This is a genomic window from Nonomuraea sp. NPDC005650, from assembly GCF_040605375.1.
GTDB lineage: Bacteria > Actinomycetota > Actinomycetes > Streptosporangiales > Streptosporangiaceae > Nonomuraea.
On sequence record NZ_JBEXCR010000009.1, the window covers coordinates 169372 to 282256 of the forward strand.

Annotated in this window: 103 protein-coding genes and 1 pseudogene (2 of these 104 running past the window's edge); 57 read left to right on the forward strand and 47 right to left on the reverse strand. The window is 70.9% G+C overall.

Features of this window, described 5'->3' with window-relative positions:
- From ABZS69_RS17615 to tnpA, 5 genes are all read right to left on the reverse strand, one after another.
- Positions 1 to 1061, reverse strand: the 5' portion of a protein-coding gene (locus tag ABZS69_RS17615) for a HAMP domain-containing sensor histidine kinase (RefSeq protein WP_355372949.1). 268 nt of this gene lie to the left of the window's left edge; the window shows 1061 of its 1329 coding nt (coding positions 1-1061); the start codon lies at positions 1059 to 1061; its stop codon lies off the left edge, out of view.
- On the reverse strand, positions 1058 to 1723 hold the full coding sequence (locus ABZS69_RS17620) for a response regulator transcription factor (RefSeq protein ID WP_192791128.1): 666 nt from the start codon (positions 1721 to 1723) through the stop codon (positions 1058 to 1060). Before ABZS69_RS17620 ends, ABZS69_RS17615 begins: the two co-directional genes overlap by 4 nt.
- A gap of 9 nt (positions 1724 to 1732) precedes the next feature.
- The gene (locus ABZS69_RS17625; RefSeq protein ID WP_355372952.1) at positions 1733 to 3046 is read right to left on the reverse strand and encodes an MFS transporter; all 1314 of its coding nucleotides are present in this window, start codon (positions 3044 to 3046) and stop codon (positions 1733 to 1735) included.
- A gap of 201 nt (positions 3047 to 3247) precedes the next feature.
- Positions 3248 to 5494, reverse strand: a complete 2247-nt coding sequence (locus tag ABZS69_RS17630; protein ID WP_355372955.1) for a glycoside hydrolase family 6 protein — start codon at positions 5492 to 5494, stop codon at positions 3248 to 3250.
- Between the two features lie 155 nt (positions 5495 to 5649).
- A complete protein-coding gene (gene tnpA / locus ABZS69_RS17635; protein WP_355372958.1) occupies positions 5650 to 6078 on the reverse strand; it encodes an IS200/IS605 family transposase in 429 nt (142 codons plus the stop codon).
- Between the two features lie 23 nt (positions 6079 to 6101).
- On the opposite strand from tnpA, the gene ABZS69_RS17640 reads away from it, so the two are divergent.
- A complete protein-coding gene (locus ABZS69_RS17640) occupies positions 6102 to 7415 on the forward strand; it encodes a transposase (protein WP_355372961.1) in 1314 nt (437 codons plus the stop codon).
- Positions 7416 to 7455: 40 nt separating this feature from the next.
- Here ABZS69_RS17640 and ABZS69_RS17645 read toward each other — a convergent pair whose 3' ends face one another.
- Both ABZS69_RS17645 and ABZS69_RS17650 read right to left on the reverse strand, forming a co-directional pair.
- Positions 7456 to 8430 carry a GNAT family N-acetyltransferase gene (locus ABZS69_RS17645; RefSeq protein WP_355372963.1) on the reverse strand — a complete coding sequence of 325 codons (975 nt, stop codon included), beginning with the start codon at positions 8428 to 8430 and terminating at the stop codon, positions 7456 to 7458.
- A 42-nt stretch (positions 8431 to 8472) separates the two neighbouring features.
- The gene (locus ABZS69_RS17650; RefSeq protein WP_355372966.1) at positions 8473 to 8718 is read right to left on the reverse strand and encodes a DUF2630 family protein; all 246 of its coding nucleotides are present in this window, start codon (positions 8716 to 8718) and stop codon (positions 8473 to 8475) included.
- Positions 8719 to 8996: 278 nt separating this feature from the next.
- On the opposite strand from ABZS69_RS17650, the gene ddaH (ABZS69_RS17655) reads away from it, so the two are divergent.
- Complete coding sequence (ddaH, locus tag ABZS69_RS17655; RefSeq protein WP_355372968.1) at positions 8997 to 9743, forward strand: dimethylargininase; 747 nt, start codon at positions 8997 to 8999, stop codon at positions 9741 to 9743.
- A 191-nt stretch (positions 9744 to 9934) separates the two neighbouring features.
- Positions 9935 to 11641, forward strand: coding sequence for a 2-isopropylmalate synthase (gene leuA, locus ABZS69_RS17660; RefSeq protein WP_355372971.1), 1707 nt, complete (start codon positions 9935 to 9937; stop codon positions 11639 to 11641).
- 83 nt (positions 11642 to 11724) lie between these two features.
- Here leuA and ABZS69_RS17665 read toward each other — a convergent pair whose 3' ends face one another.
- Positions 11725 to 12633, reverse strand: a complete 909-nt coding sequence (locus ABZS69_RS17665; protein WP_355372973.1) for a LysR family transcriptional regulator — start codon at positions 12631 to 12633, stop codon at positions 11725 to 11727.
- Between the two features lie 138 nt (positions 12634 to 12771).
- Here ABZS69_RS17665 and ABZS69_RS17670 point away from each other — a divergent pair, with 138 nt between their 5' ends.
- Together ABZS69_RS17670 and ABZS69_RS17675 are read left to right on the forward strand one after the other, a co-directional pair.
- On the forward strand, positions 12772 to 14178 hold the full coding sequence (locus ABZS69_RS17670; protein ID WP_355372975.1) for a M20 family metallopeptidase: 1407 nt from the start codon (positions 12772 to 12774) through the stop codon (positions 14176 to 14178).
- A 37-nt stretch (positions 14179 to 14215) separates the two neighbouring features.
- The gene (locus ABZS69_RS17675) at positions 14216 to 15496 is read left to right on the forward strand and encodes an MFS transporter (RefSeq protein WP_355372978.1); all 1281 of its coding nucleotides are present in this window, start codon (positions 14216 to 14218) and stop codon (positions 15494 to 15496) included.
- Between the two features lie 21 nt (positions 15497 to 15517).
- Here ABZS69_RS17675 and ABZS69_RS17680 read toward each other — a convergent pair whose 3' ends face one another.
- Genes ABZS69_RS17680 through ABZS69_RS17690 form a run of 3 tightly spaced genes read right to left on the reverse strand, consistent with a single transcriptional unit; the run spans position 15518 to position 17442 of the window.
- Positions 15518 to 16399, reverse strand: coding sequence for a hypothetical protein (locus ABZS69_RS17680; protein ID WP_355372981.1), 882 nt, complete (start codon positions 16397 to 16399; stop codon positions 15518 to 15520).
- Entirely contained in the window at positions 16396 to 16725 is a 330-nt protein-coding gene (locus ABZS69_RS17685) for a helix-turn-helix transcriptional regulator (RefSeq protein WP_355372983.1), read from the reverse strand. Before ABZS69_RS17685 ends, ABZS69_RS17680 begins: the two co-directional genes overlap by 4 nt.
- 24 nt (positions 16726 to 16749) lie before the next feature.
- Positions 16750 to 17442, reverse strand: coding sequence for a TetR/AcrR family transcriptional regulator (locus ABZS69_RS17690; protein WP_355372985.1), 693 nt, complete (start codon positions 17440 to 17442; stop codon positions 16750 to 16752).
- Between the two features lie 114 nt (positions 17443 to 17556).
- Between ABZS69_RS17690 and ABZS69_RS17695 the strand changes: the two genes are divergently transcribed.
- Genes ABZS69_RS17695 through ABZS69_RS17705 form a run of 3 tightly spaced genes read left to right on the forward strand, consistent with a single transcriptional unit; the run spans position 17557 to position 19708 of the window.
- Positions 17557 to 17910, forward strand: a complete 354-nt coding sequence (locus tag ABZS69_RS17695; RefSeq protein WP_355372988.1) for a YrdB family protein — start codon at positions 17557 to 17559, stop codon at positions 17908 to 17910.
- 2 nt (positions 17911 to 17912) lie between these two features.
- Complete coding sequence (locus ABZS69_RS17700) at positions 17913 to 18824, forward strand: NAD-dependent epimerase/dehydratase family protein (protein WP_355372991.1); 912 nt, start codon at positions 17913 to 17915, stop codon at positions 18822 to 18824.
- Positions 18821 to 19708 carry a Gfo/Idh/MocA family oxidoreductase gene (locus tag ABZS69_RS17705; protein ID WP_355372993.1) on the forward strand — a complete coding sequence of 296 codons (888 nt, stop codon included), beginning with the start codon at positions 18821 to 18823 and terminating at the stop codon, positions 19706 to 19708. The genes ABZS69_RS17700 and ABZS69_RS17705 overlap by 4 nt, the downstream gene beginning before the upstream one ends.
- Here ABZS69_RS17705 and ABZS69_RS17710 read toward each other — a convergent pair.
- The 4 genes from ABZS69_RS17710 to ABZS69_RS17725 are packed head-to-tail and all read right to left on the reverse strand — an operon-like array spanning position 19692 to position 24071.
- The gene (locus ABZS69_RS17710) at positions 19692 to 20513 is read right to left on the reverse strand and encodes a trypsin-like serine protease (protein WP_355372996.1); all 822 of its coding nucleotides are present in this window, start codon (positions 20511 to 20513) and stop codon (positions 19692 to 19694) included. The two genes, ABZS69_RS17705 and ABZS69_RS17710, sit on opposite strands and share 17 nt — an antisense overlap.
- 57 nt (positions 20514 to 20570) lie before the next feature.
- Entirely contained in the window at positions 20571 to 21575 is a 1005-nt protein-coding gene (locus tag ABZS69_RS17715) for an acetamidase/formamidase family protein (RefSeq protein WP_355372999.1), read from the reverse strand.
- On the reverse strand, positions 21572 to 22939 hold the full coding sequence (locus ABZS69_RS17720; RefSeq protein ID WP_355373002.1) for an APC family permease: 1368 nt from the start codon (positions 22937 to 22939) through the stop codon (positions 21572 to 21574). The genes ABZS69_RS17715 and ABZS69_RS17720 overlap by 4 nt, the downstream gene beginning before the upstream one ends.
- A gap of 52 nt (positions 22940 to 22991) precedes the next feature.
- A complete protein-coding gene (locus ABZS69_RS17725; RefSeq protein ID WP_355373005.1) occupies positions 22992 to 24071 on the reverse strand; it encodes a substrate-binding domain-containing protein in 1080 nt (359 codons plus the stop codon).
- A gap of 49 nt (positions 24072 to 24120) precedes the next feature.
- Between ABZS69_RS17725 and ABZS69_RS17730 the strand changes: the two genes are divergently transcribed.
- Positions 24121 to 24567 carry a MarR family transcriptional regulator gene (locus ABZS69_RS17730; protein ID WP_355373008.1) on the forward strand — a complete coding sequence of 149 codons (447 nt, stop codon included), beginning with the start codon at positions 24121 to 24123 and terminating at the stop codon, positions 24565 to 24567.
- 99 nt (positions 24568 to 24666) lie between these two features.
- Here ABZS69_RS17730 and ABZS69_RS17735 read toward each other — a convergent pair whose 3' ends face one another.
- On the reverse strand, positions 24667 to 25944 hold the full coding sequence (locus ABZS69_RS17735; RefSeq protein WP_355373011.1) for a Glu/Leu/Phe/Val dehydrogenase: 1278 nt from the start codon (positions 25942 to 25944) through the stop codon (positions 24667 to 24669).
- Positions 25945 to 26161: 217 nt separating this feature from the next.
- Between ABZS69_RS17735 and ABZS69_RS17740 the strand changes: the two genes are divergently transcribed.
- From ABZS69_RS17740 to ABZS69_RS17755, 4 genes are all read left to right on the forward strand, one after another.
- Positions 26162 to 27709, forward strand: a complete 1548-nt coding sequence (locus ABZS69_RS17740) for an alkaline phosphatase D family protein (protein ID WP_355373014.1) — start codon at positions 26162 to 26164, stop codon at positions 27707 to 27709.
- 5 nt (positions 27710 to 27714) lie between these two features.
- Positions 27715 to 28428: a class I SAM-dependent methyltransferase gene (locus ABZS69_RS17745; protein WP_355373017.1), complete on the forward strand. Its 714-nt coding sequence runs from the start codon at positions 27715 to 27717 to the stop codon at positions 28426 to 28428.
- Between the two features lie 96 nt (positions 28429 to 28524).
- Entirely contained in the window at positions 28525 to 29103 is a 579-nt protein-coding gene (locus ABZS69_RS17750; protein ID WP_355373019.1) for an RNA polymerase sigma factor, read from the forward strand.
- Positions 29096 to 30421 (forward strand): CU044_5270 family protein, encoded by a 1326-nt coding sequence (locus ABZS69_RS17755; RefSeq protein WP_355373021.1) that lies wholly within the window; start codon positions 29096 to 29098, stop codon positions 30419 to 30421. Before ABZS69_RS17750 ends, ABZS69_RS17755 begins: the two co-directional genes overlap by 8 nt.
- A 156-nt stretch (positions 30422 to 30577) precedes the next feature.
- Here ABZS69_RS17755 and rocD read toward each other — a convergent pair whose 3' ends face one another.
- The 3 genes from rocD to ABZS69_RS17770 form a co-directional block, all read right to left on the reverse strand.
- The gene (rocD, locus tag ABZS69_RS17760) at positions 30578 to 31795 is read right to left on the reverse strand and encodes an ornithine--oxo-acid transaminase (protein ID WP_355373023.1); all 1218 of its coding nucleotides are present in this window, start codon (positions 31793 to 31795) and stop codon (positions 30578 to 30580) included.
- A gap of 2 nt (positions 31796 to 31797) precedes the next feature.
- Entirely contained in the window at positions 31798 to 32595 is a 798-nt protein-coding gene (gene ddaH / locus ABZS69_RS17765) for a dimethylargininase (RefSeq protein ID WP_355373025.1), read from the reverse strand.
- A 124-nt stretch (positions 32596 to 32719) separates the two neighbouring features.
- Positions 32720 to 33205 (reverse strand): Lrp/AsnC family transcriptional regulator, encoded by a 486-nt coding sequence (locus ABZS69_RS17770; RefSeq protein WP_355373028.1) that lies wholly within the window; start codon positions 33203 to 33205, stop codon positions 32720 to 32722.
- 92 nt (positions 33206 to 33297) lie between these two features.
- Between ABZS69_RS17770 and ABZS69_RS17775 the strand changes: the two genes are divergently transcribed.
- Entirely contained in the window at positions 33298 to 35643 is a 2346-nt protein-coding gene (locus tag ABZS69_RS17775) for a GH1 family beta-glucosidase (protein ID WP_355373031.1), read from the forward strand.
- 104 nt (positions 35644 to 35747) lie between these two features.
- Here the strand turns inward: ABZS69_RS17775 and ABZS69_RS17780 are convergent, their stop codons facing one another.
- Complete coding sequence (locus ABZS69_RS17780) at positions 35748 to 36920, reverse strand: hypothetical protein (protein WP_355373033.1); 1173 nt, start codon at positions 36918 to 36920, stop codon at positions 35748 to 35750.
- Positions 36921 to 36998: 78 nt separating this feature from the next.
- Here ABZS69_RS17780 and ABZS69_RS17785 point away from each other — a divergent pair, with 78 nt between their 5' ends.
- The gene (locus ABZS69_RS17785; protein WP_355373036.1) at positions 36999 to 37961 is read left to right on the forward strand and encodes a 2-oxoglutarate and iron-dependent oxygenase domain-containing protein; all 963 of its coding nucleotides are present in this window, start codon (positions 36999 to 37001) and stop codon (positions 37959 to 37961) included.
- 5 nt (positions 37962 to 37966) lie between these two features.
- Here ABZS69_RS17785 and ABZS69_RS17790 read toward each other — a convergent pair whose 3' ends face one another.
- The 3 genes from ABZS69_RS17790 to ABZS69_RS17800 form a co-directional block, all read right to left on the reverse strand.
- Complete coding sequence (locus ABZS69_RS17790; RefSeq protein WP_355373039.1) at positions 37967 to 39352, reverse strand: glycoside hydrolase family 16 protein; 1386 nt, start codon at positions 39350 to 39352, stop codon at positions 37967 to 37969.
- Positions 39353 to 39476: 124 nt separating this feature from the next.
- Positions 39477 to 40166 (reverse strand): vWA domain-containing protein, encoded by a 690-nt coding sequence (locus tag ABZS69_RS17795; protein WP_355373042.1) that lies wholly within the window; start codon positions 40164 to 40166, stop codon positions 39477 to 39479.
- Between the two features lie 182 nt (positions 40167 to 40348).
- A complete protein-coding gene (locus ABZS69_RS17800; RefSeq protein ID WP_355373044.1) occupies positions 40349 to 41218 on the reverse strand; it encodes a hypothetical protein in 870 nt (289 codons plus the stop codon).
- A 483-nt stretch (positions 41219 to 41701) separates the two neighbouring features.
- Here ABZS69_RS17800 and ABZS69_RS17805 point away from each other — a divergent pair, with 483 nt between their 5' ends.
- Positions 41702 to 42802 (forward strand): methyltransferase domain-containing protein, encoded by a 1101-nt coding sequence (locus ABZS69_RS17805; protein WP_355373047.1) that lies wholly within the window; start codon positions 41702 to 41704, stop codon positions 42800 to 42802.
- A 310-nt stretch (positions 42803 to 43112) separates the two neighbouring features.
- On the opposite strand, the gene ABZS69_RS17810 is transcribed toward ABZS69_RS17805, so the two are convergent.
- Positions 43113 to 43835, reverse strand: coding sequence for a DUF5941 domain-containing protein (locus ABZS69_RS17810; protein ID WP_355373050.1), 723 nt, complete (start codon positions 43833 to 43835; stop codon positions 43113 to 43115).
- Positions 43832 to 45349, reverse strand: a complete 1518-nt coding sequence (locus ABZS69_RS17815) for a CDP-alcohol phosphatidyltransferase family protein (RefSeq protein ID WP_355373052.1) — start codon at positions 45347 to 45349, stop codon at positions 43832 to 43834. The genes ABZS69_RS17810 and ABZS69_RS17815 overlap by 4 nt, the downstream gene beginning before the upstream one ends.
- 140 nt (positions 45350 to 45489) lie before the next feature.
- On the opposite strand from ABZS69_RS17815, the gene recO reads away from it, so the two are divergent.
- The 7 genes and pseudogenes from recO to ABZS69_RS17850 all read left to right on the forward strand — a co-directional run bounded on the left by recO (position 45490) and on the right by ABZS69_RS17850 (position 50739).
- Positions 45490 to 46224, forward strand: coding sequence for a DNA repair protein RecO (gene recO / locus ABZS69_RS17820; protein ID WP_355373055.1), 735 nt, complete (start codon positions 45490 to 45492; stop codon positions 46222 to 46224).
- Positions 46167 to 46994, forward strand: coding sequence for an isoprenyl transferase (locus ABZS69_RS17825; RefSeq protein ID WP_355373058.1), 828 nt, complete (start codon positions 46167 to 46169; stop codon positions 46992 to 46994). Before recO ends, ABZS69_RS17825 begins: the two co-directional genes overlap by 58 nt.
- A 205-nt stretch (positions 46995 to 47199) precedes the next feature.
- A complete protein-coding gene (locus ABZS69_RS17830; RefSeq protein WP_355373060.1) occupies positions 47200 to 48825 on the forward strand; it encodes a polyketide antibiotic transporter in 1626 nt (541 codons plus the stop codon).
- A gap of 42 nt (positions 48826 to 48867) precedes the next feature.
- A complete protein-coding gene (locus ABZS69_RS17835) occupies positions 48868 to 49629 on the forward strand; it encodes a phosphotransferase (RefSeq protein ID WP_355373063.1) in 762 nt (253 codons plus the stop codon).
- Positions 49630 to 49729: 100 nt separating this feature from the next.
- On the forward strand, positions 49730 to 50161 hold the full coding sequence (locus ABZS69_RS17840; protein WP_355373065.1) for an SRPBCC family protein: 432 nt from the start codon (positions 49730 to 49732) through the stop codon (positions 50159 to 50161).
- 163 nt (positions 50162 to 50324) lie between these two features.
- A pseudogene (locus ABZS69_RS17845) lies at positions 50325 to 50528 on the forward strand (4'-phosphopantetheinyl transferase); the annotation flags it as partial.
- 52 nt (positions 50529 to 50580) lie between these two features.
- Positions 50581 to 50739, forward strand: a complete 159-nt coding sequence (locus ABZS69_RS17850; protein WP_355373068.1) for a hypothetical protein — start codon at positions 50581 to 50583, stop codon at positions 50737 to 50739.
- A gap of 41 nt (positions 50740 to 50780) precedes the next feature.
- Here ABZS69_RS17850 and ABZS69_RS17855 read toward each other — a convergent pair whose 3' ends face one another.
- A complete protein-coding gene (locus ABZS69_RS17855; protein WP_355373408.1) occupies positions 50781 to 51308 on the reverse strand; it encodes a CGNR zinc finger domain-containing protein in 528 nt (175 codons plus the stop codon).
- Positions 51309 to 51400: 92 nt separating this feature from the next.
- Here ABZS69_RS17855 and ABZS69_RS17860 point away from each other — a divergent pair, with 92 nt between their 5' ends.
- On the forward strand, positions 51401 to 52318 hold the full coding sequence (locus tag ABZS69_RS17860) for a DMT family transporter (protein ID WP_355373071.1): 918 nt from the start codon (positions 51401 to 51403) through the stop codon (positions 52316 to 52318).
- 6 nt (positions 52319 to 52324) lie between these two features.
- On the opposite strand, the gene ABZS69_RS17865 is transcribed toward ABZS69_RS17860, so the two are convergent.
- The 6 genes from ABZS69_RS17865 to ABZS69_RS17890 form a co-directional block, all read right to left on the reverse strand.
- Positions 52325 to 52702 (reverse strand): transcriptional repressor, encoded by a 378-nt coding sequence (locus ABZS69_RS17865; RefSeq protein ID WP_355373074.1) that lies wholly within the window; start codon positions 52700 to 52702, stop codon positions 52325 to 52327.
- On the reverse strand, positions 52699 to 53571 hold the full coding sequence (locus ABZS69_RS17870) for a metal ABC transporter permease (RefSeq protein WP_355373411.1): 873 nt from the start codon (positions 53569 to 53571) through the stop codon (positions 52699 to 52701). The genes ABZS69_RS17865 and ABZS69_RS17870 overlap by 4 nt, the downstream gene beginning before the upstream one ends.
- A gap of 2 nt (positions 53572 to 53573) precedes the next feature.
- Positions 53574 to 54353: a metal ABC transporter ATP-binding protein gene (locus tag ABZS69_RS17875; protein WP_355373077.1), complete on the reverse strand. Its 780-nt coding sequence runs from the start codon at positions 54351 to 54353 to the stop codon at positions 53574 to 53576.
- Positions 54350 to 55231 carry a metal ABC transporter substrate-binding protein gene (locus ABZS69_RS17880; protein WP_355373080.1) on the reverse strand — a complete coding sequence of 294 codons (882 nt, stop codon included), beginning with the start codon at positions 55229 to 55231 and terminating at the stop codon, positions 54350 to 54352. Before ABZS69_RS17880 ends, ABZS69_RS17875 begins: the two co-directional genes overlap by 4 nt.
- A gap of 188 nt (positions 55232 to 55419) precedes the next feature.
- Entirely contained in the window at positions 55420 to 56280 is an 861-nt protein-coding gene (fdhD, locus tag ABZS69_RS17885) for a formate dehydrogenase accessory sulfurtransferase FdhD (protein WP_355373083.1), read from the reverse strand.
- Between the two features lie 126 nt (positions 56281 to 56406).
- On the reverse strand, positions 56407 to 57384 hold the full coding sequence (locus ABZS69_RS17890) for a 2-dehydropantoate 2-reductase (protein ID WP_355373086.1): 978 nt from the start codon (positions 57382 to 57384) through the stop codon (positions 56407 to 56409).
- Between the two features lie 109 nt (positions 57385 to 57493).
- Here ABZS69_RS17890 and ABZS69_RS17895 point away from each other — a divergent pair, with 109 nt between their 5' ends.
- From ABZS69_RS17895 to ABZS69_RS17925, 7 genes are all read left to right on the forward strand, one after another.
- Entirely contained in the window at positions 57494 to 58639 is a 1146-nt protein-coding gene (locus ABZS69_RS17895; RefSeq protein WP_355373414.1) for a molybdopterin-binding protein, read from the forward strand.
- Positions 58640 to 58687: 48 nt separating this feature from the next.
- Complete coding sequence (locus ABZS69_RS17900; RefSeq protein ID WP_355373090.1) at positions 58688 to 60394, forward strand: thiamine pyrophosphate-binding protein; 1707 nt, start codon at positions 58688 to 58690, stop codon at positions 60392 to 60394.
- 13 nt (positions 60395 to 60407) lie between these two features.
- The gene (gene frc / locus ABZS69_RS17905; protein ID WP_355373093.1) at positions 60408 to 61631 is read left to right on the forward strand and encodes a formyl-CoA transferase; all 1224 of its coding nucleotides are present in this window, start codon (positions 60408 to 60410) and stop codon (positions 61629 to 61631) included.
- Between the two features lie 68 nt (positions 61632 to 61699).
- Entirely contained in the window at positions 61700 to 63817 is a 2118-nt protein-coding gene (locus ABZS69_RS17910; RefSeq protein WP_355373096.1) for an acetate--CoA ligase family protein, read from the forward strand.
- A gap of 78 nt (positions 63818 to 63895) precedes the next feature.
- Positions 63896 to 65386: an Nramp family divalent metal transporter gene (locus ABZS69_RS17915; RefSeq protein WP_355373098.1), complete on the forward strand. Its 1491-nt coding sequence runs from the start codon at positions 63896 to 63898 to the stop codon at positions 65384 to 65386.
- Positions 65386 to 65874 carry a hypothetical protein gene (locus ABZS69_RS17920; RefSeq protein ID WP_355373101.1) on the forward strand — a complete coding sequence of 163 codons (489 nt, stop codon included), beginning with the start codon at positions 65386 to 65388 and terminating at the stop codon, positions 65872 to 65874. The genes ABZS69_RS17915 and ABZS69_RS17920 overlap by 1 nt, the downstream gene beginning before the upstream one ends.
- On the forward strand, positions 65871 to 66860 hold the full coding sequence (locus tag ABZS69_RS17925) for a TerC family protein (protein ID WP_355373103.1): 990 nt from the start codon (positions 65871 to 65873) through the stop codon (positions 66858 to 66860). The genes ABZS69_RS17920 and ABZS69_RS17925 overlap by 4 nt, the downstream gene beginning before the upstream one ends.
- 86 nt (positions 66861 to 66946) lie before the next feature.
- On the opposite strand, the gene ABZS69_RS17930 is transcribed toward ABZS69_RS17925, so the two are convergent.
- From ABZS69_RS17930 to ABZS69_RS17940, 3 genes are all read right to left on the reverse strand, one after another.
- Positions 66947 to 67129, reverse strand: a complete 183-nt coding sequence (locus ABZS69_RS17930) for a hypothetical protein (protein WP_355373106.1) — start codon at positions 67127 to 67129, stop codon at positions 66947 to 66949.
- 79 nt (positions 67130 to 67208) lie between these two features.
- Complete coding sequence (locus ABZS69_RS17935) at positions 67209 to 67946, reverse strand: GntR family transcriptional regulator (RefSeq protein ID WP_355373109.1); 738 nt, start codon at positions 67944 to 67946, stop codon at positions 67209 to 67211.
- 566 nt (positions 67947 to 68512) lie between these two features.
- On the reverse strand, positions 68513 to 69841 hold the full coding sequence (locus ABZS69_RS17940; RefSeq protein ID WP_355373111.1) for a hypothetical protein: 1329 nt from the start codon (positions 69839 to 69841) through the stop codon (positions 68513 to 68515).
- 89 nt (positions 69842 to 69930) lie between these two features.
- On the opposite strand from ABZS69_RS17940, the gene sucC reads away from it, so the two are divergent.
- The 6 genes from sucC (at position 69931) to ABZS69_RS17970 (ending at position 76893) form a co-directional block, all read left to right on the forward strand.
- Positions 69931 to 71061, forward strand: a complete 1131-nt coding sequence (sucC, locus tag ABZS69_RS17945; protein WP_355373114.1) for an ADP-forming succinate--CoA ligase subunit beta — start codon at positions 69931 to 69933, stop codon at positions 71059 to 71061.
- A complete protein-coding gene (gene sucD, locus ABZS69_RS17950) occupies positions 71061 to 71948 on the forward strand; it encodes a succinate--CoA ligase subunit alpha (protein WP_355373116.1) in 888 nt (295 codons plus the stop codon). Before sucC ends, sucD begins: the two co-directional genes overlap by 1 nt.
- Positions 71945 to 72709, forward strand: a complete 765-nt coding sequence (locus ABZS69_RS17955; protein WP_355373118.1) for a TIM barrel protein — start codon at positions 71945 to 71947, stop codon at positions 72707 to 72709. Before sucD ends, ABZS69_RS17955 begins: the two co-directional genes overlap by 4 nt.
- Positions 72706 to 73566, forward strand: a complete 861-nt coding sequence (locus ABZS69_RS17960; protein WP_355373121.1) for an NAD(P)-dependent oxidoreductase — start codon at positions 72706 to 72708, stop codon at positions 73564 to 73566. The genes ABZS69_RS17955 and ABZS69_RS17960 overlap by 4 nt, the downstream gene beginning before the upstream one ends.
- 83 nt (positions 73567 to 73649) lie before the next feature.
- The gene (gene gcl, locus ABZS69_RS17965) at positions 73650 to 75353 is read left to right on the forward strand and encodes a glyoxylate carboligase (RefSeq protein WP_355373124.1); all 1704 of its coding nucleotides are present in this window, start codon (positions 73650 to 73652) and stop codon (positions 75351 to 75353) included.
- A gap of 10 nt (positions 75354 to 75363) precedes the next feature.
- Entirely contained in the window at positions 75364 to 76893 is a 1530-nt protein-coding gene (locus ABZS69_RS17970; RefSeq protein WP_355373127.1) for an aldehyde dehydrogenase family protein, read from the forward strand.
- Positions 76894 to 76920: 27 nt separating this feature from the next.
- Here the strand turns inward: ABZS69_RS17970 and ABZS69_RS17975 are convergent, their stop codons facing one another.
- Positions 76921 to 77271, reverse strand: a complete 351-nt coding sequence (locus ABZS69_RS17975; RefSeq protein ID WP_355373130.1) for a DUF6703 family protein — start codon at positions 77269 to 77271, stop codon at positions 76921 to 76923.
- Between the two features lie 92 nt (positions 77272 to 77363).
- On the opposite strand from ABZS69_RS17975, the gene ABZS69_RS17980 reads away from it, so the two are divergent.
- The 3 genes from ABZS69_RS17980 (at position 77364) to ABZS69_RS17990 (ending at position 82583) form a co-directional block, all read left to right on the forward strand.
- A complete protein-coding gene (locus ABZS69_RS17980; protein WP_355373133.1) occupies positions 77364 to 77651 on the forward strand; it encodes an antibiotic biosynthesis monooxygenase family protein in 288 nt (95 codons plus the stop codon).
- Positions 77652 to 77746: 95 nt separating this feature from the next.
- The gene (locus tag ABZS69_RS17985; RefSeq protein WP_355373136.1) at positions 77747 to 79132 is read left to right on the forward strand and encodes a glycine--tRNA ligase; all 1386 of its coding nucleotides are present in this window, start codon (positions 77747 to 77749) and stop codon (positions 79130 to 79132) included.
- A gap of 340 nt (positions 79133 to 79472) precedes the next feature.
- On the forward strand, positions 79473 to 82583 hold the full coding sequence (locus ABZS69_RS17990; protein WP_355373139.1) for a M14 family zinc carboxypeptidase: 3111 nt from the start codon (positions 79473 to 79475) through the stop codon (positions 82581 to 82583).
- 49 nt (positions 82584 to 82632) lie between these two features.
- Here the strand turns inward: ABZS69_RS17990 and ABZS69_RS17995 are convergent, their stop codons facing one another.
- From ABZS69_RS17995 to ABZS69_RS18010, 4 genes are all read right to left on the reverse strand, one after another.
- On the reverse strand, positions 82633 to 84237 hold the full coding sequence (locus ABZS69_RS17995) for an alpha-amylase family glycosyl hydrolase (RefSeq protein WP_355373142.1): 1605 nt from the start codon (positions 84235 to 84237) through the stop codon (positions 82633 to 82635).
- Positions 84234 to 85112: a carbohydrate ABC transporter permease gene (locus ABZS69_RS18000; protein WP_355373144.1), complete on the reverse strand. Its 879-nt coding sequence runs from the start codon at positions 85110 to 85112 to the stop codon at positions 84234 to 84236. The genes ABZS69_RS17995 and ABZS69_RS18000 overlap by 4 nt, the downstream gene beginning before the upstream one ends.
- Positions 85109 to 85969 carry a sugar ABC transporter permease gene (locus tag ABZS69_RS18005; protein WP_355373147.1) on the reverse strand — a complete coding sequence of 287 codons (861 nt, stop codon included), beginning with the start codon at positions 85967 to 85969 and terminating at the stop codon, positions 85109 to 85111. The genes ABZS69_RS18000 and ABZS69_RS18005 overlap by 4 nt, the downstream gene beginning before the upstream one ends.
- A 68-nt stretch (positions 85970 to 86037) precedes the next feature.
- Complete coding sequence (locus ABZS69_RS18010) at positions 86038 to 87327, reverse strand: ABC transporter substrate-binding protein (RefSeq protein WP_355373149.1); 1290 nt, start codon at positions 87325 to 87327, stop codon at positions 86038 to 86040.
- Positions 87328 to 87463: 136 nt separating this feature from the next.
- Between ABZS69_RS18010 and ABZS69_RS18015 the strand changes: the two genes are divergently transcribed.
- The 10 genes from ABZS69_RS18015 (at position 87464) to ABZS69_RS18060 (ending at position 95770) form a co-directional block, all read left to right on the forward strand.
- Positions 87464 to 88180: a FadR/GntR family transcriptional regulator gene (locus tag ABZS69_RS18015; protein ID WP_355373152.1), complete on the forward strand. Its 717-nt coding sequence runs from the start codon at positions 87464 to 87466 to the stop codon at positions 88178 to 88180.
- A gap of 7 nt (positions 88181 to 88187) precedes the next feature.
- Positions 88188 to 89282: a D-2-hydroxyacid dehydrogenase gene (locus tag ABZS69_RS18020; protein WP_355373155.1), complete on the forward strand. Its 1095-nt coding sequence runs from the start codon at positions 88188 to 88190 to the stop codon at positions 89280 to 89282.
- On the forward strand, positions 89282 to 89824 hold the full coding sequence (locus tag ABZS69_RS18025; protein WP_355373158.1) for a gluconokinase: 543 nt from the start codon (positions 89282 to 89284) through the stop codon (positions 89822 to 89824). Before ABZS69_RS18020 ends, ABZS69_RS18025 begins: the two co-directional genes overlap by 1 nt.
- 96 nt (positions 89825 to 89920) lie before the next feature.
- A complete protein-coding gene (locus ABZS69_RS18030; protein ID WP_355373160.1) occupies positions 89921 to 90067 on the forward strand; it encodes a hypothetical protein in 147 nt (48 codons plus the stop codon).
- A gap of 67 nt (positions 90068 to 90134) precedes the next feature.
- Positions 90135 to 91166 (forward strand): AAA family ATPase, encoded by a 1032-nt coding sequence (locus ABZS69_RS18035; protein WP_355373163.1) that lies wholly within the window; start codon positions 90135 to 90137, stop codon positions 91164 to 91166.
- Complete coding sequence (locus tag ABZS69_RS18040) at positions 91163 to 92140, forward strand: DUF58 domain-containing protein (RefSeq protein WP_355373166.1); 978 nt, start codon at positions 91163 to 91165, stop codon at positions 92138 to 92140. Before ABZS69_RS18035 ends, ABZS69_RS18040 begins: the two co-directional genes overlap by 4 nt.
- Positions 92137 to 93081, forward strand: a complete 945-nt coding sequence (locus ABZS69_RS18045) for a VWA domain-containing protein (RefSeq protein ID WP_355373169.1) — start codon at positions 92137 to 92139, stop codon at positions 93079 to 93081. Before ABZS69_RS18040 ends, ABZS69_RS18045 begins: the two co-directional genes overlap by 4 nt.
- The gene (locus tag ABZS69_RS18050) at positions 93060 to 93917 is read left to right on the forward strand and encodes a trypsin-like peptidase domain-containing protein (protein WP_355373171.1); all 858 of its coding nucleotides are present in this window, start codon (positions 93060 to 93062) and stop codon (positions 93915 to 93917) included. Before ABZS69_RS18045 ends, ABZS69_RS18050 begins: the two co-directional genes overlap by 22 nt.
- Before the next feature lie 24 nt (positions 93918 to 93941).
- Complete coding sequence (locus ABZS69_RS18055) at positions 93942 to 94607, forward strand: response regulator transcription factor (RefSeq protein ID WP_355373174.1); 666 nt, start codon at positions 93942 to 93944, stop codon at positions 94605 to 94607.
- The gene (locus ABZS69_RS18060) at positions 94604 to 95770 is read left to right on the forward strand and encodes a HAMP domain-containing sensor histidine kinase (RefSeq protein WP_355373176.1); all 1167 of its coding nucleotides are present in this window, start codon (positions 94604 to 94606) and stop codon (positions 95768 to 95770) included. Before ABZS69_RS18055 ends, ABZS69_RS18060 begins: the two co-directional genes overlap by 4 nt.
- Here the strand turns inward: ABZS69_RS18060 and ABZS69_RS18065 are convergent.
- Positions 95767 to 97113 (reverse strand): cytochrome bc complex cytochrome b subunit, encoded by a 1347-nt coding sequence (locus ABZS69_RS18065; protein WP_355373179.1) that lies wholly within the window; start codon positions 97111 to 97113, stop codon positions 95767 to 95769. The genes ABZS69_RS18060 and ABZS69_RS18065 overlap by 4 nt on opposite strands.
- Before the next feature lie 229 nt (positions 97114 to 97342).
- Here ABZS69_RS18065 and ppdK point away from each other — a divergent pair, with 229 nt between their 5' ends.
- Entirely contained in the window at positions 97343 to 99976 is a 2634-nt protein-coding gene (gene ppdK, locus ABZS69_RS18070) for a pyruvate, phosphate dikinase (protein WP_355373182.1), read from the forward strand.
- 67 nt (positions 99977 to 100043) lie between these two features.
- Here the strand turns inward: ppdK and ABZS69_RS18075 are convergent, their stop codons facing one another.
- The 3 genes from ABZS69_RS18075 to ABZS69_RS18085 form a co-directional block, all read right to left on the reverse strand.
- Complete coding sequence (locus tag ABZS69_RS18075) at positions 100044 to 100835, reverse strand: arginase family protein (RefSeq protein WP_355373184.1); 792 nt, start codon at positions 100833 to 100835, stop codon at positions 100044 to 100046.
- An 84-nt stretch (positions 100836 to 100919) separates the two neighbouring features.
- Positions 100920 to 101519, reverse strand: coding sequence for a TetR/AcrR family transcriptional regulator (locus ABZS69_RS18080; RefSeq protein WP_355373187.1), 600 nt, complete (start codon positions 101517 to 101519; stop codon positions 100920 to 100922).
- Positions 101489 to 103006, reverse strand: a complete 1518-nt coding sequence (locus ABZS69_RS18085) for an FAD-dependent monooxygenase (RefSeq protein ID WP_355373190.1) — start codon at positions 103004 to 103006, stop codon at positions 101489 to 101491. Before ABZS69_RS18085 ends, ABZS69_RS18080 begins: the two co-directional genes overlap by 31 nt.
- A 114-nt stretch (positions 103007 to 103120) precedes the next feature.
- Here ABZS69_RS18085 and ABZS69_RS18090 point away from each other — a divergent pair, with 114 nt between their 5' ends.
- Positions 103121 to 104089: a DJ-1/PfpI family protein gene (locus ABZS69_RS18090; RefSeq protein WP_355373193.1), complete on the forward strand. Its 969-nt coding sequence runs from the start codon at positions 103121 to 103123 to the stop codon at positions 104087 to 104089.
- On the forward strand, positions 104086 to 104835 hold the full coding sequence (locus ABZS69_RS18095; RefSeq protein ID WP_355373196.1) for an HD domain-containing protein: 750 nt from the start codon (positions 104086 to 104088) through the stop codon (positions 104833 to 104835). The genes ABZS69_RS18090 and ABZS69_RS18095 overlap by 4 nt, the downstream gene beginning before the upstream one ends.
- Positions 104836 to 104885: 50 nt before the next feature.
- Here ABZS69_RS18095 and ABZS69_RS18100 read toward each other — a convergent pair whose 3' ends face one another.
- Positions 104886 to 106703, reverse strand: coding sequence for a serine/threonine-protein kinase (locus ABZS69_RS18100; RefSeq protein WP_355373198.1), 1818 nt, complete (start codon positions 106701 to 106703; stop codon positions 104886 to 104888).
- Between the two features lie 247 nt (positions 106704 to 106950).
- Here ABZS69_RS18100 and ABZS69_RS18105 point away from each other — a divergent pair, with 247 nt between their 5' ends.
- Positions 106951 to 107841 (forward strand): hypothetical protein, encoded by an 891-nt coding sequence (locus ABZS69_RS18105; RefSeq protein ID WP_355373201.1) that lies wholly within the window; start codon positions 106951 to 106953, stop codon positions 107839 to 107841.
- A 52-nt stretch (positions 107842 to 107893) separates the two neighbouring features.
- Complete coding sequence (locus tag ABZS69_RS18110) at positions 107894 to 108430, forward strand: GNAT family N-acetyltransferase (protein ID WP_355373203.1); 537 nt, start codon at positions 107894 to 107896, stop codon at positions 108428 to 108430.
- A gap of 46 nt (positions 108431 to 108476) precedes the next feature.
- Here ABZS69_RS18110 and ABZS69_RS18115 read toward each other — a convergent pair whose 3' ends face one another.
- Positions 108477 to 108920, reverse strand: coding sequence for a DUF6194 family protein (locus ABZS69_RS18115; protein WP_355373206.1), 444 nt, complete (start codon positions 108918 to 108920; stop codon positions 108477 to 108479).
- A gap of 89 nt (positions 108921 to 109009) precedes the next feature.
- Positions 109010 to 110530: a M48 family metallopeptidase gene (locus ABZS69_RS18120; protein WP_355373209.1), complete on the reverse strand. Its 1521-nt coding sequence runs from the start codon at positions 110528 to 110530 to the stop codon at positions 109010 to 109012.
- 80 nt (positions 110531 to 110610) lie between these two features.
- On the opposite strand from ABZS69_RS18120, the gene ABZS69_RS18125 reads away from it, so the two are divergent.
- Positions 110611 to 111831: a deoxyguanosinetriphosphate triphosphohydrolase gene (locus ABZS69_RS18125; RefSeq protein WP_355373212.1), complete on the forward strand. Its 1221-nt coding sequence runs from the start codon at positions 110611 to 110613 to the stop codon at positions 111829 to 111831.
- A gap of 66 nt (positions 111832 to 111897) precedes the next feature.
- Positions 111898 to 112885, forward strand: partial view of an FAD-dependent oxidoreductase gene (locus tag ABZS69_RS18130; RefSeq protein ID WP_355373214.1) — the 5' portion only. The gene runs 170 nt beyond the window's last position; only the first 988 of its 1158 coding nucleotides appear in the window; its start codon is at positions 111898 to 111900; its stop codon lies off the right edge, out of view.

A 112885-nucleotide genomic window follows, 5' to 3' on the forward strand; every position in this document is an offset into this window, starting at 1 on the left:
TTCTGGGCGTTGTCGAGGGCGATGTCCGCGATCCTGGCCGCCGCCTCAGGAACGACCGACGTTTCCGAAATTTCGGTTACGAGCTGTACGCCCTTGGCCGCGTACACCTCCCGCCACGCCCCCAGCCGGGGCGCCAGCGGGATCTCCTTGCCCGCGACGCCCGCGCCCGCCTCCACCCTGGCCAGCGCCAGCAGGTCCTCCACCAGCAGCGCCAGCCGGTCCAGCTCCGCCATCGCCTCCTCGAACTCGGCCGTGCCCTCGCCCCGCAGGTGCGGCTCAAGGTTCTCCAGCCGCAGCCCGAGCACCGTGAGCGGGGTACGCAGCTCGTGGGAGGCGTCCGCCACGAACGCCCGCTGCCGCTCCATCGCGCTGGAGACCGCGTCGGCCATGGCGTTGAAGCGCTCCTCCAGCTGCCGCAGCTCGGAGGGCCCCGCGCCGGGATGCGCCCGCGCGTCGAGCCGGCCCTGCGCGATGGCCCGCGTGGTGCGGTCGAGCTCGGTGACGGGCCGCAGGATCCAGCGGGCCAGCTGCCTGGCTGCCAGCGCCGAGTAGCCCAGCGCCACCAGCGCGCCGACCAGCAGCGCGCCCCACACCAGCGAGACGTCCTGCCTGGCCCGGTCGGTGGGGGCCTCCAGCAGCACCACGCCGGACAGCTGCGCGTCCCGTCCGGCGGGCTCGGCCAGCAGCACCGTGGCCGGTCCGAACGGGCTGATCGTGGGCAGGTCCTCGGTCGTGCGGCCGGACAGCGCCAGGCGGGTGGCCTCCTGGTCGTCGGCGTCGAACCGGCCCGCCGTGGCCAGGATGGAGCCGTCGCGGTCGCGTACGCGTACCGCCGCCCCGTAGAGCGCGGCGTAACGGTCGATCTCGGCGATCAGCCCCGAGCGGTCGTCCTCCCTGGCCGCCTGGTCGGCCAGCTCCGCGAAGCGGGTGGCGTCGGCGCGGCGGTCGAGGAGCAGGCGGTTCGTGCGGTGGGAGGCGTAGGCGAGGCCGAGCGGCACGGCCAGCGCCGCGATCAGGAAGACGATCAGCGTGGTGAACGTGACCACCAGCCGGGAGTTCACGCCGTCGAGCCCAGCCGGTAGCCGGTGCCGCGCAGCGTCTCCACCAGCCCCGGGCGGCCGGTCTTGGAACGCAGGTTGGCCACGTGCACGTCGAGCGAGCGGGACGCCGACAGCAGCGGGTCGCCCCAGACCTCGTCGAGGATCTCCTCCCTGCCGCGCACCACGCCCGGCTCGCGCGCCAGCATCGCCAGCACGTCGAACTCGCGCCTCGTCAGCGTCACCGGCTCACCGGCCACCGTGACCTGCCTGGACTCCAGATCGATGCGGACGTCGCCCACGCTCACCACGTCGTCGCGGGCCGGCATCGGCCTGGTGCCGCGCCGCACCACCGCCTCCATGCGGGCCATCAGCTCCACCGTGCGGAACGGCTTGACCAGGTAGTCGTCGGCCCCGGACCGCAGCCCGCGCAGCACCTCGCGCTCCTCCGTGCGGGCCGTGACCACGATGAGCGGCACGGCCGACACCCGGCGCAGGCGGCGCAGCACGTCGAGCCCGTCCATGTCGGGCAGGCCCAGGTCGAGCAGGACGAAATCGACGCCCCCCGCCAGGCGGAGGGCGTCGACGGCCAGCCCGGCACGGGTGACCTGGTGGCCGTGCCGGGCGAGGGCCGTGGTGAGCGCGGACGCGAGCCGATCGTCGTCCTCGACCAGGAGAACTCGCATGGCCCAAGGTTAGACGCGGGCCGCGACCACATCCTCCGACGCCTGCTCGGCGCGCGAGAGGGCGGCGTCCCTGGTCTCGCGCATGGTGAGGTAGACCACGAGCGACACGGCGGCGCAGGCGGAGACGTACCAGAAGAAGCCCGACTCGATCTTGTTGTTCTTGAACCACAGCGCCACGTACTCGGCGGTGCCGCCGAACAGGGCGTTCGCGATGGCGTAGGGGAGGGCGACGCCGAGCGCGCGGATGTTCGTCGGGAACAGCTCGGCCTTCACCACCGCGTTGATCGAGGTGTAGCCGGTGACGATGATCAGGCCGGCCAGCGAGAGCACGAGCCCGCCGCCGAACCCCGTGACCCCGCCGAGCGCCGTCATCAGCGGCACCGTGCCCAGCATCGACCCGATCCCGAACGTGATCAGCAGCGGCCGCCGGCCGATCCGGTCCGACAGCCCGCCGGCCAGCGGCTGCAGGCACATGAAGATGAACAGCGCGCAGAAGCTCACCAGCGTGGCCGTCTCCTTGGGCAGGCCGGCGGTGTTGGAGAGGTATTTGGTGAGGTAGGTGGTGTAGGTGTAGTACGCGACCGTGCCGCCCATGGTCAGGGCGATGACCAGCAGCGCTTCCCGCTTGTGGTTGAGCAGCTGCTTGATCGTGCCGCGGCTCTCCTGCTTGACGTCGCGCTCCTCCTCGTCGTACGCCTCCGTCTCCAGGAGGTTGCGGCGCAGGTAGAACACGACCGCGGCGCCCAGCGCGCCGATCACGAACGGGATGCGCCAGCCGTAGGAGTCGAGGGCCTCCTTGGACATCGTGTTCTGCAGGATGATCTGCAGGCCGAGGCCGACGAGCTGGCCGGCGGTCATGGAGACGTACTGGAAGCTGGAGGCGAAGCCGCGGCGGCCGCGCGGGGTGGCCTCGGTGAGGTACGTGGCGCTGGCCGCGTACTCGCCGCCGACCGACAGGCCCTGCAGGAGGCGCGCCACCACCAGCACCACGGCGCCGAAGTAGCCGACCGTCTCGTACGTCGGGGCGATGGCGATCAGCAGGGCGCTGGCCGACATGAGGGTGACGGTGAGCGTGAGCGCCGCCTTGCGGCCCTTCCTGTCGGCGTAGCGGCCGAGCAGCCAGCCGCCGAGCGGGCGCATGAAGAAACCGACGGCGAAGATGGCCGCCGTGTTGAGCAGCTTGGCCGTGTCGTCGCCCTCCGGGAAGAAGGACGCGGCGAAATAGACGGCGAAACTGGAGTAGACGAACCAGTCGTACCACTCGACCAGATTGCCGACGGAGCCGCCGATCACTGCCTTCCAGGGCACGCGTGCCTTGCTCACGGAGACCTCCTGTGTGGAGCCTGGGGGGAGTAGATGCAGGTCAGAGCCTCTCCGCAGAAGGATGTTCGGACAAGGGCAGGTGGCCGAGATCTAACGTCCGCTTAACATGGGCGCAACCTCGGGCTCGCCCCGGCCCGTCACACTGGCGGGTTCGGCATTCCTGGCCCGCTCACAACGGCCGGTTCGGCGTTCCCGGCCCCCTCACAACGGCGGGTTGGCGTTCCTGGCCCGCTCGAGCGCCAGATCCGCCCACCACTCGCCGGCCTCCGGGGACACCACGCCGCGCTCCGGGTCCTTCTCCCCGCCCTCGCCGCGCCTGCACCGGCCGCTGGACGAGCCCGCCCGCGCGATCCACAGGTAGGCGTCCGCCAGCTCCTCACCCGTTTCGGTCGTGGGCCGGTCACCGGCGCCCCGGCCCGGCGGGTTGCACCACGTCTGCGGGTCGGGGTACTTCTTCGTCGGGGCCCACGAGCCCTGGCCGTTCCTGGCGGTGTCGACGACGAAGTGCGGCATCGTCGCAGGGTCGACCTTCGCGTCCGAGGGGCAGTCCCTGGCGCCCGTGGCCCGCTGGACGCTGATGCAGGCCGACAGCGCCCTGCCGTACTCGACGCTCTTCTCCGTGCGCTGGTAGGACGCCGTGTTGAGGAAGAAGCCGTCCGCCCGGTCGACGCCAGCCTTGATCAGCCGCTCGGCCATGATCGCGGTGCCCGGGTACAGGTCCTGGCTGCCGTCGAGGTAGACGGCCGTGTTCGGGTTCGCCTTGAGCGTCTGGACGGCCTGGCGGAGGTCCTTGTAGCGCTGGTCCACCGAGCCCTGCGGGTCGCAGTCCTTGACGCCGGGGATCTTGACCAGCGCGCCCGGTTCGAGGATCACCGCCGCCTCGGCCTGGCCTATCGTGCTCGCGATGCCCTTGATCCAGTCCTGGTACGCGGCCAGCTCCGCGGCGGTGGTCGGGCGGCACTCGCTGCCCGGCAGGTAGTTGATCAGGAACACCGGGACGCCGCCCGCCTGCCGGGCCGCGGTGAGGGTGGTGTCGACCTTCGACCTGACCTCGGGCTCGTTGAGGCGGATGGCGTGGGGGACGGCGGCGAGCCTGCGCAGGAGCGCGGCGTCCTGGGGGCGGTCCTTCTCCCACTCGTCGGCCTGGCGGCCGGCGGCCGGTTCCGGCGGGGAGTAGAACGTGATCTTGCCTGGGGCTCTCAGCGGGTTCTGGGGTTTGGCCTGCGTGTCCGGGCGGGCGGCTCGGGTGGTGGTGGTCGTCGGGGCAGGGGTCCGGGCGCTCGACGGGGTGGCCAGGTTGCGCCAGGCGACGGCCACGGACGCGCCTCCCACGGCCACGGCGACGGCCGCCGCTGCGGCGAGCACCCTCCGCCGGTTGCCCGCCGCCCTGGAGCCGGGTGCCGACGGGACATCGGGCGGTGCCGTCGCCAGGTCCGGGGGTCGCGGTCCGTCAGTCGGCGCCGTTGTCGCGTCGGCGCGCGCCGGGTGGCCGGTCACGGGGTGGGCGGTCGCTGGGTGGGCGGTCGCTGGGTGGCCGGTCGTGCCGTGGGCTGGGTGGCCGGTTGTGGCCGGGTCGCTCGGTGGGGTCATGGGGGCGCCCGTGACGGGAGTCCCGCCTGTGCCGAGAGCGGGCAGCGGGGTGCCGCCCGGGTCCGCCGTGCTGAGGCGGTCCATGAGGTCCTGGGCCGTGGGGCGGTCGCGCGGGTTCTTCGACAGCGAGGCGAGCACCAGCTCGTGCAGCGGCCCCGGCAGGCCGCGCAGCTCCGGGGCGTCGTTGAGGATGCGCAGGAGGATCGTGGGCACCGAGCCGGAGCCGAACGGCGCCCGGCCGCTCGCGGCGTACGCGACCGTGCAGCCCCACGCGAAGATGTCCGAGGCGGGGCCGATGGTCGCGCCCGACACCTGCTCGGGCGACATGTACGACGGCGTCCCCATGATCGCGCTGCTCATCTCCGCGTCCATGAGCTGCGCGATGCCGAAGTCGATGACCTTGGGCCCCACCTGGGAGAGCAGCACGTTCGACGGCTTGAGATCGCGGTGCACGACCCCCGCCCCATGGATGGCGCGCAGGGCCATGGCCATCGAGGCGGCCAGGCCGTCCAGCGCCGAGCCCTTCAGCGGCCCCGACTCGCGGACGGCGTCCCCCAGACTGGGCCCCTCGACGTACTCGGTGACCAGGTACGCCACGTCCCCCTCGACGTCGGCGTCCAGGACGGGAGCGGTGCAGAAGCGGGCGACCCGCTTGGCGGCGGCCACCTCGCGGGCGAACCGGCGCCTGAAGTCGGCGTGCCCGTCCATCCTGGCGTGGATGAGCTTGACCGCCACCCGGGTGCCGTCCGGGGCCCGGCCCAGGTAGACGACGCCCATGCCGCCCTCGCCGAGCCGACCCAGGAGCGCGTACGGCCCCACCTGTCGCGGATCCCCGTCCCTCAACGCCTCCAAGGTCATAAACGGTCAGGTTAGCCCGCCGCCCCCGAACGGCCTACCAGAATGTGGGCCAGTGCTCCGGCGTTCACGTTCACGCCGGGGATGAAGGCCCACGTGGGAGTGCCTGCTAGGGCGCGAGCATGCCCTGACCTTTCGGATTTTGTCGGCAGCTTCCCTCACATGGGTCGCTTCTGCTGCTCGATGTACTGGTCGAGCACGGTGAGCGGCGCCCCTCCGACCGACCCGGCGAAGTAGGACCCAGACCAGAAATGTCCGCCCCAGAGGTATGTGCGGACGTGTGTGCTGTATTCCTTACGAAGCATCCGAGCCGAGACCCCCTTCAGCGAGTTGACGAGTTTGGACAGGGCGACCTTGGGCGGGTAGTGGACCAGCAGGTGGACGTGGTCGTGCTCGCCGTTGAACTCGCGCAGCTCGACCTCGAAGTCGGCGCATACCCCGCGCATTACTTCCTCGCAGCGGACCAGCATCTCGTCGGTCAAGGCCCCGCGCCGGTACTTTGTGACGAAAACCAAATGAGCGTGGAGGCTGCAGACGACATGACGTCCCCTTCTCACCTCTGGTTCCGGATTCCATCGCGGTGACATGAACCAAACGATATGATCAGTGCGTGGAGAAGGCGAAACGGGCTCGTGCGCACGTGGCGCGACTCGACCTCAGCCCGGCCCAGGTGGCCGTTGTGGACGGTCAAGCCCACACCGCGCGCGCCTTGTGGAACGTGCTCCATGAGTTCACGACCTTCCGCCAGAGCCGGTTCGCCTCACCGAAGGAGTGCGACGCGGCGATCCGGCGAGCACGTCACGAGATCGACTGGATGGGGCAACTGCCCGCTCAGGCCGCGCAAGCCGTGCTGAAGACCTACCGGCAGGCGTGGGCGAACTTCTTCAACCCCGGCCACCCGGCCAAGCGTCCGACGTTCAAGGGCCGGTTGCGGTCCCGGATGGCCGTGAACGTCCCCCAGGCCCGCGACCTGCAGATCAGCCGGATCAACCGCAGGTGGGGTGCGGTGAATCTGCCCAAGGTCGGGCGGGTGAAGTTCCGGTGGACGAAAGACCTGCCGGGCGTCACCAATGGCGGGCCATCCGGCAGGGTCACCGGGGCTCGCCTGGTGAAAGAAGCCCACGGGTGGACCATCGTCTTCCGTACCGAGCTGCTCATATCCGCCCCCGTCCCGCACTCCGGTCCGAAGGTCGGCATCGACCGGGGCATCACGGTCCCCCTGGCCCTGTCCACCGGGGAGCACCTTCGGCACGGCCCGTGGCTCACCAAGGGAGAGAACGAGCGGCTATTGCGCCTGGAGCGCAAAAGCGCCCGTAAGCGTGCCACCCGCAAGAAAGGCGACCCGGTCTCCAACCGGGAACGCCGCACCTACGACCAGATCGCCCGGCTCCGCGCGACAGCCAAGCGCCGAGCCGTCGACTGGCAGCATCAGAGCACGACCGACCTCGCGCGGCGATTCAGCGCGATCGTGGTCGAAGACCTGAAAATCACCAACATGATGGCCTCGGCGTCTGGGACCGTGCAGGAGCCAGGAGTCAACGTTGCCCAAAAGCGGGGCCTGAATCGCTCGATCGCGGGCCAGGCGTGGGGCCGGACGGTGGAGTTGCTGACCTACAAGAGCGCTGAGCGTGGCGGTCTGGTCGCCACGGTCCGCCCGCACGGCACCAGCCAAGAGTGTCACCGCTGCCACACCACCACTGCGGGATCACGCGAAACGCAGTCGCGGTTCGCGTGCAAGAACCTGGCGTGCGGATGGACCGGCAACGCCGATACCAACGCCGCCCGAAACCAGCTTCATCGGTACAACTCTGCCGCCGGACGGGCGGTCACAGGACGTGGAGACTCCGGGATACCGGGGCCTGTGAAGCGTCAAGCATCCTGTCCCACAGTCTCGCCCGCACCCGCGCTGCGAGCTGCTGCGTAAGCAGCACAGGAACCCTCCACATTTAATGTGGAGGAGCACGTCAAAGCTCCAGCCGCCACTCGTTCCATTCGTCGAGGAGCTCGAAACCCATGGCCTCGTTGATGGCCAGCATGTGGGCGTTGGACATGGCGTTCCAGGTGATGATCCGCTCCAGGTGGGGCTCGCGCTCGCGGAGCCAGAGCAGGTTGGCGAGCTTGAGCAGCAGGCCCAGGCGGTGGCCCCGGTGCTCGGTCAGCACCGTCGTGTCCGCCTGGTGGCCCCAGCCGGTGGAGCGGTCGGCCTCGGCGTAGACGCGCGTGTATCCGGCCGGCGCCCCGTCGGAGTCGCGGCGGGCGATCATCGAGTACGCGGTCAGGCCGCGCGGGGCGATGCCGTCCTCGCGGTCGCGGATGCGGTCGAGGCTGAAGTCGGCGTCCTCGACGCCGGCGTCGCGCGGGGCGTCGTTCATGCCGTTCATCAGGGCCGCGAGGTCGGGGATCAGCTCGGGGGCCGCCGGGCCGGTCCAGCGTTCGAGGTGATAGCCCTCGACCTGGGGGAGCATGCGTTCCAGCGCGTCCCAGTCGGCCTTGCGCAGGTCCAGCGTGCGGCGGGCCACCTGGATGGCGACGCTCATGCCATGGGCCTGCGCGAAACGGGCGCCCACGCCGGTGGTCGGCGTCTCCGTGAGGAGCAGGCTCCTGCCGTGGTGGCGCAACCTCTCCAGCGCGTGCTCGAACAGCGCCGAGCCGAGCCCCTGGCCGCGCCGCTCGGGACGCACGACGAGGGGGAAGATCCAGCCCATGTGCGTGTTGTCGAGCTGGGAGAGCGACAGGGCGTAGCCGCCGACGACCGCGCCGCCCTCGACGACGGCCCACAGCTCGGCCCGGTCGCCCGGCGAGTGCCTGGCGATGCCATGGCGGAAGTCTGCGAACGAAATCAGCGGGCCCGGGTCGTCGGGGTAGGCCGCCGTGTACGCCTCATGCAGGCCCGTGACCAGGTCGCCCGGCCGGTCGAGATCGATGGGCTGGATCCACATGTGCCCAGCAAATCGCACGGACGACGGCCGGGGCGAGCGAATTTATTGCCGGTAGTTCTCGACCTCGTCGGCCGGGCGGGCGGCGGCGTTGTCGGGGTCCTCGCCCGCGCTCCGCCTGGCCCGGCGCTGCCTGAGCAGGTCCCAGCACTGGTCGAGCGCCGTCTCCAGCTGCTTGATGCGCTCGTGCTCCTCGTCCGTGGTCACCTCGCCCGTGGACAGCCGGTTGCGCAGCTCGTGCTCCTCGTCGACCAGGGCACTGATTCTGGTGAGAATTTCGTCGTCCCGCATGGCTGAACTCTAGTCATTGCCACCGATGGGTCTCCCGCCTCGGGGCACGTTCCCCGCCGCACTTCGGCTGAGGTCCTTCGGGGGAGGGCGCGCCCCCTTCTGCGGGGCGGGGAGGGCCGGCGGCGGCGAGAGGTCCTGTGGCGGGGATCCGGTGGCAGGGGGTCGGTGGTGGCGAGGGCCGGTGACGAGGGTCCGGTGGCGGGGGTCGGCGGTGGGGAGGGGCTGGTGGTGGGTGGTCCGGTTGCCCGTTTTGTGGTGGTACGTGATAGAAAACGGCCATGCCCGGCCTTGCGCTCGTCAGGAAACCCGGCCCCCGGATCGCCGAGGGCATCGTCACTCACATCCAGCGCGAGCCGGTGGACCCGGAACGGGCGCGTCACCAGCACGACGCCTACGCGGGTGCGCTGGCGGCCGCCGGGTGGCGGGTCACGTACGTGCCGGACGCCGACGAGCTGCCCGACGCGCCGTTCGTGGAGGACGCGGTGGTGGTGTCGGGGCGGCTCGCCGTACTGACCAGGCCGGGGGCGCCGGAACGGCGGCCCGAGGTGGAGTCCGTGGCCGGGGCCGTGCGGGAGCTGGGGCTCAAGGCGGTCAGGATCGTGCCGCCCGGCACGCTCGACGGGGGCGACGTGCTGCAGGTCGGGCCCACCGTGTACGTCGGGAGGTCGGCCCGCTCCAACGACGAGGGGATCGTGCAGCTCGCGGGCCTGCTGCCGGAGCGCGAGGTCGTGCCCGTGGGCCTGACCGGCGTGTTGCACCTGAAGTCGGCGGTGACCGCCCTGCCCGACGGGACGCTCATCGGCGACCCGCGCCACGTGGACCTGCCGGGGCTGCTCGTGCCGCCGGAGGAGTCGGGGGCGCACGTGGTGCCCCTGGGCGGGGACCGCGTGCTGATGGCCGCCTCGGCACCCCAGACCGCCACAATGCTCGAAAAACGGGGATTTAGCGTGACGAAGGTAGATATTTCGGAGTTCGAGCGGCTGGAAGGCTGCGTGACCTGCCTCAGCGTCCTGGTCCCGGACTGACGGAGACCCGCCGCCTTCTCAGGATCTGAGATCCGGGACAGCGCATCGCGAGACGTCTGGTAGCGTGCATGACATGCTGCGCGGGCTGCTTCTTAGCTGCCGCGGCGGGGGCCTCTGAGGCCGGCTCCCTCGCCGCGGAGCCAGTCGTGCGCGTCGGCCGTCTTCTTCCGACCGACGAGGAGTCAGCAGACATGACCGCTCAGCAGCCCAGTTCCATGCCGATCCATCGCTATCAGGCGTTCGAACCCATCCGCCTGACCGATCGCACCTGGCCCGACCAGGTCATCACCAAGGCGCCCCGCTGGTGCGCGGTGGACCTGCGGGACGGCAACCAGGCCCTGATCGACCCGATGGACTCCCACCGCAAGCTCCAGATGTTCGAGCTGCTGGTACGCATGGGCTACAAGGAGATCGAGGTGGGCTTCCCGGCCGCCTCGCAGACCGACTTCGACTTCATCCGCCAGATCATCGAAGAGGACCGCATCCCCGACGACGTGGTCATCCAGGTCCTGACCCAGGCCAGGCCGGAGCTGATCGAGCGGACCTTCGAGTCCATCGAGGGCGCCAAGCAGGCCATCGTCCACCTCTACAACTCGACCTCCACCCTCCAGCGCCGCGTGGTGTTCGGCCTGGACAAGGACGGCGTCACCGCCATCGCCGTCGAGGGCGCCAAGCTGGTCAGGAAGCTCGCCGAGGCCACCGACGTCGACGTCCGCTTCCAGTACTCTCCCGAGTCGTTCACCGGCACGGAGCTCGAATACGCCGTCGAGGTGTGCGACGCGGTCAACGACGTGTGGCAGCCCACCCCCGACCGCAAGGTCATCATCAACCTGCCGGCCACGGTCGAGATGGCCACCCCCAACGTCTACGCCGACTCGATCGAGTGGATGCACCGCAACCTCAAGCACCGCGACTCGATCATCCTGTCGCTCCACCCGCACAACGACCGCGGCAGCGCCGTGGCCGCCGCCGAGCTGGGCTACATGGCGGGCGCCGACCGCATCGAGGGCTGCCTGTTCGGCAACGGCGAGCGCACCGGCAACGTCTGCCTGGTCACGCTGGGCATGAACCTGTTCTCCCAGGGCATCGACCCCGAGATCGACTTCGGTGACATCGACGAGATCCGCCGGATCACCGAATACTGCAACCAGCTGCCCGTGCACCCGCGCCACCCGTGGGGCGGCGAGCTGGTCTACACCGCCTTCTCCGGCTCCCACCAGGACGCCATCAAGAAGGGCTTCGAGCACCTGGAGCGCGACGCGGCCGCGGCGGGCGTGCCGGTCGACGAGTTCACCTGGGCGGTGCCGTACCTCCCGATCGACCCGAAGGACATCGGCCGCACCTACGAGGCCGTCATCCGGGTCAACAGCCAGTCGGGCAAGGGCGGCGTCGCGTACATCATGAAGGCCGACCACCAGCTCGACCTGCCGCGGCGGCTGCAGATCGAGTTCTCGAAGGTGGTGCAGGCCCGCACCGACAGCGGGGGCGGCGAGATCACGCCCGCCGAGATGTACGAGATCTTCCGCGACGAATACCTGCCCAACCCGGCCAACCGCTGGGGCCGCCTCAGCCTCATGGCCCACCGCCACGAGTCCACGGTGGACGACAAGGACCGCATCGGCGCCGACGTCCGGGTCGACGGGGAGATCCGCGAGATCGCGGGCGCGGGCAACGGCCCGATCTCGGCCTTCACCGACGCCCTCGCGGGGGTCGGCATCCACGTGCGCGTGCTCGACTACGTGGAGCACGCGATGAGCGCGGGCTCCGACGCCAAGGCCGCCTCCTACCTGGAGTGCGAGGTCGACGGCCGGGTGCTGTGGGGCGTCGGCGTCGACGCCAACACCACGACGGCCTCGCTCAAGGCCATCATCTCCGCGGTCAACCGCGCTTCGCGCTGACCCCGTTCTCCCGGTACGGCCGGTCGCCCCAGAGGCGGTCGGCCGTCGCCGTTCCCGCGGGCTCAGCAGCGCCGTGAACTCCGTCACCGTTCCCGGGGGCTCAGCAGCGACACCAGCAGCGCCGTGAACTCCGTCACCGACCAGGGCGACCGCCGGCCCAGCGCGGTCTGCACCTGGGCCTCCCGCTGGCGGAACACCGGGTGGTCCAGCCGCACGTAGGTGACCCCTTCGGCCGGCGCGTCCTGGCGCAGGTCGCCGAGATCCCCCACGAGCGCGATGCCGCCCCCGCAGCGGACGAACTCGTGCAGCGGGCCGAGCCAGTCGCAGACCAGCACCGGGCGGACCGTCAGCCCCTCGATCTGCGCGCCGATGTCGAAGAGCTCGCGCTGGCTGGTCCCGGTGGAGGCGAGGGCCAGGGGATGCTCGCACAGCTCCGCCAGCCCGACCCGGTCCCGCCCGGCCAGCTCGTGCCCGAGCGGGACGATCGCGACCACCGGGATCACGACGGCGCACTCCACCCGTACGTCGTGCTGCGGCCCCATCGCATAGGTGACGGCGACGTCGGCGATGCCCTCGGCCACCCGGCGGGTGGCCTCCTGCCGGGGGACGACGTCGAGCTGGAAGGTCACGTCGGGGTGGTCGCGCCGGAAGGCCGCCATCGCCCGCGGGACGATCCGGCGGGCGAACCCCTCGGAACAGGCCACCGTGACGTTGCGGGCATCGGCCCCGCCCCCGGTCCGCAACTCCTCCACCAGGGCGGACGCCTCGGCCTCGCTGCGGCGGACGTGGGCGAGCAGCCGGGACCCGGCCTCGGTCAGCGCCATCCCGCGCGGATGCCGGACGAACAACGGCACCCCGCACCCGGACTCCAGCTTGGTGATCTGCCTGCTGATCGCCGAAGGCGCGACGGTCAGCGTGCGGGCCGCCTCGGTGACCGACCCGGTCCGCGCGACCTCCAGGAAGTACGAGAGGCCCACTGGCAGGAGTTGCATCGGGACCTCCGGGTCTTGCCTGAACGCAGGTTTGCCAATAGTAGAACGCCGGGTGCGGCAAACGGCAATGGTCCCGGCTCACGAACGGCCCTACGCTGCTGACCAGCGCGGTGCCCAGACTCCCCGGAGGAACCTCTCGTGATCCCAGCGAACCTCGTCGAACAGGCGGAAGAGTACGTCGATTCCGGCGCCTTCTTCACCGACCTGGCCGCGATGGTCTCCTATCCCACCGAGAGTGCCAGACCCGAGAGCCGTGTTGCCGTCAAGGCATACCTCGATGAGGTTCTGACCCCCGCGCTGGTCGATCTCGGGTGCTCCGTGACCGAGTACCCCAACCCCGACGCCAGCGGGGGTCCGTTCCTCGTCGGCACCCGGGTAGAGTCCCCCTCGCTGCCGACGCTGCTCTGCTACGGCCACGCCGACGTGGTGGACGGGCACGCCGGCCGGTGGAGCGGCGGCCGTGACCCGTGGACGCTGACCGCCGACGGCGACCGCTGGTACGGCCGGGGGTCGGCCGACAACAAGGGGCAGCACCTGGTCAACCTCGCGGCGCTGCGCCTGCTGCTCGCCGGCCAGGGGAGGCTCGGGTTCAACCTGGTCTTCCTGTTCGAGTCCGGCGAGGAGGTCGGCTCGCCGGGGCTGGCCGAGTTCGCCGCCGCCAACCGCGCGATGCTGCGGGCGGACGTGCTGATCGCCTCGGACGGGCCGCGCCTGGACGCGGCGACGCCGACGCTGTTCCTCGGGTCGCGCGGCGGCGTCGACATCGAGCTCGACGTCGACCTGCGCCCCAACACCTATCACTCCGGCAACTGGGGCGGCGTCCTGCGCAACCCCGCCACCACCCTGGCCGGCGCGATCGCGAGCTGCGTCGACGGGCACGGGCGGGTCCAGGTGCCCGCCCTGCTGCCGCCGGAGCTCCCGGACGCGGTCCGCGCGGCGCTGGCCGGCGTCGCCGTCGCGAACAGCCCCGGCGACCCGGTCCCCGACGAGGGCTGGGGCGACACCGGCCTGACCGCCGCCGAGCGGCTGTACGGCTGGAACACGCTGGAGGTCCTGTCGCTGGGGTCGGGCGACGTCGACAACCCCGTCAACGCGATCCCCGGCCGGGCCCGCGCGATCCTGCAGCTGCGGTACGTGGCCGGGACCGACGTGAGCGGCGCGGAGAAGGCCGTCGCCGAGCATCTCGCCGCCCGCGGCTATCCGATGGTCGGCGTCCGCGTCCTGCGCCACTTCCCCGCCAGCCGCACGGCGCTCGACGACCCGTGGGTGCGGTGGGCCAAGGGGACGCTGGAGCAGGCGACCGGCGGGCCCGTCGCCCTGCTGCCGAACATCGGCGGCTCCCTGCCCAACTTCGTCTTCACCGACGTCCTCGGCCTGCCGACCCTGTGGCTGCCGCACTCGTACCCGGGCTGCCTCCAGCACGCGCCCGACGAGCACCTGCTCGGCGCGATCGCGCGTGAGGGCGTCGTGCTGGCCGCCACGCTGTTCCACGCTCTCGGCAACCCTTCGGCCGACCGCCCGCTCCCCGCTCGCCGCCCGGCCTGACGACGTCAGCCACGCCCCCTCCGGAAGGACCCCCCCGATGGCCGTCGCCCCGACCGATTCGACCCAGCCCGCGACGCGTGGATCCGCCAGACGCGCGATCGCGGCCGCGACCATCGGCAACGCGCTCGAGTGGTTCGACCTCGCCGTGTACGCGCTGATGGCGGCCTACATCGGGAAGGTGTTCTTTCCCGATGGCGCCCCGGGCGTCCAGTTGGTGCAGGCGTACGCGGTGTTCGGCGTGACGTACCTGATCCGTCCGCTCGGAGGGCTGCTCATCGGCGCGTACGCCGACCGGCACGGGCGCAAGAAGGCGCTGGTGCTGACGATCTGGCTGATGGTCCTCGGCACGTTGCTGATCGCGATCATGCCCGGCTACGCGACCCTCGGGCTCCTCGCGCCGCTGGGGATCGTGATCGCGCGGCTGATCCAGGGGTTCGCGGCGGGCGGCGAGTTCGGGGCCGCCACCTCGTACCTGGTCGAGCAGGACGAGAGCCGCAAGGGCTTCCTCGGCAGCTTCCAGTTCGCCAGCCAGGGGCTCGCGACCCTGATGGCCTCCGGGTTCGCCGCGGGTCTGACCGCGATGCTGTCGAAGGAGCAGATGGCGGCCTGGGGCTGGCGGGTGCCGTTCGTGTTCGGCCTGCTGGTCCTGCCGGTCGGCCTCTACATCCGCAGGTACGTCGCGGAGTCGCCGGCGATCAGGACGGAGGAGAAGCCGGCCTCGCCGATCCGGTCGGTGTTCCGCGACCACTGGGGCGGCCTGCTGATCGCCGGCGGCGCGCTGGTCATCTCGACCGCGCTCAACTTCATCCTGCAGTACATGCCGACCTTCGGGATCGAGGAGCTGGGCCTGAACGACTCGTTGTCGTTCGTCGCGCTGCTCATCACCGGGGTCACCCTGACCGTCGCGACTCCGGTCGTGGGCCTGCTGGCCGACCGGTACGGCCGGCTGAAGATCATGATCCCGGCGGCGGTGCTGATCGGCGGGAGCGCCGTCCCGCTGTTCCTCTGGCTCACCGCGGCGCCGTCGTTCCTGACCCTGACGCTCTGCATGACGGTGCTCGGCCTGCTGAAGGCCGCCTACTTCGGCGCGCTGCCGTCGGTGATGGCCGACGCGTTCCCGGTGCACGCCCGCGCGACCGGCCTGTCGTTCAGCTACAACACGGCGGTCGCGATCTTCGGCGGGTTCACCCCGGCCATTGCCGCTGCGCTCGTCTCGGGAACGGGCTCGCAGGTGTCGCCGGCGTACTACCTGCTGGCCGTCTCGTTCCTGAGCGTGGCCGCGCTGGTCCGCGGGAACCGGACCCGCGGCCTGCGCTGAGGCAGTCACCGGCGCCACTGTTCACGCGGGGCTGAGCAGGCCCATCACTGTCCTGCCACGCCTGATCGTGCTCCTCGCCACCAGTGCGGACATCCACACGCTCACCAGCGCGCTCGCCGTCACCATCACCACGAACGACCATGACGCCTTCTCCTGGCCCAGCACCAGCAGGCCCGCGACGGCGCCCCAGGCGAGTGCGTTGCAGATGCCCGCCGATGCGAGGATCTGGCCGGTGCCGCGCACGCTGGAGCCCAGTGACGGTGCGCCCGCCGCCGTCATGGGCAGCGGCAGCACCAGTGCCATGATCAGTGGCACGTGGAAGCCCCCCGCCATCGCTTCGCCCAACGGCCCGACAGGATAGCCGGCGTGCAGGAAGGTGAGGCTCACGAAGGTCAGACCGACCAGCCCGACGGGGATCACGAGCACCCAGGCCGTCACGATGACCTGTCGCGCGGTCATCCGCGTGAGCGGTCCGTGCACGGAGTGGCGCATCGCGGCGAGACAGGTGTGCAGCAGCGGAGTCACCGAGAGCACGGCTATGACGCCCGCCATGGCAAAGAGCGTCTGCGCCATGCCTTGCAGGTCCCTGGCGATCGGCCCGGCCTCGGCCCACACGCCGTGCAGGCCGGCCGCGTTGGCCGCGCCGCGCAGGCCCGGGTTCCACAGGAGCAGCAGCGCCGCCCCCATGCAGGCCAGGACCGCGGCGAGCGGCGCCGTCAAGGCCCCCGCCCCGGGGATGCGCCGGTGGTGCAGCCACGCGTCGGCCGCGCCCGAGGCCAGGTCGAGCACGGTGCGCACGCGTACCGGCCGTGCGGCGACCAGATCGGCGACCTCCTCGCCGTAACGCTCCCGCCACGCCTTCGGGTAGAGGCTGAGCACCGCCAGGGCCACCGCGCGCATCATGCGAGCCCCCAAACCGCTCCCGTGCGCCTGGCGCCTGCCTGCTCGATGCGGCGCAGGGTGGCGAGCTGCTCGCCGAGCGCCGAGCGCCCGCTCTCGGTGATCCGGTACGGCTTGCGCCGCTCGTCCGACTCGACCGGCTCGATCCAGCCGCGCTCCTCCAGCCGCATCAGCGCCCCGTAGAGGGTGCCGGGCTCCAGCGAGGTCCCCGAGAACTCCTCGATGTCGTTGATCATGCGATAGCCGTGTTTCTGCCCCTCGGCCAGGCTGATGAGCACCAGCAGCGCCACGTCCGTGAAGCGGCCGAGCTCCTTTGTCCTCCGTGCCATGTATTCAGTAAAACTTAGTAAGTCTTACTGAGCAAGCCCGAAGGTCGAACCCGCCAGCCGCATCGAGTGCTCGAACGCCGCGCGCCTGTTCTCGATCGTGTTGTTGAACTGGCCGAACAGCTCGAAGTTGACCCACCCGTACAGCGCGGTCCACGCGGAGAGGCCGCGCCAGAGCACGTCGTCGGGCACGCCGGGCATGAGCCCGCGGATGTTCACCGCCTCCACCGCCAGCTCGCCCGGGGGCTCGCCGGCGGCGGGCCGGATCGCGCCCGCGGCCCAGGCGTCGGAGACGATCCGGCCCAGCACGGTGACGTCGCGGATCCGGGCCGCGACCGTGTCCTGCGGCGCCTGGTAGCCGGGCACGGGGGAGCCGTAGAGCAGCGCGTACTCGTGCGGGTGCGCCAGCGCCCAGTCGCGTACGGCGTGGCAGGCCGTCATCCACCGGCGCGGGAAGTCGTCCTGCGGGCACTCGGCGTCGGCGCGCTCCACGGCCTCGCCGAGGGCGTTGTAGCCGTCGATGATCAATGCGGTCAGCAGGTCGTCGCGGCTCGGGAAATAGCGGTAGATGGCCGAGGAGACCATGCCCATCTCCCGGGCGACGGCCCGCAACGACAGGCCGCCGGCACCCTCGGTGGCGAGCTGGCGGCGCGCGATGTCGGTGATCTCCCTGGTGAGTTCGGCCCTGACGCGTTCTCTGGCGGTGCGGCTGGCTGTCATGAACAGCAGGTTATCAGAGCGGTGCCAAAAAACGAGAGCACTGCTCTTGACGATCCCTGCTCTCTTGAGAGAGCATTGCTCTCGTAAGCGAATGGCAGTTCACGGAGGACCGCGATGCTCGGCATAGTCAAAGGCGCCAACGCCGCTCTGATGTTCTTCCTGGAGCTCGGCGTGCTGGCCTCCGTGGGTTACTGGGGCTTCACCCTGAGCGCCGCCTGGTGGATCAGGGGGCTGGCCGGGGTGGGCGGCGTGGCGCTGTTCATCACCGCATGGGCGCTGTTCGGCGCGGGCGGGGGCGCCAACGCCGTGTTCCCCCTCACCGGCCTGGCCCGCGCCGCGCTGGAGATCCTCTGGTTCGGCGGCGGCGCCGCGGCCCTCTACGCCGCCGGTCTGGCGACCTCCGCATACATTTTCTTCGTCCTTTTCGTCATCAATGCGGTACTCCGCATCGTCTGGAAGCAGGTCTGATCATGGGCAAGCACGTCGTCGTAGGCTCCGGCCAGGTCGGCACGCATGTGGCGAACAAGCTCCTCGCGCAGGGCCACGAGGTCACCGTCGTGACCCGCTCGGGCAGCGGCCCCGAAGGGGCGGTCAGGGTGGCCGCCGACGTCTCGGACCAGGCCCGGCTGATCGAGGTCACCAAGGGCGCCGACGTCCTCTACAACTGCGTCAACCCGCGATACCACCGCTGGCTCACCGACTGGCCGCCGATGGCCGAGTCGTTCCTGGCCGCCGCCGAGGCGAGCGGCGCCGTGTACGTGATGCTCGGCAACCTCTACCCGTACGGGCCCGTCACCGGCCCCATGACCGAGGACCTGCCGCTCGCCTCCACCGACCCCAAGTTCCAGGTGCGGGCGAAGATGTGGCAGGACGCGCTGGCCGCGCACGAGGCGGGCCGGATCAGGACGACCGAGGTGCGCGGCTCCGACTACTTCGGCCCCGGCGCCACCGACCAGTCCTACCTGGGCGACCGGTTCCTCGCGCCGCTCAGGGCCGGCAAGGCCATCCAGCTCGTCTACCCCCCGGACGTGCCGCACAGCTGGACCTACCTGCCCGACGTCGCGGAGGCGTTGATCGTGGCCGGCGGCGACGAGCGGGCCTGGGGCCGGCCGTGGCACGTGCCCACCGGCGACCCGCTGAGCTTCCGCCAGATGGGGGAGCGGATGGCCGCGCTGCTCGGGCGGCCGGCGCCCAAGTTCGCGCAGCTCCCGTGGCCGCTGGTCAAGGCGGCCGGCCTGTTCTCTCCCATGATCGGGGAGCTCGGCCACGTCAGATACCAGTTCACGGCGCCGTTCGTGCTCGACTCCTCGGCCTTCCAGACCACCTTCGGTGTCGCGCCGACCCCGATCGAGGCGGCGCTCAAGGCTACGCTCGACGCGTGAAGATAGCCGTGATCGGCCTGGGTGACATCGCGGAGAAGGCCTACCTTCCCGTGCTCGCCGCCCAGCCTGCCCTCGACCTGCACCTCTGCACGCGCAACCAGGCTCGCCTGGACCGGCTCGGCGACACCTACCGGATCGCCGGGCGGTCCACGAGCGTGGATGAGGTGATCAAGGAGGGGGCCGACGCGGCGTTCGTGCACGCGGCCACCGAAGCGCACCCGCAGATCGTGGAGCCCCTGCTCAAGGCCGGGATCCACGTCTACGTCGACAAGCCCATCGCCTACACGCTCCGGGACTCGGAGCGGCTCGTACGGCTCGCGGAGACCGAGGGGAGGTCGCTGATGGTCGGCTTCAACCGCCGGTACGCCCCCGGATACGCCGGGCTCGCCGCCCACCCCCGCCATCTCGTCCTCATGGAGAAGAACCGCGAGAACCACCCCGACGACCCGCGCCGGGTGATCTTCGACGACTTCATCCACGTGGTGGACACCCTCAGGTTCCTCGCCCCTGGCCCGGTGACCGGCACCAGGAGCCGGACCCGCGTCAAGGACGGCCTCCTGGAGCACGTCGTCCTGGAGTTGACCGGCGACGGCTTCACCGCCATCGGCGTCATGAACCGGGCGAGCGGGGCCGGCGAGGAGACGTGCGAGGCCATGGGCGACGGCGCCAAGCGCCGCGTGGCCAACCTCGGCGACGTCGTCGACTACCGGGGCGGCGAGACGCTCGCCCGCCGCCCCGACTGGGTGCCGGTGGCCAGGCAGCGCGGCATCGAGCAGATCTGCCTCGACTTCCTCGCCGCCGTGCGCGACGGCCGCCGGATCGCCGCCGACGACGCCCTGGCCACCCACGCGCTCTGCGAGGAGATCGTCAGCCGGCTCGCTTGAGCATCTCCCTGTCGGCCTTGGCGAACATCCGCTCGAAGACGGGCCCGCCCAGCCTGGTCAGCACGGTGTAGCCCTGCGCGTCGCTCATCGGGCTGGACGACGACACGACGCCGGCCAGCGCGTCGCCGTACAGCACGGGCCCGCCGCTCCCGCCGGCGGCGGCGTGGCAGTTACGCGTGATCATCAGCCCGGGCCCCTCGGAGGCGGCCTCGGTCGCGTCGCCCACGCACCGGTACATCTTGGTGCCCGGATAGCCCTTGCCCGCCGGGTAGCCGAGCAGTTCGAGCCCGCGCAGCTTCGTGCCCCTGGTGGTGTGCATCGGCCGCAGGCCCCGGCCGGTCACGGCCTCCAGCGGGCGCTCGCGGGGCGCCACCCCGACCAGGCCGACGTCGTACGGCAGCAGACTCGGCGAGTACGGCTCGCTGCGCCACTTGGCGGGCACCCACATGCGCGCGGCCGGCCAGACCCCGAGGCGCGGTTGCCCCAGGTCGTAGTCGGGCAGGAAAGTCACCTGCTGGAGCGCGCGGCCGTGCTGGTGCAGGCAGTGTGCCGCGGTCAGCACCAGGCTGCGGCTGCGCGAGCCGATGACCGTGCCCCCGCACAGCACGTTCGTCTGCGTCACGGGGTCGCGCCCGAGCAGGACCCCGGTGAGCCGCCGCGCCCCCGTGTAGGGGCGCGGGACGGGCGCGTAGCCCAGGCGATCGCCGTCGGGCGTCAGGATCCGGGGAACGGGGACGTTACGTTGCGACACCTCGGCGACGGTGGTTGGGTCGAGCAGGACCAGAGACAGCACCAACCTGAGCACACTCCCACCTTAAGGTGACGATGATCAGTGCTCTGACCTGCGACATCAATCTTTACCTCAACTTGTGTACCGAGAGCCCAGCGCGCGCAGCCGGGCGTGCGCCGATTCGTACGAGGCGGGCCCGCCCAGGTACGCCTTGGGCAGCTTCGCGACCATCGTGTAGTTGGTGTCGCACACGTTCCCGACCGGCGCCTGCCCGGCCTGGCTGACGAGCTGGTAGGCGTCCAGCGTGTCCAGCCCGGTCAGCTCCGACGTCCAGGTGACCAGGTCGTGCTGGCTGATCCGGTACGCGTCCTCCAGCGGCCTGGCCGAACCCGTGGACATCAGGTGCAGATCGTCCTCCAGCCGCGGCCACGGCGTCGCCACGCCCTTGATCAGCTCGACCGCGACCACGGTGTTCATGGCCGACTCCACGGCGGTGCCGCAGACCTCACCGTGCCCCTGCAGCCCGTGGCCGTCGCCGATCGAGAACATCCCGCCCTCGACGTTGACCCCCAGGTAGACGGTGACGCCCGCGCGCAGCTCCGGGGTGTCCATGTTGCCGCCGTGCGCGTCCGGGGTGATCGTCATGCGCGCCTCGTTGGCGGCGGGGGCCACGCCGACCGTGCCGTGCATCGGGTCGAGCGGCAGTGCCACGCTGAAGTCGCTGTTGCGGGCGTGGTAGACGGCCACGCCCTTGTCGAGGTCGATGTCGTACCGCCAGACCCGCTCCTCCAGCGGCGGTTGCAGCGTGGCCGTGGTGTGCGTGCTGGTCAGCGCGCCGAAGTGGGGGAACGTCGTGGACACCGCCCAGTCCCTGGCCGGGGTGATCCTGACGAAGTGCAGGGCCAGCGTGTCGCCGGGCTCGGCGCCCTCGACGTGGAAGGGGCCCGTCACCGGGTTCAGGTAGGGGAACTCGCACACCCGCGACGGCAGGTCGTCCACGGTCCGGACGCGGCCGCCGAAGCAGTCCTCGGTGTAGAGCTCCAGGATCGTGCCCGGCCGAACCTTGCCGACGGCCGGGCGTCCCCCGAAGGTGTAGCTCAGGTCCTCAAGGGCGGGACGGTAGGAGATGACGTTCACTTGACCTCCGATGGGAGTACGGGGCGGCGGCCGCGGGCGTACGCGACGCCGAGGACGACCAGGCCGGCGGCAAGCCAGATGCCGCCGACCCACTGGGCGTAGACGCTCTGGTTGAGGACGACGGCCATCAGGACGACGACGCCGATCACCGGCGCGACCAGGTGCGCGAGCCAGTTGCGGCTGCGCCGCCTGATGACGTAATGGACGACGACGGAGACGTGCAGCAGCAGGAACGCGGTCATGGCGCCGAAATTGACCAGCGAGGTCAGCTCGCCGATGCCGGTCGTCCGCGTGCTCATGTAGACGCCGAGGACCAGCGAGAGCGCGGCCACCACCAGGGTCGCGTTGACCGGCACCTTGCGCTTGGGGTCCACCTTGGCGAGGAACGAGGGGAGCTGGCGGTCGCGGCCCATCGCGAACAGCAGGCGCGAGGTGGCCGCCTGCGCGACCAGCGAGTTCGCGAACCCCCACGCGACGGCGGTGGCCACGGCGGTCAGCACCGACAGCCAGTGCCCGCCGGCGAACTCCGCGGTGGTGTAGAACGCGGTGCCCGCCGCGTCGTCGTTCGCGATCAGCGCGTCGCGGCCGGGGGTGAGCAGCGCGGCGACCCAGGTCTGCGCCACGAACAGCACCGCGGCCAGCCCCAGCGCGGCCACCATGGAACGGCCGAGCCGCCGGGCGTCCTCGCGGTTCTCCTCGGCCAGCGTGGAGATGCCGTCGAAGCCGAGGAACGACAGCACGGCCACCGACGTGGCGGCCAGGACCACGCTCCAGCTGAATCCGGCCGACTCGAAGATCGGGGTGAACGCGCCGGTCTGCGCCTTGCCCTGGGCCAGCGCGACGCCGCCGGCCACCAGGAAGATCGCCAGGACCGCGAGCTCGGCCACCAGCATGATCCGGGTGATCCTGGCGGTCATCTGGATGCCGAGGTAGTTCACGACCGTGTTGAGGACGACGAACGCCACCAGCCACAGCCAGACGGGCACCACGGGCACGAACTGGTTCATGGCCGCGCCGGCCACGAGATAGAGCAGCGAGGGCACGAGCACGTAGTCGAGCAGGATCGCCCATCCGGCGATGAACCCGACGGGCGCGGCGACGCCCCGGCCCGCGTACGTGTAGACCGAGCCGGCCATGGGGAAGGCGCGGGCCATCTGCGCGTACGACAGCGCCGTGAACGCCATCGCCACCAGGCCGACGACGTACGCGAGCGCCACCATCCCGTGGGAGACGGCGAAGACGTGGCCGAAGATGCCGAACGGCGCGATCGGCACCATGAAGATCAAGCCATAGATCATCAGGTCGGCGAAGCCCAGGGAACGCTGGAGTTCCTGGCGGTAGCCGAACTGCTCGACTGTGCTCATGCACGGCTCCTAGCTGCGTGGGGGGCGATTCGCACCCTAGAGCCAAAGCTTTCTACTGAAAAGGTTTCTCTAGAAAGAATCCCAGGCCGTCGGCCCTGCCCAGGTGCACGGGATGGCGTACCTGGTGGTCGACCAGCGTGAGCGTGCCCCGGGCGCTGGTGATCCGGGTGCCGTCGGCGACCGCGTCGAGCGCGGGCACGGCCAGCGACCCCGCCCGCGCCGCGAGCGCGGCCAGCATCGCCACGGCCTCGTAGCAGCCGTGGCCGTGGGCGTTCAGCATGGGGGCGTCCGCGCCGAACCTGGCCGCGTACCGCTCGGCGAACCCGAGGCCGGCCTCGGTGGGCAGGTCGCGGAAGTAGCCCATGGACGCGTACAGCTCGCCGGTGACGTCCCCGCCGACGCCCAGCAGGCCGTGCTCCTCCAGCGCCCCGCACAGCCGGGCCGCGCCGAGCCCGCCGGCCGCGTACGCCCGGTTGAACGCCATGAGGTCGCTGCCGATCAGCGTCAGGAGGATGGCGTCGGGGCGCGCGTCCGCCACCTGGTCGAGCCGGCAGACGGCCTCGCCGTAGGCGACGAAGCTCTCGCCCACCACGCTCGCGCCCCGGGCACGCAGCCGCCTGCGGGCGCTGGCATGCACCAGGCGCGGCCAGACGTAGTCGTTGCCCAGCAGGTACCAGCGGCGGGCCCGGCGCGTGCCGGCCAGCCACTCGATGCCCGGCGCGAGCTGCCTGCCCGGGGTCTCGCCGAGGAAGTAGACGCCCGGGGCGTGGCCGCCGCCCTCGTACGGGGGCGCGTACACGAACGGGACCCGCCCGGCGATCGCGGCCACCACCTCCACCCGCACGTCGCTCGCGTGGGCCCCCGCCACGGCCTGGACCGTCTCCGAGCCGACCAGCCCCGCCACCTCGGCCGCCACCTCGCCCGCGGGCCTGCCGCCGTCGATGAGCACCAGCTCGACCGGCCTGCCCAGCACGCCGCCCCCGGCGTTGACCTCCTCGGCGGCCAGCACCGCGCAGTTGATCGCGCACGGGCCCATCAGGCCGAGCACCCCCGACACGGGCACGACCAGGCCGATCCTGATCGACTCCGACGGTATGAGCCGCGCTTCCAGCGGATCGACGGTCGCCGACACGCCGACGAGTATCCTCCGTTCTAGCTCTCCGATGAAAGGACCTCTCTCCATGACCACCTCTGGGCTCGGGTCCTCACTCGCGTACCTGCTGAGCCGTGCGGAGCGCAGCGTCAACCGCGGGCTGGCCGCGGCGCTGGCCGGCGAGGAGGTCACGGTCGAGCAGTGGCGCATCATGCGGGCGCTGGCCGACGGTCGGGGCGAGTCGATGGGCGAGCTGGCGGAGGCGGTGCTGATGCCGCACCCGACGCTGACCAAGGCGATCGACCGGCTGATCGACCGGGCGCTGGTCTACCGCGGGCCGTCCAAGGGGGACCGGCGGAGGGTGGCGGTGTTCGTCTCGGACCGGGGGGCGGAGCTGCTCGCGCGGGTGGACGGGGCGGTCGCCGAGCATCATGGGCTGATCGCGGGGGCGTTCGGGCGGGAGCGCACGGAGCAGCTCATGCGCGACCTCGAGAGCCTCATGGAGGCCCTCGACCACGCCGAACTCCGCGTCTGACCCACGGCCTCCCCAGGGGACCTCAGCCGCTGGCGGGTGGAGGCCCGGAGGTGGGCGCGCGGTCGGATGGTGGCGCGCCCACCTTGGGTTTCTCGGTGGTTACGGGTACAGGCCGCGGAGCTGGTGGGCCTCGACGACGCGGCTCACGCCGATGACGTGTGCCGCCCGCCTGAGCGTCAGGTCGCGTTCGGCCGCCACCGACTTCACCTCGGCGAAGGCCTCCAGCATGAGCTCGCGCAGCTTGCGCTCGACCTCATCGGCGCTCCACGAGTACGCCTGCAGGTTCTGCACCCACTCGAGGTAGGACACGATCACCCCGCCCGCGTTGGCGAGGATGTCGGGCACCACCGTGGTGCCGTTCGCCGTCAGGATCTCGTCGGCCTCGGGCGTGACAGGGCCGTTCGCGCCCTCCACGATCAGCCGGGCGCGGATCCTGGGCGCGTTGGCCTCGGTGATCGCGCCTTCGAGCGCCGCCGGGACGAGGATGTCCACGTCGAGCTCCAGCAGCTCGTCATGGGTCAGCTCGTCGGCCTCGCGGAAGCCGCGCACGCCCCCGGCCTCGGCCGCGTACGCGACCAGGGCGGAGAGGTCGAGGCCGTCGCGCGCGTACACGGCGCCGGTGGCGTCGGAGACGGCCACCACCTTGCAGCCAGCGTCGGCCAGGAACTGCGCGGCCGGCGCGCCCACCTTGCCGAAGCCCTGCACGGCCACGGTGCGGCCGGCGGGCGAGCGGCCGAGCGCGGCCAGCGCCGCGATCTGCACGCCCCGCGAGGTGGCGGACAGGCGTCCGTGCGAGCCGCCCAGCGTCTTCGGCTTGCCGGTGACGACGCCGGGCACCGGGAAGCCGGTGTGGACGCTGTAGGTGTCCATGATCCAGGCCATGGTCTGCGCGTCGGTGCCGACGTCCGGAGCCGGGATGTCCTGCTCCGGGCCGATCAGCGGCATGACCTCGTTGACGTAGCGGCGGGTCATGCGCTCCCGCTCGCGCTCGGTGAGTGTGGACGGATCCACGGCCACGCCGCCCTTGGCGCCGCCGTACGGGATGCCGACCAGTGCGCACTTCCACGTCATCCACATCGCGAGCGCGGTGACCTCGTGGATGTCGGTGTCCGGATGAAACCGGAGCCCGCCCTTGGCGGGTCCCCGCGAGACGTTGTGCTGGACGCGGAAGCCCTGCACGACCTCCATGCGGCCGTTCTCGCGCCGGACCGGGACCGAGACGGTCAGCGACCGCCGGGGCGTGGCCAGCATCGTGCGGAGCCCGTCGTCGAGTCCGAGCTGCTCGGCGGCCTGGTGGAGTTGGTGGAGTGCGGAGTCGAGGGCCTGACGGCCCGGGCTGATCAGGGCCGGCGTCTTTGACGGCACCATGATGCTCATGGAAGAGAATCCTCCCGCTATGACGCCCTTTTTACGCGGGAAGCGCCATTGCCTCCCACTTTGGGCGTTGTTGTCGCGATCATCCTAAGGCGGAGGGTTTCACCTTGCCTAGCAGTCGAGGAAATCCGTGCCGTTAGTCAAGGTGCTGTGGACCGTGCCACTCTGGCAGGCTTGCGTCCCGTCGGAGTGACGAATCGTAAATATCTCGGGGAGTGAGATGCCCGCACTCGTGATGGGGCCGATGCTGCGATATGTGGACTCGGTCAGCGCCTCGATCTGGGTGGAGGCCGCCGAGCCCTGCACGGTCACCATCGAGGCGGACGGCAGGTCTTACCGGTCGCCTACCTTCACCGTGCACGGTCACCACTACGCGATCGTGGATCTCGTTGAACTCTCCCAGGATATCGGGTCGTATTCGGTGAGGCTCGACGGGGACCAGGTATGGCCGCTGGCGGGTCGCCCGCCGAGCCGGATCCGGCTGCTGCCCGCCGACGGGCTGCGCAAGCTGGCGTTCGGCTCGTGCCGCACCAGCGTCCCGCACGACGCCGCGTACGTCCTGACCCACGGCGACGACGTCCTGCGCGCGTACGGCGAGCACCTCCCCAACGCGGAGGACGAGGAGTGGCCCGACCTGCTGGTGCTCCTCGGCGACCAGGTCTACGCCGACAACCCCTCGCCCGCGATGCTCGAACACATCCGCTCCCGCCGGAGCACGGAGCCGCAGGGGGAGATCGCCGACTTCGACGAGTACGCCGAGCTCTACCGCCTGGCCTGGACCGACGAGGAGATCCGCTGGCTGCTGTCCACCGTGCCGACCGCGATGATCTTCGACGACCACGACCTGCGCGACGACTGGAACACCTCGCAGCCCTGGCGCGATCAGATGGCGACGGTGCCGTGGTGGCAGCGCCGCGTCATCGCGGGGCTGGGGGCGTACTGGATCTATCAGCACCTCGGCAACCTCTCGCCGGCCGAGCGCGCGCAGGACCCGCTGCTGCGCACGCTGATGGACGGCGACGGCGGCGCGGCCCTCGACACGTTCGCGGAGAAGGCCGACGCCGAGCCGAGCAGCAACCGCTGGAGCTACGCCCGCGACCTCGGCAACGCCCGCCTGATCATGGTGGACACCAGGTGCGCCAGGCAGCTCACGCCCGGCGACCGGCGCATGCTCGACCCGGGGGAGTGGGCCTGGCTCGAAGAGCAGGTCGCCGCCCCGGCCGAGCGGCTGATCATCGGCTCGTCGATCCCGTTCCTCCTGCCCGAGGGCGTCCACGGCGTCCAGAACTGGAACGAGGCCCTGTGCGACGGCAAGTGGGGCGGGCTCGCGCGGCGGTGGTCGGAGAAGTTCCGGCAGCGCATCGACCTGGAGCACTGGGCGGCGTTCCGGCGTTCGTTCGAGGACCTGGCCAGGCTGCTCGTGAAGGTCGGCAAGCCCGTGCTGATCCTCTCGGGCGACGTCCACTACTCCTACCTGGCCAGGGCCGGCGCCGGGCAGATCTTCCAGATCGTCTGCTCCCCGATCCGCAACCCGCTCAGCCGCATTCTCCGCTGGGCCAACGTGTTCACCCAGTTCCGGATCGCGACGCTGGTCGGCAGCCTGCTGGCGCGGCTGGCGGGCATCCCGCGGCCGCCGTTCAGATGGCGGGTCACGAACGGGCCCTGGTTCCAGAACGCGGTGGCCACGGTGACCCTGCCCGACGAGGTCACCTGGTTCGAGTCGGTCGGCGATGCGGTCCGGCCGATCGACTCCGTCCGCCTACGCTGAGGCGCATGCACAAGGATGATTACGCCGCCGCCGTGCCGTTCTACGATCTCTGGCACGAGGACGGGCATGTCCCGACGGTGCGCGGACTCCTTCCCCCGCTGCTGACGGAGGTGCGGCGGAGCGTGCTCGAGATCGGCGCGGGCACCGGCCTGATCACCGAGCTGATCGCCAGGGAGACGCCTGCCGAGATCTACGCCCTGGAGCCGTCGCTGGGCATGCGCTCGGTGCTGGTCAACCGCCTGGCCGCCGACCCCTCGACGATGCGGCGGGTGACCGTCCTGCCGTACGGGGCGCTCGACGTGGAGGTGGACGAGCCGGTCGAGGCCATCGTGATGATCTCCGTCCTGCAGAGCTTCGACGCCGAGGAGCGGGCCGCGCTGTGGCCGGTGCTGGCCAGGCAGCTGGAGCGGGGCGGGCTGCTGGTGTTCAACTGGCGCGAGCGGGCCGAGCCGGTGCCGGGCGATCTCGAGGTGGTGGGGTCGTACCAGGTCGGCAGGCACACGTACGAGGTCGCCGGGCAGGTGCTGGAGGCCGAGGGGGAGCGGGTCACCTCGCGCTTCGTCTACCGGATCAGGCAGCACGGCGTGGTGATCAGCGAGGACGAGGTGGTCCTCACGAACCACTGGCCCACCCGGGAGCGGCTGGTGTCGGAGCTGGAGGCAGCGGGCTTCACCCCGGATCCGGCACCGGACGGGATGGAGGTGTGGCGGCTCCCGTAACCGCGCCGGAAGAAATGTGGAACCGCCCTCCGGCCTGCGGCCAACAACAGGGTGACCGCATGAGAGAGGACCGGCAGAGTGGTGGGTGTTCAGGATGTGCCTGAGACGCTGGATGACTCGACGCTGATCGGGCATTCGCTGGCCGACCCGGAGAGTTTCGCGGCGGTGTTCGACCGGCACGCCGACGAGATCCACAGGTACGCGGCCCGGCGCCTCGGGACCGAGCTGGCCGACGACGTCACGGGGGAGGTGTTCCTCGTCGCGTTCCGCGGGCGGGCGCGTTACGACCGCTCGTGGCCGGACGCCAGGCCCTGGTTATACGGCATCGCGACCAAGGTCGTCGCCCAGAACCGCAGGGCCGAGCGGCGGCGCACCGCGGCCATGGCCAAGGTGAACGTGGAGCGCCCCGGCACGTTCGACGACCGCAGCGCGGACCGGGTGACCGCCGAGCAGCTCCAGCCCAGGCTGGCCAGGGCGCTCACCCGGCTCAGCGCGGGCGAGCGCGACCTGCTGCTGCTCGTGGCATGGGCGGACCTGACGTACGAGGACGCGGCGCTCGCGCTCGGCGTGCCGGTCGGCACCGTCAGGTCCAGGCTCCACAGGCTCCGCGTCAAGGTGCGCAGGGCTCTCGGCGGCACCGATCCCTTCGCAGCAGAGGAGCCCCAGCATGGATGAGGACGAGATCCGCACGTTCGCCGACGGCCGGCCCGCCGTGCCGCCGTACGGGGCCGAGGCGAGGGCCAGGGCGCGGGAACGGCTGCTGACGGAGGCGCGTGGCGGGGGCCGCTTTCGCCTGCCCAGATTCGGCTGGCAGGCCGCGGCCGCGTTCGGGGTCACGGTCGTCCTGGTCGGCGGGGTGGCCGTGGCGCTGACGAACCGGGGCGCGGGCGGAGACGGCACCGCCATGTCGGCGACCGAGACCGTTTCCGTGTCGTCGTCCGACGAGCTGACCCCTCGCCCCGGCCAGTTCATCCTGGTCGAGTCCGACACCATGTACGGGTCGATGACGGCCGACCAGAACAGCGGCGAGCCGACCCGCCACCTCTACCGGACCCACAGGAAGATCTGGCAGTCGGTGGACGGGAGCGCGAACGGCCTGCTGCTGATCGAGGGCCGCGAGCCCCAGCCCTGGCCGGGCACGCAGCTCCCGGAGAACGCCAAGAACTGGCAGGGCTCCGACTGGCACACGCTGCCGTCCTGCGCCTCCCGGACGGACGACTACCGCACCGACTACGCCTACCTGAGCACGCTGCCGACGGACGTCGCCGGGATGCGGGCGCGCCTGTACAAGATGCCCGCCACGGCGGGCGACACCAAGGGCGCCGAGAACGACCGGGCCGCCTTCGACCACCTGATGGACCTGGTCAGGGAGACGTACCTGCCGAAGGCGCAGCGCGACGCGCTCTTCGAGGCGGCCAAGTCGATCCCCGGCGTGCAGGTGGCAGAAGGGGTGGCGGACTCGGCGGGCCGCAAGGGGGTCGCCCTCGGGCGGGTCGATCCGCAGGGGGTCCTCACGCAGGGCATCTTCGACCCGGCCACGCACCTGTTCATGGGGGAGCGGCAGACGGTCGTGGACGACAAGATCGCCCAGGCGCCCAAGGGCAGCGTGCTGGGGCTGACCGCCCAGCTCAAGGTCTCGGTGGTGGACGCGCTGCCGCAGGCCACGCCCAAGGACGAGGGGCAGGTGGCCTGCGCCCCGTCCAGCGCCGAGCCCGCCCCGGGGGAGACGAGCTCGGCCGTGCCGTCGGAGTCGCCGAGCGACGAGGGCGGCCCGGAGCCGGTGCCGACCATGACGGTCTCGCTGAGGGCGACGGATGATTCGACTGCGCCGCCGGAGCCGGTGATCAGCACGGAGCCGTCGACCGCGCCGGCCGTGCCGCCGACGGCCACCGCGCGGCCGTCGATTGGCCAGACCGCGCCGCCGACGGCCAGCGTGCGGCCGTCGGACGAGTCGGCGCCGCCGACCGCGAAGGCGTCTCCGGCCGGCAAATGACCACCCGGACGGGCGACCGGGCGCCGTGTCGGCGCCCGGCCCCGTGAACCGGAGAAGCGTCTCCCTGGACAGGGCCCGGCCACGTGCGGTGGCTGGGCCCTGCCGTGCTTTGCCGTAAAGACTCTGGAAGGCCCGGCCACGGACGGCGGGTCAGCTTTAAGGAGCGGTGTTCAGCTCGTAGAGGGCGTCGGCGAGCTGGTTGACGGCCCACACCAGGTCCTCCTCGGAGACCACGATGGGCGGGGCGAGGCGGATCGTGGAGCCGTGGGTGTCCTTGGCGAGCACGCTCCGCGCCAGCAGCGCCTTCGACACCTCGCGCCCCGTGGCGAGCTCCGGGTCGATGTCCACGCCGGCCCACAGCCCGCGCCCGCGCACCTCCACGACCCCCTTGCCGATCAGCTCGCGCAGCCGGGCGTGCAGCACCTCGCCGAGCTTGGCGGCCCTGGCCTGGAACTCGCCGGTGTTCAGCAGCTCGATGACCGCGATGCCCACCGCGCACGCCAGCGGGTTGCCGCCGAACGTGGACCCGTGCTGGCCGGGCTGGATGATCCCCAGCACGTCCCGGTTCGCCGCGATGGCCGAGACCGGCACGACGCCGCCGCCGAGCGCCTTGCCCAGGACGTAGACGTCGGGCACGACCCCTTCGTAGTCGCACGCGAACGTCTGCCCGGTGCGCCCCAGCCCCGACTGCACCTCGTCGGCGATCATCAGGATCCCCTGCGCGGTGCAGAGCTCCCTGATCTCGCTCAGGTACCCGTCCGGCGGGACCAGCACCCCGGCCTCGCCCTGGATCGGCTCGACCAGCACCGCGACCGTGTTGGGGTCGACGGCCCGCCTGATCGCCTCGGTGGAGCCGTACGGCACGAGCCGGAAGCCCGGCGTGTAGGGCCCGAAGTTGTCGTGCGCCTCCGGATCGGTGGAGAAGCTCACGATCGTGGTCGTGCGGCCGTGGAAGTTGCCCTCCATGACGATGATGTTCGCCTGGCCGGGCTCGACGCCCTTGACCTCGTAGCCCCACTTGCGCGCCACCTTGATGGCGGTCTCGACGGCCTCGGCGCCGGTGTTCATGGGCAGGATCAGGTCCTTGCCCGTGAGGTCGCCGAGCCCGGCGCAGAACTGCGCGAACTGGTCGTGGTAGAACGCGCGGCTGGTCAGGGTCAGGTTGTCGAGCTGGTTACGAGCGGCCTCGATGATCTTCGGATGGCCGTGGCCGAAGTTGAGCGAGGAATAGCCGGACAGGCAGTCCAGATATCGCTTGCCCTCCACGTCGGTGACCCAGGCGCCGTGCGCCTCGTGGATCACGACGGGAAGCGGATGATAGTTGTGCGCGCTACGGCGCTCGCTCATCTCCATGAGCTCTGCGCTGGTGGTCATGGTCAGTTCTCCCCCCTGATCTCCAGTGTGCAGCACTTGGGACCCCCGCCTGCTTTACGCAGTTCCGACAGGTCGACGGGGATGACCTCGTAGCCGCGCCGCTTCAGCTCCAGCTGGAGGTCGGATGCCTCGGCGTTGATGACGACGTTCCTGCCGTCGCTGACGGCGTTCAAACCGAGCACCTCGGCGTCCCCGGCGCCGGCGAGCACCGCGTCGGGGAACAGCTTGCGCAGCACCTTCCTGCTGCCCTCGGAGAACGCCTCCGGGTAGTACGCCACGTTGCGCCCGTCGAGCGGGAACAACGCCGTGTCCAGGTGGTAGAAGCGCGGGTCCACCAACGTCAGGGAGATCACCGGGCGGCCCAGGAACTCCTGCGCCTCCTGGTGCGCCAGCACGTCCGTGCGGAAGCCGGTGCCGGCCAGGATGACGTCGTCGAGCGTGAGGAAGTCGCCCTCGCCCTCGTTGACGTGCCGCGGCTCGTGCGCCGGGTAGCCGCGCTCGGTGAACCACCGCAGGTAGGCCGGGCCCTCGGGACCGCGCTCGGCGTGGGCGAACCGGGCGCCGTAGACGCGGCCGTCCACGACCAGCGCGCCGTTGGCGGCGAAGACCATGTCGGGCAGCCCCTCGACCGGGTCGATCAGGCTGACCTGGTGCCCGAGCTCCTCGTACGCCGCCTTCAGCCCCTCCCACTGCCGGACCGCCAGATCGCGGTCGGCGCCGGCCTCGGGATGCATCCACGGGTTGATCGCGTACTCGACCGTGAAGTAGTCCGGACGGCACATCAGGAAGTGTTTGGGCATGCAGGTCTCCGTCGAGGTTTGTTGATGGATGTCCCGTTCGAAGGGGACGGAGACAGCCTAAGAATGCATGTTTATGCAGGCCAAGCGTCCGGCATTGCGTGTTCGCGCGGGTCTGTTGCGTCTTTCAGAGTTGCGAATGCGATCCGTTGCGCGGCTCCGGAACGGCGGTGCCAGGAGGTGCGTCCACGAGCCGCGAGAGCACGATGGAGCTCTTGGTCCGCACCACGAACGACTCCGCCGCGATGCGCTCGATCACCCGCTCCACGTGGCGCACGTCCGTGGCCCTGATGTGCAGCAGCGCGTCCGCCTCACCCGTGATCGTGGCCGCCCCGACCACTTCGGGGAACTTGGCCACGGCCAGCGCGATGTCCGACGGCTTCGTCTTGCCCTGGCAGAACAGCTCGACGTACGCCTCGGTCGTCCAGCCGAGCGCCTGCGGCGCCACCCTCGCGCTGAACCCGGTGATCGCCCCCGCCTCGCGCAACCGATCCACCCGGCGCTTGACCGCCGACGCGCTCAGCCCCACGAGGTGTCCGATGTCCGCGTAGGTCGCGCGGGCGTCCTCGACGAGCGCCGCGATGATGTCACGATCGAGCCGGTCCAGTTCCACGCGCTCTGTATACCGCCTGGCCAGGCTGGCGCGCGACGAGCGGCACGCGGGAGACTGGGCAGGCAGACAGCCACCGGAGGGTATCCGCCAGAATGAGCACCACAAGCTTCCCCGAGGATTTCGTGTGGGGAGTGTCGACCTCGGCCTTTCAAATCGAGGGGGCGACGTCCGCCGACGGCCGCGGGCCGTCCATTTGGGACGTCTTTTCCGCCGACCGCGCCGAGGCCTGTGACCATTACCACCGCTATCCCGAAGACGTGCGGTTGATGAAAGACCTGGGAACGGCCGCATATCGGTTCTCGGTGAGCTGGCCCCGGGTGTTCCCCGGTGGTTCTGGCAAGGCGAACGAGGCCGGGCTCGACTTTTACGACCGGTTACTCGACGAGCTTCTCGCGGCCGGCATCACGCCTTATGCGACCCTTTATCACTGGGATCTGCCGCAGGCGCTGGAGGACCTCGGCGGCTGGACCTCCCGTGACGTCGCCCACCGTTTCGCCGACTACGCCGCCGCCGTTCACGGCCGGATCGGGGACCGCGTCGACACCTGGTTCACGCTGAACGAGCCGTGGGTGGCGGCCTTCCTGGGATACGGCGCCGGGATCCACGCGCCGGGCCGGAAATCGGCGGCCGAGGCGTTCCGGAGCGCCCACCACATGATGCTCGCGCACGGGCTGGCCACGCGGGCCCTGCGCGCCGCCGGGGCGGCCCGGGTGGGGACGGTGCTCAACATCTCGCCCGTCCTGACGCCCGCCCAGGTCAGCGACTTCGGCAGGCCGTTGTCGGAGGAGGACGCCGAGGCCGTGGCCAGGATCGACACCCTGGCCAACCGGCAGTTCCTGGAGCCGCTGCTGCGCGGCTCGTACCCCGCCGAGCTCCTGCCCATCATCGAGAGACACGGCGGCCTCGACCACGTCCGCGACGGCGACCTCGACATCATCGCCCAGCCCCTCGACCTGCTCGGCGTCAATTACTACTCGCCTTCCGTGGTGCAGGCCCAGCCCAGCGAACCCGCCGACCCGGCCTATCCCGGGAGCGAGGGCGTGCTGTTCTGCACGGTTCCGACGGCGGTCACCGCGATGGGCTGGCCGATCGTGCCCAATTGCCTCTCGCTGGTGTTGCGGCGCCTTTCCGCGGAATATCCGGAGCTCGACCTGATGGTCACCGAGAACGGTGCCGACTTCGTCGACGTGGTGACCGGCGACGGCATTCACGACGTCGAGCGGATCAGCTTCATCGAGGAGCATCTGCGGGCCCTGCATTCGGCCGTCGCGGACGGCGCCCGCGTTCGCGGATATCTCGTCTGGACCCTGCTCGACAGCTTCGAATGGGCCGAGGGCTACCAGCGGAAGTTCGGCCTCGTGCACGTCGATTTCGCCACCCAGAAACGGCGCCTGAAGGACAGCGCCCGATGGTACGGCGACGTCATCCGGCGCAACGGCCTCACCGAGACCCCGCCCAGGCGGCCCACGCTCGAAACCGTCGCCGCCCGCGCCGGCGTCTCCCGCGCCACCGTCTCACGCGTGGTCAACGGCGAGGCGTCGGTGAGCCCCGAGGTCCGGACGGCGGTGATGCGGGCCGTCAAGGAGCTCGGCTACGTGCCCAACGCCGCCGCCCGCAGCCTGGTCACCCGGCGGACCAACGCGATCGCCCTCGTCCTGTCCGTCCCCAGGCAGGGGGACGCGCTGACCGCCGCCGTCGTGCAGTACGTCACCAGCATGCTGGAGGGCGCGGGCAAGCAGATCACGCTCATGCTGGCCGACACGGCCGAGAGCCACCGGCGCATCGTCCAGCAGGCGGAGGCCCGGCTGGTCGACGGCGTCGTGCTGCTGCCGTCCGACCGGGGCGACACGCTGGCCGAGCGGCTCTCGCGTACCGACGTGCCGATCGTGCTCCTCGGCAAGCCGGCCGTCGCCTCGCTGGTGCCGTACGTGGACGTGGACAACGCCGGGGGCGCGGCCGCCGCCACCGAGCACCTCCTCGCGCGGGGGCGCCGCCGGATCGGCATGATCTGCGGGCCCACGGACTTGGTCTCCGTCCAGGACCGCCTGGCCGGGCACCGGGCGGCGCTGCAGCGGGCGAGCAAGCAGCCGCTGCTGGCCCTCGCCGACCTCACCCGCGCCTCGGGCGCGGCGGCGGCCCGGCAGCTCCTCGGGGACGAGCCGGCGCTGGACGCGGTGTTCGCGGCCACCGACCAGCTGGCCATCGGGGCGCTGCAGGCCGCGCGGGAGCTGGGCCGGCGGGTGCCCGAGGACCTGGCGATCGTGGGCTTCGACGACATCGACGCCGCCTCGGCCACCACACCGGGGCTGACCACCGTGCGGGTTCCGCTGGCGGAGCAGGCGCTGGCCGTCGCGCGGCTGCTGCTGTCCCGGCTGGAGGGCCGCCACACCACCTCCGTCGTGCTGCCGACCCGGCTCGTGGTCAGGGAGTCGACCTGATCCTCGCGCCAAGGGCGTGCTCTGCGTGAGGGGCGGGCTCTGTGTGAGGGGTGCGGCGCCGGGTTGGGGGCGGGCTCTGCCGGGGGTTTCGGCGTGGTCGGGTTTCAGGAGCGGGTGCGGCGGTGGAGCACGATGCGTTCGGCCCAGCTGGCCGCCTCGGGGTCCCGCAGGCCCTCCACCACGCCGCCCAGGTACGCCGTGGCCAGGCTGTCGAAGCCGCGCTCGAGCTGACGCAGCCGGCCGGCCCTGCGCCGGTCCACCGCCTGGAGGTATTGCGCGATGCTCTCCGCGTACCCGGCGTCCTGCTGGTAGGCGGCCTGGGCGGCGGCGCAGGTGCGGGCCTCGGCGTCGCGCTTGGCCCGCAGCTCCCGTAACCGCCGGTCGTTGGGGTTGTGCATCCGCCGCCCCAGGTCGGCGGCGATCAGGGCGGTGGCGACCAGGAGGGTCAGGAGCAGGGTCATGGTGGGCAGCTGGCTGACGTCGTCCGAGACGGGCCCGATGTTCTGCCCGTCCACGACCAGCGGCTTGACCAGGGCGTCGCGGCGTAGCACGGCCACGGCGACGATGAGGCCGAGCCAGACGAGCGCCACCCCGGCCAGCAGCCACCGCCCCTTGGCCGGGCTGCCGTGCTCCTGCCACGCCCGGAACGCGCGGCCGTACAGGTGCGGGGCCACCAGCATGATCAGGGCCGCTCCGGCCGCGAGGAGCGCGGTCATCGCCACGCTGTCGCCCCAGTTGAGGATGACCTGGTAGAGGATGGGCACCTCGACGATCAGCAGGAGCAGCAGGAGCAGCGCGGCGGGCAGCCAGCGGCGGACGACCGGCCAGTGGCTGCCCGAGAGGGCGATGGAGCTGGGCCGCCCGTCGCCCGGTCGCCGGCTCGGCTGCTCCAGCTCGGTGACCTGGCGCTGGCTGTCGTCCAGCGCCTTGCGCGCCTCCCCGAACGCCCGCTGCGACTCGGCGAGCCTGATCTTCTGCGACTCGAACTCGGCGCGCGCCCGCTGGATCTCCTGCTCGGTACGGTCCTCGATCTCGGCCAGCTCGGCCAGGCGCTCGTCCTCCAGCTCGTGGAAGCGCGGCACGCTGCCGGTCTGGAGCGTGAGCGTGTCGAGCTGGCCGTCGGCCGCGTGCCCGCGGCCGAGCTCGCGCTCGTCATTGCGGCGCCGCGCCCAGTCGGGCAGGTGGTAGAGATCGCCGTCGTACGCCACGGCAGGCGCGATGCGGGTGACCTGGCCAGGCTCGACGTCGTCGTCCTGCTTCCGGCGAATGAAGCGCATCGGGCCTCCTACCGCAGGGTCCTCCCTTCGATTGTGCGCCACCGGGCACCGGGAGCGGGTGGATGTCAAAATGATGATGTGAGCGAATTGCCGGTGATCGACGTCTCGCCCTTGCTCGCCGCCCCCGTTGGCCACACCGACCCCGCCCGCTCCGCCAAGCGGGCTGTGGCGGAGGCGATCGGGGACGCGTGCCGCGACAGCGGCTTCTTCTACGTCTCCGGCCACGGCGTGCCGCCGGACCTCCCGTACCGGCTCGACGCCGCGAGCAGGCGCTTCTTCGCCCTGCCCGAAGGGGTGAAGGCCGAGATCGCCATGGAACGGGGCGGCCGGGCCTGGCGCGGCTTCTTCCCGGTCGGCGACGAGCTGACCTCGGGGCGGCCCGACCTGAAGGAGGGCATCTACTTCGGCGCCGAGGAGCCGCCGGGCCCGCTGCCGCTGCACGGCCCGAACCTGTTCCCCGCCCAGGTGCCCGAGCTCCGCGACGCCGTGCTCGACTATCTCGGCACGATGACCGCGCTCGCCCAGGCCGTCATGTCGGGCATCGCCCTGAGCCTCGGCCTGGACGAGAACTACTTCCGTACCGGCTACACCGCCCAGCCGACCGTGCTTTTCCGGATATTTCATTATCCGCCCGCCCCGCCGGACGACCCCGACACCTGGGGCGTCGGCGAGCACACCGACTACGGCCTGCTGACCCTCCTCCTGCAGGACGCGAACGGCGGCCTCCAGGTGCGCACCCCGCGCGGCTGGGTCGAGGCCCCGCCCCTGGAGAACACGTTCGTCTGCAACATCGGCGACATGCTCGACAAGCTCACCGGCGGCCAGTACCGCTCGACCCCGCACCGGGTGCGCAACCTGAGCGGCAACGAGCGCCTGAGCTTCCCGTTCTTCTTCGACCCCGGCTGGGACAGCGAGGTACCGCCGCTGCCGTACGCCCCCGGCCGCCGCTGGGACGGCCAGGTGGACTTCACCGGCACCTACGGCGAGTACCTGCTGTCCAAGGTCTCCAAGGTCTTCCCGCGCCTCTTCGGGACCCTCTGAGAGCCTCAGCTCGTCGAGAACGTGAACCAGTTCACGTTGACGAAGTCGGCCGGCTGACCGCTGCTGAAGGTCAGGTACACGGTGTGCGTACCCGTCACGGCCGAGATGTTGGCCGGCACCGTACGCCAGCTCTGCCACCCGCCCGTGTTGGCGAGCGCGAAGTCGCCGATGGGAGCGGCGGTGGGGCTGTCCAGCCGGACCTGCACCAGCCCGCTCACCCCGGCCGCGGCCCCGGACGCCACCCTGGCCTTGAACTGGTGGGCGGCCTCGGTCCCGAAGTTCACGCCGTCGAAGCGGAGCCAGTCGCCGTTGGTGATCGCCCCGACGTTCTGACCGCCGCCGGTGTCCGTGGTGGTCTCGACGATGGTGCCGGACTGCGCCTGGTACTGCTCGGCCTGGATCGTCGAACGGGCGTCCACGCCCCCGGGCGGGTTGGTCGGAGGGGTGCCGCTCCCGCTCTGCCACACGGCCACGTAGTCGACCAGCATCGACCGCCCCGGCACGGTCGCCGCCGTGGGCGTCGGGCCGCCGAGCGCGTCGGGGAACGCCCCGCCCATCGCCACGTTGAGCAGCAGGAAGTAGCCCGCGTGCCCGGTCATGTTGGACCAGGTCGTCGCGTCGAACTGCGACTGGCTGACGCTGTGGAACTGCTGGCCGTCCACGTACCACCGCAACTGGTTGGGGCTCACGCTGCGGTCCCACTCGAAGCGGTACGCGTGGAACGCCGACTGGCACGTCGAGCCGGGGCAGGCGCGGTTGGCGCCCAGGCCGGTGGTCTCCTGGCACGGGCCGCCCGGGTTGACGCCGCAGTGGAGCACGCCCCAGACGGCGTTGATGCCGTTGACGTTCTCCATGATGTCGAACTCGCCGATCCCCGGCCAGTTCCAGTAGTTCCCCCGGTACGGCGCCCCGAGCGCCCAGAACGCCGGCCAGTAGCCCAGCGCGGCGTCGCCGGTCACGTTCGGCATCTGGATGCGGCCCTCGATGCGCAGGATGCGGCCGTCGGCGGGCTTGAAGTCGGCCCGCCTGGACTCGATGCGCGCCGAGGTCCACTCGCCCGAGCCGCTGCGCTGCGGCGTGATGCGGAGGTTGCCCGTGCCGTCGAGGCTGAGGTTGGAGGTGCTGGAGGTGTAGTTCTGGATCTCTCCGGTGCCCCAGTTGCCGGGGCCGCCGGGGTAGGAGTGTCCCGTGTCGACGATCCAGTTGGCCGACGAGGGCAGCGTGTTGGCGGTGCCGTCGAAGTCGTCCGACCAGACCAGCGACCAGCCCGACGGGGTGGGCGGGACTGCGGCCGAGGCGCTGACGGCCACGTTGACGAGCAGGCCGCTGAGCGCCGCGAGCGCCACGGCCACCGCCGCCATTCGGCGCCGGTGCCGGGTGGCTGTTGTCATCGTTGCTCCCTGGGGGGTGGGGTATCGGCTCAAAGAGAGCGCTCTCTGAGCCGATGTCAACACAGCCTTAACCTGCTGTCAACGTTCCGTGGTAACCACGGCGAGCCGCTGCGGGAGCGCTCTCCTACAGGAGATCCACCGCGCTCGCGCCGGAAGCCTCGAAGGCTTCCCTCCAGAAGCTTTCGAGCAGCGGGAACCGGTCGGGGTTCGACGTCTTCTCCCGCAGGAAGCCGTGCACGACCACCGTGCAGCCGGTCAGGTCGGGCAGCAGCCGCGCGTCCCGCAGCTCCTTGATCTTCTGCTTGCGCGCGCCCTCGCTCAGGTCCAGCTTGTTGATGTTCAGGTCGCCCCGGTTGTTGATCAGGTCGCTGAACACGATGATCTGGTGCGGCCGGTCCGGCTGCCGTTGCGCGCCGAGCTGCTTGACCACGTACCGCAGGGCACCCAGCACGTCGGACCCCTCGCCCTCCTCCGGGCAGTCGAACAACTTCACCGCCCTCGGCACCACCTCCGTGATCCGGTGCGCCCTGACGCGCTCCTCGACCACGGGGTTGTCGTTGGGGTTCTCGGCCCGGGTGGCGGCGATGGGCACCGGGTCCTGGCGGCAGGTGCTGCTCTCCGAGCTGCCGGTGACGGCCGCGAACCCGATCCAGTCGCAGCCCTGGGCGAAGGCGGGCAGCTTGGAGGTGACGTCGTTCCTGGAGGCGGCGGGGTCGGCGTAACTGGTCGAGTCCACGACCACGCCGCACACCGCCCCGGCCTCGGTCCCGCACCCCGCGACCCCGGCCGCGACCAGCACAAGCACCGCCACCACCGCCCCGACCCCACGCACCCGCGCCCCGCGCGCCAGGGGAGACCGTTCCCGACTGCGTGCCGGGGGACGCCGTTCCCCGGCCCTCGCCCCCGCCTTCGGCCTGCGCGCCAGAGGGCCCCGTTCCCGAGCCCCCGCCCCTGCCTCCGGTCTGCGCGCCGCGTCGTCGCCGTGCTCCTCGGCTCTCACTCGCCCTCCCGCTCGCGCCCCGAAGCACGATCGTCCGGCGTGCCGGCGGCGGGAGGGCCGTCCTCGGCTTCCCCCGCGTCGTGGCGCTCCGCCGGCGGCGGTGGGGACAGCTGCCGGCGCGCCCCTCCGGGCAGCTCGCGGGGCATCACCTCGGCGTGCCACACCTCGATCCGGTCCTCGACCTCCCGCAGGATCCGCCCGATCTCCTCCCGCCCCGAGACCGCCGTGACGCTCTCGCCCGTGGCGCCCACCGCGATGACCTCGCCCTTCCACAGGGACGGGATCTCCTCCTTGCGCGGATGGGCCCGCAGCACCCCGCCCTTGTACGCGGCGATGAGCTGCTCCGCCCTGGCGTGCACGGCCTCCACCTCGTGGTCGCGCTCGATCAGCGCGCTCTCCCACTCCTGGGTGAGGTGCTCGATGCGGGCCCTGGCCCGCTGCACGCCGGCGTTCGCCTCCTCCACCACGACCCGCCGCCGCGCCTCCGCCCGCCGCACCCTGGCCTCCGCGATCGAGATGAACGCGTCCGGCGACTGCCCGTCACCCTCATCCCCGTCAGGCACGTGACCGTTGACGGGGCCAGGTTCCGGCCGCGTGTCACTTCTGTTCAGCTCCCGCAAGATCACCTCGCGCGCCCCCAGCGCCCGCTCCAGAATCGCGGTACGGGTGGCCGCCAACCGCCGATCGACCTCGGTGACCTGCTCACGGGCCAGCGCCCGGACCTCGGTGACGTACGCGGGCTGGAACTCCGGATCGGTGAACTCGCCCAAAGGATGCTCCCGGGCGTCCCGCATCCCCCGCCGACGCGCTTCCTCCCGCTCGGCCGGCGGATCACTCCGCTTGAACAGCCGCGACAAGAACGCCATGCGCGTCTCCTGGCTTCAGCCGGACCCGTGTCCCTGCCCCCAGACTAAACGGCCACTTTCCGGAATGGCGGCGATGTCCCCGCCCGTGCCCGGCGTCGATATGGCTGCGCGCCCCGAAGAGGGGAACGTCGCCCGAGCCGCAGTCATGGACGGCGAGGTATTCGTGGTGGCACAGATACTTCCCCATGCCGATGCGTAGTCTTATGGTCACGGTGAGAAGTCCTTTGTGGCGATGGGAGGCTCCGGCGTGGGCAAGCACGAAGGCGACAAGAAGAAGGACAAACCCTTCAAACCGGAGCCGATAAAGCCTCAGCAAGGCGACAAAAACCCAAGTGGTGGCCAGCACGGCGGCAATAAGAAGTGACGCCGCCGGACGTTGGGCAGCGGATCGAGCAGATGATCGCGGAAATTCCGCCGGCCGCTCAACGTACGGAACGCGTCTTTGACGCGATGCGGGCCGTGCCCCGCCATCCCTTCATTCCCGTGTATGCGCAAGCCCTTCTCGGCGCCGCGGAGGTCGAGCAGATCATCGACCGTGACGCCGACCCCGAAACGTGGTGGAACGCCGTCTACAGCGACTCCGTGATCGTCACCCAGGTCAACGACGGGGCAGGCGAGATCATGCCAGGCTCGGAGGACCCCACCTCCTCGGCATCCGCGCCCAGCACGGTCGCGGACCTGCTGGGATGGCTGGATCCGGTGCCAGGACAGAGAGTGCTGGAGATCGGCACCGGCACCGGCTGGACCGCCGCGTTGCTGACGCATCTCGTCGGTGAGCACGGGTCGGTGACGTCGATCGAGGTGGACGAGGCGATCGCCGGGCAGGCGGCCAAGAACGTGGCCGCGGCCGGAGCCCAGCCACTCATGATCATCGGTGACGGAGCGAAGGGCTGCGCGGACCGGGCGCCGTTCGACCGAGTTCACGTCACATGTGGTGTCCGCACCGTGCCCTACGCCTGGGTCGAGCAGACCAGGCCGGGCGGCGTGATCGTGCTGCCGTACTGTCCCGGGCTCGGAAACGGACATGGGCTGCGGCTCACCGTGATGCCGGACGGCATCGCCCACGGCCGATTTCCTGGCTTCGCGGCGTACATGATGATGCGCTCCCAGCGCCCGCCCGACGCCATCCCGGACGACGGCAACGGCCAGGACCTCGTCACCCGGATCGACCCGCGCACGATCGCTTACGCTCCCGCGGGCGCGTTGCTCGCGATGGCCGCCCTCACGGGCTTGCAGGTCACCTTCAAGGGGGAGGGCGACCAGCTCTTTCTATGGGTGATGGACCAGAGCGATCCCGGCGTGTGGACGCTGATCACCTACGCGCCCGGTCATCAGGAATATGAGGTGTACCAGCTCGGCGACCGTCCCCTGTGGGAGGAGGTCACAGACGCCTACTTCCGTTGGGTGAGCTGGGGAGAGCCAGGCCACGACAGATTCGGCATGACCGTCACACCCGATGGGCAGCGGATCTGGCTCGATGCCCCAGGGCACACGCTCGCTGGGCGAGCTGGGGATCAATATCCGCAGCAGCTCCGGCAGGCTGACGATCGACTACCGCACCACACGCCGCCTTCAGCCCCTTGAGGGTGTCGGGAAGGGCCAAAAGGACCCGGCAGTCGGCGCCGGAGGGGGCCGGCATCCTACGTCGGGTTGCCGTTCAGCGGTGTTGTGTCCTGGCCGGCGGGTGGCCGGGAGGCGGAGTGGTCTGAGCGGGTGTCAGGCGGCCCGCCGCCTCGTCGGTCAAGGGGCGGGTCGGCCATGGCGCAGGGGTTGCGCCGGAAGGCGCCTCGATGAGGACGCCTGAGCCCCGAGCGCGAAGCGCTCCTTCGTGCTCGGGGTGGGTGTCAGCGGGCCCACTTGGTGATTGGGCGGCGGGCGGGTGGCTTGGGCCTGCCTACCCCTTGTCGGCCTCGCCGGTGGCCTGCTCGAGCTGGTCCTCGGGAGAGGCCTCGAGGTCCTGCTCGGCGTCGGCGCCGGCCTGGGCGGAGGCCTTGTCGAGGCGGACCCAGCTCGTCACGCTCTCCACCGCGAACAGCACGAAGAGGTACGCCGTCAGCACCGCCAGCACGGGCGTCAGGATGCCGAGCGCGGCGCCCAGGCCGATGACCAGCAGGCGCAGCTCCCAGCCGAGCCCCGCGTGGAAGACCCAGGCGGGCGGCCAGATGCTCTGGCGGGTCCGGTAGACGGTGTCGTACGTGTGGTAGCCCACGACGTAGACCAGCACGAACAGCAGCCACTTGGGCGCGCCGGCGGCCAGGCCGATCGAGATCACGGCGAGGAACTCGGCGGCGCGCAGCAGCGGCGGGGTGAGCCAGTCGAAGCGGCCCAGGTGGTCGCGCGGCGTGGTCGGCAGCACGAGCAGCATCGTGGTCACGACGGGCAGCAGCAGGATCGGGCCGCCCTGGTCGAGCAGGCCGGTGACCAGGAAGGCGAGCACGGCCAGCACGGCCACGAGCGTGGCGGGCACGGGCGGCAGGCCCCGGCCGAGTTTGCCGACGAGGGCGTGGGCGAGCGGGCCGTCGTCACGGTAGGCGAGCAGGCGGGCGGTCTGGATGCGACGGCGTTCCTCGTCGGGGTCCGGCGTGGGGGTGGCCATGGCCTGCGGTTGGGTGATCATACGAGCGACCTCATGAGGCGTCCGGTGAGAGTGTAGGCGGCGGCGACGGAGCCCCAGATCACCAGGGTGAGGAAGGTGATCCGGGCGTCGAAGAGGGCGGCGGTGATCGCGATGGCCGCGAACCGCTCGCCGATGGGGAAGACGATCATCTTGCGGGCCCAGTGGACGGCGCGGAACTTGCCGGCCTTGGTCCACATCTTGAGCACGCCCCGCAGACCCTGGCTGCGCTCGACCTTGCGGCGCGTGAGGGCCTGGCGCAGGGCACGGTCGTCGGGGGCGTCCAGCGCCAGCGTGGGCAGCGGGGACGGGGGCTTGCGGCGGTTGGCGACGCCGAAGGAGAAGTCGAGCAGGTGGCGCACGGACTGCAGACCGATCGCGGCCAGCGCCAGGATCCAGATGTCGTCGCTGTTGCCCGAGACGACCCAGCCGACGGCCAGCCCGGCGAAGACCACGTACTCCTTGAACCGGTCGAACGTGGCGTCCAGCCAGGCCCCCAGCACGCCGAACTTGCGCGCGTAGCGGGCGACCTGCCCGTCCACGCAGTCGAACACGAACGCGAAGTAGATCAGCACGCCGCCCAGCACCATCCACGGCCGGTCGCCGGTGGCGAAGCAGGCGGCCGCGGCCACGCCGAGCGCGATCGAGATCAGCGTCACCTGGTTGGGGGTCAGCCCGCGCCGGGCCGCCCAGCGGGCGATGAAGCGGGAGTAGGTGGAGACGAAGTACGTGGTGAAGAAGCCGTCGGCGCCCTTGACCGCGTTGTTGAGCCTGGCCCGGTCCTCGTTCATGCCGGCCATCTCGGCGCCGGCCTCGTTGACCTCTTCCTGGGTCGTGACCCGGCGGTAGAACAGGTCGCGACGGCCCCTGAGGCCGACCGACACGCCGTTGCGAACCAGGCCGAACACGATCAGCTGCACGAGGTCGTCGTCCTCGCCGAACTTGTCGGCCATCGCGGCCAGCTCGCGGCAGGTCTGCGCCAGCATGGGCGCGTTGCGCGCGCTCACGTGCAGCGGGCCGAGCAGGACGGCGTTGGGCCTGGTCACGGCGTGGCTCGCGGTGCCCACCGAGACCACGCGCGACTTGCCGACGCGCGAGCGGACGGGCAGCCCCTCAAGGCGGTTGAGGCCGATCTCGGGCTCGGCCTCGTCGATCGGGACGACGTCTTCCTGCGCGTCCTGTTCCTCCTCTGTCACCTCCGGCCGCGGCTCTTTGGCGACGAGCGCCAGCGCGCCGCGCTTGGCCTTGGTGATCTGGTAGATCAGCTCGTCGTGTATGAGGGAGTTTTCCGGGATGATGAAGAGGCTCTCCGTGGTGGCCTCTGCCACGTCGGCCAGCGCGCGCAGGGCGGTGGCCACGTCGCCTGACTCGATCGTGGCGAGCCGTGGATCCAGGGAAGTGAGCTGGCCGCGCAGGCGTTCGGCCACGGTGGGATTGCCGGGCAGCGCGGCCAGCCTCAGGCCGGTCGGAGAGTTTTCGGGGCCGGGCGAGGCACCCAGCAGGACCACGCGGGTCATGACTCCCTTTCGAGGCGGTAGCGGGGGGTTGAACAACGGGTAATGCGGGGACAGACGTCAAAGTCTAGTGAGAGTGACGCAAAGTCGCGTCACCAGAGCATGCCCGTAACGCCGCATCGGTGCGGCCGTAAGATGTCCGAGTGAGTCTCTACCGTGACGAAGGCGTAGTTCTACGCACCCAGAAGCTCGGTGAGGCCGACCGCATCGTCACCATCCTGGCGAAGCGTACCGGCAAGATCAGAGCCGTGGCGAGGGGCGTGCGCCGCACGAAGTCCCGCTTCGGCGCCAGGCTGGAGCCGTTCACGCATGTCGACCTGCAGCTGCACACCGGCCGTACGCTCGACGTCGTCACGCAGGCGGAGACCATCAGACCTTACGGCGAGGCGCTGGCCGTCGACTATCCCCGCTACACCGCGGGCAGCGCGATGCTGGAGACCGCCGACCGGCTGACGCACGGGGAGAAGGAACCGGCGCTGCGGCAGTTCCTGCTGCTGGTGGGCGGGTTGCGCACGCTCGCCGACCGCGATCATGAGGCCCGGCTGGTGCTGGACGCGTACTTCCTGCGCTCGCTGGCGGTGGCCGGCTACGCTCCCGCGCTCGAGGCGTGCGCCAAGTGCCAGGCGCCGGCGATCAGGGCGTTCGCCATCGTCGCAGGTGGCGTGGTGTGCGGGGCGTGCCGCCCGGCCGGCTCGGCGGTGCCCGCCGGGGAGACGATCGGGCTCATGACGGCGCTGCTGCGTGGCGACTGGGCCACCGCCGACGCCTCGGAGTCGCGCCACCGGAGTGAGTGCAGCGGCCTCGTTGCCGCATATCTGCAATGGCACCTCGAACACGGAATACGCTCTCTCCGACACGTCGAAAGGGAGCCTGTGTGAACGTACGACCTCCGACCCCGCATCCGTCGGGCGCGACGCCGCCGCCGATCCCGCGCGACCTGGTGCCCAAGCACGTCGCGATCATCATGGACGGCAACGGCCGCTGGGCCAAGGCCCGCGGCCTGCCCCGCGTCGAGGGCCACAAAGCCGGCGAATCTTCGCTGTTCGACGTCATCGAGGGGGCGCTTGAGCTGGGCGTCCCCTATCTGAGCGCGTTCGCGTTCTCCACGGAAAACTGGCGGCGGTCGCCCGACGAGGTGCGCTTCCTCATGGGGTTCAACCGCGACGTGATCCGGCGGCGGCGCGACGAGCTCAACGCCATGGGCGTGCGCGTCCGGTGGGCGGGCAAGCCGGGGCGGCTGTGGCGGAGCGTCATCTCGGAGCTGCAGACGGCCGAGGAGATGACTGTCGGTAACAGCAAGCTGACATTGCAGTTCTGCGTCAATTATGGCGGGCAGGCCGAGATCGTCGAGGCGGCCGTCAGGCTGGCCGAGGACATCGCGGCCGGGCGGGTCAAGCCGTCCAAGGTCAACGAGAAGGTGTTCGCGCGCTACCTGGACGAGCCGGAGATCCCCGAGGTGGATCTGTTCGTGCGGTCGTCGGGGGAGCAGCGCTTCTCGAACTTCCTGCTGTGGCAGTCGGCCTACGCCGAGATGGTGTTCCTCGACCGGCTCTGGCCCGACTTCGACCGCCGGGATCTGTGGGCGGCCTGTGAGATCTTCGCCAAGCGCGACCGGCGCTATGGCGGGGCGCTGCCCAACCCGGTCTGACCGGCCGCTCCACACCTTCACCGCCACCTTTCACCACCACGCCGCCCGCGCCCAGCTCGACGGTCGCACCGTCGCTGGGCCCCGGCCTCCGCACCCCCTCCGGCTCCGCGATCTGGACCCACGGGTGGCCTGTGGCTATACGTGGGTATAGCCTGCTGTTCATCGGAACAGTCGACTGTACTGGTGAGTAGGAGCTGAGAGCCGAATGGCTGACGCACCACACGGCCGGGCGGGCGCGCTCGCGGGCACCGGCCACCTCGTCCGCCTGGCACTGCGCCGCGAGCGGGGCATCGCGCCCTGGTGGATCCTCCTGATCGTGGCCCTGGCCCTGGCGCTGGTGTCCTACGTCAACCGGGCCATGGGCACGTACGAGCTGAAGGTCACCTACGTCGAGCTCGCCGCCAGGAACGTCTTCCTGCGGGCGCTCGGCGGCGGCCTCATCGAGCCGCGGCTGGAGGTGATCGCGACCTGGCGCAGCGGCGGGTTCCTGTACGTGGCGAGCGCGTTCGCGGCCCTCATGTCGATCGTCCGCCACACTCGCAGGGAGGAGGACGAGGGGAGGGCCGAGCTGGTCCGCTCCGGCAGGGTGAGCCGCTACGCGCCCCTGACCGCCGCCCTGCTGGTCGCCGGCGGGGTCAGCCTGGCCGGCGGGGTGCTGACCGGGGCCGTGCTCCTCGGCCTCGGGTTCGAGCCCGTCGGGACCGTCGCGTACGGTGCCGCGATCACGGTCGCGGGCTGGGTGTTCGGCGCCGTCGCCGCGGTGGCCGCGCAGCTCGCGCGCAGCGCCCGTACTGCCACCGCCGTCAGCCTGGCCGCGCTCGGCGCCGCCTACGTGATGCGTTACGCCGGTGACGCGACCGGACAGTACTGGCTGAAGGCGCTGTCCCCGATCGGCTGGAGCCACCTGGTGCGCGCGTACCAGGACGAGCGGTGGTGGCTGCTCGGGGTGCCGGTGCTGGTCAGCGTGATCCTGTACGCGATCGCGTACCGGCTGGTCGGCCGCCGAGACCTCGGCGAGGGCCTGCTGCCCGAGCGCCTGGGCCGGGAGTCGGCGCCGGAGCTGCGCGGCCCGGTCAGCCTGGCCTGGCGGCTGCACCGCGGCCTGCTGGCCAAATGGGCGGCCGGGGTCGCGTGCTTCGCCGTGGCCGGGGCCGGGCTCAGCCCGCTCGCCCAGGACCTGCTCTCGCGGCCGAGCCTCGTGGTGCAGAGCATCACGAGCCTCCTCGGCGTGTCCGACATGGCCACCACGCTGGGCGCGTACTCGTGGTACCTGATCCTCATCATCGCCTACGCCGTCGCGCTCTATCCGGTGCTCATGACGCTGCGGCTGCGCTCGGAGGAGACCTCGGGCCGCGCGGAGACCGTGCAGTCCACCCCGCTGACCCGCCTGCGCTGGGCCGTCGGCCACCTGGTCGTGACGGGGCTCGGCACGGCGGCGCTGATGGCCGTCGCCGGGCTCGTGTTCGGCACGCTGTACTCGCTGCTCGTCGGCGATCTCGCCCGCGACCTGCCGCGCTTCCTGGCGGGGGCGCTGAGCACCGTACCGGCGGCCTGGTGCGTGGGGGCGGTCTGCATGCTCGCGTACGGGCTGCTGCCGAGGGCGAGCGTGGCGATCTCCTGGATCGTCTGGCTCCTGACCGCCGGGCTCGGCAAGATCGTCAGCCCCCTGTACGGGCTCTGGAAGGGGACCCCGCTGGAGCCGTTCCACTACATCCCCAACCCGATGCTCGGAACGCCCTTCGACGCGCGCCCCGCCCTCGCGCTGACGGCCCTCACGGCACTGCTCGTCGGCGGCGCCCTCGCCGCTCTGCGCCGCCGCGACTTCGGGTGATCGGGCTAGCATGTCGTCCCATTCGACAAGATCGGAGGGCGAATGGGCGGCCATTCCATCGAGGTGCGGTCCGACGTGGTGATCAAGCGGTACCGATCGTCGGAGTACGGTGAGCCCGAACGCGAATGGCGCGCCCTGGAGCTGCTCGGCGAACACGATCCCGGTCTGGCCCCGGAGCCGGTGACCGCCGAGCTGGAGGCCGATCCGCCGACGGTGGTGATGTCCCGCCTGGACGGCGCGGCGGTGAGCGGGGAGATCGCGGGCAAGCTCGTCGACGCGCTGGCCGAGGCCATCACCGGCGTCCAGCGTTCGATCCCGTCACGGGTGCTCGACCGGGTGCCGGCGCGGGCCGGGCACCCGGTCGAGCTCCTCCGGGTGGTGCGCGAATGGGCGGCGACCGCTGAGCCCGAACCCGCGACCGCCGAGGCCCTTCGCGCGGCCACGGCCTGGGTGTCCGGGCCGGGCCTGGAGGCGATGTTCGCGCGGCCGGGCACCCCGGTGTTCGGCACCGGCGACGGGAACCTGGCCAACTACCTGTGGGACGGCACCAAGGTCCGGGTCATCGACTTCGAGTACTCCGGGCGCAGCGACCGCGCGTTCGAGCTGGCCGAGGTCACCGAGCACATCGCGGTCTGGGAGAACGACCCGGCCGGGTTGACCGCCGTGCTCGACCGGTTCGAGCTGACCGCCGAGGAGGCGGCCAGGCTCACGGAGTGCCGGCGGCTGATGGCGCTGTACTGGCTGCTGCGCTGCCGCCGGGAGATCCGGCCCGCGCAGGCGGAGCGGATGCTGGCCCTGCTGTGAAGGAGCGCCGCCCGCACAGCTCAGAAGCACATCAGGCTCGTAGTCTCAAGACGATGTTGCGGCTCGCTCCACTCCATCCTTTGCGGAAGGCAGTCATCCGATGCAGCTCAACTCGTCCATCGTCGTCCCTCAGGACATCCGGCACGTGTGGCGGTTCCTCGGTGATCCGCTGACCGCGCCCCTCTGGGACCGCAGCATCGCGGAGGTGATTCCGCTGTCCACCGCGCCGGTCGGCGTGGGGTACGAGGCGATGACCGTCGGGCCGTCGGGCAAGCGCCAGCGGTTCCGCATCACACAGTACGACGCCGAGCGAGAGCTGGCCTTCGTGCTGCTGGAGTCCCGCCTGTTCCGGCGGGCCGAACTCGCCTTCCAGCTCGACCGGGTGGCGGACGGGACCCAGATCCTGCACCGGATCGATCTGGACCTGCGCAGCCCGCTGCTTGCTCCGGTGCTGCGGCTGATGAGCCCCAACGCCCTTGGCACCGACATGGAATATCTGCGGGAGGCACTGGCCAAGGACGCCCACGACTGACGGTCAGCCCCTTCGGCCGCGCCGGCAGCAAGGATCCGGGAATCAGCAGGCCCGTCGCGATGCCCAAGCCGAGCGGCAGGAGGAGACCGGAATCGCGCCCATGGTCCCTGATCGGGAATCTGCCGATGGCCGGTGACGCGGCGGGCGCCTCGGGAAGCGCGAGATGATCGAGGAGCTCCTGCCCGACACGGTGGTGGCCGTGGAGGCGTTCGAGGACGTGGGGGAGTCGGACCTCTTCCCTGAGGAGGCGGCTCTGATAACGAAGGCGGTGGCCAAGAGACGCAGGGAGTTCGCCACCGTTCGCGCCTGTGCCAGGACCGCTCTGGCGAAGCTGGGCGTGCCGCCTGCCCCGATCCTGCCGGGAGAGCATGGCGAGCCCCTCTGGCCGCGGGGCGTGGTCGGCAGCATCACCCACTGCGATGGCCTGGTCCGCACGCCTCCTGGTCCCGGGCGAGACTCCGGACGGGTTCAGGATCGCCGGATTCAGGGGGCGCCGGCTCGCCCGCGCCGGGCTGCTCCTCACCGCGGTCTCGGTGCCCTCCGGCGTTTCTCAGGCCGGACTCGATGTGAGCGACTGAACGTCGGCGGGGCCGCTCTTGAGCCCCCGGAGCGCCGCGCGCTAGGCGCGGCGGCGGGCGCGGTAGGCGGCCACGTGCATGCGGTTGCCGCACGTCCGGCTGTCGCAGTAGACCCGGGACCGGTTGCGGGACTCGTCGACGAAGACGCGGTCGCAGTCGGGGGCCGAGCAGGTGCGCAGGCGTTCGACCTCGCCCTCCACCAGCAGATGGGCCAGCGCGACGCCGCAGTCCGCCGCCACGTGCTCCGCCAGGGTGGAGTCCGCGGCGAAATAGTGCACGTGCAGCGGGTGGCCGTCGTGCTCCGTCAGCCGGGGGGTGATGCGCGTCTCGGACAGCAGGGCGTTCAGGGTGCGGACCGCCGAGGCCTGGTCCGGGGCGGTGAAGACGCGGTGGAACGCCTCCCGCACGATCCGCACCTGGCCCAGGTCGCGGGGCGTCAGCTTGGTGACGCCGCTGATCTCGCGGGACTCCACGAACGCCTGCAATTCGGCCAGGCCGGCCAGGCCCTCCTCGCCCCCGGTGGAGGGCGAGGTGTTGACCAGCTCGACAACGGTGGCCAAAGAATGCACCATGTCATGGCCAAACGGCATGTTGACTCCTGTCCGTGCCGGGTTCTAGCGTGGTCGCACTGTATCTCCTGCATGGCCGTACGGGGGTTTCTATGAGTGCACATCGTCGTATCGTGCTGATCGCGATCGCCGGTGCCCTCATTATTTCCACCTCCGCCCCCTTGGTTCGGCTCTCAGGTGTATCGCCTGCCACGTCCGCGTTGTTCCGTTGCGCGTACGCCGTGCCGCCCATGCTCTTGCTGGCCTGGCTGGAGCGGCGCAGGCTGGGGCCGCTGCCGTGGAAGGGGGTGGCGCTGGCCTGGTCGGCGGGCGTGGTGTTCGCGCTCGACCTGCTGTTCTGGCATCACGCGATCGACTACGTGGGCGCGGGGCTGGCCACCGTGCTGGGGAACCTGCAGGTGTTCCTGGTGGCGTTCGCGGCCTGGGCGCTGTTCGGGGAGCGGCCGTCCTCCCGGCTGATGGTCGCGACGCCGGTCGTCTTCGCGGGGGTGGTGCTCATCTCCGGGGTGTTCGACAGCGCCGCGTACGGGCGCGATCCGATCATGGGGGTGCTGGCCGGGGTCGCCACGTCCATTTCGTACGCCGCGTTCCTGCTGCTCATGAAGGCCGGGCCGGCGCGGGCCGCAGGGCCGCTGGCGCACGCGACGGTGGTCGCGACCGTGGCCATCGCCCTGCTGAGCCCGCTCTTCGGGGGCGCCGACCTCGTGCCGAGCTGGCCGGCGCACGGGTGGCTGCTGCTGCTCGCGCTGGGGCCGCAGGTGCTGGGGTGGTCGCTGATCACGTTCTCGCTGCCGCGCCAGCCGGCCGCGCTCACCGCGCTGCTGCTGCTCGTCCAGCCCATGACGACGGTGGCGCTGTCCGCGGTGGCGCTGGGCGAGCGGCCGTCGGCGCTGCAGCTCGCCGGGTGCGCGGTGATCGTCCTCGGTGTCCTGTACGGCTCCCGCACCCGTACGCCGCAGCCCGGGGAGACCCGCCAGAAAGAGACGCCCGAGAAGGCCCCCACGGGCTGACGCCGCTCAGCCCTTGGAACAGGCGGCGCAGGTGCCGAAGACCTCGACCGTGTGGGTGATCTCGGTGAAACCGTGCTCGCCGCCCACCGCCTCGGCCCACCGCTCGACCGCCGGACCGGCCACCTCCACCGTGTGGCCGCAGCGGCGGCAGACCAGGTGGTGGTGATGGACGTCGCTGGCGCACGCGCGGTAGACGGACTCGCCCTCGTCCGTACGCAGCACGTCGACCTGCCCGCCGTCGGCCAGCGCCTGCAGGGCGCGGTAGACGGTGGTCAGGCCGATCTTGGCTCCGTGCAGGCGCATCTCGGCATAGACGTCCTGCGCGCTGCGGAACCCCTCGCTCTTACGGAGGGTGTCGTGCACGGCATCGCGTCTCGTCGTCATGCGACCTCCTCCACACGCATCTTCGGTCGCTCGCTCACTGTCGACTCCTGGGTACGGCCTCGGCGTACGAATCTACCGACACCCAGGGCCAGGACGAAGCCGGCGAGAGCAAGAAGCACGATCGCCGCCCCGGGAGGCACCTTGGTCGAGTAGGTGGAGGCGAGCAGGCCGCCCACGGCGGCGAGCACCCCGAACAGCATCGCCAGCCCCATCGTCGTGCGGAACCCCCGGGTGAGCTGCTGGCTGGTGGCCACCGGGATCACCATCAGCGCGCTGACCAGCAGCAGGCCCACCACGCGCATCGCGATCACGACGGTCAGCGCGGCGGTGACGGCGATCAGCAGGCTGAGGAAACGGACCGGCAGGCCGCTGGCCTTGGCCATCTCCTCGTCCTGGCAGAGCACGAACAGCTCCCTGCCGAAGACCACGACCACCGCGATCACGGCCACGGCCAGCGCGGCGATGACCCAGATGTCCTGGACCGTGACGCTGGCGATGGCCCCGAACAGGTACGAGTTCAGCTTGGCGTTGCTGCCGCCCGGCGCGATGCCCATGAGCATGACGCCGCCCGCGATCCCGCCGTAGAACAGCAGCGCCAGCGCCACGTCGCCGCTGGTCCGCCCGCGCGCCCTGACCAGCTCGATGGCCACCGCCCCGACGACGGAGACGATCACGGCGGTGAGCACGGGCGCCGTGCCGGTCAGGAAGCCGAGGGCGACGCCGGTCAGCGCCACGTGGCCGATCCCGTCGCCCAGCAGCGCCAGCCTGCGCTGCACGATGAACGTCCCCACGGCGGGCGCGCACAGGCCCACCAGCAGCGCGGCCACCAGGGCGAGCTGGAAGAGCTGCTCCTGGAGCAGATCCGTGATCCTCACGATGCTTCCCCCTGCCAGCCGGTCAACGGTCCCGCGGCCGGCGTGGCGGCGTGCGGATGCTGGTGCTCGTGGCCCGGCCGGGCGCAGTCGCCCTCCGGGCTCGGCGGCCGGCCGTCATGCGCGACCCGGCCCTCGCGGATCACCACGCCGCGCGTGATGATCGGCTCCAGCGGCCCCAGCTCGTGCGCGACCAGCACCACCGTCTTGCCGTCACGCACCAGCCCGGCCAGCGTGTCGGCCAGCAGTTGCTGCGTCCCGGCGTCCACGCCCGCGGTCGGCTCGTCCATCACGTACGTGTCCGGCTCCCCGGCCAGCGCCCGCGCGATGAGCACCCGCTGCTGCTGGCCGCCGGACAGCGACTGGACGGGGTCGTTGGCGCGGTCGGCCAGCCTGACGGCCTCCAGCGCGCCGGCCACGGCGGCCTTGTCGTGCGGGCTGGTCCTGCGGAGGCGGCTCTGCCTGGCGATCCGGCCCGAGGCCACGACCTCGCGTACGGTGGCGGGCACGCCGCCCCCGACCTGGAGCCGCTGCGGCACGTAGCCGATGCGCCACCACTCGCGGAACCTGCCCGGCGGCGACCCGTACATCAAGGTCGAGCCGCCGGTCAGCGGCGTGAGCCCGAGCAGCGCGCGGACCAGCGTCGACTTGCCTGAGCCGTTGGCCCCCAGGAGGGCGACGACCTCCCCGGGACAGACGGTGAGGTCGATCCCCCGCAGGACGGGCTTGCCGTCAAAGGAGACCCGGCCATCGGTCATCGAGAAGGCCGTTTCGCTCATGCCGTACACCCCAGTGCTGTTTGTAGGGTTTTGAGGTTATCGCGCATGGCGGACAGGTAATCGCCGGAGGGCGGGCTCTCCAGGGGGTCGAGCACGGCGGTCTTCGCACCCACCTCGTTCGCGAGCACCTCGGCCACCTTGGGGCTGACCAGGGACTCGGTGAAGATCGTGGTCACGCCCTCGGCCCTGGCCAGCTTGGCCACCTCGGAGATGCGCGCGGGCGACGGCTCGGTCTCGGGGTCGAGCGTGATGCCGATCTGCTTGAGTTTGTAACGGTCCGCCAGGTAGCCGAACGCCTCGTGCGCCGTGACCAGCGACTTCGTCCTGCACGTGCTCAGACCCTTGGCGAACTCCTGATCGAGCGTTCCAAGCGCGCCCGCCGTCTTGGCGGCGCGGTCCTTGTACGCCTGCGCGTGCGCCGGGTCGGCGACGGCCAGGCGCTCGCCGAGCTTGGTGGCGACGGTGGCCAGGCGGGTGGGGTCCAGCCAGATGTGCGGGTCGTAGGAGACCTCGTGGCCGTGATCCGCCTCACCCTCCTGTTCGTGCCCGCCCGCGGGCAGGGTCGTGACGGCCGTGGCAGCGTCGAAGCTCGTCTCTGCCTCCACCGCGTCGTCCACGGCGGGCTGGACGCCCTTGATGTAGACGGTGAGCGCCGCCTTCCGCAGCTCGCTCACCTGCTGGATGCTCAGCTCCAGGTCGTGCGGCTCGACTCCGGGGGCGGTCAGGCCGGTCACGTGCGCGTCGGATCCTCCCACCTGCTCGGTCAGCCATTGGAGCGGGTAGAACGCGGCGACCACTTCGGGCTTGCCCCCTGCGGCGGTCTCGGCGGAGCCGGATCCGCAGGCGGCGGTGGTGAGGAGGGTGGCGCCGGCCAGCAAACCAACAGCGTACGACCGGGAAAATCCTGACATCATGGGAGTCAGTATGCGCCAAAATGAAAATGGTTGTCAAAATCCTCCCCTCGGCTCCAGAGCGACCGAGCCCGCCTCCGCGGAGTGGAGGCCGTCAGCGCGAGGGGATGCCGGACGGCGGCTGGGGGCCAGGGACGCCGTGCGGCATCCCGCCATCACCCCGGCGGACGTGTGCCGGCCGAGCCATGGCCGGCGGCCGGGGTGATGCTCAGGCGGCGCTCGCCCGCATAGACGTTCATCGAGTTCCCCCGCAGGAACCCGATGAGCGTCAGCCCCTCCTCCGCGGCCAGTTCGACCGCGAGCGACGACGGCGCCGAGACCGCGGCGAGCACCGGGATGGCGCCCATGACCGCTTTCTGCACCAGTTCGAACGACGCCCGGCCCGACACCATGAGCACGGTCCCCCGCAGGGGGAGCCGGTCGTTGCGCAGGGCCCAGCCGAGCAGCTTGTCCACGGCGTTGTGCCGGCCCACGTCCTCGCGCACGCACAGCGGCTCGCCGTCGGACGTGAACAGGCCGGCCGCGTGCAGGCCCCCGGTCCGGTCGAACACCCGCTGGGCCGCGCGCAGCCGGTCCGGCAGGGTGGCGACGGTCGGCTGCGCCAGCTCGACCGGGTCGTCTCCGGCGCTCCAGCGAGCCACCGTGCGTACCGCCTCCAGCGACGCCTTGCCGCAGACGCCGCAGGAGGACGTGGTGTAGAAGTTGCGCGGCGCGGGCGCCGTCACGCCGGGCGCGAGCCGCACGTCGAGCACGTTGTAGGTGTTCCCGCCGTCCACCGTCGCGCCCGCGCAGTAGCGGATCGTGGCGATGTCGTCCGCCGCGCCCACGGCACCCTCGCTGACCAGGAACCCGGCGGCCAGGTCGAAGTCGTCGCCGGGCGTGCGCATGGTGACCGTCAGCGGCGTCCCGTCGAGGCGGATCTCCAGCGGCTCCTCGGCGGCCAGAGAGTCGATCTTCGGGATCCGGACGGTGTCCTTGACCCGCAGGATGCGTCTCTTGACGGCGACCCTAGACATGAGCCCTTCCTTCAGCCCGGACGGGCGCCCTGGACATGGCCGTACCCGAAGCGGCCCTTGACGCAGAGGTTGCCCGGCCATGGCTCATGATCTCTCCATTCTGTATACAGGCTACGGTATTCCTGTCTAACCGGCGCGGACAAGGTTGGCGTTGAGGAGATCGCTGATCGCGTGGATCGCACGCAACGTCGGCACCTCGGCGCCGGTGAGGTCGGCCAGTTCGACCACCGCCGCGAGCAGCACGTCCAGCTCCAGCGGCTTGCCCTTCTCCAGGTCCTGAAGCGTGGAGGTCTTGTGCTCGCCGGCCTTCTCCGCCCCCTTCAGGCGGCGCTCGATCGAGATCCCCGGGTCGCAGCCGACCCTCCTGGCCACCTCGACGGTCTCCTGCATCATGGCCACGACCAGCTCCCTGGCGCCGTCGTGACGGCAGATCCCGGCCATCGTCGCCCGGGCCAGCGCGCTGATCGGGTTGAAGGCGATGTTGCCCATGAGCTTGATCCACACGTCCTTGCGCAGGTCGCGCTCCACCGGGCATTTCAGCCCGCCTTCTATCGCGGCCTGGCTGAAGGCGGCGCACCGCTCGCTCAGCCGGCCGTCCGGCTCGCCGATGGAGAAGCGGGTGCCCTCGAGGTGGCGGATCACGCCGGGCTGTTCGATCTCGGTGGCCGCGTACACGACGCAGCCGACGGCACGGTGCAGGGGCAGCGCGGCCGTGACCGCGCCGTCCGGGTCGACGCTCTCGATGCGGTAGCCCTCGTGGGGGCCCTTGAGCCCGTGGAAATACCACCACGGGATGCCGTTCTGCGCGGCGATGATGCTCGTGGCCTCGTGCAGGAGCGGCCTGATCATGGGGCCCGCCGAGGCGTAGCTGTTCGCCTTGAGGCCCAGGAAGATGTGGTCCACCGGACCGACCTGGGTGGGGTCGTCGGTGGCATGGGGATGGGCGGTGAAGTCGCCTCTGGGAGTGAGCACCCGCACACCGGCACGGCGTATCGCCTGCAGGTGCTCGCCTCTCGCGATGAGGTGAACCTCGACTCCCGTCCGGTGAAGGGCGGCACCCACGTATGCGCCGATGGCGCCGGCGCCAAGAACAGCGACCTTCATGCTGCGCTCCGTTCTCGCGTCGGATTTGCATTCGGTATACAGTATGGAAAAACGCGGGTCAAGGAGCATGCCTGTGACCGTTTTGCGTGATGATCCAGTAGTGGAAGCGATGTCATGGGTCTCGGCGAGGGCCCTCGCGGCAGGCTCCGCGGTCCCGCTCGCCCCTGCCTGGGTGCCGCTCGCCGACGCGCTCGGCCGCCCGCTCGCCGCGCCTTTGACGGCGCTGGTGGCGGTGCCCGGGGTGGACGTGGCGGCGATGGACGGCTACGCGGTGGCCGGTGCCGGCCCGTGGCGGGTGATGGGGCGCGTCCTGGCCGGTGGCGCCCGCTACGTGGGCGAGCTGCGGCCGGGGGAGGCGGTCGAGATCGCCACCGGCGCTCCGACGCCCGCGGGGGCGTCGGCGGTGCTGCCGTACGAGCTGGCGGCGGTGGACGGGGCCCGGGTGAGCGGCGCCGCCGAGGCCGGGCGGCACCTCCGGCGGCGGGGCGAGGACATCGCCGAGGGCGCGGTCGTGCTCGGCGCGGGCGCGACGGCGACCCCGGCGGCGCTCGGGCTGGCCGCCGCGCTCGGCCACGACGAGCTGCTGGTACGGCCCCGCCCCCGCGTGGCGGTGCTGATCACCGGGGACGAGGTCGTGCACGCGGGCCGTCCCGCGCCGGGCCGGGTGCGCGACGCCATCGGCCCGTTCCTGCCGGGGCTGGCGGCGTGGGCCGGAGGCCGGGTGACCGGCACGGACCGGCTGCCCGACGGCCCGGAAGCGCTCCGCGCCGCGCTGGCGTCCGCCGCGGCGGCGGACGTGGTCGTCGTGTGCGGCGCCTCCTCCAAGGGGCCCGCCGACCACCTCCGGGCCGTGCTCGACGACCTCGGCGCCGACGTGCTCGTCGACGGCGTCGCCGTGCGGCCCGGGCACCCGCAGCTCCTGGCCCGGCTGCCGGGCGGGCCACTGGCCGTCGGGCTGCCGGGGAACCCGTTCGCGGCGCTCGGCGCGGCCCTCACGCTGCTCGCGCCGATCCTGCGCGAGCTGGCCGGCACCCCGGTCCATGCGGAGACGTCGTCGCTGGCCGGGGCGGTGCGGGCGCATCCGCGCGACACGCGGCTCGTGCCGGTCAGGAGGTCGGGCCGGGGCGCGGTGCCGGTGGGGCACGATCGGCCGGGTTCGCTGTGGGGTGCGGCGCTGGCCGACGCGCTGGCCGTCGTCCCTCCGGGGTGGGCCGGTGAGCAGGTCGAGCTGATCGAGTTGCCTCCTGGGGGCTAGACAGGCCGAACGGGAGGGAGTAACCATTGCGGTCATACGGTATGCAGTATGCGGAAGACAGCCGACGCCGGAAAGGGTGGCATGATGTCGGAAACGATCTCTGGTGGTCATCTCGTAGCCAAGGCACTCAAAGCCGAGGGTGTGGACGTGATCTACACGCTCTGCGGTGGCCACATCATCGATATCTACGACGGCTGCGTCGATGAGGGCATCGAGGTCATCGATGTACGCCACGAGCAGGTGGCGGCGCACGCGGCCGACGGATACGCGCGCATCACCGGCAAGCCCGGCTGCGCGGTGGTCACCGCCGGACCGGGCACGACCGACGCGGTGACGGGCGTGGCCAACGCCTTCCGCGCGGAGAGCCCCATGTTGCTCATCGGCGGCCAGGGAGCGCTGAGCCAGCACAAGATGGGCTCGCTGCAGGACCTGCCGCACGTGGACATGATGACCCCGATCACCAAGTTCGCGGCCACGGTGCCCAGCACGGAGCGGGTGGCGGACATCGTGTCGATGGCCTTCCGCGAGTGCTACCACGGCGCGCCGGGCCCGTCGTTCCTGGAGATCCCGCGCGACGTGCTCGACGCGAAGGTGCCCCTGGAGAAGGCGCGCATCCCCAAGACGGGGCACTACCGGGCCTCGACCCGCCAGCAGGGCGACCCCGAGGCGATCGAGCGGCTGGCCGACATGCTGGCGCACGCGGAGAAGCCGTGCATCCTGCTCGGGAGCCAGGTGTGGACGTGCCGGGCCACCGACTCCGCGATCGACTTCGTCCGCGCCCTGAACGTGCCCGCGTACATGAACGGCTCGGGCCGCGGCACGCTCCCGCCCGGCGACCCGCACCACTTCCAGCTCAGCCGCAGGTACGCCTTCACCAACGCCGACCTGATCATCATCGTCGGCACCCCGTTCGACTTCCGGATGGGCTACGGCAAGCGCCTGTCGCCGACCGCCGCCGTCGTCCAGATCGACCTCGACTACCGCACCGTCGGCAAGAACCGCGACATCGACCTCGGGATCGTCGGCGACGCCGGCCTCGTCCTCGCGGCGGTGGCCCAGGCCGCCAGCGGCCGGGTCGAGAACGCGGCCGCCAGGCGTAAGGAGTGGATGGACGAGCTGCGCGCGGTCGAGACCCAGGCGTACGAGAAGCGCCTGCCGCGCCAGCTCTCCGACGCCCAGCCCATCGACCCCTACCGCCTGGTCCACGAGATCAACGAGTTCCTCACCGAGGACAGCATCTACATCGGCGACGGCGGCGACATCGTCACCTTCTCGGGCCAGGTCGTGCAGCCCAAGTCGCCCGGCCACTGGATGGACCCGGGCCCGCTCGGGACGCTCGGCGTCGGCATGGCGTTCGCGATGGCGGCCAAGCAGGCGCGGCGCGACAAGGAGGTGCTGTGCCTGTTCGGCGACGGCGCCTTCAGCCTGACCGGCTGGGACTTCGAGACCATGGTCCGCTTCGACCTGCCGTTCATCGGGGTCATCGGCAACAACTCGTCCATGAACCAGATCAGGTACGGCCAGGCCGCCAAGTACGGCGAGGACCGCGCCCGCGTCGGCAACACCCTCGGCGACATCCGCTACGGCGACTTCGCCAAGCTGCTCGGCGGCTACGGCGAGGAGGTGCGCGACCCGGCCGAGATCCGCCCCGCGCTGGAGCGGGCCAGGGAGTCGGGCAAGCCCTCGCTGATCAACGTGTGGGTCGATCCCGAGGTCTACGCGCCCGGAACCATGAACCAGACGATGTACAAGTAGGGGATACGCCAAGATGAAGGCTCTCGAAGGTGTCCGCGTCCTCGACATGACCCACGTCCAGTCGGGCCCGTCCTGCACCCAGCTGCTCGCCTGGCTGGGCGCCGACGTCGTCAAGCTGGAGGCCCCGACCGGCGACATCACCCGGCAGCAGCTCCGCGACCTCCCGGACGTCGACAGCCTCTATTTCACGATGCTCAACTGCAACAAGCGCAGCATCACCCTCAACATGAAGAGCGAGCGCGGCAAGGAGATCTTCACCGAGCTGGTGAAGAGCGCCGACATCCTGGTCGAGAACTTCGGCCCGGGCGCGGTCGACCGCATGGGCTTCACCTGGGACCGCCTCCAGGAGCTCAACCCGCGCCTGATCTACGCCTCGATCAAGGGCTTCGGCACCGGCAAGTACGCCAAGTTCAAGGCGTACGAGGTGATCGCCCAGGCCATGGGCGGCTCGATGAGCACCACCGGCTTCGAGGAGGGCCCGCCGCTGGCGACCGGGGCGCAGATCGGCGACTCGGGCACCGGCATCCACGCGGTCGCCGGCATCCTGGCCGCCCTCTACCAGCGCGAGCAGAGCGGCCGGGGGCAGCGCGTACAGGTGGCCATGCAGCACGCCGTGCTGAACCTGTGCCGCGTCAAGCTCCGCGACCAGCAGCGCCTGACGCACGGGCCGCTGCGCGAGTACCCGAACAGGACGTTCGGCGACGAGGTGCCCCGCTCGGGCAACGCCAGCGGCGGCGGCCAGCCCGGCTGGGCGGTGCGCTGCGCGCCCGGCGGCCCCAACGACTACATCTACGTGATCGTGCAGCCGGTCGGCTGGAAGCCGGTCTCGACCATCATCGGCCGTCCCGAGCTGGCCGAGGACCCCGAGTGGGCGACGCCTGAGGCGCGGCTGCCGAAGCTGGACAAGATGTTCCAGCTCATCGAGGAGTGGACGATCCGCCACGACAAGTGGACGGTCCTCGACCGGCTCAACGCCGAGAACATCCCGTGCGGGCCGATCCTGTCCACCAAGGAGCTGGCCCAGGACGAGAGCCTGCGCGAGGAGGGCATCGTCGTCAGGGTCGACCACCCGCAGCGCGGCGAGTTCGTGACCGTGGGCAGCCCGCTGCAGCTGTCGGACTCGCCGGTCGACGTCCGCACCCCGCCCCTGCTCGGCGAGCACAACCAGGAGATCTACGGCGAGCTCGGCGTCAGCGCGGACGAGCTGGCTGAGCTGAAGACGAACGGAGTCATCTAGTGGAGCGGCGAGTAGGGGCCGACAGCGGCAGCTTGCGTAACCAGGGAGGACCCGTAGGGAGCGCGACCATGGGAGCAGTCCGCGAAGTCATCGAGAAGGCGCTCGCCGAGGGCCGCACGGCCCTGACGGCTCCCGAGGGTCGCAGGATCTGCGAGGAGTACGGCATCGCCACCCCCGGCGAGGGCCTGGCCACCTCGGCCGACGAGGCGGTCGCCATCGCCGAGCGCATCGGCCTCCCGGTCGTCCTGAAGATCGTCTCCCCGGACATCCTGCACAAGACGGACGCGGGTGGCGTGCTGGTCGGCCTGAAGAGCGCGGAGGAGGTCCGTGCCGGCTACGACACGATCCTCGCCAACGCCCGCGCCTACAACGCCGACGCCACCATCGACGGCGTCCAGGTGCAGCAGCTCGTCGGCGGCGGCCACGAGGTCATCGTCGGCGCCGTCACCGATCCCACGTTCGGCAAGGTCATCGCGTTCGGGCTGGGCGGCGTCCTGGTCGAGGTGCTGAAGGACGTGACCTTCCGCCTTGCCCCGGTTTCGGGTGAAGATGCCCTTGGGATGCTGGACGACATCAGGGCGGCGGAAGTGCTCCGTGGTGCCCGTGGCGCGGAGCCCGCGAACCGGGAGGCACTCGCGGAGCTGATCGAGCGCGTCGGCCGGCTGGTCACCGACTTCCCCGAGATCGTCGAGGTGGACCTCAACCCCGTCTTCGCCGACGCGAACGGCGCGGTGGCCGCCGACGTGCGCATCCTCATCGGCGACAAGCCCGCCGAGGTCCCCCGCCTGTCGCGGGAGGAGATCCTCCGGCAGATGAAGCGGATCTTCAAGCCGCGCGCCGTGGCCGTGATCGGCGCCTCCGCCGAGACCGGCAAGATCGGCAACTCGGTCATGCGCAACCTCATCAACGGCGGCTACCAGGGGCAGATCCTCCCGATCAACCCCAAGGCCGACGAGATCATGGGGCTGACCGCGTACAAGAGCATTTCGGACGTGCCCGGCGACGTGGACGTGGCCGTGTTCGCGATCCCCGCCAAGTTCGTGGCGCCGGCGCTGGAGGAGGCCGGGCGGAAGGGCGTGGCGGGCGCGATCATGATCCCGTCGGGCTTCGCCGAGACGGGGAACGTCGAGGGCCAGAAGGAGATCGTCGAGATCGCGCGCAGGCACGGCGTGCGCATGCTCGGGCCCAACATCTACGGCTACTACTACACGCCGGAGAACCTCTGCGCGACGTTCTGCACCCCGTACGACGTCAAGGGCAGCGTGGCGCTGACCTCGCAGAGCGGCGGCATCGGCATGGCCATCCTGGGCTTCAGCCGCACCACGAAGATGGGCGTCTCGGCCATCGTCGGCGTCGGCAACAAGGCCGACGTGGACGAGGACGACCTGCTGACCTTCTTCGAGCAGGACGACAACACCAAGGCCGTCGCCATGCACCTGGAGGACCTCAAGGACGGCCGCGGCTTCGTCGAGGCCGCGCGCAGGGTCGTCAGGCAGAAGCCGGTCATCGTGCTCAAGGCCGGCCGCACCGCGATGGGCGCGCGGGCGGCGGGCTCCCACACGGGCGCGCTGGCGGGCGACGACAAGGTGTACGACGACATCCTGCGGCAGGCCGGGGTCGTGCGCGCGCCGGGACTCAACGACATGCTCGAATACGCCCGCGCGCTGCCGATCCTGCCCGCGCCCAAGGGCGAGAACGTCGTCATCATCACCGGGGCGGGCGGCTCGGGCGTGCTGCTGTCGGACGCCATCGTGGACGCCGGGCTGACGCTCATGGACATCCCGCCCGACCTGGACACGGCCTTCCGCGCCTACATCCCGCCCTTCGGCGCGGCGGGCAACCCCATCGACATCACCGGCGGCGAACCACCCTCGACCTACGAGAACACGGTCCGCCTCGGCCTGGCCGACGAGCGCATCCACGCCCTCGTCCTGGGCTACTGGCACACGATCGTGACGCCGCCGATGGTCTTCGCCGAGCTCATCGCCCGCGTGGTGGCGGAGGAGCGGGCGAAGGGCAACGTCAAGCCGGTCGTGGCGTCACTCGCCGGCGACACCGAAGTAGAGGAGGCCAGCGAGTACCTGTTCGAGCATGGCGTGGTCGCGTACCCGTACACGACGGAGAAGCCCGTGGCGGTCCTCGGCGCGAAATATCGCTGGGCCCGGGCCGCCGGACTGTTGCGCTAAGAGCCGAGCGCAACACAGGCGGGTGAGGGGGCTAATCGGGGCGCACGAGGAAGTAACAACCCCCCAGGAGGTCCGTAGGTGGACACATCGAAAACACCACCGGCGACGGCCACGCCGCCGGTCGAGGACGAACGAGTATGGAAAGCGGGCCGGCTCGCGCCGATGCCCATCAGGAAGCTGCCCGACGCGCCTCCGTCGGTGCACATTCTCGGGCCGACGGTCTTCCTCGTCGCGCTGGGCGTGGGCATGGGCGAGTCGTACATGTGGCCCAGGCTGGTGCTGCTGTTCGGGCCCGAGATCAGGTGGCTGTTCCTGATCGGCGTCACGCTGCAGGCGTTCGTGATGCTGGAGATGGCGCGCTACGCCATGGCGACCGGGGAGAGCATCTTCTCCGGCGCGGCCCGGGTGTTCAAGCCGCTGATGTGGTTCTTCTTCATCGTGGCCATCGCCGTATACATCTGGCCGGGACACCTGTCGGCGGGAGCGGCGGCGTTCGAGGAGATCACCGGCATTCCATGGATGGTGACCGCCATCATCGGGCTCATCCTGGTCGGCGTGGTGTTCAGCCTGGCCAAGGTGATCTACAACGTGCTGGAGAACGTGCTGTCGCTGCTCATCGGCGTACTCGTGATCGGCACGGCGGTGGTCGCCGCCATGGTCGGCTCCTGGGGAGACGTGGCCTCCACGCTCTCGGGCATGTTCTCCTTCGGCTACTTCCCGTCGGAGGCCATGTCGGCGGCCTGGTTCCCCGTCATCGTGGGGGCGTGCGCCTTCGCCGGGCCCTCCGGCATGCAGCAGATGTGGTACACGCTGCACCTGCGTGACTCCGGGGCCGGCATGGGCGCGCACATCCCGCAGATCCGCGGGCTGCGGCACGCGGGCCAGCAGGAGGAGATGCCCGCGCGCGGGTTCATGTTCGACACCGAGGACCCGGCCGAGATGGCCAAGTGGAAGGGGTGGCGGCGCTGGGTCACGTTCGACGCGCTGCTGCTGTTCTGGGGCGTCACCATGCTGGTGACGATCTCGTTCACGGTGATCGCGCAGTCGGCGGTGCGGCTGAACCCGGGCGTGCGCACCGTCATCCAGGGCGACGACCGCGAGGTGGCGCTCACCGCGATGGCCAACGCCGTCTCCCATGCGGGCAGCTCGGTGCTCGGGGCGGTCTTCCTCGGGTTCATCGCGCTGATCGGCCTGAACGCCACCCTGGGGCTGTTCGACTCGTTCTCCCGGGGCCAGGCTGACATGACGTACCACTTCGTGCCCGGGGCGAAGAAGCTGGGGATGTCGCGCCTGTACGGGGTCTTCCTCTGGGGCGTGATCATTTTCGGCATCCTGATCCTGCTGTTCGGGCCGGCTGACGGGCCGAGCGGGATCCTGGACACGCTGGCGTTCCTGTCGACGTTCGCGATGGGGGCGTACTGCGTGACCCTGCTCCTGGTGAACAACCGCATGCTGCCCAAACCGATCAGGCCCAAGTGGTGGACGAACGTCATCATCGGCTTCGGCGCGGTGTTCTACCTGGGGATGCTGTTCTACAGCCTGTTCGCCTTCGGCGTGGTCGTGGGCTGATGGACGGACGGCACAGCCTCGAACTCGCCCTGCCAGGGGCGTCGATCGGAGCCGTCGCCGGTGCCATGGCCGGTGGGCTGACCCTGTTCGCGGGGCAGCCCACCGGGATGGCCGCGCTGTCGGCCCTGTCGCTCGCCGTGCCGCTCGCCCTCTTCGGCGGCCTGTACGGCGTGCTGCTCGGCCACGGCGTGTTCCGCCCGGGGACCTTCGGGCCGGTCGGCCTGTACTGGGTCGCGGCCTTCCCCGTGTCCAGGCTCGCGCAGGAGAGCCTGGTCGGGATCGGTCTGGCCGACGGCGTGCTGCCGTTCCTGGCGTACCAGGCGATGGTGAGCCTCGGCTTCGCGATCGGCTTCGTCTGGCTGCACGAACGGATCATGCCGCACTGGCTGATCCGCCGCGCCGCCGCCAACCCGCTGGCCAAGGACCTGCTCGGCATCTACATCCGGCACGCCGGGATGTTGCGCGCACGGAAGGGGGCCCGCCGGTGAACCTGCCGCCCTGGATCTGGCTGGCCACGATCGCCGGCTTCGCGGTCGTGCTCGCCGTGGACTTCTGGCTCGTCGCCAGGAGGCCGCACGAGCCGTCCATGAAGGAGTGCGTGGCCTGGGTCTCGTTCTACGTCGCCCTGGCCGCGGCCTTCGGCGTGGGACTGCTGCTGCTGTCGGGCCCCGCGCACGGCGGCGAGTTCTTCGCCGGCTGGATCACCGAATATTCGCTCAGCGTGGACAACCTCTTCGTCTTCCTGCTGATCATGAGCCGCTTCCAGGTGCCCAGGGAGTACCGCCAGAAGGTGCTGCTCATCGGCATCATCCTGGCCCTGGGGATGCGGGGTGCGTTCATCGCGGCCGGCGCGGGCGCGGTGGCCAGGTTCGACTGGCTCTTCTACGTGTTCGGCGCCTTCCTCGTCTACACCGCGTGGAAGCTCATGGGCGGCGAGGACGACGAGGCGGAGTTCTCCGAGAACGTCGCCCTGCGCGCCGTCCGCCGGGTGCTCCCGACCACGGACACCTATCACGGCGCCCGGCTGACCGTGCACCTCGGCCGCAGGATGGTCACCCCGATGCTGATCGTCATGGTCGCCATCGGGACCACCGACCTGCTCTTCGCGCTCGACTCCATCCCGGCCATCTTCGGCCTCACCAAGGAGCCGTACCTGGTCTTCACCGCCAACGCCTTCGCCCTCATGGGGTTGCGCCAGCTCTTCTTCCTCATCGGCGGGCTGCTCGACCGGCTCGTCTACCTGAGCAAGGGGCTGTCTGTGGTGCTGGCCTTCATCGGGGTGAAGCTGATCATGGAGGCTCTGCACCACGACGGCGTGTCGTGGGCGCCGGAGATCCCGATCCTGGTCTCCCTCGGCGTCATCGTCGGCACCCTCGCCGTCACCACGGTGCTGAGCCTCATCAAGTCGGCCCGCGACGCGAAGGCGTCCGCCCCGGCCTCGGAGGGGGTGGAGCCCGAACCCGCGGAGCGCTGACCACGCCGCGGCATCGGGACGATCGTCCCTGCCGCGGCTCCTCAGCGCCGCGTCCTGCTCAGCGCCGCGTTCTCAGTGACGTGTTCTCAGTGACGCGGGCAGTCGTGTACGTCGTCGTGCTCCGCGGCGGCCCACTCGCGCAGGTAGCGGTCCGCATCGTCGGCGGAGTAGTGCTTCTTGAGAGCTGTGCTCAGGCCCAGGCCGATCGCCCGGCCGTCCGCTGCCTGACCCGGGGGATCACCGAGGAGAAAGCGGATGAACGCCTTCATGGTCACGCACCTCCTGATTTGTCGGCTCCATCCTCTACCCGAGGTGTTTCGGAGCATGTGGTCTCTTGTGAACGCCGGATCAACCCGGCTGCCGCGTCCGGCGCCTGCGTACCGGCTTGGGCGCCGGCAGCACCGGCTCCTGCTCGCGCTGAGCCATGTACGAGGCACGGGTGTGCTCGGTGTGCTCGCGCATGATCTTGGCTGCCCGCCGCTCGTCGCCCGCCTCGATGGCGTCGATCAGCGAGGTGTGCTCCTCCCACGAGGCCATGCCGCGCTGGCGGGCCACCGGCGTGTGGTACCACCGCACCCGCCTGGCCACCTGGCTGGCCAGCTCCGAGAGGACCTGGTTGCCCGACAGGGCGGTCACCAGGGCGTGCAGCTCGGAGTTGGTCGCCACGGCGGAGTCGACGTCGTCGGCCTCCACCGCCGCGATGCCCCGCGCGCACAGGGCGCGCAGCCGCTTGACGCCGTCCTCGCCCGCCTGCTTGGCGGCCAGCCTGGCGGACTCGGTCTCCAGCAGCGTGCGCACGGCCAGCAGCTGGTCGGCCTCCTCGACCGTCGGGACGTGCACGAACGCGCCCTGGCCGGGGAACAGGTCGACCCAGCCCTCGCCGCTGAGCTGCTGCAGCGCCTCGCGGACGGGCTGCCTGGACACGCCGAGGAGCTCGGCCAGCTCGCTCTCCACGAGGTGCTGGCCCGGCTTGAGCTGCCCGGAGACGATGAGCTCTTGGATAGCCTCGATAACGCTCTCACGGAGCGTGGCAGGGCGGGGAATCTTGGTGGCCGCCGCCTGACCGGCCTGATCCGACAGCAACATGGTCACGTCTCCAGGGCTGCGTTACGGTTTTTCGTCGACTGCCTACAGCATACCGTCCAGGGGTCTCTCCTGGCCGTGAGTCTCATCACAGGCGCTCCCTCTTCCCTCGTCTCCCACACCTCACCGGTCACCCCCACCCCTCGCGCCCCCACTCCACGGCCCACCTGCACCCCCTCCGGCCCGACCCCCTCCAACCGCCGCCCCACCGCCGCTCCCCGCACCTCACCCACTACCCCGCCGCCGCGTCGCTTCGCTACGGCGGTCGCGCGACGCCCTCCGCGTGTCGCCCCATCGCGGGTTTCGTCCCTCGCCCGCTGCCCCGCCGTAGCGGCGCTTTGCCACGGCGCCCTTCACACGGTGCCCTGCCGTCGGCCCTCGCGCGTCGTCCTCGCCCTTGCGGCGGGTCGTCCCCGGGCGCGCCTCGAAGCGCCGCCTTGTCGTCGCCTCTCGCAGTCCTTCACCTTCGCTCACCTCAGGCGCCGTAAATGGGCGCGGCAGGGGAGACGGTGGCGGGTGCGGGGCCAGAGGGGGCGGCGCTTGAGGGGTGGTGGGCGCCGATGCGGGGGTTACGCGGGGATGGTGGACGGGAGGCCGGGGATGCGGAGGCGGGGGATGGCCAGGGCCGGGAGGGCGGCGAGGGCGGCGGCCACGGCGAGCGCGGGCGCGGGGGTGCTCAGGGCGAACAGGGCCAGGGCGACGGCCCCCGCGCCGGCCAGCGCCTTGGCGCTGTAGACGACGGCATGGATCTCGCCCGCCCGCTCGACCCCGAAGAACTCCCGCACCAGGCTGGCGAGCAGCGGGTAGAACGCCCCGCCCCCGAGCCCGGCCGCCACGGCCCCGAGCCACAACAACGGCCCGCCACCCGCCACGGACTCAGCCACCACAGTTCCGGTCGACGCAGAACCCGGCAGCGTGGAACCAAGGGCGGTCCCGGTCGGTGTCGGGCCCGATGGCGGGGCGGTGAGGGCGGTGGCGAGGAGCACCTGGCCGGCGGCGAGGGCGGTCAGGACGGCGGCGAGCACGCGGCGGCGGCCGAACAGCTCCGAGCAGCGCACGGCCACCGACCGGCTGGCCCCGTTCAACGCCACCAGGACGGCCAGCGCGCCCCACGAGCCGGTGCCCGCCACCACGATCACGTCGAAGACCGACACCGCGCCCGCGCACGTCAGGATCAGGGCCAGCGCCGGCAGCGTGCGCGTGCGCAGCGCCTGGGCCGGCCCGAACTGCCGGGCCGCCTCCGGCGTCGTGCGCAGCCGCGCCGCGTCCAGGGCGTGCGAACGCGGGTCCACGTCCTCGGGCCACCACAGCGCGGGAGGCAGCCGCAGGTGCCGGGCCGCGGTCGCGATGACGACCAGGGCGACGACCGCCGCGACCATGAACGCGGTGGGCGTGGCCGCCGGCGCGAGCCCGGCCCAGACGAGCAGGGGCACCGCGCCGTACCCGAAGGCGCCGGTGATCAGGCCGACCCGGGCGGCGGGCCGCTCCGGGTACCAGGAGGAGACGACCTCGCCGCAGACCCCGTAGACCAGGCCCGCGCCCAGGCCGCCGAGGAGCGCGTACCCCACGAAGGCCCCCGGGGCGCTCAACGGGAGCGCCGCCGCGGCGAGGCCGGCGAAGCTCAGGGCGGCTCCCGCGGCCAGGCTGGTACGGACGCCGAGGCGGCCCCGCCGTACCAGGCGGAGCGCGGGGAGGGCGCCCGCGGCCTGGCAGGCGATCCAGACGGCCAGGAGGGTGAGCCCGGTGGCCTCCTTGGCGAGGAGGGCGGCGTAGCCGTACTGGAGCGGGCTGATCGCCGCCATGGCGCCCCAGGCCAGCCAGAACATGCGCGTGCGGTCGGCGGGGACGGGCCCGGGATGGTACGAGCGCCCGCGCCAGTCTCTAACTGCATTCTCCATACTGTATGGAATATCCAGTAGACGAGAGCCTGTCGAGACCCTAGACGAGGGTTTTTCCATACGGTATACCGTCTACAAAGGAGGCTCGAATGGACCTGTACGAGTACCAGGCGAAGGAGCTCTTCGGGCGTCACGGGATCCCCGTCCCGGCAGGCAGGATCGCGGCCACCCCGGCGGAGGCCCGTGCGATAGCGGCCGAGCTGAACGCGCCCGTCGTCATCAAGGCCCAGGTGAAGACCGGTGGACGCGGCAAGGCGGGCGGGATCAGGACCGCTGCCGGGCCGGTCACCGCCGAGGCGGAGGCCGGGCGCGTGCTCGGGATGGACATCAAGGGGCACGTCGCGCGCAGCGTGCTGGTGGAGACGGCGACCGTGCCGTTCGAGGAGTACTACGCGGCTTTCCTCGTTGACCGGGCTGAGGGCGGTTTCCTGGCGATGGTGTCCGGCCGGGGAGGCATGGAGATCGAGGAACTGGCCGCCACCGACCCGGACGCCCTGGTGAGGCTGCCGGTCGACCCGGTGACGGGCGTGGACGCGGACGCCGCGCGCCTGCTGGCGGCCAAGGCCGGGCTGCCCGAGCAGGCGGCCGAGGTGCTGGAGAAACTGTGGCGGGTCCTGGTCGCGGAGGACGCCCTGCTGGTCGAGGTGAACCCGCTGATCTGCACCACCGACCAGCGGATCGTGGCCCTCGACGGCAAGGTCACGCTGGACGACAACTCGGCCTTCCGGCACTCGTGGGAGTACGGGGAGGGCACCGGCAGCCTGGAGGACCGCGCCCGCGCCAAGGGGCTGAACTACGTCAAGCTCGACGGCCGGGTAGGCGTGATCGGCAACGGCGCCGGGCTGGTCATGAGCACGCTCGACGTGGTCGCCGGCGCCGGGGCCGCCCCCGCGAACTTCCTGGACATCGGCGGAGGCGCGTCCGCCAAGATCATGGCCGACGGGCTGGAGATCATCCTCGCCGACCCCGACGTGCGCTCGGTGCTGGTCAACGTCTTCGGCGGCATCACCGCCTGCGACGCGGTGGCCAGCGGCATCGTCACCGCACTCGAGCTTCTCGGCGAGCGCGGCCTGGCCAGGCCCATCGTCGTACGCCTGGACGGCAACAACGCCGAGGTGGGCCGGCGCATCCTCAGCGACGCCCGGCACCCGGCGGTCCGGCAGGTCTCCACCATGGACGGCGCCGCCGAGATGGCGGCCAGACTCGCGGCAGGTGCGTGATGGCGATCTTTCTGACCGAGGACAGCCGGGTGCTCGTGCAGGGCATGACCGGCGCGGAGGGCACCAGGCACACGGCCCGCATGCTGGCCGCGGGCACCGACGTCGTGGCCGGGGTGACGCCCGGCAAGGGCGGCCGGTCCGTGGACTTCGGCGAGCGCGCGGTGCCCGTGTTCGGATCCGTGGCCGAGGCGGTGGGGGAGACCGGGGCCGACGTCTCGGTGGTGTTCGTGCCGCCGCGCTTCACCGGTGGGGCCGTGGAGGAGGCGGTCGAGGCCGGGGTGCCCTTGTGCGTGGTGATCACCGAGGGCGTCCCCGTCCACGACGCGGTGCGCTTCCGCGCCCTCGCGAACGGCCGTACCCGGATCATCGGCCCGAACTGCCCGGGGCTCATCAGCCCGGGGCGGTCCTCGGCCGGGATCATCCCCGCCGACATCACCTCCGCCGGGCGCATCGGGCTGGTGTCGAAGTCGGGCACGCTGACGTACCAGCTCATGTACGAGCTACGCGACCTCGGCTTCTCCACCGCGGTCGGCATCGGCGGCGACCCGGTCGTCGGGACCAGCCACATCGACTGCCTCCAGGCGTTCCAGGACGATCCGGGCACGGACGCCATCGTCATGATCGGCGAGATCGGCGGCGACGCCGAGGAGCGGGCCGCCGCCTACATCGCCGCGAACGTCACCAAGCCCGTCGTCGCCTACGTGGCCGGGTTCACCGCGCCGGAGGGCAAGACGATGGGGCACGCGGGCGCGATCGTGTCCGGCTCGTCCGGCACCGCCCAGGCCAAGAAGGAGGCGCTGGAGGCGGCCGGGGTCCGCGTCGGGCGCACTCCGTCCGAGACCGCCCGTCTCATGCGTTCTGCCCTGAGCCGGCGGGGTGCGGCGTGAGGTTCGACGTCAACCTGTCCATCCTGTTCACGGACCTGCCGCTGCTGGAGCGGCCCGCCGCGGCGGCCAAGGCGGGGTTCGACGCCGTGGAGCTGTGGTGGCCCTTCGACGGGCCGGAGCCGTCGGACAGGGAGCTGGCGGCGCTGCGGCAGGCGATCGAGGACGCCGGGGTGCGCCTGACCGGCCTCAACTTCGACGCCGGCGACATGGCCGCCGGCGAGCGCGGCCTGACGGCCAGGCCGGACGGCTCCGCCCGGTTCCAGGCCAACATCGACGTGGCGGTGCGGCTGGCGGGCGAGCTCGGCTGCGGGGTGCTCAACGCCCTGTACGGCAACGACCCCGGCACCGATCGGGCCCTGGCCGTGGCGAACCTGCGCAAGGCGGCCGACGCGGCGGCCTCGATCGGCGCGACCGTGGTGGTCGAAGCCCTCAACTCCCACGAGAACCCGAAATATCCGATCACGTCGTCGCAGGCGGCGTTCGAGCTGATCGACGAGGTGGACCGGGAGAACGTCGCCTTCCTGGCCGACCTCTACCACCTGCACCGGATGGGCGAGGACGTCCTGGAGCTCATCGACCGGCACAGCGCCAGGTTCGGCCACGTGCAGATCGCCGACGACCCCGGAAGGGGCCACCCCGGCAGCGGGCGCATGCCGTACGACAAGATCTTCGCCCGGCTGACGGCGGCGGGCTATCAGGGCCACATCGGCCTGGAGTACCGGCACGAGGGGCCGGGCGCGTTCGACTGGAGGCAGGCGTGAACATCGGGTTCGTCGGCTTGGGGATCATGGGCAGCCCGATGGCGGCCAACCTCCTCAAAGCCGGACATGTAGTGACCGGTTATGACGTGAGTGCCGAGCGGGTCGAGCAACTCGTCGGCCTGGGCGGCAAGGCCGCCTCCAGCGTGGTCGAGGCGGTCGGCGGCGCCGCGGCGGTGATCACGATGCTGCCCGACTCGCCGCAGGTGGAGGAGGTCGCGCCGCTGGTCATCGAGTACGGCCGCCCGAACCTCCTCTACATCGACATGAGCACCATCAAACCCGAGACCTCCCGCTGGGTCGCCAAGGAGGCGGCGGCCGCCGGCGTACGGGCGGTGGACGCCCCCGTCAGCGGCGGCGAGCGCGGCGCGATCGACGGCACCCTGTCGATCATGGTGGGCGGAGCGGCCGAGGACGTCGAGGCGGCCCGGCCCGTCCTGGGCACCCTGGGCACAACCGTCGTGCACGTCGGCCCGGCCGGCGCGGGACAGACCGTCAAGGCGGCCAACCAGCTCGTCGTCGGCGGCATCTACGGGCTGGTGGCGGAGGCGATCGTGCTGCTCGAAGCCTCGGGCGTGGACCCCCTGGCGGGGCTGGACGTGCTCGCGGGCGGCCTGGCGGGCTCCAGGATCCTGGAGCTCAAGCGGCACACCATGGTCCGGCGGGAGTTCAACCCCGGGTTCCGGATCGACCTGCACCACAAGGACATGGGCATCGCCGTCGCCGCCGCCCGCGAGGCCGGGCTCAGCCTGCCGCTCACCGGGCAGGTCGCCCAGCTCGTGGCCGCGGCCAGGGCGCAGGGCCACGGCTCGCTCGACCACTCCGCCCTTCTGAAGGTCGTGGAAAGGCTGAACGCGTGAACGAGCGAAGCGAGAGAACCAGAAGCACGGCAAGGGGTTTTTCCGCGGGCGACGAAGGAGCCCGCGGAAAAAGAGTTCCGTGTATGGAGGCTGTGGTCGCCGTGCTGGAGTCGGAGGGGGTGGACACCGTCTTCGGCATCCCGGGCGCGGCCATCCTGCCGCTCTACGCCGCGCTCCAGCACAGCTCGATCAGGCATATCACCGTACGCCACGAGGAGGGCGGCACCCACGCGGCCGACGGCTGGTCCAGGGTGACCGGGAACGTCGGCGTGTGCATCGGCACCTCCGGCCCCGCCGGCACGAACATGATCACCGGCCTCTACACCGCCCTGGCCGACTCGATCCCGATGATCTGCGTCACCGGCCAGGCTGTCTCGTCCAAGCTGCACCAGGAGGCGTTCCAGGCGGTCGACATCGTGGAGATCGCCCGGCCGGTGACCAAGTGGGCGGTGCAGCTCAAGGAGCCGGCGCAGGCGCCGTGGGTGTTCAGGGAGGCGTTCAGGATCGCCCGCTCGGGGCGGCCCGGCCCGGTGCTCATCGACCTGCCGGTCGACGTCCAGCGCGGGACCTGCCTGTACGACCGGGAGCTGGACGCGCCGCTGCCCGTCGACGAGCCCGCGCCGCTGCCCAAGGCCCTGCACCGGGCCGTGGACCTGCTGACCGGGGCCAGGCGGCCGATCATCCTGGCCGGCGGCGGCGTGATCATCGCGGACGCCACGGACGAGCTGCGCGCGCTGGCCGAGCACCTCCAGGTGCCCGTGCAGGTGACGCTCATGGGCAAGGGCGCCTTCCCCGAGGACCACCCGCTGTTCGCGGGCATGGCGGGCATCCAGACCCAGACGCGGTGGGGCAACGCCGCGTTCCTGGAGAGCGACCTGGTGCTGGCCATCGGCGCCCGGTTCGGCGACCGGCACACCGGCGACCTCGACGTCTATCGCCGGGGCCGGACGTTCGTGCACGTGGACATCGAGCCCATGCAGATCGGCCGGGTCTTCGAGCCGGATCTCGGGATCGTCGGGCACGCCCGGCCGGTGCTGGCGGAGCTGCTGCACGAGGCGCGCCGCCGCGGCGGGCCGCGGCAGCCGGGCAAGTGGGTACGGAAGGTCTCCGACCTGCGCAGGACGATGGCGCGCCGCGACGACTTCGACGACGTGCCCATCAAGCCGCCGAGGGTGTTCAAGGAGATCAACGAGTATTTCGGCAGAGACACCACGTTCGTCACCGCCATCGGGCTCTACCAGATCTGGTCCGGCCAGTTCCAGACGACCTACCTGCCGCGCCGCTACCTGGTCTGCGGCCAGGCCGGGCCGCTGGGCTGGGAGGTGCCCGCGGCGATGGGCGTCAAGTGCGCGCATCCCGAGCGGCAGGTCGTGGCGGTCGTGGGCGACTACTCCTTCCAGTTCCTCATGGAGGAGGTCGCGGTGGCCGCCCAGTACCGGATCCCGTTCGTCATCGTCATGATCAACAACGAGTACCTGGGCCTCATCAGGCAGGCCGAGATCCCGTACGACATGAACTACGCCGTGGACCTGCACTACGGAGAAGGCGGCATCGACCATGTCAAGGCCATGGAGGCGTTCGGCTGCCCGGCGCGCCGGGTGGAGCTGCCGGGCGACATCCGGGACGCGCTGGCCTGGGCGACGGCGGAGTCGGCGCGGGAGCGGCTGCCGGTGCTGGTGGAGGTGATGGTGGAACGCGAGGCCAACGCCGCCATGGGGCCCTCGCTGGAGGCGATCAAGGAGTTCGAGCCGCTGCCCGAGCTCATCACCGCCGACTGGTCCGACTGAGGAGGAGCGCATGCGGATCAAGCCGGGTACGGACTGGCGGGACGCCTACGAACGGTGCTGTTCGGCGGTCCCCGAGGCATTCCACGACGACCGGGTGCTCAACCACTGGGGCGGCATCTGGCACCGCGACGGGCGCCCCGTGCCCGGTTTCTCGCCGCTGGACGGCACCGCCATCGCGGGACCGCCCAGGATCGACCGGGCGGGCGCCGGGCGGGCGGTGGCGGGCGCGGTGGAGGAGCACCGGCGCTGGCGGCACCTGCCGCTGGCCGAGCGCAAGGCCATGGTGTCGGCCGCCGTCGAGTCGATGGCCGCCCACCGCGACCTGCTGGCCCTGCTGCTGGTCTGGGAGATCGGCAAGCCGTGGAAGACGGCCCGCGCGGACGTGGACCGCTGCCTCGACGGCGTGCGCTGGTACGTCGACGAGATCGACCGCCTGGTCGCCGGGCGCATGCCGCTGCCCGGCCCCGTCAGCAACATCGCAAGCTGGAACTATCCGATGAGCGTGCTCATGCACGCGATGCTCGTGCAGGCGCTGGCCGGCAACGCGGTGATCGCCAAGACGCCCACGGACGGCGGCCTGTGCTGCCTGACGCTCGCCTGCGCGCTGGCGGTGCGGGAGGGTCTGCCGTTCACGCTGGTGAGCGGGGGAGGCGCGGACCTGTCGCCGGTGCTGGTCGGCGGGCGGGCGCTGGGCAGCGTGTCGTTCGTGGGCGGCCGGGACGCGGGGGCCAAGGTGGCGACCTCGCTGGCCGACCTCGGGCGGCGGCACGTGCTGGAGCAGGAGGGGCTGAACTGCTGGGGCGTGTGGGAGTACGGCGACTGGGAGCTGCTCACGAGGCAGATCCGGGTGTCGTTCGACTACGGCAAGCAGCGCTGCACGGCCTATCCGCGGTTCGTGGTGCAGCGGTCGCTGTTCCACGAGTTCCTGGGGGCGTACCTGGGGGCGGTGGGGTCGCTGCGGTTCGGGCATCCGCTGGCGGTGGCCGATCCCGGCGATCCGCTGCCCGAGCTGGACTTCGGGCCGCTGATCAACGCCTCCAAGGCCAAGGAGCTGGCCGACCAGGTGGACGAGGCGGTGGCCAGGGGCGGGGTGCCGGTGCACCGGGCGTCCCTCGATGCCGGACATTTCCTGCCGGGGCAGGATATTTCGGCGTATTTTGCGCCGACGGCGCTCCTCAACCCGCCCCGCTCCTCACCCCTCTTCCACGCCGAGCCGTTCGGGCCCGTGGACACCGTCGTGCTGGTCGACACCGAGGCCGAACTGCTGGCCGCCATGAACGCCAGCAACGGCGCCCTGGTGGCCACGCTGTCGTGCGACGAGGAGGAGACGTTCCACCGGCTGGCGCCGGAGGTGCGGGCGTTCAAGGTGGGGCACAACAGGCCGCGCTCGCGGGGCGACAGGGAGGAGCTGTTCGGCGGGCTCGGGGCGTCCTGGCGCGGCGCGTTCGTCGGCGGCGAGCTGCTGGTGCGGGCCTCCACCGCGGGCCCGGACGGCGAACGCCTGCCGGGCAACTTCCCCCACTACACGCTCCTGCCTTAGGGGGCGATGAGGCCACACGCTCCTGCCTTAGGGCGCGATGAGGCCGAAGCGGGTCGCCGCCAGAAGCGCGAGGAAGGTCAGCATGGCGACCCGCATCACCTTCCCGCCGATCCCCAGCGACGGCCACGACAGGTACGCCAGCCAGCCGATGAAGGCGATCGCCGGCAGCACGGCCACGCCGCCCAGCGGATTGGCCACGGCGAACCCGGCCAGCAGCAGGATCACCAGCACCGTGGGCGCCGTCCATCGGGGCACCTGCGTGAACAGGTAGGTCATCGGCACGGCGCTGCGCCGCTCGACGGCCTTGCGCAGGCCGGTCGCGCCCGGCGTGAAGAACTGCTCGCCCTTGGGAAGCGGGCGCTTGCTGTCAGGGGCCACACCCAGAGCCTACGGGAGACGGGGCGCCGAGTGGGCGGCCATCATGACCGGGGTGGGCGCCTCGGGCGCTGTCACGCCTTTAATCTGGTCGGGTGCTCGCCGTGATCCGATACACCGTTCCAGAGTCCCAGTCCCAAGATTTCATCAAGCAGGGCCACACGATCCTCGACACGCTCGCCGCCCAGCCGGGCTTCCAGCGTGGCAGGCTGGCCCGTTCGGTCGATGAGCCCAATCTGTGGGCACTGGTCACGGAGTGGGAGGGCGCCGGTTTCTACCGCAGAGCGCTCTCCGCCGCCCGGATGGTGATGTATCCACTGATGATTCTCATGGTCAACGAACCCAGTGCGTTCGAGGACGTTTACACACAGGAAGGCGCTTAACGATTAGTGGCGCGCGAGAGGGTCCGTGCGTCCCCTAAGCTGGGATCTCACCAATTTCACTCGCCGACCTCCAGCCGGAAAGAGAATCAACCAAAATGGCACGACGCACCGACGTCATGGACACCATCGTCAGCCTCGCCAAGCGCCGCGGGCTCGTATACCCGTCGAGCGAGATCTACGGCGGACTGCGCGCGTCGTGGGACTACGGTCCACTGGGTGTCGAGCTCAAGAACAACGTCAAGCGGCAGTGGTGGCTGTCGATGGTCCAGTCGCGCGACGACGTGGTGGGCCTCGACTCCAGCGTGGTGCTGGCTCCCGAGGTGTGGCGGGCCAGCGGCCACGTCGAGACCTTCACCGACCCGCTGACCGAGTGTCTCTCCTGCCACAAGCGCTTCCGCGCCGATCACCTGATCGAGGCGTACGAGGAGAAGAACGGCAAGGTGCCCGAGGGCGGCCTGGCCGACATCACCTGCCCCAACTGTGGCAACAAGGGCACCTTTACCGAGCCCCGGCAGTTCAGCGGCCTGCTCAAGACCTACCTCGGCCCGGTCGAGGACGAGTCCGGCCTGGCCTACCTGCGCCCCGAGACCGCGCAGGGCATCTTCATCAACTACCTCAACGTGCAGCAGTCGGCCCGCAGGAAGATCCCGTTCGGCATCGGCCAGATCGGCAAGTCGTTCCGCAACGAGATCACGCCGGGTAACTTCATCTTCCGCACCCGCGAGTTCGAGCAGATGGAGATGGAGTTCTTCGTCAAGCCGGGCACGGACGAGGAGTGGCACCAGTACTGGATCGACGAGCGCTACCGCTGGTACTCCGATCTGGGCATCAGCAAGGACAACCTGCGCCTTTACGAGCACCCGAAGGACAAGCTGTCCCACTACGCCAAGCGCACCGTCGACATCGAATACCGCTTCAACTTCACCGGCACCGAGTGGGGTGAGCTCGAGGGCGTCGCCAACCGCACCGACTTCGACCTGACCGCCCACTCCAAGGCGTCGGGCACCGACCTGAGCTTCTTCGAGCAGGACACGGGGGAGCGCTACATCCCCTACGTCATCGAGCCGGCCGCCGGTGTCGACCGGGCCACGCTGACGTTCCTGCTCGACGCCTACAGCGAGGACGAGGCCCCCAACGCCAAGGGCGTCATGGAGAAGCGCACGGTCATGCGGCTCGACCACCGGCTCGCGCCGGTCAAGGCCGCGGTCCTGCCGCTCTCGCGCAACGCCGACCTGTCGCCGAAGGCCCGCGACCTGGCCGCGCAGCTGCGCCGCCGGTGGAACGTGGAGTTCGACGACGCGGGCGCCATCGGCCGCCGCTACCGGCGCCAGGACGAGATCGGCACGCCGTTCTGCATCACGGTCGACTTCGACACGCTCGAGGACCAGGCGGTGACGATCCGCGAGCGCGACTCGATGGCCCAGGAGCGCATCTCCATCGAGGGCGTCGAGTCCTACCTGCGCCAGCACCTGAACGACTAGTTTCGTCCAGCGCTCATCACGGGCCGCTCGCCGTTCTCACGGCGGGCGGCCCGTTGCGCGTTCACAACCACGGTCTTTTACGGCTGCGCACGGTGGGCACCACCCGCCGCACCGGGCTGAGGGCCCTCCAGGGTGACGCTCCTCCGCCTCACCGCCGCGCCTCCGTGACGCGCGCAGGCTTGACCTGCGGATGGGGCCTCCATACGAATCCGGATGTGCCTTGGATTACATAGTTCGAATTTTGACCACATGTGGCCGTCTTGATTGACAAGGCCACCGGCATACACGGAGATTGCGGGCATCCCTAGCGACATTCGGGGGCTGATTTCTCGGAGGCGCGATGAAGCGCGCGTTAATCATGTTCGCCGGCACCCTCCTGTTACTCGGTTCGTTCGCCATCCCACCCGCGTCGGCGGTGCCCAAGCCCGCTCCGGGCCCCGACGGCGTGTTCGTCTACACCGGCGAGCTCACCGCGGACCAGCTGGCCAGGCTCGTCGCGGCCGGCGTGGACCGCGAGGAGATGCGGATCGTCAAGCGTGCGAACGGGAAGGTCACCATCGAGGTGATCCTCGCCGCCGCGCTGGCCGACACGCTCGCCAAGCAGGGCATCACCCTGAAGGCCCAGACCGCGGACAAGGCGCGGCTGGCGCAGAAGGGCGACGGGGTGTTCAAGCGGTACGCGGGCGCCGGGGGCCTCCGCGAGGAGATCATCGCCGCGGCCAACGCCAAGCCCGGCATCGCCAAGGTCGTGAACCTCGGCAACAGCCTCAACGGCACGCCGATCACCGCGATCAAGGTGACCAAGGACGCCCGCAAGCTCGCCGACGGCAAGCGCCCGGCCATGCTCTACATGGCCGCCCAGCACGCCCGCGAGTGGATCACACCCGAGATGGTCCGGCGGCTGCTGCACCACTTCCTCGACGGCTACGGCGGCAACGCCGAGCTCACCAAGCTCGTGAACACCACCGAGCTGTGGTTCATGCCGGTGGCCAACCCCGACGGCTACGACTACACCTTCACCCCCGACAACCGGCTGTGGCGCAAGAACCTGCGCGACAACGACGGCGACGGGCAGCTCACCAGCGCCGACGGCGTCGACCTCAACCGCAACTTCGCCTACAAGTGGGGCTACGACAACGAGGGCTCCTCGAACATCCTGTCCAGCCAGACCTACCGCGGCAAGGCGGCCCAGTCGGAGCCGGAAACCGTGGCGCTGGACAACCTGACCAAACGGGTGCACTTCACGTACCTGCTGAACTACCACTCCGCGGCCATGCTGCTGCTGTACGGGGTCGGCTGGCAGCAGGCCACGCGGTCGCCCGACGACCTGATCTTCGAGGCCATGCTCGGCGACGACGCCCACCCGGCCGTGCCCGGCTACGACCCCGACATCGGCGCCGAGCTCTACACCACCAACGGTGAGCTGGACGGGCACATGACCAACGTCCGGGGCGTCATGTCCATCACGCCGGAGATGTCCACCTGCGAGGACGCGGTCGAGCGGAACCCGAATGACGAGTGGACGCTGGCCGACTGCGCCGGCGGCCAGGGCTTCACCTTCCCCGACAGCGAGGCGCTGATCCAGGACGAGTTCCTCAAGAACGTCCCGCTGGCGCTGGCCGCGGCCAAGACCGTGCAGACGCCGGACAATCCGGTCTCCGTGGTCGGGCGCACGGTGCCCGACTTCGAGCCGGACTCCTTCAGCGTGTCGTACGGCGACCCGCAGCCGGTGGCGGTCACCGCCCGCAGGTCGCTGCTGGGCAAGGCGATGCGCTTCCGCATCAACGGCGGCCCGGCGCAGACCAGGCCGCTGTCGGAGTGGCAGGGCGGCGAGCGGTACGGCGGCGAGAACGACCTGTTCTTCGCCGAGTACCGAGCCACCGTGAGCGGCGCGAAACCGGGTGACAAGGTCGAGGTCTGGTTCCAGGGCTTCAAACAGGGAACCGGGCTCGTCTCCAGCTCGCACTTCACCTACACCCTGGCCAAGAACTCCCGGGCCAAGGTCCTGATCGTCGCCAACGAGGACTACACCGGCTTCAACCCGGACTATCCGCCCTCGGTGACGGCGCCCAAGCACACCACGACGTACAAGAAGGCCCTCCAGTCCGCCGGGTACGCCTCCGAGACCTGGGACGTGGACGCGCAGGGCGTGCCGCACCACCTGGGCGTGCTGTCGCACTTCAAGGGCGTCGTGTGGGAGCTGGGCGACAATCGGCTGTCCATGGACCAGCAGGACCTGGTCACCGTGACCCCGCTCGGCGACCTGCCCGACGCCGACGTCAAGCGGTCGCAGCAGGACCTGACCGTCTCCATCCGCGACTACCTCAACGAAGGGGGCAAGCTCCTCTACACCGGCGAGACGGCCGCGTACTACGGCATTCTCGACACGATCGTCGGAGGCATCTACTACGGCCTCGACGGCGACCCGGACGGCGACTGCGTGGTCACCACGATCCAGGGCCTGTTCGACGAGTGCCTGCTGCTGGCCGACGACTTCACCCAGTACTACATGGGCGTCGGCGGGCGCATCGCCCGCAACTCCCCGACCGGCTTCGCCGGGAAGGGCCCGCTGGCCGGGACGGGCGGCACGTTCGGCGGTCCGGCCACGGTGGACAACCCGCTGGACGAGGCGGGCGTGCTACAGCCCATGGGCACGGACCTGCCGAGGTTCACGGGCACTCCGGCGGCCGACTACACGCTCGGCACCGGCGGTCCGTTCGACCCGGTCGAGGGCCAGTGGTACGTCAGGGGGCCGCACGCGGACGACTCGTACATGCGGCTGACCAGGACGGTCAACCTGGGATCCGTGACGGCGGCGCAGCAGCCGAGGCTGGCCTTCCAGCTCTCCTTCGACACCGAGCCCGGCTATGACAACGTCATCGTCGAGGCCCACACAGTCGGCCAGGACAACTGGACCACGCTGCCCGACCTCAACGGCGGCACGGACAGCACGGTGCCGTCGGAGTGCGAGGCCGGCTTCTACCTGGGCGAGCACCCGTGGCTGGGGCACTACCTGACCGGCGGCAACCCCTGCACGGCCAGTGGCACCAGCGGCTCCTGGAACCGGTTCACCGGCGACTCCGGCGGCTGGAAGCAGGTCGCCTTCGACCTGTCCGCGTACGCGGGCCAGCAGGTCGAGGTGTCGGTCAGTTACGTGACCGACCCGGGCACGGGCGGCGTCGGCACGTTCGTGGACGACACGCGGGTCACCACCACCGGCGGCACCCTCGACTCCGAGGGCTTCGAGACCGGCCTCGGCCCGTGGGCCATCCCCGGTCCTCCGGCCGGCAGCCCCACCGGCGCGGGCGACTTCGCCCGCGCGCAGGCCGACACCACGGCCGCCGTCTCCACCAAGGACACGGTGCTGCTGGGGTTCGGGCTGGAGCAGCTCGCCGACGACAACGAGCGGAACGCGACGATCAAGAAGGTGATGAAGTACCTGATCGGCTGATCCCCGCCTGACGGACGGCCACCTCGTCGCGGGGTGGCCGTCCTTCGGGTCAACGAGTGTCAGCCGCCAGGATCCGTGCCTCGAACGGCGCGAGGGTGAGAGAGGCCGGCTCGGCGACGGCCGAGTGTGACGACCAGAGCGTTCTCCTGGGACTGTGGAACGCGATCTCCTGGTCGCGGTCGGAAAGATTCACCGCCACCAGCAGCGAGTCCTCGCCGTCGCCGCGAAGGTAGACGAGCTGGTCAGGGTGGGCGGACAGCACGGTGATCCCCCCTCGGCGCAGGGCGGGCAGCTCCCGCCGGAGCGCCAGGAGCTCCTTGACGAGGACGAGGACCGAGCGGGGTTCGAGTTCCTGGGCCTCGACGCTGAATCGCCCCGCCCAGGAGGGTATGGGGAGCCACGGCTCGACGTCGTCGGGGGTGAATCCGGCGTGCGCAGGACTCTCCCGCCAGGGCATGGGCATGCGCTGGGGGTCCCGGCCGAGTCCGAGCCCGGGCGCGCGGAGTTCGGCGCAGTCGCGGGCATGTCCGGCGTCGACCGGGGCGTCGGGCAGGCCGAGTTCGTCGCCGTAATAGAGCGTCGGCGTTCCGCGGAGCGTGAGCAGCAGGGCCAGCGCGCCGGGGACGCGTTCCGCTCCGATCCGGCTGGCCAGCCGCGACCGGTCGTGGTTGCTGAGCACCCAGTTGGGGTGCGAGCCGGGAGGCAGCGCGGCGTAGTAGCGCTGGATGAGCTTCGCCAGATCGACGCCGTTCCAGGGCGCGTCGATGAGCGCGAAGTTCATGGCGAGGTCCAGGCCGCGCGTGCCGAGAGCGGCGACGCGTTCGAGCTTGAGATGGAGCTCACCCATCAGCATCCGGTCGTCGTACTCCTCGGTGACCGTGTGCATCTCCGCGAGCAGGCCCGGCAGCTCGGGCTGGTCGGCGGTGTATTTCTGGATCTGCCGGACCGTGGTGTGGGCGGCCGCGCCCCCGATCTCGAACGACCCGTCGCCGTCATCCATCGGGTTGTCGCGCAGGCGCGCGTCCTTGATGAGCCGCCACACCGCGTCCACGCGGAACCCGTCCACCCCGCGGTCGAGCCAGAACCTCATGACGTCGAACATGGCCTGCTTGACGGCCGGGTTGCGCCAGTTCAGGCTCGGCTGCTCGGGCAGGTGCGCGTGATAGTAGTACTGGCCGGTCGGCTCGTGGAAGGTCCAGGAGGGGCCGCCGAAGGCGGAGGCCCAGTTGTTCGGCGGGCCGCCGTCCGGGTTCGGGTCGTGCCAGAGATACCAGTCCCGATGTTCGCTGTCACGGCTCGAAAGCGCGTCGCGGAACCAGGGATGCTCGCTGGAGGTGTGCTGGGGCACGTAGTCGAGCACGACCCGGAGCCCTCGATCGTGCGCCCCCCGGACGATCCGATCGAAGGTGGCCAGATCGCCGAACACCGCCCCCACCTCGGTGTAACCGGACACGTCGTAACCGAAGTCCAGCAGCGGCGAAGCGTAGATCGGGCTCAGCCAGATCGCGGTCACGCCGAGTGCCGCGAGGTGGTCGAGGCGCTGTTCCACGCCTCGCAGATCGCCGAATCCGTCCGCGTCGCCGTCCTGGAACGACGGCACGTACACCTGGTAGAAGACGCCCTCGCGCCACCACCGTCCGTTCTGGGTGTTCATCCTTTGACCGCCCCCGCGGTGAGGCCGGACACGATCTTCTTCTGGAAGACCAGCACCAGGAGGATGAGCGGGATCGAGATGATCACGGACGCGGCGCTGATCGTGCCGAGCGGCTGCTCGTACTCGCTCGCGCCCGTGAAGAACGCGATGGCGACGGGAACGGTGCGGGCCTCGGGGCTGTACGTCAGCGTGGCCGCGAGCAGGAACTCGTTCCAGGCGAAAATGAACGCGAGGATCCCCACGGTGGCGATCCCGGGCGCGGCGAGCGGGAGGATGACCTTGTAATAGGCCTGGAAGGGGGACGTCCCGTCGATGTAGGCCGCCTCCTCGAGCTCCACGGGGATCTCTTTGAAGAACGACACGAGGGTGTAGATCGACAACGGCAGCGTGAACGTCAGATAGGGGATGATCAGTCCGACCAGCGTGTTGTAGAGCCCCAGATCGTTCCACAGGGAGAACATCGGCGCCGCGATCGCGATGCCCGGGAAGGTCGTCACGGACAGCACGATGCTCAGGATGAGGAATTTGCCGCGCATCGGGAGCCGGGCGAGCGGATACGCCGCGAACGACGCGACGGCGAGCGCGAGGATGGTCGTCGTCGCCGCCACGATGACGGAGTTGACCAGGGCGCCCACGAATTGGCTGTCGCCGAGGACCGCCAGGTAATTCTCGAAAGTGGGGCGCGGCGGGGTGAGACTCGCCGTCGAGAGGTCGGGCCCGGTCTTCAGCGACGTGTTGACGAGCCAGTAGACCGGCACGATCGAGAAGACCATGACGACGGCGATGGCACACCAGACCAGCGGGTTGTGCTCGGCGCCGCGCCGTCGGGGCCTGCGCCGTGGTGACGGCCGGCGGCCGGTGGTCGCATTGGTCATCGTGAGCCTCCCTTGACGACCGATCGGATGTTGCCACCGGCGAAGCGGATGTAGAGGAAAGACACCAGCATGACGATGACGAAGGTGAGGATCGACACCGCGGATCCTTCGCCGATCAGCTGGTTGCCGCGCAAGGTCTGATAGGCCAGGACGGACATGGTCTCCGTGCCGTACGCGCCGCGCGTCAGGACGAACGGAAGGTCGAAGACGCGCAGGGCGTCGAGCGTCCGGAAGATCATCGCCAGTGCGATCGCGGGCCAGAGCAGGGGCAGCGTGATGCTCCTGAAGTGCCGCAGCGCGCCGGCGCCGTCGATCTGCGACGCCTCGCGCAGCTCCGCCGGAATCACCTGGAGCCCGGCGAGCACCAGGAGCGCGACGAAGGGGGCCGTCTTCCAGACGTCCGCCAGGATCACCACCGTCATCGCGTACCCGCTCTGACCCAGCCAGACCACGCCGGCGTCGGTGAGGCCGAGGGAGCTGAGCATGGTGGAGACCAGACCCAGATCCGGGTCGAAGATGGTCCGCCACGTGATGGCGCTCACCACCGTCAGGATCGCGTACGGGAGCAGCACGATGCTGCGCAGCAGCGTCCTGAACCGGAACGCGATGTTCAGCAGCAGCGCCAGCGCGATTCCGATGACCAGCTCGAGCGGGACCGAGATCGCGGTGAACAGGAAGGTGTTGCCCACCGACTGCCACCACGCCTGCGAGGTGAGCTGCTCGACGTAGTTGCCCAGGCCGACGAAGCGCGACAGCCCCGGGGTGATGACGCTGTACTGGTGCAGCGAGAGCCAGATCGCGTAGAGCACGGGATAGCCGGCGACGCCGGCCATGAGGATGAGGGCGGGCGCCACCATACGCCCCGCGAGGCGCCTCTCGTTCGCGTCCGAGAGGTGCCTCGAGGATCGGAAGAACCGCATCGCCATCAGAACGTCTTGAGGGCGGTGCCGACCTTGTCCGCCATCTGCGAGGTGGCCGCCTGCGGGGTCAGCTCTCCGGACAGCACCTTGCCGACGGTCTGGTAGATCGCCTGCGAGATCTGCGGATACACCGGCGACACCGGCCGGGACTTCGCGCTCGTCAGCGCCTTCAGCAGCTCCTGCGAGAACGGCAGGGCCTTCTTGACCGGCTCGGACGCGTAGGCGGCCGTGATGGCGGGGGCGAGCGCGTTCTTGACGGCGATCTCCTCCTGCCAGCTGTCGCTGGTCATGAAGTCGATCATCGCGAGGGCGCCCGCCTGGTTCTTGGAGAACGTGCTGACGGCGACGTTGCTGCCGCCCAGCACGCCGACGCCGCTGCCTGGCGTCTTCCATCCGGGAAGCGGCGTCACGGCGAACTTGCCGGCGATGGCCGACTTCTGACCGGCCGCGTAGGCGTAGGGGTAATTACGCATGGTCGCCCCGGCGCCGGACTCGAATGCGAGACGGGTGGCGTCCTCGTCATATGTCAGCACCGCCTTGGGCGCGGCGCCCTTGTTGATGCCGTTCTGCATGAACGTCAGCACCTCGGTCGTCTGCGGCGAGTTGACGGCGACCTCGCCCTTGTCGTTCAGCACCTGGCCGCCCGCGCTGTACAACAATTCGAGGAAGCTCACAGTGAGGGACTCACTTTGTGAGGCTTGATAGAGGAATCCCTTCTTGGGGTCCGCCTCGCCGTACGAGTAGAGTTCCTGCCAGGTCTGCGGAGCCTGCGCCTTGTCGGTGCGGTAGTAGAGCAGGCCCGTGTTCGAATAGAACGGGACGCCCCAGTATTTGTCCTTGTAGTGCAAGGTGCCGGCCGTCGACGGAATGAGCTTGTCCAGCTTGGACGAGATGACCTTGCTCATGTCCGCGAGCCAGCCCTGGGCGGCCAGCTGCGCCGTCCACACCACGTCCAGCCGGACGACGTCACACTGCGTCGACTTCGTCTGCATTCGCTGCGTGATCTGCTGCAACTGGTCGTCGGCCGACGCCCCCAGCTCCACGTAATTGGCCGACGTCCCGGGATGCGCCTTGTTGAAAACCTCCATCGTGGCCTTCCAAACGCCCGACGAGTCCGTCGGCCCGCAGACCGTGATATTCCCCTTGGCCGACTTGGCCAGCGCGGGATCGAGCGCCGTGCCGGTGGCGGCGGACTGCTCGGAGTTGGAACACGCTGTGAGCGCTACGGCCAGAGCGGAGAACGCTCCAATTGTCGTGACGGCACGGAGCAGACGTCGTTCGGCTGTGAACATCATTGCTGCTTTCTCTGGTTACTTCTGGGCTATGTCGTCGTAGCGCCACGAATCGAGCAGGCCCGGGGGATTTGCTGAGGCAGCGAATTATCGCTAGGATCCGAATAATCCTATTTGTAGGATGAATGGAGTAGATCATATGATCGAACCTCGTGTCAAGGTGACCAGGAGGAACCTGTCGGCCTCGATCGCCGACGACCTGCTGTTCAAGATCAAGAGTGGCCAGTACCCGCCGGGCTCGAAGGTCCCGGGGGAGAAAGAGCTGATGGAGGCCTATGGGGTCGGCCGCAACACCGTCCGGGAGGCGGTCCAGTCGCTTGTGACCATGGGCTATCTCGACGTGCGTCCACGCGTCGGGGCGAGGGTGACCTCCGTCCCGATCGAGGCGGCGGTCGAGGCGGCGGCGATCTCCGCATTACTGGCAGGGGAGGCCGTTGGGGACATCTATGAACTGCGGCGCGTGCTGGAGACGGCGATCGCCGAGCGCGCGGCGACCGAGGCGACACCCGCCGACCTCGAAGCGATCGGCGTCGCCCTCGACGACTACGAACGCGCCCACCGGGACGGCGAAGGCGCCTACCGCGCCGACGTCGCCTTCCACGCGGCACTGGCGGTCGCCAGCCACAACGTGGCCTTCCGCAACGTGCTCGAAGGTGTGGGCGATCTTCTGTTGAACGCGCGCCAGTTGACCGATCGTCTTCCTGGCGCGATCTCGCTTGCGTTGAAGGAGCACACGGAGATCTTGCGAGCGGTCGAACAGCGTGACCCCGACAAGGCACGGCACGCGATGAAGGTTCACATGGCGACTTCCGTGGAGGCGTGGAAACGTGCTCAGCGGCTCTTCGTGGAGAGCTGACCCGCGAGTGAGCGATCACAACACGCCGGTCGGGGAACGACTTCCGCCCGATCGGAAACACCTGAGAGTAGCCGTCGCCAACCCCCTGCACGAGGAGTCCTACCGGCGCATCATGGAACGCGAACCCCGCGTGACCCTGCTGGTCGACCCCTCGCTGCTGCCGCCCATCCGCCACAGGGCGGACTTCTCCGGCGATCCCGCGTTTCGCCGGACCCCGGAGCAGCAGCGGAAATTCGAAGCCCTCCTCGACTCGGCCGACGTGCTGCTGGGGATCCCCGACGTCGACCCCACGGCGCTCGCCCGGACGGTGCGATCGAACCCGCGTCTCCGATGGGTGCACACGACCTCCGCCGGCGGCGGTCAGCAGGTCGGGAAGGCCGGGCTGAGCCCGTCGCACCTCCGGCGGGTCACGTTCACCACCTCCGCCGGTGTGCACGGATCCCCGCTGTCGGAGTTCGTGGTGCTGGGCGTTCTCTCCGGCGCCAAGGACGTCCCCCGGCTGATGCGGCTGAAAAGCCGGCGCCAGTGGAGTGAGCGGTGGATGTCACGGCAGATCTCCCGCCAGAAGGTGCTGATTCTCGGCTTCGGCGGGATCGGCAGGGCCGTCGCCCGATCCCTGTCGGCGCTCGGCATGAGCGTCACGGCGACCTCGCGCCGCGCCGGCGCCGAGCACCCGGACGTCGACCGATTCGTGAGCATCGACGAGGTGCACGACGTCGTCGGCGACATGGACGCGATCGTGTGCGCGCTGCCGGGCACCGGCCTGACGGAGAGATTCGTGGACGAACGGCTGCTCGCCCGCGTCAAACGCGGCGTCACGTTCGTGAACGTGGGCCGGGGCAGCGTGGTCGACGAATCGGCCCTCGTCGCGGCGCTGGAGGAGGGGCGGGTCGGTTTCGCGGCACTCGACGTGTTCGAGGTCGAGCCGTTGCCCGCCACGAGCCCGCTCTGGGCCTTGCCCAACGTCCTGATCAGCCCGCACACCGCGGCTCTGGCGGCGGACGAGGAAGCGGCCGTCGCCGAACTGTTCGCCGACAACGCCACCCGGCTGCTCGACGGCCACGCGCTCGTGAACGTCGTCGACACGGTCGAGTTCTACTGATGTCACCTGAGAGGGAGGGATCTCCGCTGCCACCACTTGTCGTGGTGATGGGCGTGTCCGGGGCCGGGAAGACCACCGTGGGCCGCCTGCTCGCCGAACGATTGGGAGTGAGCTTCATCGACGGCGACGACCTGCATCCGCCGGCCAACGTGGCCAAGATGGCGTCGGGCGTCCCACTCACGGACGACGACCGTTTCCCGTGGCTCGTATCGGTCGGAGGCGCGCTGGCCGGCTCGCGGGCCGACGGGGCGGTCGTCGCCTGCTCGGCGCTCAAACGGAAGTATCGGGAGATCATTCTCGCCGAGGCCCCTGACCTGTTGTTCGTCGAGCTTCATGCCGCGCCGGACCTCATCGTGCGTCGCCTGGAGGCGCGCACCGGGCACTTCATGCCGGGGGCGCTCTTCGACTCGCAATGGAGCACCCTCGAACCGTTGCAGGCGGACGAGCCGGGATTCCGCGTGGACTGCACCCACGGGCCGGAGCGCGTGGTCGCGGACCTCGTGGACGAGCTCCTGCCGCAGGTGAGGCTGCGGGACGGCTGAGTTCCCGCCGCCGCCCCGGGCGGGCCGGCAGACCGAAAAATCGTGTAAAGACGGCGGTTACGCGGGTTTTCGCGGTCGCCTGATGACATGCGTCCTATGCGTACATCACGTTTCGCTCTTGTGCTGCTGGCCGCGGGCGCCGTGCTCATGACGGGAAGCGCCGCGTTCGCCGATCCCGAGCCGACCGCGCTGGAGCTGCGGGTGGTCATGGACGACTGCCACAACTCGGTGGTGGAGCCATGAGCGAGCAAAGCGAGCGACCAGTCAAACACAGTCGATTTTCGGTCATGCGACCGACGGAGGAGGGCGCATGACCGATCCTCTGCTGCTCGAACGCGCGCTGTTCGAGGTCAAGCGGGTGATCGTGGGCCAGGACCGGATGGTCGAGCGGCTGCTCGTGGCGGTGCTCGCCAAGGGCCACTGCCTGCTGGAGGGCGTGCCGGGCATCGCCAAGACGCTGGCCGCCGAGACCATGGCCACCGTCGTCGGCGGCACGTTCGCCCGCATCCAGTTCACGCCCGACCTGGTCCCGGCGGACATCGTGGGGACCAGGATCTACCGGCCGTCGACCGAGACCTTCGACGTCGAGCTCGGCCCGGTCATGGTCAACCTGCTGCTCGCCGACGAGATCAACCGGGCTCCCGCGAAGGTGCAGTCGGCGCTGCTGGAGATCATGGCCGAGCGGCAGGTCAGCATCGGCGGGGTCTCCCATGCCGTGCCGAGGCCGTTCCTGGTGCTGGCCACCCAGAACCCGATCGAGTCCGAGGGCGTCTACCACCTGCCCGAGGCGCAGCGGGACCGCTTCCTCATGAAGATCGACGTGGACTATCCCAGCGAATCGGAGGAGCTGGCGATCGTCTACCGCATGAGCGTGGACCCGCCCGTGCCGCACGCCGTGCTGGACCCCGCCCGGGTCGTCGCGCTCCAGCGGCGGGCCGAGGAGGTCTTCGTGCACCACGCGGTGGCCGAGTACGCCGTCCGCCTCGTCTACGCCACCCGCGACCCCGAACGGTTCGGGGTGCAGGACGTGCGGCGGCTGCTGGCGTTCGGGGCGAGCCCCAGGGCCACGCTCGGCCTGCTGGCGGCGGGCCGGGCGCTGGCGCTGCTGCGGGGGCGCGACTACGCGCTGCCGGAGGACGTGCGGGACCTGGCCCACGACGTCATGGCGCACCGGCTCGTGCTCTCCTTCGACGCCCTGGCCGACGGGGTGGCGCCCAGGCAGATCGTGGACCGGGTGCTGGCGGCCGTTCCGCTGCCCGTCATCGCGCCCCAGCAGCAGGCCCAGCAGCAGGCCCAGCAGCAGGCCCAGTACCAGGCACAGCAGAACGAAGCCGTGGCATGAGGCCGTACCTGATGGCCGAGCCCGCGCTGCGCAGGCTCGAGCTGACGATCACCAGGAGACTGGATGGACTGCTGCAGGGGGAGCATCTGGGGCTGGTGCCGGGGCCGGGGAGCGAGCCGGCCGAGACGCGGCCGTACCAGGTGGGCGACGACGTGCGGCGGATGGACTGGAACGTCACCGCCCGCACCAACGAGCCCCACGTCCGGGACCTGGTCGCCGACCGCGAGCTGGAGATCTGGGCGCTGCTCGACGCCACCGCCAGCATGGACTTCGGCACTGCGGCCATGGAGAAGCGGGAGCTGGCCGTGTCGGCGCTGGCGGCGGTCGGCTTCCTCACCCAGCGGACCGGCAACCGCATCGGCACCCACCTGCTGCACGGCGGCGGCGTCAGGACGCTGCCCGCCAGGACGGGCCGCCCGCACCTGATGGCGCTGCTGCAGGCGGCGTTCGCGCTGCCCCGCACCCCGCCCGGGGTGGCCGAGCCGCTGCTGGGCGTGGCCGCCGAGCAGCTCGGCCGGGTGGTACGGCGCCGCGGCCTGGTCGTGGTCGTGTCGGACTTCCTCGACGCGCCTGAGACCTGGGAACCGCCGCTGCGCAGGCTCACCGCCCGGCACCAGGTGCTGGCCGTTGAGGTGCTGGACCCGCGCGAGCTGACGCTGCCCGACGTGGGGATCCTGACGCTGGTCGACCCGGAGACGGGGCGGCGGCGCGAGGTCGCCACGGGGAGCGCGCGGTTGCGCCGCAGGTACGCGGAGGCGGCGGCCGAGCAGCGCGACGCCGTCACGCGGGCGCTGCGCCGGGCCGGGGCGACCCACCTGCGGCTGCGCACGGACCGGGACTGGGTACGCGACCTGGTCCGGCACGTCATGGGCCAGCGTCGCCTGGCCGCCCTGGCGCGCCCCTCCGGGGGAGCCGGGGGAGCCGGAGGAGCCGGGGGAGCCAAGGGAGCCGGGGGAGCAGGTGATGCGGCGTGACGCTGATCGCGCCCCTGTGGTTGCTGCTGCTCGTCCCCGTGGCCCTGCTGGCCCTGGCGTACGTGATCATGGCCCTGCGGAGCAGGACCGCGTACGCCGTCAGGTTCACCAACCTCGACCTGCTCGACAGGATCGCCCCGAGGCGGCCCGGCTGGCGCAGGCACGTGCCGGCGGCGGCGTTGCTGCTCATGTTCGTCCTGCTCGTGATCGGCTTCGCCCGGCCGACGGCCGAGGTGCGGGTGCCGAGGGAGCGGGCCACGATCATGGTGGCGTTCGACGTGTCGGCGTCCATGGGCGCCACCGACGTCCGGCCCAACCGGTTCGAGGCGGCCAAGCAGGCGGCCAGGCAGTTCGTGGAGGGCCTGCCCGAGCGGTTCAACCTGGGCCTGGTGTCGTTCTCCTCGTCGGCGTCCGTGGCCGTGCCGCCGACCACCGACCGGCAGGCGGTGCTGAGCGCGCTCGACCGGCTCGGCACCGCCTCGGGCACCGCCATCGGCGAGGCGGTCTACTCCTCGCTGGACGCCATCGCCGCGCTCGACTCGGAGGAGGAGACGCCGCCCGCGCACATCGTGCTGCTGTCCGACGGCTCCAACACCACGGGCCGCACGGTCGGCGACGCGGCCGCGGCGGCCTCCTCCAGGGGCGTGCCGGTCACGACCATCGCGTACGGCACGGCGGACGGCACGATCGACATCTCCGGGCGCGAGATCCCGGTGCCGGTGGACGGCCCGGCGCTGCGCGGGCTGGCCGAGGCGGCCGGCGGCGGCTTCTACGAGGCGGCCAGCGGTGACGAGCTGCAGGCGGTCTACGAGGACATCGGCACGTCGGTCGGCTACCGGACCGAGCGGCAGGAGGTATGGATGTGGTTCGTGGCGGCGGGGATGGCCTTCGCGCTGATCGCGGCGGTGACGTCGATGTTGTGGTTCTCGAGGCTGCCATGAGGGGCCTGGGCAGCCCGCGCGGGCCGGAGTTCGTCACCCCGCCGATCGGGATCTCCGGCACGCTGCCGCAGGTCGCGCCGGGGAAGGCGCCGCCCAAGGGGCGCCTGCTGGTGGCCGCCGCGCTCGTCGCGGCGGTCACCGGGGCGGTGGCGGGCGTGGCGGGGGCGCGGCTCTCCGAAGCCGCCGAGCCCGTCCCGGCCGCCGCCCTCCCCAGGGTGGCGCCCGCCCCGTCGGCCGGTCTCGGCGGGCTGAGCGCGACGGCGGCCCGGGTACTGCCCAGCGTGGTCTCGGTGGAGACGGGCAGCGGGGGCGGTTCGGGGTTCGTGGTGGACGGCCGCGGCCACATCCTCACCAACGCGCACGTGATCAGGGGCAGCGACCGGGCGACCGTCGTGTTGAGCGACGGCCGCAGGATCGCCGCCCGCGTGATCGGCGAGGACGACGGCGAGGACCTGGCCGTGCTGGAGGTGGACTACCCGCGGGATCTCACGCCCGCCACCCTCGGCAGGTCCGGCGACCTGGCCGTCGGCGACCAGGTGCTCGCGATCGGCTCCCCGCTCGGCCTGTCGGGCACGGTCACCGCCGGCATCGTGAGCGCACTGGACCGGGAGGTACGGTTGGGCTCGGCACGGTCGGCGGCACTGCGCACGGCTGTGCAGACGGACGCGTCCATCAACCCCGGCAACTCGGGCGGCCCGCTGGTCAACGCCCGGGGCGAGGTCGTGGGGGTGAACACGGCGATCGCGTCCGGGCGCGGCGGCGGGAACATCGGCATCGGGTTCGCCATCCCCATCGACCGGGCGGCGCCGATCGCGGAACGAATCATCCGAAACTAGGGTGCTCAAAATAGGGTGCAGGGCATGCGGCTGCTTGTGGTGGAGGACGAGGAGGACCTGGTCGACGCGCTGCGCGTCGGCCTCGTCCGTGCGGGATACGCGGTGGACGTCGCCTACGACGCGCCTTCCGCGCACGAGAAGTTGCAGGTCAACGCGTACGATCTGGTCCTGCTCGACCTCAACCTGCCCGGCGGGGACGGCTTCCAGCTGTGCCGCAGCGTGCGCGCGGCCGGGCAGGGCGTGCGGATCATCATGGTGACCGCCCGCGACCGGCTGGACGACCGGGTGCGCGGGCTCGACGAGGGGGCCGACGACTACCTGGTCAAGCCGTTCGCGTTCCCGGAGCTGCTGGCGCGGGTGCGGGCGCTGCTGCGCAGGGACTCCGGCGCCGGCACGTCCGTGCTGGAGGTGGGCGGGCTGCGGATCGACACCGCCAGGCTGGAGGTGTCGCTGCACGGCAGGTCCCTGGCGCTCACCCCCAAGGAGTACGGGGTGCTGCACTACCTCATGCGCCGCCCCGGTCACGTGGTCTCCTCCGAGGAGCTGCTGGAGCACGTCTGGGACGAGCACACCGACCCGTTCACCAGCACCGTCCGTGTCACGGTCGGCAACCTGCGCCGCAAGCTGCAGGAGGAGGGCCTGATCGAGACCGTGATCAGCCGGGGCTACCGGCTCAAGGAACCGGCATGATCCACACCATCCGCTTCCGGCTCACGGTGCTCTACTCGGGCCTGCTCTTCGTGCTGGCCGCGCTCGTGCTCGGGGGCACCTACTACGCCGTCTCCAAGACCACCGACCAGCGCCCGATCACGACGGAGTTCGCCAAGACCTACAGCGGCAACACCTACCTCGGCAAGCGCGAGGTGGTCTTCGTCGAGGAGGTCGAGAACGCGGTCAACGTCAGGACGATGGCCACGCTGCGCGACTACTCGCTGATCACGCTGGCCGGCCTCTACGTCGCCAGCCTGGGCATCGGCTGGGTGCTGGCGGGCCGTGTGCTGCGCCCGGTCAGGTCGATCACGCGTACGACGGAGGAGATCCAGGCCACCGACCTCAAGCGGCGCATCAAGCTGAACGGGCCGCGCGACGAGCTCAAGGACCTGGCCGACACCATCGACACCATGCTGGACCGGCTGGAGGAGGCGTTCAGGGCGCAGCGCCAGCTCATCGACGACGCCTCCCACGAGCTGCGCAGCCCGCTGACGATCATCCGGGCGAACGTGGACGCCGTGCTGGCCGCCCCCGAGGCCAGCGACGACGAGCGGGTCAGGGCCGTGGCCGTCGTGGACCGCGCCACCACCCGCATGACCAGGCTCGTCGAGGACCTGCTGGCCAGCGCCAGGCGGCAGGGCGGCGCGTTCGCCGACGCCGACCTCGACCTGGCCAGGGTGGTGCGGGAGGCGTGCGAGGAGTACGCGACCCCGGCCGCCGCCCGCGACCTGACGATCACCCGTGATCTGGGCTCCGGGCTGGAGGCGACCGGCGACGCCGACGCGCTGCGCCGCGCCGTGGCGAACCTGCTGTCCAACGCCGTACGCCTCTCGCCGCCCGGCGGGGCGATCCGGGTCGCGGCGGGCAGGTCGGAGGGCTGGCTGTGGGTCGCGGTCCGCGACGACGGCCCCGGGATCGAGGCGGCCGACCAGGCGCGGGTGTTCGACCGGTTCTGGCGCGGCGAGTCCAGCCGCCGCGACCGCCACACGGGCCTCGGCCTGGCCATCGTCCGCCAGATCGTGGAGTCGCACGGAGGGCGGGTGGCGGTGTTCTCGCGGCTGGGGGAGGGGGCCACGTTCGTGCTCTGGCTGCCGCCGCGAGACGGCGTGCCCGGCGCGCCGCCCCAGGACAATCCCCTCTAGGCGGAACGCCTGCGGCAGAGCGCCCGCGTGACCAGGAACGCCAGCACCGGCACCACGAACGCGGCCACCCGCAGCCCGACCACGACCGTCGTGTAGGTGTCGTGCGGCACCGTGAGCAGCGCGGCCGGGGCCGGGGGCGGCTCGGGGAAGCCGGGCGCGGAGTGCATCCGCGGCGCCGCCTCCGACACCCACGTGCCCGCCCACAACACGGTGAAGAACGCGATGACCGCCACGCCCAGCGCCGTGCGGACCGGGGCCTGCGACGGCCGGTCGAGCAGGTGGTGGTAGTCGCCGTCGCCGGTGAAACGCCGCTCCAGGAACGGGTAGAGCAGCAGGATCCCGAAGAAGACCGTCAGGATCAGCGGCGGGATCCAGAGCCCGGGCTGCAGGACGTACCCGCCGATCGTGATCTCCCACGGCGGGACGAGCCGCTGGGCGCCGTCCAGCACCCCGTAGTACCAGAACGGCTGCGCCGACGGGACGTAGCCGCCCGCGCTGTACGCGCCGTGCTCCCACACCGGGTTGATCCGCACGAACGTGGCCAGCGCCGCGATGGCCCCCATCGTGAACAGCGCCGTCGCGCCGTTCTTGACCGCGAAGTAGGGGAAGAACGGCCCACCGGTGACCTTCCCTTCGCCGGAACTCCTTCGCTCGGTGTGCTTCTGCCGCCAGGTGAGGATCAGCGCGTGCAGCGGCACCACCGCCATCAGGATCCCCGGCACCAGCAGCACGTGGGTGACGAAGATCCGCGGGAGGACCTGCCCGGGGAACCCGCCGTCGAAGGCGAACGCCGACAGGTACGTGCCCACCAGCGGGATCGACAGCAGCAGCCCCTGCGCCTGCCGCAGCCCCGCCATCGCGAGCTGGTCGCCGGGCAGCGAGACGCCCAGGAACGACTCGAACAGCACCAGCCCGAACAGCACCACCCCGAGCATCCACGTCAGCTCACGCGGCCGCCGGAACGCGCCGGTGAAGAAGACGCGGCACAGGTGGGCCACGATCGCCAGCACGAACACCGTCGCCGACCAGTGGTGAAGCTGCCGCATCAGCAGCCCGCCCCGCACGTCCAGGCTGATCTCCGCCGCCGAGGAGAAGGCCACGTCGGGGTTGGGCTTGTAGAACAGCGTGAGGAACGTGCCCGTCAGCACCAGCAGCGCGAACGAGTAGAGCGCCAGCTCGCCCAGCAGGAACGACCAGTGGCTCGGGAACAGCTTGCGCAGCTGAGGGCGGAGCCAGCGGGCGAAGGGCAGCCGATCGTCAAGGTAGATCACCGAATCGACGGCCGTTTTCGCGGATCCCGCGACGATCCGGGCGCGCCGCCCGGACTTGGTAGGAGTGGCCATGGGGGCCTCCTGATGGGGGTGTGATCCGATTCTGCACCCGTCCGCCACCTTTCTCAAGAATTGGTGTAAACCAATTGGTCTAAGCCAATTTTGTGCCTTCTAGAACTTTAATTGGATTAGACCTTTGATGGGGCTTTGACCTGCACAAACGATGACTTATCCGAGGAGTGCAGTTTCATCATCAATTTCGCCGGTAGAGTCCGGGCAGAGGCGTTGATTGGAGCGTGTGGTGGCCAAGTACGTTTACGACTTCACCGAGGGCAACAGGAATCTCAAGGATCTTCTTGGGGGCAAGGGCGCGAACCTTGCCGAAATGACCAACCTCGGGCTCCCCGTTCCCCCCGGATTCACGATCACCACTGACGCCTGCCGTCACTACCTGGCGGCGGGCGCCGTGCCGGACGGCCTTGAGCAGGAGGTCGCCGAGCACCTGGACGCGCTCGAGAAGCAGATGGGCAGGCGGCTCGGGCAGGCCCACGACCCGCTGCTCGTGAGCGTGCGCTCGGGGGCGAAGTTCTCCATGCCGGGCATGATGGAGACCGTCCTCAACATCGGGCTCAACGACGAGTCGGTGCACGGCCTGGCCAAGCAGGCGGGCGGCAACGACCGCTTCGCGTGGGACTCCTACCGCCGGCTCATCCAGATGTTCGGCAAGACGGTGCTCGGGATCGACGGCGACCTGTTCGAGCACGCGCTCGACGCTCTGAAGGGCCGGCGCCAGGACACCGACCTCGACGCGGGCGAGCTGCAGGGGCTCGTGGAGACGTTCAAGGGCATCGTCCGCGAGCAGACCGGCAAGGACTTCCCCACCGACCCGCGCGAGCAGATGCGCCTGGCCGTCATGGCGGTCTTCGACTCCTGGAACGCTCCCCGGGCCATCCTCTACCGCCGCCAAGAGCGCATCCCCGCCGACCTCGGCACCGCCGTGAACATCGTGGCCATGGTCTTCGGCAACGTCGGCAACGACTCAGGCACCGGCGTCGCCTTCACCCGCGACCCCGGCACCGGCAGGCAGGGCATCTACGGCGACTACCTGCAGAACGCCCAGGGCGAGGACGTGGTGGCCGGCATCCGCAACACGATCCCGCTGGAGGAGCTGGAGCGCATCGACAAGCGCTCGTACGACGAGCTGCTCGGGATCATGGAGACCCTCGAGAACCACTACCGGGACCTGTGCGACATCGAGTTCACGATCGAGCGCGGCAAGCTGTGGATGTTGCAGACGCGGGTCGGCAAGCGCACGGCGGCGGCCGCGTTCTGCATCGCCACCCAGCTCGTGGACCAGGGCCTGATCACGATCGACGAGGCCGTCACCCGCGTCAACGGCGACCAGCTGGCGCAGCTCATGTTCCCCCGCTTCGACGGCGGCGCGGCCAAGAAGAAGATCGCCAAGGGCATGAACGCCTCGCCCGGCGCGGCCGTGGGCAAGGCCGTCTTCTCCTCCGAGCGGGCGGTGGAGCTGGCGGGGCAGGGCGAGGACGTCATCCTCGTCCGCCGCGAGACCAACCCCGACGACCTGGCCGGCATGATCGCTGCCAGGGGCATCCTGACCAGCCGGGGCGGCAAGACCTCCCACGCCGCCGTGGTGGCCAGGGGGATGGGCAAGACCTGCGTGTGCGGGGCCGAGGAACTGGAGGTCTCCACCCGCGAACGCCGCTTCACCGCGCCCGGCGGGGTGGTGGTGTCGGAGGGCGACCTCATCTCGATCGACGGGACGTCCGGGGAGATCTACCTGGGCGAGGTGCCGGTCGTGGACTCGGCCGTGGTCGAGTACTTCGAGGGCGCCGAGCCGGAGGACGAGCTGGTCAAGGCCGTGGACCGGATCATGCGCCACGCGGACTCGGCCCGGCGGCTGGGCGTGCGGGCGAACGCGGACACCCCGGAGGACGCGGCGCGGTCCCGCCGGTTCGGCGGGCAGGGGATCGGGCTGTGCCGGACGGAGCACATGTTCCTGGGCGAGCGCAGGCAGCTCGTGGAGGACCTGGTGCTGGCGTCGACGGGCGAGGAGCGCCAGGCGGCCCTGGACGCGCTGGAGCCGCTGCAGAAGGCCGACTTCACCGAGATATTTCGAGCTATGGACGGAAATCCCGTCACAATTCGCTTGATCGACCCGCCGCTCCACGAGTTCCTCCCCGACATCGTGGACCTGTCCGTCAAGGTCGCCACGGACGGGGCCACGGACAAGGACCGCGAGCTCCTGGCGGCGGTGAAGCGCCTCCACGAGCAGAACCCGATGCTCGGCCTGCGCGGCGTCCGCCTCGGCCTGGTGATCCCCGGCCTGTTCGCCATGCAGGTGCGGGCCATCGCCCAGGCGGCGAAGGAGGTGCCGGGCGCGCGGCCGGAGATCATGATCCCGCTGGTGGCGGCCGTACAGGAGCTGGAGTCGGTACGTGAGGAGGCGGCCAGGATCCTCGCGGAGGCCGGGGTGGAGGCCCTGATCGGCACCATGATCGAGGTCCCCAGGGCGGCCCTGACCGCGGCCCAGATCGCGGAGGCGGCCGAGTTCTTCTCCTTCGGCACCAACGACCTGACCCAGATGACGTGGGGCTTCTCGCGGGACGACGTGGAGGCGGCGTTCTTCTCCCGCTACCTGGAACAGGGCATCTTCGGCGTCTCCCCGTTCGAGACCCTGGACCGGGAGGGCGTCGGGCGCCTGATCAGGATCGCGGTCGAGGAGGGCCGCTCGACCCGCCCGGACCTGCACCTCGGCATCTGCGGCGAACATGGCGGCGACCCCGACTCCGTCCACTTCTGCCACGACGTGGGCCTGGACTACGTCTCCTGCTCGCCGTTCCGCATCCCGGTGGCCCGCCTGGAAGCAGGCCGCGCCGCCCTGGCCGACTCGGACTCCGACACCCGCTGACCCTCGGAGAGGCAGAACCCCACCCGTTACCTGGTTACCGGGTGGGCCCCCTCGCCGAAGCAGATGGTCAGCGGGTCAGTGCGGTGCCCAGCAGGCGGATCACCTCGGCCTCGGCCGGATCGGCGTCGTCGCCGGCCGGCGCGTGTTCGGTGATGGCGGCGCCGATGATGTCGTCCACCCGGGAGACGAGGTCGACCAGTCGCTGCGGCTGCACGCCGTTCGGCTCCGGGTAGCAGGTCGAGCCGAAGGCCGTGGGCTCCAGGACGTCCAGGTCGATGTGGACGTACACGGGACCGTGCAGACCGTCGAGCGCGCGCTCCAGATCCTCGACGCCGTACCTGCGCAGGCCGGTTGCCGCGAGGTACTCGTGCTCGGACACGTCGCCCGCCCGCTCCCCGGCGATGATCACCTGCTGCGGCCTCAGCGGCTGCTCCGGCGTGAGGCCGGCCGGGGCGTCTCCGAGCAGCGCGCGCACCACCATCCCGTGGAAGGCGCCCGACGGCAGGGTCTGCGGGCTGTAGACGTCCGGGTGCGCGTCGATCCACAGCACCGTCAACGCGTCCCCGTAGCGGGCGTGGGCGGCGGCGATCGACGGGATGTCGACCGCGCAGTCGCCGCCGACGGTGATCACGCGGTCGTCGATGCCGGCCAGCGCCTTCCTCGTCAGCCGCTGGTTCTCCACGAGGACGTCGTAGGCGCGGATCCCGGCGGACTTGTCCCCGCCGGTCTCAAGCACCGGCACGGTCACCACGGCGTCGGCCGGAACGAGCGCGGCGGCGCGGTGGGCGCCGGCCGTCAGTCGCGACGCGCTGTCGGACGCCGAGCCTTGCCATTGCGGTACGGAGAGCACAGTCGTCATGCGGCGACGATACGAGGCGCCGGAATCCAAGGTCCAGATCATTTCCATGCGCTCTGGGCGACCCGCTGCTCCTGACCCGGGAAATCAGGACCGGTATCCGATGTGGCGCAACAGAATCCGCAGCCGGCGCTCGACCTCTACGGCGGTCACTTCTTCCGCGTGCTGGAGCAGGACGGATCCGATCGAGCTGGCCAGGACGTCCTGAATGACGCTCGGGTCGGTGTCCGCCGGGAGGTGGCCGGCGTCGATGGCCTGCTGCGCGATCCGCGCGACGGCGTTCAGCCGTGGCCGCAGGTAGCGCTCGGTGTAGGCGGTCACCAGGTTCGGGTAGTCGACCGAGGCGCCGATGACGCGTGCCATCAGCGCGCGGAAGCGGGGGCGGCTGAGGAGCTCGGCGATGGATGAGATCAGTTCGTCGAGCGACTGCCCGGCCGGGGCGGCGTCCATGTCGGGCGCGCGGGCGTGCTCCAAGGCGGCCATCAGGAGGTCGTCTTTGGCCCGCCAGCGCCGGTAGACGGTCAGTTTCGCCACGCCGGCGCGTTGGGCGACCGCTTCGATGCTGGTGCCCGCCGCGCCGCGTTCGATCATCAGGTCCAGCGCCGCGTCCAGGATGGCGGCGTCGTTCCCCGGATCGCGTGGACGGCCGTGGCGTTCTACGCCGGCCACAGCACCTGATTCAGCCATGCCGTCAGTTTGTCGGGTGCCGGATGGTCACGCCAACCGATGTGCCCGTCGGGGCGGATCAGCATGACATCGGGCGAATTGGGCTCCACCGGTGTGAGCTCGACGATCAGGTCTGCGCCCAGTCGCGCCGCGGCAGCCTCGGCGTGGCGGGCGGCGACGTGCGGATCATCGGCGAGCACTGCCCAGCGTCCGGAGATCGCGGCGTGCAGGGTGGTCCGGCCGCCGTCGAGCTGCCGGCAGGCGAGGTCGGGCATCCGGTCGCCGGGACGGAGTCCGGGCAGCCATCGGTGCACGGCAGGGGCCAGCGGTCCTCCCCGGTAGCTGATGCCGAGCTGGGAGGCGGCCAGCCACAGCCGGCGCTGCACCGCGGGCAGGCGGACGACCGGCAGGACGACGTTGTCGCGCAGCAGGCGTCTCCAGGGGTCGTGCGGCAGCATGATGTCCACGGCGGTGCTGGTGGCGCGCAGGACCTTGCGGGCCAGCGGCCGTCGTTCGCCTTCGTAGGTGTCGAGCAGCCGCCGGTCGGCGCGGCCGCGGGTGACCAGCACCAGCTTCCAGGCCAGGTTCTCCGCGTCGCCCAGCCCGGTGTTCTGCCCCTGGCCGCCGGTGGGGCTCTGGATGTGCGCCGCATCGCCGGCCAGCAGGATCCGGCCGCGCCGGTAGGCGTCGGCCAGCCGGCGGTGGATGCGGAACTCCGAGGCCCAGCGGACGTCCGTGACCGTGTCGAGGCCGATGCCGCTGCGCCGGGAGAACTCGCTCAGCACCTGGTCACTGATCTCGCGTTCGGACAGCTGGTCCGGCAGATCCGACGGTGGTTCGGTGAACACCCGCCAGGTGTCGTCCGGCAGCGCGGTGACCGACAGCATGTGACCGGCCTCCATCCAGGTCGTACTGCCGTTCTTGTCCAACGGCCACTGGGCCCGCACGTCGACCATCAGCAGGCGTTCGAGGAGTTTGCGGCCGGGAAAGCCGATGCCGGCGAGCTTGCGCACGGTGCTGTGCGCGCCGTCGCAGCCGATCAGCCAGTGGGTCTCGATGTGGTGCTCGGCGCCGTCGGCCGTCCGCGCGGTGGCGGTGACGCCGGTGTCGTCCTGCCGGGCCGCGACCACCCGGGTGCCCCACTCCACGTGGCCGCCCAGTTGGGCAAGGCGTTCCCGCATCGTGCCCTCGACCTCGGCCTGCGAGATCAGCAGCGTCTGTTTCGGCTGGTCGGCGACGGCCTGGCCGACGTGAAGGCGCAGCACGGTGCGCGATCCCTCGTTGTAGGACAGGTTGAGCGAGGACTGGGAGCGCTGTGGCAGGTCGCCGAGCGCGCCGACGCGTTCCAGGACCTCGACGCCGCGTGGTTGCAGGCCGAGGGCCCGGGAGGTGGTGGCGGGGCCGGCGGCGGCGTCGATGACGCGCACGGGGATGTCGTGCAACGCCAGGTGGATGGCCAGGGCCAGCCCGGTGGGGCCGGCGCCCGCGATGAGTACGGTGTCAGTCACTTAGTAAACGATACGGTACCGATTACTAAGTGGCCAAGAGAGAAGCGCGTATGTCCGGATCTGTGGGGTAGCCGTCCTTGTGGACATCTCGCCGGGGCCGCCAGGGTTGACACCGTGAAGGATCTGGTGGTGGCGATCTATGACGGCGTGGTGTTGCTGGACGTGGCGGGGCCGGTGCAGATGCTGCACGGCTCCGGTGGTTACCGCATCCGGCACGCGTCCGTCGACGGGCGGCCGGTGCGCACGGATGTCGGTGTGCCGCTGGGAGCGGACCTGGCGCTGGGCGAGCTCGACGGGCCGATCGGCACGCTGCTGGTGCCGGGGTACGCGCCGCCGGACGGAGAGCGCCCCGGCGAGGCGTTCCTGAACGTGCTGCGTGACCTCGGCGGTCGCGCGCACCGGGTGGCGTCGGTGTGCACGGGCGCGCTCCTGCTGGCTGAGGCCGGGCTGCTCGACGGGCGGCGGGCCACCACGCACTGGGCCGCCTGCGCCGAGCTGGAGTCCCGGTTCCCGGAGGTCGCCGTGGAGCCGGACGCCATCTTCGTCCGGGACGGACCGGTCGTGACCTCGGCGGGCGTCACCGCCGGCATCGATCTGGCGCTGGCCCTCGTCGAGGAGGACCACGGGCCGGACCTCGCGCGTGCGGTGGCCAAGTACATGGTCGTGTTCCTGCAGCGGCCGGGCGGCCAGTCGCAGTTCAGCGTGCGCGGGGCGGTCCCCACGGCCCGCCACCCGGCGCTGCGCCGCCTGCTGGACGCGATCGCCGCCGAGCCGGCGGCGGAGCACACCCTGGCCGCGATGGCGGCCCGGGTCACGGTCAGCGAGCGCCATCTGACCCGGCTGTTCCGCCGCGAGATCGGGCTCACCCCCGGCCAGTACGTCGAGCGGATCCGGGTGGAGGCCGCGCAGGCCCTCCTGGAGACCACCGCCGACGGCGTGGCCTCGATCGCCCGCAGATGCGGTCTCGGATCCGACGAAACGATGCGCAGGACGTTCCTGAAGGTCCTGCGCATCACGCCGACCGCCTACCGCCGGCGCTTTCGCACTTCCCATCCCCCGATGACCCCGAAGGAGATCGCATGAGCTCATCCCCCGACCGCCGCACGGTGCTGGGAGCCGGCCTGGCCGGCGCGGCGGCCCTGGCGATCGGCGCACCCGCCGCCGCCGAGAGCGGGCCCGCCGACCTGTCCTTTCCCGCCACCCGCGTCGCCAAGGCGGCCCGGCAGCTGGTGACGGACGCCCAGCAGCCGTACCTGCGCAACCACAGCCTGCGCGGCTTCCTGTTCGCCCGGGCGGTCGCCGCCCAGGCCGGACGCCTGCCGGGCCGCGACTACGACGCCGAGGTCATGTTCCTCATCTGCGCGCTGCACGACATGGGCCTGACCACCCGCGCCGACACCGGCCGGCGCTTCGAGGTCGACGGTGCCGACTTCGCCGCCCGGTTCCTGGAGCAGCACGGCATCACCGACGCCCGCGTCGACACCGTCTGGGACGGCATCGCCCTGCACACCTCATACGGCATCCACGACTCGCCGGTGTTCGCCCGCCGCCGCCCGCCGGAGATCGCGATCGCGGTGACCGGCATCGGCATCGACCTGACCGGCGGCCCCGCCGATCTGCCCGCCGGGTACGCCGATCGCGTGCACGCCGCCTATCCCCGCCACGGCGGCGCCCGCGCCCTGACCGACGCCATCGTCGCGCAGTGCCTCGCCGATCCGCGCAAGGCCCCGCCCATGACCCTGCCGGGCGAGATCCTGCACCAGCGGCGTCCCGAGGCCCCCTACCTCACCTGGCAGGACTTCCTCGACGCCGGCGGCTGGCACGACTGACGGGAGGTCCCGGCCCCGTATGGTGCCCCAACCTCTCCGGGAGCGTGCCGTCAGACGCCGCGCAGCTCGGCGGTGGCCGAACGGGCGAGGGCGGTGGCCATCCCGCACAGCCGGTCGATGGGGCGCGAGCCGCCGACCACGAGGAGCACCTTCTCGACCGCCGTCTGACCGTCCTGGTCGGCGTACGTGCGGAAGACCACCTCGAGCTCGCACGTCCGGTCCTCCCGGTCCGGCCGGACGAAGGCGCGGTAGCCGTTCAGCCGGGTGACCGTGCCGTCCTCGGCGCTGGGCGGCCGGCCCCGGTCGTAGCTCAGGTCCACCCAGGTGTCGCTGGTGGTGCTGTCCCATTCGCAGTCCCAGCCGCCGAACCCGACGTCCGGGTCGGTGGCGTCGATGCCCGGGACGGCCTCCAGGGACTTCCCGGACAGCAGTGCGCAGGCGTACCGCTGCGCCAGCGACGCCTCCGGGAGAGGCGGCGAGCGGCGCTTGAGCGGGCCGTGGTCGAGCGCCTGCGCCGCGACGGTGGCGGCGGCGTCGGCGATCTCGCACAGATCGGCCCTGCCCTCGTCGTCCTCCCACCGCGTGCGGATCTTCACGATGACCTCGTGCACATCGGGCAGCACGAGCGTCCGCGAGCACTCTCCGCTCTCGGCGGGGTCGTCGACCACCTTGATCCTGCCCACGGTCCGTGCCGCCCCGGCCTGCTCGGGAGGCGGGTCGTGGTTGAGGTCCGCCGTGACGTCCACGACTCCGCCGCCCGGAGGGGACACCAGGACGTCGCACCGGTCGAAGTTCCCGTAGTCGAGGTCGACCTCGGTCCTGCCGAAGCGGCCGAGCGCGGCGGCGTCGGTCATGGCGCAGGGATCGGCGGTGCGGTGGTCGCCGAGCGTCAGGTCCGCCGCTCTCATGGGGGTCGACGGGGCCGAGGGCCTGGGCGACGGCGTGCCGCGCTCCTTGAGGACGGACCCGGCCGCGATCAGCAGCGCCGCGACGGCCAGGGCCGCCACGAGGAGCGTGCGGGCGGGAAACCGGCGTGGGCTCCGGTCCCGGGGGAGCGAAGGGGCGGGCAGGGGCGTTCCGGCGATCTCCGCCAGCCGTCGCCGCACCTCCTCGATCGCCGGCCGCTCCCGGAGGTCCAGCCGCAGCATCTCCCGCAGCAGCCCGTCCAGCGGCCCCACGTCCGCCGTCAGCGCGACGTCCGAATGCGCGGCCTTCCACGCCACGACGTCGGCGTCCGACTCCGCGTCGCCGGCCCCCCGGCGCGGCGGACGCCCGGCGACCAGCGCGTAGACCGTGGCCCCGAGGGAGAACACGTCGGACCCGGGGTCGGGCTGCCCCCTGATGACCTCGGGGGCGGCGTAGGCGACGGTGTAGCTGATGGCGCCGTTGGCCGTGATCGTGTCACGCCCCCCGACCCGGTACGCGGCGCCGAAGTCGGCCAGTTTCACGACGCCGTCGTCGGATTCGACGATGTTGGCGGGCTTCACGTCGAGATGCACGATGTGCTCGGCGTGCATGGCGGTGAGCGCGTCCGCGATCTGCGCGCCGATGCGCGCCGCCCGCTCCGGCGACATGGTCCGGCCGTCCAGGCTCCCGCCGGGCACGTGCTCCATCACGAGCCAGAACGTGCCGGTCTCCGGGTCGTCCACCGTGTCGTGCAGGGTGACCACATGCCGGTGGTTGAACGCGGCCAAGGCGCGCGCCTCGGCGCGTAACCGGCCGGACCCGGGGCCGTCGGCCAGCAGGCGTTTGAGCACGACCTCCCGGTTGAGGCTCAGGTCCAGGGCCAGCCAGACCTCGGTGGCGCTGCCGCTGACCAGGCATTTGACCAGCCGGTAACGCCCACCGATCGCCGTGCTCTGGCGCACCGCGATCCCCCCTCACCGGTCTGCGGAACCTCACCGCTCGGAGCGCTGGTTTCGAATTTACTGGGTGAGCGGGGAAACACGCAGCGTTTTGATGACGGCATTCCCTCACTGGCGCGTGATCCCGCTGTCAGCGTGCCTGCCCAAGCGGCCACTTTGTCGGAAACCCTTGCCCGCGTGCGGATCGTAGTCGTACCGTCACGGATAGCGTTTCCCGAGGTGTGGGGGTGGAGCTGTGGGAGAGGCACGAATGCGGGCGTCCTTTCGCGAACGGGGCGGCGTGATGTACCCGCACATCGCGTGGCAGCTGGAGGCCATGATCGCGGCGATCGTCGCCCGCCGGCCGCTCCTCACCCGCCCGACCGAGCAGGCGCTGCGGGCGGTGCCGCGCCACTGGTTCGTGCCGCCGGTGGGCGAGTCGCTCGAAGGCGACGGGCGGAGCGCGCTGATCGACCGGGAGACCGACCCGCCGGCCTGGTGGGACGCCGTCTACGCCGGGCGCGCGATCGTCGCCGACGACGGGTGCTCGTGCCCCGCGCCCTGCGCGGTCGCCGACCTGCTGGAGCTGCTGTGTCCCGCGCCGGGCCAGCGGGTGCTGGAGGTGGGCACGCGTACGGGGTGGACCACGGCCCTGCTGTGCCGGCTGGTCGGGCGGTCGGGGAGCGTGACCTCCATCGAGGCCGACGCCACCGTGGCCGAGCAGGCCGCCAAGAACCTGGCCGCCGCCGGCACCCTCCCTCACCTGATCGTGGGCGACGGCACGGCGGGCTGGGCCGAGCGGGCGCCGTACGACGGGGTGCACGCGACGTACTCCGTGCGCACCGTGCCGTACGCCTGGATCGCGCAGACCAGGCCGGGCGGGGTGGTGGTCGCGCCGTACGGCGGCGGGCACGCCCTGCGGCTCGTGGTCGGGCCGGACGGCACGGCCGGCGGCCGGTTCTCCCCGCTCGCGACCACGAAGCGGACGGGGCCCGACTCGCCGCCGGGCGCCGTCCTGGCCGGCCACGTCCTCGCCGGGCGGCACGACGCGGGCCGGACCTGGGCGGAGTGGGGCGAGCCGGAGCCGGAGCGGTTCGGCGTGACGGTCACGCCCGGCGGGCAGCGGGTCTGGCTGGACAGCCCCGAGCGGGTGGTCGGCTGACGCGCCGAAATTCGGTTGCCCGGGCGCGGGGCCGGTCGCGAGGATGCGGCGGGTGCACATCGAATTCTCCCGATTCTCCCCCGATGACGTCGAAGCGCTCGTCGACTTCCTCACCGGGCAGGAATGGCCCTTCCACGCGGGCGTGCAGGAGCCGGAAGCCGTGCGCAAGCGCGTCGCGGACGGCGGCTACGACGACGAGGAGTCCAGGACGTTCTGGGTGCTCGCCGACGGGGAGCGCGCGGGCCTGGTGCGGCTGCAGGACCTCGCCGACGACACACCCCTGTTCGACCTGCGGATAGGGCGGGAATGGCGGGGCCGGGGCCTCGGCGCCGAGGCGGTCGCCTGGCTGACCGGCTACCTCTTCGCCGAGCTCCCGCACATCACCCGGATCGAGGGCACGACCCGCCAGGACAACCACGCGATGCGGGCGGTCTTCCGCAAGAGCGGGTACGCCAAGGAGTCGCACTACCGCGAGTCGTGGCCGGGCCGCGACGGCACGGTCCACGACGCCGTCGGCTACGCGATCCTGCGCCGCGACTGGCTCTCCGGCACGGTGACACTCCCTGACTGGGACGACGAACCCCGCTGATCCAGGTGCGCCTGGCCGGGCGCGCGACCCCGGCCAGGCGCGAAGGTCAGGAGGCCTTCCGGGGGCGGTGGCGGGCGACGGCGCGGGCGTGGGCCTCGGTCAGGAGGGGGCGCGCCTGCTCGCCCGGGCTGACGATGGCGATCCAGCCCTGGGTCGCGTACTTGGGGTGGGGGACGACGCGGTCCTCGGCCGTGTAGTCGACGTCGGGGTCGTCGCCGACGAGCCGTTCCATCGCGGCGCGCCCGATGGCGATGTTGAGCCGGAACACGCCCGGCCTGTTCAGGTCGGAGACGGTGTCCCAGTCCGGGTAGTCCTTGATGACGATCGTGGCGAAGGGTTGCCGGGGGTGGGCCTCCAGGGTGCCTTCCGGGTCGTAGAAGAAGAACGTGTCGCCCCAGGCGACCTCGGGGGTGTCGCTGTTCTCCTCGATGGTCTGGGTCACGACTCCGGGGAAACCGGACACGAACTGGATGATGTCGTTCTCAGTCATGCCTTCAAGTGTTTCATTGCACCACCCAGTGAGACTTTTCCCGCAAAAAGGGCCTTCGGCCGCGTAAAAGTCTCAAAGCGCGTAGGTGGTCAGCTTGAAGGCGTGGCGGCCTGGGCGGGCTGCCCGGGGGAGGGCTCCTCGACCGGGACGTAGTCGTGGCGCATGCCGTGATCACCCAGCCACCGCCGGAGCCCGGCGACGGCGTCGGGGTCGGTCGCCACCTGGGCCGCGTACTCCGACAGCGCCACTTCCTCGCCGTCGTCGAACAGCAGGCGCGCCGGCCCCGACCACGACAGCGTCCACTTGGCCTCGCCGAGCTGGATCAGCACCGCCTCCAGCGCCTGCCCCAGCACCCCGGCGAGCAGGGTCTCCGACGTGTTCCAGCCCTGCTCGCGCAGGACGGCCTCCAGCTCCGCCTGCCGGCCGCGGGCGATCGCCTCGAAAGCGGCGTCCAGGTACGGCCGCGCGGCCCCCATGACCCGCTGGCCCGCCACCGCGAGGTCGTGGAGGGCGTCGGCGTTGCGGCCGGCGTACATGCCGTGCGCCACCAGCTCCTCCCACGAGACCGGCCGCAGCCCGGTCAGCGCCTCCGGCGTCCACATGGCCTGCTCGACGGCCTGCACCGCCACGTTCGCGTCGCGCAGCAGCGTCAGGGCGGACCGGGGGTCGGGCACGTGCGGCGGCTCCGGCAGGTGCTCGATGGCGGCCAGGCGCTCGGCCAGGCTCGGATGTGAGTCGTAGGGCGAGACCTCCTCCGGCTCCTCGCCCAGCTTGGCGATCTCGGCCTGCCGGTCGGCGTCGCTCATGAGCGCGTGGAAGCCCCCGAACACCGTGGCCGGCCGGGTGCCGCCCGCGCCGGTGAGCGACAGGTAGTTGGCGACGTACAGGTCCCAGCCGGTCGCGGTGGTCTGGATCTTGCGCAGCGCCCCCGCCATGGCCTGCCGCCCGCCGATCGCGACCGCGAACTGGTCGGCCTCCAGCTCCTGCTTGCGCGAGACGGCCTGCGAGATCCGCAGGTAGAACTTGGTGTACCAGGTGAACAGGCGCTGCACGAACGGGTGGTTGTGCAGTCCCTGGACGGTGGCGATGAGGGAGACCCGCCCCCGGTAGACCGGGGCGCCCAGCCGCGTGTGCGCGCCGCTGTAGTGGCCCAGCTCGTGCCCCAGCACCGCGCGCATCTCGTCCACCGTCAGCGTCTGCAGCAACGGCAGCCCGATGAACATCCGCCGTCGCGTCGCCTTCATCCCCAGCCAGCGTGTGTCCTCGGAGACGGCCGCGTTCACCTCCGCCACCAGCCGGATCTCGTCCGGCGGCGCGGTGCGCACGCGCTGGGAGAGGTCCTCGACCGTCTGCCACAGCATGGGCTCGTGCTCGCGCCCGATCGGCACGCCCGGCTGCTCGCCGCCCTGGCGGCGGCTCACCACGAACAGGGCCCGTACGAGCGCGCCGGCCACCAGGGTGAGGACGATCGCGGCCTTGAGGGCGTTGACGTGGAAGTCCACGAGGAGCAGGACATCGAAGAATACGGCGGCCACCAGGAAGAGGCCGATCAGAACGTAGAAGCCGGCGAGCAGGATGAAGGCCAGCACTGCTCGGAACGCTGTCGTCATGGGGGAGGGCTCCCGGGGAAGGGGTTCTCGCGAGGCTCGACCTTAGCGGAGACCGGAAACTGGATAAAATCACCAAAGCAATGCCGTACTACGATGACCACGACCAAGAGCGCTGGATTCCGGAACCTCCCGGCAATCCGGAACGCTCGGCGTTCGAGCGCGACCGCGCCCGCGTGCTGCACAGCGCTGCGCTCCGCAGGCTGGCGGCGAAGACGCAGGTCGTAGGGCCTGCCGAGTCTCTTGGCGGGGGCCAGCACATCCCGCGCACGAGGCTCACGCACTCCCTCGAATGCGGCCAGGTCGGCAGGGAGATGGGCGCCACGCTCGGCGTCGATCCCGACCTGGTGGAGACCGCCTGCCTGGCGCACGACCTGGGGCACCCGCCGTTCGGCCACAACGGGGAGATGGCGCTCAACGCGCTGTCGGCCTCGTGCGGCGGCTTCGAGGGCAACGCGCAGAGCCTGCGCCTGCTCACCAGGCTGGAGGCCAAGGTCCTCACCGAGGACGGCCGCAGCGCCGGGCTCAACCTGACCCGGGCGGCGCTCGACGCCTCCATCAAATATCCCTGGACCTGCGAGAAGTCCGCGAAATTCGGCGTCTACGAAGATGACCTGCCGGTGTTCCGGTGGATCAGGGAGGGCGCGCCGGAAGGGCGGGTGAGCTTCGAGGCGCAGATCATGGACTGGGCCGACGACGTCGCCTACTCCGTGCACGACCTCGAGGACGCGCTCCACTCCGGCCACGTCACCCCCGAGGCGCTCCGGTCGCCCATCGAGCGCACGCTGGTGTGCGAGACCGCCCGCACCTGGTACGCCCCGAAAGCCGACCTCAACGAGCTGGAGGAGATCTTCGCCCGGCTGATCACCGACCCGCTCTGGCCGCGCCGCTTCGAGGCCACGCTCGCCGACCTGGCCGGGCTCAAGGCCCTCACGAGCGGCCTCATCGGCCGCTTCTGCCGCTCGGCCCAGGCCGCCACCAAGGAGGTGTACGGCTCCCGCCACCGCGCCGACCTCGTCGTGCCGCACGCCACCCGCCTGGAGTGCGCCCTGCTCAAGGGCGTCACCGCCCACTACGTCATGGCCACCAGGGACCACAACGCCAACCAGGCCAGGCAGCGCGAGCTCATCAGCGAGCTGGCCTCGATGATCACGCTGGGCGCACCGGGCACGCTGGAGCCCGCCTTCCGGCCCGCGTACCTGAACGCCTCCGGCGACGCCGCCCGCGTCCGCGTGGTGATCGACCAGATCGCCTCGCTCACCGACACCTCCGCGGTGGCATGGCACCGCAGGCTCTCCCGCTGACCAAGTTTCTCCATCGGCCGGCACACCTGGCTTTCCCCATGACCTTCGCAGGCGGATACTGCGCCCATGGCCACATATGTGATCGTCGGTGCCGGACTCGCGGGAGCCAAGGCCGCGGAGACGTTGCGCGAGGAAGGCTTCGACGGCGAGATCGTGCTGATCGGCGCGGAGAACGAACGGCCCTACGAGCGACCGCCCCTGTCCAAGGAGTACCTCCAGGGCAAGAGCGAACGGGAGAACATCTTCGTCCACGGCCCGGAGTGGTACGCGGACAACGCCGTCGATCTGCGGCTCGGCACGCCCGTGACGCGCGTCGAACTCGACAACCATCTGGTCAGGCTCGGAGACGGGTCGCGTCAACCCTACGACAAGCTGCTCATCGCCACCGGTGCCACGCCGAGGCGCCTGCCGGGGCCCGCGTACTATCTGCGTACCGTCAAGGACAGTGAGGCGCTCAAGGAGCGCCTGGCGAGCGCTGGGAGCGTGCTCATCGTCGGCGCGTCCTGGATCGGGCTGGAGACCGCGGCGGCGGCCCGCGCGGCGGGCTGCGAGGTCACCGTCGTCGAGCCCGAGCCCACCGCGCTCAACCGGTCGCTCGGCCACGAGCTCGGCGACCTGTTCGCCCGCCTGCATGCCGGCAAGGGCGTGGACCTGCGCTTCGGCACCGCGGCCGCCGAGATCACCGAGACGGGGGTGCGGCTCAGCTCGGGCGAGCGGCTCGCCGCCGACTTCGTCATCGTCGGCATCGGCGCCGCGCCCGAGGTCGGGCTCGCCCGCGACGCCGGGCTCGACGTCGGCCAGGGCATCCTCACCGACGCCGCGCTGCGCACCTCGCACCCCGACGTGTTCGCCGCCGGCGACGCGGCCGAGCCCTTCCACCCCCTGTACGGGCGCCGCCTGCGCGTCGAGCACTGGGCCAACGCCCTGCACGGCGGCCCCGCCGCCGCCCGGTCCATGCTCGGCCAGGACGTGGTCTACGACCGGATCCCGTACTTCTACACCGACCAGTACGAGCTGGGCATGGAGTTCTCCGGCGACATCGAGGGCTACGACG

What these genes read in the sequence shown, in the direction of transcription:
- ABZS69_RS17620 (WP_192791128.1), bottom strand. Translation starts at nt 1,723, where the DNA reads ATGCGAGTTCTCCTGGTCGAGGACGACGATCGGCTCGCGTCCGCGCTC.
- ABZS69_RS17630 (WP_355372955.1), bottom strand. Translation starts at nt 5,494, where the DNA reads ATGACCTTGGAGGCGTTGAGGGACGGGGATCCGCGACAGGTGGGGCCG.
- tnpA (WP_355372958.1), bottom strand. Translation starts at nt 6,078, where the DNA reads ATGTCACCGCGATGGAATCCGGAACCAGAGGTGAGAAGGGGACGTCAT.
- ABZS69_RS17645 (WP_355372963.1), bottom strand. Translation starts at nt 8,430, where the DNA reads ATGTGGATCCAGCCCATCGATCTCGACCGGCCGGGCGACCTGGTCACG.
- ABZS69_RS17650 (WP_355372966.1), bottom strand. Translation starts at nt 8,718, where the DNA reads ATGCGGGACGACGAAATTCTCACCAGAATCAGTGCCCTGGTCGACGAG.
- ddaH (WP_355372968.1), top strand. Translation starts at nt 8,997, where the DNA reads ATGCCCGGCCTTGCGCTCGTCAGGAAACCCGGCCCCCGGATCGCCGAG.
- leuA (WP_355372971.1), top strand. Translation starts at nt 9,935, where the DNA reads ATGACCGCTCAGCAGCCCAGTTCCATGCCGATCCATCGCTATCAGGCG.
- ABZS69_RS17665 (WP_355372973.1), bottom strand. Translation starts at nt 12,633, where the DNA reads ATGCAACTCCTGCCAGTGGGCCTCTCGTACTTCCTGGAGGTCGCGCGG.
- ABZS69_RS17675 (WP_355372978.1), top strand. Translation starts at nt 14,216, where the DNA reads ATGGCCGTCGCCCCGACCGATTCGACCCAGCCCGCGACGCGTGGATCC.
- ABZS69_RS17680 (WP_355372981.1), bottom strand. Translation starts at nt 16,399, where the DNA reads ATGATGCGCGCGGTGGCCCTGGCGGTGCTCAGCCTCTACCCGAAGGCG.
- ABZS69_RS17685 (WP_355372983.1), bottom strand. Translation starts at nt 16,725, where the DNA reads ATGGCACGGAGGACAAAGGAGCTCGGCCGCTTCACGGACGTGGCGCTG.
- ABZS69_RS17690 (WP_355372985.1), bottom strand. Translation starts at nt 17,442, where the DNA reads ATGACAGCCAGCCGCACCGCCAGAGAACGCGTCAGGGCCGAACTCACC.
- ABZS69_RS17695 (WP_355372988.1), top strand. Translation starts at nt 17,557, where the DNA reads ATGCTCGGCATAGTCAAAGGCGCCAACGCCGCTCTGATGTTCTTCCTG.
- ABZS69_RS17700 (WP_355372991.1), top strand. Translation starts at nt 17,913, where the DNA reads ATGGGCAAGCACGTCGTCGTAGGCTCCGGCCAGGTCGGCACGCATGTG.
- ABZS69_RS17720 (WP_355373002.1), bottom strand. Translation starts at nt 22,939, where the DNA reads ATGAGCACAGTCGAGCAGTTCGGCTACCGCCAGGAACTCCAGCGTTCC.
- ABZS69_RS17730 (WP_355373008.1), top strand. Translation starts at nt 24,121, where the DNA reads ATGACCACCTCTGGGCTCGGGTCCTCACTCGCGTACCTGCTGAGCCGT.
- ABZS69_RS17735 (WP_355373011.1), bottom strand. Translation starts at nt 25,944, where the DNA reads ATGAGCATCATGGTGCCGTCAAAGACGCCGGCCCTGATCAGCCCGGGC.
- ABZS69_RS17740 (WP_355373014.1), top strand. Translation starts at nt 26,162, where the DNA reads ATGCCCGCACTCGTGATGGGGCCGATGCTGCGATATGTGGACTCGGTC.
- ABZS69_RS17745 (WP_355373017.1), top strand. Translation starts at nt 27,715, where the DNA reads ATGCACAAGGATGATTACGCCGCCGCCGTGCCGTTCTACGATCTCTGG.
- ABZS69_RS17755 (WP_355373021.1), top strand. Translation starts at nt 29,096, where the DNA reads ATGGATGAGGACGAGATCCGCACGTTCGCCGACGGCCGGCCCGCCGTG.
- rocD (WP_355373023.1), bottom strand. Translation starts at nt 31,795, where the DNA reads ATGACCACCAGCGCAGAGCTCATGGAGATGAGCGAGCGCCGTAGCGCG.
- ddaH (WP_355373025.1), bottom strand. Translation starts at nt 32,595, where the DNA reads ATGCCCAAACACTTCCTGATGTGCCGTCCGGACTACTTCACGGTCGAG.
- ABZS69_RS17775 (WP_355373031.1), top strand. Translation starts at nt 33,298, where the DNA reads ATGAGCACCACAAGCTTCCCCGAGGATTTCGTGTGGGGAGTGTCGACC.
- ABZS69_RS17780 (WP_355373033.1), bottom strand. Translation starts at nt 36,920, where the DNA reads ATGCGCTTCATTCGCCGGAAGCAGGACGACGACGTCGAGCCTGGCCAG.
- ABZS69_RS17790 (WP_355373039.1), bottom strand. Translation starts at nt 39,352, where the DNA reads ATGACAACAGCCACCCGGCACCGGCGCCGAATGGCGGCGGTGGCCGTG.
- ABZS69_RS17800 (WP_355373044.1), bottom strand. Translation starts at nt 41,218, where the DNA reads ATGGCGTTCTTGTCGCGGCTGTTCAAGCGGAGTGATCCGCCGGCCGAG.
- ABZS69_RS17810 (WP_355373050.1), bottom strand. Translation starts at nt 43,835, where the DNA reads ATGATCACCCAACCGCAGGCCATGGCCACCCCCACGCCGGACCCCGAC.
- ABZS69_RS17815 (WP_355373052.1), bottom strand. Translation starts at nt 45,349, where the DNA reads ATGACCCGCGTGGTCCTGCTGGGTGCCTCGCCCGGCCCCGAAAACTCT.
- ABZS69_RS17825 (WP_355373058.1), top strand. Translation starts at nt 46,167, where the DNA reads ATGGCACCTCGAACACGGAATACGCTCTCTCCGACACGTCGAAAGGGA.
- ABZS69_RS17830 (WP_355373060.1), top strand. Translation starts at nt 47,200, where the DNA reads ATGGCTGACGCACCACACGGCCGGGCGGGCGCGCTCGCGGGCACCGGC.
- ABZS69_RS17835 (WP_355373063.1), top strand. Translation starts at nt 48,868, where the DNA reads ATGGGCGGCCATTCCATCGAGGTGCGGTCCGACGTGGTGATCAAGCGG.
- ABZS69_RS17840 (WP_355373065.1), top strand. Translation starts at nt 49,730, where the DNA reads ATGCAGCTCAACTCGTCCATCGTCGTCCCTCAGGACATCCGGCACGTG.
- ABZS69_RS17850 (WP_355373068.1), top strand. Translation starts at nt 50,581, where the DNA reads ATGGCCTGGTCCGCACGCCTCCTGGTCCCGGGCGAGACTCCGGACGGG.
- ABZS69_RS17860 (WP_355373071.1), top strand. Translation starts at nt 51,401, where the DNA reads ATGAGTGCACATCGTCGTATCGTGCTGATCGCGATCGCCGGTGCCCTC.
- ABZS69_RS17865 (WP_355373074.1), bottom strand. Translation starts at nt 52,702, where the DNA reads ATGACGACGAGACGCGATGCCGTGCACGACACCCTCCGTAAGAGCGAG.
- ABZS69_RS17875 (WP_355373077.1), bottom strand. Translation starts at nt 54,353, where the DNA reads ATGAGCGAAACGGCCTTCTCGATGACCGATGGCCGGGTCTCCTTTGAC.
- fdhD (WP_355373083.1), bottom strand. Translation starts at nt 56,280, where the DNA reads ATGTCTAGGGTCGCCGTCAAGAGACGCATCCTGCGGGTCAAGGACACC.
- ABZS69_RS17890 (WP_355373086.1), bottom strand. Translation starts at nt 57,384, where the DNA reads ATGAAGGTCGCTGTTCTTGGCGCCGGCGCCATCGGCGCATACGTGGGT.
- ABZS69_RS17895 (WP_355373414.1), top strand. Translation starts at nt 57,494, where the DNA reads ATGTCATGGGTCTCGGCGAGGGCCCTCGCGGCAGGCTCCGCGGTCCCG.
- ABZS69_RS17900 (WP_355373090.1), top strand. Translation starts at nt 58,688, where the DNA reads ATGCGGAAGACAGCCGACGCCGGAAAGGGTGGCATGATGTCGGAAACG.
- frc (WP_355373093.1), top strand. Translation starts at nt 60,408, where the DNA reads ATGAAGGCTCTCGAAGGTGTCCGCGTCCTCGACATGACCCACGTCCAG.
- ABZS69_RS17910 (WP_355373096.1), top strand. Translation starts at nt 61,700, where the DNA reads ATGGGAGCAGTCCGCGAAGTCATCGAGAAGGCGCTCGCCGAGGGCCGC.
- ABZS69_RS17920 (WP_355373101.1), top strand. Translation starts at nt 65,386, where the DNA reads ATGGACGGACGGCACAGCCTCGAACTCGCCCTGCCAGGGGCGTCGATC.
- ABZS69_RS17930 (WP_355373106.1), bottom strand. Translation starts at nt 67,129, where the DNA reads ATGAAGGCGTTCATCCGCTTTCTCCTCGGTGATCCCCCGGGTCAGGCA.
- ABZS69_RS17935 (WP_355373109.1), bottom strand. Translation starts at nt 67,946, where the DNA reads ATGTTGCTGTCGGATCAGGCCGGTCAGGCGGCGGCCACCAAGATTCCC.
- ABZS69_RS17940 (WP_355373111.1), bottom strand. Translation starts at nt 69,841, where the DNA reads ATGGAGAATGCAGTTAGAGACTGGCGCGGGCGCTCGTACCATCCCGGG.
- sucC (WP_355373114.1), top strand. Translation starts at nt 69,931, where the DNA reads ATGGACCTGTACGAGTACCAGGCGAAGGAGCTCTTCGGGCGTCACGGG.
- sucD (WP_355373116.1), top strand. Translation starts at nt 71,061, where the DNA reads ATGGCGATCTTTCTGACCGAGGACAGCCGGGTGCTCGTGCAGGGCATG.
- gcl (WP_355373124.1), top strand. Translation starts at nt 73,650, where the DNA reads ATGGAGGCTGTGGTCGCCGTGCTGGAGTCGGAGGGGGTGGACACCGTC.
- ABZS69_RS17970 (WP_355373127.1), top strand. Translation starts at nt 75,364, where the DNA reads ATGCGGATCAAGCCGGGTACGGACTGGCGGGACGCCTACGAACGGTGC.
- ABZS69_RS17985 (WP_355373136.1), top strand. Translation starts at nt 77,747, where the DNA reads ATGGCACGACGCACCGACGTCATGGACACCATCGTCAGCCTCGCCAAG.
- ABZS69_RS17990 (WP_355373139.1), top strand. Translation starts at nt 79,473, where the DNA reads ATGAAGCGCGCGTTAATCATGTTCGCCGGCACCCTCCTGTTACTCGGT.
- ABZS69_RS17995 (WP_355373142.1), bottom strand. Translation starts at nt 84,237, where the DNA reads ATGAACACCCAGAACGGACGGTGGTGGCGCGAGGGCGTCTTCTACCAG.
- ABZS69_RS18000 (WP_355373144.1), bottom strand. Translation starts at nt 85,112, where the DNA reads ATGACCAATGCGACCACCGGCCGCCGGCCGTCACCACGGCGCAGGCCC.
- ABZS69_RS18005 (WP_355373147.1), bottom strand. Translation starts at nt 85,969, where the DNA reads ATGGTGGCGCCCGCCCTCATCCTCATGGCCGGCGTCGCCGGCTATCCC.
- ABZS69_RS18010 (WP_355373149.1), bottom strand. Translation starts at nt 87,327, where the DNA reads ATGATGTTCACAGCCGAACGACGTCTGCTCCGTGCCGTCACGACAATT.
- ABZS69_RS18015 (WP_355373152.1), top strand. Translation starts at nt 87,464, where the DNA reads ATGATCGAACCTCGTGTCAAGGTGACCAGGAGGAACCTGTCGGCCTCG.
- ABZS69_RS18025 (WP_355373158.1), top strand. Translation starts at nt 89,282, where the DNA reads ATGTCACCTGAGAGGGAGGGATCTCCGCTGCCACCACTTGTCGTGGTG.
- ABZS69_RS18030 (WP_355373160.1), top strand. Translation starts at nt 89,921, where the DNA reads ATGCGTACATCACGTTTCGCTCTTGTGCTGCTGGCCGCGGGCGCCGTG.
- ABZS69_RS18035 (WP_355373163.1), top strand. Translation starts at nt 90,135, where the DNA reads ATGACCGATCCTCTGCTGCTCGAACGCGCGCTGTTCGAGGTCAAGCGG.
- ABZS69_RS18040 (WP_355373166.1), top strand. Translation starts at nt 91,163, where the DNA reads ATGAGGCCGTACCTGATGGCCGAGCCCGCGCTGCGCAGGCTCGAGCTG.
- ABZS69_RS18055 (WP_355373174.1), top strand. Translation starts at nt 93,942, where the DNA reads ATGCGGCTGCTTGTGGTGGAGGACGAGGAGGACCTGGTCGACGCGCTG.
- ABZS69_RS18060 (WP_355373176.1), top strand. Translation starts at nt 94,604, where the DNA reads ATGATCCACACCATCCGCTTCCGGCTCACGGTGCTCTACTCGGGCCTG.
- ABZS69_RS18065 (WP_355373179.1), bottom strand. Translation starts at nt 97,113, where the DNA reads ATGGCCACTCCTACCAAGTCCGGGCGGCGCGCCCGGATCGTCGCGGGA.
- ABZS69_RS18075 (WP_355373184.1), bottom strand. Translation starts at nt 100,835, where the DNA reads ATGACGACTGTGCTCTCCGTACCGCAATGGCAAGGCTCGGCGTCCGAC.
- ABZS69_RS18080 (WP_355373187.1), bottom strand. Translation starts at nt 101,519, where the DNA reads ATGGCTGAATCAGGTGCTGTGGCCGGCGTAGAACGCCACGGCCGTCCA.
- ABZS69_RS18095 (WP_355373196.1), top strand. Translation starts at nt 104,086, where the DNA reads ATGAGCTCATCCCCCGACCGCCGCACGGTGCTGGGAGCCGGCCTGGCC.
- ABZS69_RS18105 (WP_355373201.1), top strand. Translation starts at nt 106,951, where the DNA reads ATGCGGGCGTCCTTTCGCGAACGGGGCGGCGTGATGTACCCGCACATC.
- ABZS69_RS18115 (WP_355373206.1), bottom strand. Translation starts at nt 108,920, where the DNA reads ATGACTGAGAACGACATCATCCAGTTCGTGTCCGGTTTCCCCGGAGTC.
- ABZS69_RS18120 (WP_355373209.1), bottom strand. Translation starts at nt 110,530, where the DNA reads ATGACGACAGCGTTCCGAGCAGTGCTGGCCTTCATCCTGCTCGCCGGC.
- ABZS69_RS18125 (WP_355373212.1), top strand. Translation starts at nt 110,611, where the DNA reads ATGCCGTACTACGATGACCACGACCAAGAGCGCTGGATTCCGGAACCT.